Annotated in this window: 96 protein-coding genes and 1 pseudogene; 40 read left to right on the forward strand and 57 right to left on the reverse strand. The window is 63.0% G+C overall.

Annotation, left to right across the window (positions count from 1 at the left end; genetic code table 11):
* Positions 1–340 (forward strand): formate--tetrahydrofolate ligase (locus tag ORS3428_RS16715; RefSeq protein WP_122984382.1); only part of this gene is annotated, 340 nt, incomplete at its 5' end.
* Positions 341–479: 139 nt separating this feature from the next.
* Here ORS3428_RS16715 and ORS3428_RS16720 read toward each other — a convergent pair.
* The 3 genes from ORS3428_RS16720 to ORS3428_RS16730 all read right to left on the reverse strand — a co-directional run bounded on the left by ORS3428_RS16720 (position 480) and on the right by ORS3428_RS16730 (position 3,473).
* Positions 480–968: a group II truncated hemoglobin gene (locus ORS3428_RS16720; RefSeq protein ID WP_201788323.1), complete on the reverse strand. Its 489-nt coding sequence runs from the start codon at positions 966–968 to the stop codon at positions 480–482.
* A gap of 253 nt (positions 969–1,221) precedes the next feature.
* Positions 1,222–2,559 carry an aspartate aminotransferase family protein gene (locus ORS3428_RS16725; protein ID WP_071099407.1) on the reverse strand — a complete coding sequence of 446 codons (1,338 nt, stop codon included), beginning with the start codon at positions 2,557–2,559 and terminating at the stop codon, positions 1,222–1,224.
* Positions 2,556–3,473, reverse strand: a complete 918-nt coding sequence (locus tag ORS3428_RS16730; RefSeq protein WP_244507981.1) for a MurR/RpiR family transcriptional regulator — start codon at positions 3,471–3,473, stop codon at positions 2,556–2,558. The genes ORS3428_RS16725 and ORS3428_RS16730 overlap by 4 nt, the downstream gene beginning before the upstream one ends.
* A gap of 73 nt (positions 3,474–3,546) precedes the next feature.
* Between ORS3428_RS16730 and ORS3428_RS16735 the strand changes: the two genes are divergently transcribed.
* The 5 genes from ORS3428_RS16735 (at position 3,547) to ORS3428_RS16755 (ending at position 8,253) form a co-directional block, all read left to right on the forward strand.
* Complete coding sequence (locus ORS3428_RS16735) at positions 3,547–4,767, forward strand: ABC transporter substrate-binding protein (RefSeq protein WP_071099409.1); 1,221 nt, start codon at positions 3,547–3,549, stop codon at positions 4,765–4,767.
* A gap of 74 nt (positions 4,768–4,841) precedes the next feature.
* Positions 4,842–5,741, forward strand: coding sequence for a branched-chain amino acid ABC transporter permease (locus ORS3428_RS16740; protein ID WP_071099410.1), 900 nt, complete (start codon positions 4,842–4,844; stop codon positions 5,739–5,741).
* 11 nt (positions 5,742–5,752) lie between these two features.
* A complete protein-coding gene (locus ORS3428_RS16745) occupies positions 5,753–6,742 on the forward strand; it encodes a branched-chain amino acid ABC transporter permease (RefSeq protein WP_071099411.1) in 990 nt (329 codons plus the stop codon).
* Complete coding sequence (locus ORS3428_RS16750; protein WP_071099412.1) at positions 6,732–7,472, forward strand: ABC transporter ATP-binding protein; 741 nt, start codon at positions 6,732–6,734, stop codon at positions 7,470–7,472. The genes ORS3428_RS16745 and ORS3428_RS16750 overlap by 11 nt, the downstream gene beginning before the upstream one ends.
* Before the next feature lies 1 nt (position 7,473).
* Positions 7,474–8,253, forward strand: coding sequence for a branched-chain amino acid ABC transporter ATP-binding protein (locus ORS3428_RS16755; RefSeq protein ID WP_071099413.1), 780 nt, complete (start codon positions 7,474–7,476; stop codon positions 8,251–8,253).
* 25 nt (positions 8,254–8,278) lie between these two features.
* Here the strand turns inward: ORS3428_RS16755 and ORS3428_RS16760 are convergent, their stop codons facing one another.
* On the reverse strand, positions 8,279–9,694 hold the full coding sequence (locus ORS3428_RS16760) for an amidase (protein ID WP_071099414.1): 1,416 nt from the start codon (positions 9,692–9,694) through the stop codon (positions 8,279–8,281).
* 71 nt (positions 9,695–9,765) lie between these two features.
* Between ORS3428_RS16760 and ORS3428_RS16765 the strand changes: the two genes are divergently transcribed.
* A complete protein-coding gene (locus tag ORS3428_RS16765) occupies positions 9,766–10,599 on the forward strand; it encodes a 3-keto-5-aminohexanoate cleavage protein (protein WP_244507983.1) in 834 nt (277 codons plus the stop codon).
* Between the two features lie 175 nt (positions 10,600–10,774).
* On the opposite strand, the gene ORS3428_RS16770 is transcribed toward ORS3428_RS16765, so the two are convergent.
* The 6 genes from ORS3428_RS16770 to ORS3428_RS16795 all read right to left on the reverse strand — a co-directional run bounded on the left by ORS3428_RS16770 (position 10,775) and on the right by ORS3428_RS16795 (position 19,894).
* Positions 10,775–13,183 (reverse strand): beta-glucosidase, encoded by a 2,409-nt coding sequence (locus ORS3428_RS16770; protein WP_071099415.1) that lies wholly within the window; start codon positions 13,181–13,183, stop codon positions 10,775–10,777.
* A 48-nt stretch (positions 13,184–13,231) separates the two neighbouring features.
* Positions 13,232–14,302 carry an ABC transporter ATP-binding protein gene (locus tag ORS3428_RS16775; protein ID WP_071099416.1) on the reverse strand — a complete coding sequence of 357 codons (1,071 nt, stop codon included), beginning with the start codon at positions 14,300–14,302 and terminating at the stop codon, positions 13,232–13,234.
* Positions 14,303–14,304: 2 nt separating this feature from the next.
* Complete coding sequence (locus ORS3428_RS16780; RefSeq protein ID WP_071099417.1) at positions 14,305–15,189, reverse strand: carbohydrate ABC transporter permease; 885 nt, start codon at positions 15,187–15,189, stop codon at positions 14,305–14,307.
* On the reverse strand, positions 15,186–16,061 hold the full coding sequence (locus tag ORS3428_RS16785) for a carbohydrate ABC transporter permease (protein WP_083355161.1): 876 nt from the start codon (positions 16,059–16,061) through the stop codon (positions 15,186–15,188). The genes ORS3428_RS16780 and ORS3428_RS16785 overlap by 4 nt, the downstream gene beginning before the upstream one ends.
* A 118-nt stretch (positions 16,062–16,179) precedes the next feature.
* Positions 16,180–17,415: an ABC transporter substrate-binding protein gene (locus tag ORS3428_RS16790; protein WP_083355162.1), complete on the reverse strand. Its 1,236-nt coding sequence runs from the start codon at positions 17,413–17,415 to the stop codon at positions 16,180–16,182.
* A 112-nt stretch (positions 17,416–17,527) separates the two neighbouring features.
* Positions 17,528–19,894 carry a beta-glucosidase gene (locus ORS3428_RS16795; protein WP_071099419.1) on the reverse strand — a complete coding sequence of 789 codons (2,367 nt, stop codon included), beginning with the start codon at positions 19,892–19,894 and terminating at the stop codon, positions 17,528–17,530.
* Positions 19,895–20,090: 196 nt separating this feature from the next.
* On the opposite strand from ORS3428_RS16795, the gene ORS3428_RS16800 reads away from it, so the two are divergent.
* Positions 20,091–21,140: an AraC family transcriptional regulator gene (locus ORS3428_RS16800; protein WP_071099420.1), complete on the forward strand. Its 1,050-nt coding sequence runs from the start codon at positions 20,091–20,093 to the stop codon at positions 21,138–21,140.
* A 13-nt stretch (positions 21,141–21,153) separates the two neighbouring features.
* Here ORS3428_RS16800 and ORS3428_RS16805 read toward each other — a convergent pair whose 3' ends face one another.
* The 4 genes from ORS3428_RS16805 to ORS3428_RS16820 form a co-directional block, all read right to left on the reverse strand.
* Positions 21,154–22,758, reverse strand: coding sequence for a GMC family oxidoreductase (locus ORS3428_RS16805; RefSeq protein WP_071099421.1), 1,605 nt, complete (start codon positions 22,756–22,758; stop codon positions 21,154–21,156).
* Positions 22,759–22,791: 33 nt separating this feature from the next.
* Positions 22,792–23,595 (reverse strand): ABC transporter ATP-binding protein, encoded by an 804-nt coding sequence (locus ORS3428_RS16810; RefSeq protein WP_071099422.1) that lies wholly within the window; start codon positions 23,593–23,595, stop codon positions 22,792–22,794.
* A gap of 10 nt (positions 23,596–23,605) precedes the next feature.
* Positions 23,606–24,235 carry an ABC transporter permease gene (locus tag ORS3428_RS16815; RefSeq protein ID WP_244507984.1) on the reverse strand — a complete coding sequence of 210 codons (630 nt, stop codon included), beginning with the start codon at positions 24,233–24,235 and terminating at the stop codon, positions 23,606–23,608.
* A gap of 268 nt (positions 24,236–24,503) precedes the next feature.
* Complete coding sequence (locus ORS3428_RS16820) at positions 24,504–25,580, reverse strand: ABC transporter substrate-binding protein (protein ID WP_244507986.1); 1,077 nt, start codon at positions 25,578–25,580, stop codon at positions 24,504–24,506.
* 363 nt (positions 25,581–25,943) lie between these two features.
* Between ORS3428_RS16820 and ORS3428_RS16825 the strand changes: the two genes are divergently transcribed.
* The 5 genes from ORS3428_RS16825 to ORS3428_RS16845 all read left to right on the forward strand — a co-directional run bounded on the left by ORS3428_RS16825 (position 25,944) and on the right by ORS3428_RS16845 (position 30,976).
* A complete protein-coding gene (locus ORS3428_RS16825; protein ID WP_071099424.1) occupies positions 25,944–27,218 on the forward strand; it encodes a flavin-containing monooxygenase in 1,275 nt (424 codons plus the stop codon).
* 150 nt (positions 27,219–27,368) lie between these two features.
* Positions 27,369–27,785, forward strand: coding sequence for a RidA family protein (locus ORS3428_RS16830; protein ID WP_071099494.1), 417 nt, complete (start codon positions 27,369–27,371; stop codon positions 27,783–27,785).
* 18 nt (positions 27,786–27,803) lie between these two features.
* Positions 27,804–28,478, forward strand: a complete 675-nt coding sequence (locus tag ORS3428_RS16835; RefSeq protein WP_071099425.1) for a DUF1028 domain-containing protein — start codon at positions 27,804–27,806, stop codon at positions 28,476–28,478.
* Between the two features lie 21 nt (positions 28,479–28,499).
* Complete coding sequence (locus ORS3428_RS16840; protein WP_071099426.1) at positions 28,500–29,990, forward strand: aldehyde dehydrogenase; 1,491 nt, start codon at positions 28,500–28,502, stop codon at positions 29,988–29,990.
* A 50-nt stretch (positions 29,991–30,040) separates the two neighbouring features.
* On the forward strand, positions 30,041–30,976 hold the full coding sequence (locus ORS3428_RS16845; RefSeq protein WP_071099427.1) for a LysR family transcriptional regulator: 936 nt from the start codon (positions 30,041–30,043) through the stop codon (positions 30,974–30,976).
* Positions 30,977–30,990: 14 nt separating this feature from the next.
* Here ORS3428_RS16845 and argE (ORS3428_RS16850) read toward each other — a convergent pair whose 3' ends face one another.
* Positions 30,991–32,148 (reverse strand): acetylornithine deacetylase, encoded by a 1,158-nt coding sequence (argE, locus tag ORS3428_RS16850; protein ID WP_071099428.1) that lies wholly within the window; start codon positions 32,146–32,148, stop codon positions 30,991–30,993.
* A 254-nt stretch (positions 32,149–32,402) separates the two neighbouring features.
* On the opposite strand from argE (ORS3428_RS16850), the gene ORS3428_RS16855 reads away from it, so the two are divergent.
* The 4 genes from ORS3428_RS16855 (at position 32,403) to ORS3428_RS31550 (ending at position 36,980) form a co-directional block, all read left to right on the forward strand.
* Complete coding sequence (locus ORS3428_RS16855) at positions 32,403–34,472, forward strand: oxidoreductase (RefSeq protein ID WP_071099429.1); 2,070 nt, start codon at positions 32,403–32,405, stop codon at positions 34,470–34,472.
* A 17-nt stretch (positions 34,473–34,489) separates the two neighbouring features.
* Positions 34,490–34,858: a cupin domain-containing protein gene (locus ORS3428_RS16860; RefSeq protein WP_071099430.1), complete on the forward strand. Its 369-nt coding sequence runs from the start codon at positions 34,490–34,492 to the stop codon at positions 34,856–34,858.
* 9 nt (positions 34,859–34,867) lie between these two features.
* Entirely contained in the window at positions 34,868–36,280 is a 1,413-nt protein-coding gene (locus ORS3428_RS16865; protein WP_071099431.1) for an aspartate ammonia-lyase, read from the forward strand.
* Between the two features lie 346 nt (positions 36,281–36,626).
* Positions 36,627–36,980, forward strand: a complete 354-nt coding sequence (locus ORS3428_RS31550; protein ID WP_244507987.1) for a substrate-binding domain-containing protein — start codon at positions 36,627–36,629, stop codon at positions 36,978–36,980.
* 80 nt (positions 36,981–37,060) lie between these two features.
* On the opposite strand, the gene ORS3428_RS16875 is transcribed toward ORS3428_RS31550, so the two are convergent.
* The 6 genes from ORS3428_RS16875 to ORS3428_RS16900 form a co-directional block, all read right to left on the reverse strand.
* A complete protein-coding gene (locus ORS3428_RS16875) occupies positions 37,061–37,345 on the reverse strand; it encodes a MurR/RpiR family transcriptional regulator (protein WP_071099433.1) in 285 nt (94 codons plus the stop codon).
* A gap of 38 nt (positions 37,346–37,383) precedes the next feature.
* Entirely contained in the window at positions 37,384–38,400 is a 1,017-nt protein-coding gene (locus ORS3428_RS16880) for a Gfo/Idh/MocA family oxidoreductase (RefSeq protein ID WP_071099434.1), read from the reverse strand.
* Between the two features lie 30 nt (positions 38,401–38,430).
* A complete protein-coding gene (locus ORS3428_RS16885; protein ID WP_071099435.1) occupies positions 38,431–39,225 on the reverse strand; it encodes a hydroxypyruvate isomerase family protein in 795 nt (264 codons plus the stop codon).
* A gap of 82 nt (positions 39,226–39,307) precedes the next feature.
* The gene (locus ORS3428_RS16890) at positions 39,308–40,096 is read right to left on the reverse strand and encodes an ATP-binding cassette domain-containing protein (protein WP_071099436.1); all 789 of its coding nucleotides are present in this window, start codon (positions 40,094–40,096) and stop codon (positions 39,308–39,310) included.
* Entirely contained in the window at positions 40,096–41,199 is a 1,104-nt protein-coding gene (locus ORS3428_RS16895; RefSeq protein ID WP_071099437.1) for an ABC transporter permease, read from the reverse strand. Before ORS3428_RS16895 ends, ORS3428_RS16890 begins: the two co-directional genes overlap by 1 nt.
* Before the next feature lie 110 nt (positions 41,200–41,309).
* Complete coding sequence (locus ORS3428_RS16900) at positions 41,310–42,260, reverse strand: sugar ABC transporter substrate-binding protein (protein ID WP_071099438.1); 951 nt, start codon at positions 42,258–42,260, stop codon at positions 41,310–41,312.
* Between the two features lie 178 nt (positions 42,261–42,438).
* On the opposite strand from ORS3428_RS16900, the gene ORS3428_RS16905 reads away from it, so the two are divergent.
* Both ORS3428_RS16905 and ORS3428_RS32510 read left to right on the forward strand, forming a co-directional pair.
* Positions 42,439–43,434, forward strand: a complete 996-nt coding sequence (locus tag ORS3428_RS16905; protein WP_071099439.1) for a LacI family DNA-binding transcriptional regulator — start codon at positions 42,439–42,441, stop codon at positions 43,432–43,434.
* A 40-nt stretch (positions 43,435–43,474) separates the two neighbouring features.
* Positions 43,475–43,663 carry a hypothetical protein gene (locus ORS3428_RS32510; RefSeq protein ID WP_244507988.1) on the forward strand — a complete coding sequence of 63 codons (189 nt, stop codon included), beginning with the start codon at positions 43,475–43,477 and terminating at the stop codon, positions 43,661–43,663.
* A 105-nt stretch (positions 43,664–43,768) separates the two neighbouring features.
* Here the strand turns inward: ORS3428_RS32510 and ORS3428_RS16910 are convergent, their stop codons facing one another.
* The 4 genes from ORS3428_RS16910 to ORS3428_RS16925 all read right to left on the reverse strand — a co-directional run bounded on the left by ORS3428_RS16910 (position 43,769) and on the right by ORS3428_RS16925 (position 47,114).
* A complete protein-coding gene (locus ORS3428_RS16910) occupies positions 43,769–44,584 on the reverse strand; it encodes an oxidoreductase (protein ID WP_071099440.1) in 816 nt (271 codons plus the stop codon).
* A 63-nt stretch (positions 44,585–44,647) separates the two neighbouring features.
* Positions 44,648–45,946 carry a beta-ketoacyl-ACP synthase II gene (fabF, locus tag ORS3428_RS16915; protein ID WP_071099441.1) on the reverse strand — a complete coding sequence of 433 codons (1,299 nt, stop codon included), beginning with the start codon at positions 45,944–45,946 and terminating at the stop codon, positions 44,648–44,650.
* An 80-nt stretch (positions 45,947–46,026) separates the two neighbouring features.
* A complete protein-coding gene (locus ORS3428_RS16920) occupies positions 46,027–46,524 on the reverse strand; it encodes a PaaI family thioesterase (protein ID WP_244507989.1) in 498 nt (165 codons plus the stop codon).
* Positions 46,521–47,114, reverse strand: a complete 594-nt coding sequence (locus ORS3428_RS16925; protein WP_071099495.1) for a TetR/AcrR family transcriptional regulator — start codon at positions 47,112–47,114, stop codon at positions 46,521–46,523. Before ORS3428_RS16925 ends, ORS3428_RS16920 begins: the two co-directional genes overlap by 4 nt.
* An 85-nt stretch (positions 47,115–47,199) precedes the next feature.
* Between ORS3428_RS16925 and ORS3428_RS16930 the strand changes: the two genes are divergently transcribed.
* On the forward strand, positions 47,200–48,327 hold the full coding sequence (locus tag ORS3428_RS16930) for an efflux RND transporter periplasmic adaptor subunit (RefSeq protein WP_071099443.1): 1,128 nt from the start codon (positions 47,200–47,202) through the stop codon (positions 48,325–48,327).
* Positions 48,328–48,329: 2 nt separating this feature from the next.
* Positions 48,330–51,440: an efflux RND transporter permease subunit gene (locus ORS3428_RS16935; protein WP_071099444.1), complete on the forward strand. Its 3,111-nt coding sequence runs from the start codon at positions 48,330–48,332 to the stop codon at positions 51,438–51,440.
* Between the two features lie 341 nt (positions 51,441–51,781).
* On the opposite strand, the gene ORS3428_RS16940 is transcribed toward ORS3428_RS16935, so the two are convergent.
* From ORS3428_RS16940 to ORS3428_RS16970, 9 genes and pseudogenes are all read right to left on the reverse strand, one after another.
* Complete coding sequence (locus tag ORS3428_RS16940) at positions 51,782–52,759, reverse strand: hypothetical protein (protein WP_071099445.1); 978 nt, start codon at positions 52,757–52,759, stop codon at positions 51,782–51,784.
* Between the two features lie 188 nt (positions 52,760–52,947).
* Entirely contained in the window at positions 52,948–53,577 is a 630-nt protein-coding gene (locus tag ORS3428_RS16945; RefSeq protein WP_071099446.1) for a hypothetical protein, read from the reverse strand.
* A gap of 13 nt (positions 53,578–53,590) precedes the next feature.
* Positions 53,591–54,040 carry a hypothetical protein gene (locus ORS3428_RS33055; RefSeq protein ID WP_131802907.1) on the reverse strand — a complete coding sequence of 150 codons (450 nt, stop codon included), beginning with the start codon at positions 54,038–54,040 and terminating at the stop codon, positions 53,591–53,593.
* Positions 54,041–54,067: 27 nt separating this feature from the next.
* Entirely contained in the window at positions 54,068–54,667 is a 600-nt protein-coding gene (locus tag ORS3428_RS33540; RefSeq protein ID WP_172833698.1) for a hypothetical protein, read from the reverse strand.
* Between the two features lie 990 nt (positions 54,668–55,657).
* Positions 55,658–56,206 carry a hypothetical protein gene (locus ORS3428_RS16955; protein ID WP_071099448.1) on the reverse strand — a complete coding sequence of 183 codons (549 nt, stop codon included), beginning with the start codon at positions 56,204–56,206 and terminating at the stop codon, positions 55,658–55,660.
* Positions 56,207–56,266: 60 nt separating this feature from the next.
* Positions 56,267–57,115, reverse strand: coding sequence for a hypothetical protein (locus tag ORS3428_RS33995; RefSeq protein ID WP_244507990.1), 849 nt, complete (start codon positions 57,113–57,115; stop codon positions 56,267–56,269).
* Positions 57,116–57,274: 159 nt separating this feature from the next.
* Positions 57,275–57,850, reverse strand: a pseudogene (locus ORS3428_RS34425) (PAN domain-containing protein); the annotation flags it as partial.
* 61 nt (positions 57,851–57,911) lie between these two features.
* Positions 57,912–58,739, reverse strand: coding sequence for an SH3 domain-containing protein (locus ORS3428_RS16965; protein WP_071099450.1), 828 nt, complete (start codon positions 58,737–58,739; stop codon positions 57,912–57,914).
* Positions 58,740–58,842: 103 nt separating this feature from the next.
* Positions 58,843–59,919 (reverse strand): OmpA family protein, encoded by a 1,077-nt coding sequence (locus ORS3428_RS16970; protein WP_071099451.1) that lies wholly within the window; start codon positions 59,917–59,919, stop codon positions 58,843–58,845.
* Between the two features lie 821 nt (positions 59,920–60,740).
* On the opposite strand from ORS3428_RS16970, the gene ORS3428_RS16975 reads away from it, so the two are divergent.
* Together ORS3428_RS16975 and ORS3428_RS16980 are read left to right on the forward strand one after the other, a co-directional pair.
* Positions 60,741–61,766, forward strand: coding sequence for a helix-turn-helix domain-containing protein (locus tag ORS3428_RS16975; RefSeq protein ID WP_071099452.1), 1,026 nt, complete (start codon positions 60,741–60,743; stop codon positions 61,764–61,766).
* A gap of 928 nt (positions 61,767–62,694) precedes the next feature.
* Positions 62,695–63,633 (forward strand): NAD(P)-dependent oxidoreductase, encoded by a 939-nt coding sequence (locus ORS3428_RS16980; protein WP_071099453.1) that lies wholly within the window; start codon positions 62,695–62,697, stop codon positions 63,631–63,633.
* Here the strand turns inward: ORS3428_RS16980 and ORS3428_RS33060 are convergent.
* From ORS3428_RS33060 to ORS3428_RS17010, 7 genes are all read right to left on the reverse strand, one after another.
* A complete protein-coding gene (locus tag ORS3428_RS33060) occupies positions 63,630–63,896 on the reverse strand; it encodes a hypothetical protein (protein ID WP_131802908.1) in 267 nt (88 codons plus the stop codon). The two genes, ORS3428_RS16980 and ORS3428_RS33060, sit on opposite strands and share 4 nt — an antisense overlap.
* Positions 63,897–64,109: 213 nt before the next feature.
* The gene (locus tag ORS3428_RS16985) at positions 64,110–64,823 is read right to left on the reverse strand and encodes an ABC transporter ATP-binding protein (protein ID WP_071099454.1); all 714 of its coding nucleotides are present in this window, start codon (positions 64,821–64,823) and stop codon (positions 64,110–64,112) included.
* Positions 64,820–65,557: an ABC transporter ATP-binding protein gene (locus ORS3428_RS16990; RefSeq protein WP_071099455.1), complete on the reverse strand. Its 738-nt coding sequence runs from the start codon at positions 65,555–65,557 to the stop codon at positions 64,820–64,822. Before ORS3428_RS16990 ends, ORS3428_RS16985 begins: the two co-directional genes overlap by 4 nt.
* A complete protein-coding gene (locus ORS3428_RS16995) occupies positions 65,554–66,546 on the reverse strand; it encodes a branched-chain amino acid ABC transporter permease (protein WP_083355167.1) in 993 nt (330 codons plus the stop codon). Before ORS3428_RS16995 ends, ORS3428_RS16990 begins: the two co-directional genes overlap by 4 nt.
* Before the next feature lies 1 nt (position 66,547).
* Positions 66,548–67,468, reverse strand: a complete 921-nt coding sequence (locus ORS3428_RS17000; RefSeq protein ID WP_201788324.1) for a branched-chain amino acid ABC transporter permease — start codon at positions 67,466–67,468, stop codon at positions 66,548–66,550.
* Between the two features lie 109 nt (positions 67,469–67,577).
* Positions 67,578–68,849, reverse strand: a complete 1,272-nt coding sequence (locus ORS3428_RS17005; RefSeq protein ID WP_071099457.1) for an ABC transporter substrate-binding protein — start codon at positions 68,847–68,849, stop codon at positions 67,578–67,580.
* A 454-nt stretch (positions 68,850–69,303) separates the two neighbouring features.
* Complete coding sequence (locus ORS3428_RS17010; RefSeq protein WP_071099458.1) at positions 69,304–70,800, reverse strand: NAD-dependent succinate-semialdehyde dehydrogenase; 1,497 nt, start codon at positions 70,798–70,800, stop codon at positions 69,304–69,306.
* Between the two features lie 137 nt (positions 70,801–70,937).
* Between ORS3428_RS17010 and ORS3428_RS17015 the strand changes: the two genes are divergently transcribed.
* Positions 70,938–71,612, forward strand: a complete 675-nt coding sequence (locus ORS3428_RS17015) for a FadR/GntR family transcriptional regulator (RefSeq protein ID WP_071099459.1) — start codon at positions 70,938–70,940, stop codon at positions 71,610–71,612.
* 223 nt (positions 71,613–71,835) lie between these two features.
* On the opposite strand, the gene ORS3428_RS17020 is transcribed toward ORS3428_RS17015, so the two are convergent.
* The 7 genes from ORS3428_RS17020 to ORS3428_RS17055 all read right to left on the reverse strand — a co-directional run bounded on the left by ORS3428_RS17020 (position 71,836) and on the right by ORS3428_RS17055 (position 78,284).
* Positions 71,836–73,167, reverse strand: coding sequence for an NAD(P)/FAD-dependent oxidoreductase (locus tag ORS3428_RS17020; protein WP_071099460.1), 1,332 nt, complete (start codon positions 73,165–73,167; stop codon positions 71,836–71,838).
* Between the two features lie 48 nt (positions 73,168–73,215).
* Positions 73,216–73,569: a cupin domain-containing protein gene (locus tag ORS3428_RS17025; protein ID WP_071099461.1), complete on the reverse strand. Its 354-nt coding sequence runs from the start codon at positions 73,567–73,569 to the stop codon at positions 73,216–73,218.
* Positions 73,557–74,276, reverse strand: a complete 720-nt coding sequence (locus ORS3428_RS17030) for an ABC transporter permease (RefSeq protein ID WP_071099462.1) — start codon at positions 74,274–74,276, stop codon at positions 73,557–73,559. The genes ORS3428_RS17025 and ORS3428_RS17030 overlap by 13 nt, the downstream gene beginning before the upstream one ends.
* Position 74,277: 1 nt before the next feature.
* Positions 74,278–74,991, reverse strand: a complete 714-nt coding sequence (locus ORS3428_RS17035; RefSeq protein WP_071099463.1) for an ABC transporter permease — start codon at positions 74,989–74,991, stop codon at positions 74,278–74,280.
* Between the two features lie 54 nt (positions 74,992–75,045).
* Positions 75,046–75,819 (reverse strand): transporter substrate-binding domain-containing protein, encoded by a 774-nt coding sequence (locus ORS3428_RS17040; RefSeq protein ID WP_244507992.1) that lies wholly within the window; start codon positions 75,817–75,819, stop codon positions 75,046–75,048.
* Between the two features lie 88 nt (positions 75,820–75,907).
* On the reverse strand, positions 75,908–76,684 hold the full coding sequence (locus ORS3428_RS17045) for an amino acid ABC transporter ATP-binding protein (protein WP_071099465.1): 777 nt from the start codon (positions 76,682–76,684) through the stop codon (positions 75,908–75,910).
* Between the two features lie 745 nt (positions 76,685–77,429).
* Complete coding sequence (locus tag ORS3428_RS17055; protein ID WP_071099497.1) at positions 77,430–78,284, reverse strand: GNAT family N-acetyltransferase; 855 nt, start codon at positions 78,282–78,284, stop codon at positions 77,430–77,432.
* Between the two features lie 282 nt (positions 78,285–78,566).
* On the opposite strand from ORS3428_RS17055, the gene argE (ORS3428_RS17060) reads away from it, so the two are divergent.
* The 6 genes from argE (ORS3428_RS17060) to ORS3428_RS17085 all read left to right on the forward strand — a co-directional run bounded on the left by argE (ORS3428_RS17060) (position 78,567) and on the right by ORS3428_RS17085 (position 85,141).
* Positions 78,567–79,691, forward strand: a complete 1,125-nt coding sequence (gene argE, locus ORS3428_RS17060) for an acetylornithine deacetylase (protein WP_071099467.1) — start codon at positions 78,567–78,569, stop codon at positions 79,689–79,691.
* A 13-nt stretch (positions 79,692–79,704) separates the two neighbouring features.
* Positions 79,705–80,628, forward strand: coding sequence for a 2-hydroxyacid dehydrogenase (locus ORS3428_RS17065; RefSeq protein WP_071099468.1), 924 nt, complete (start codon positions 79,705–79,707; stop codon positions 80,626–80,628).
* 23 nt (positions 80,629–80,651) lie between these two features.
* A complete protein-coding gene (locus ORS3428_RS17070; RefSeq protein ID WP_071099498.1) occupies positions 80,652–81,005 on the forward strand; it encodes a cupin domain-containing protein in 354 nt (117 codons plus the stop codon).
* A 143-nt stretch (positions 81,006–81,148) separates the two neighbouring features.
* Positions 81,149–82,612 carry an aldehyde dehydrogenase family protein gene (locus ORS3428_RS17075; protein WP_071099469.1) on the forward strand — a complete coding sequence of 488 codons (1,464 nt, stop codon included), beginning with the start codon at positions 81,149–81,151 and terminating at the stop codon, positions 82,610–82,612.
* A gap of 10 nt (positions 82,613–82,622) precedes the next feature.
* Positions 82,623–83,666: a tartrate dehydrogenase gene (locus ORS3428_RS17080; RefSeq protein ID WP_071099470.1), complete on the forward strand. Its 1,044-nt coding sequence runs from the start codon at positions 82,623–82,625 to the stop codon at positions 83,664–83,666.
* Positions 83,667–83,683: 17 nt separating this feature from the next.
* Positions 83,684–85,141, forward strand: coding sequence for an NAD-dependent succinate-semialdehyde dehydrogenase (locus ORS3428_RS17085; protein WP_071099471.1), 1,458 nt, complete (start codon positions 83,684–83,686; stop codon positions 85,139–85,141).
* A gap of 26 nt (positions 85,142–85,167) precedes the next feature.
* Here ORS3428_RS17085 and ORS3428_RS17090 read toward each other — a convergent pair whose 3' ends face one another.
* Entirely contained in the window at positions 85,168–86,442 is a 1,275-nt protein-coding gene (locus ORS3428_RS17090; protein ID WP_071099472.1) for an NAD(P)/FAD-dependent oxidoreductase, read from the reverse strand.
* Positions 86,443–86,458: 16 nt separating this feature from the next.
* On the reverse strand, positions 86,459–87,127 hold the full coding sequence (locus ORS3428_RS17095) for a haloacid dehalogenase type II (RefSeq protein WP_071099473.1): 669 nt from the start codon (positions 87,125–87,127) through the stop codon (positions 86,459–86,461).
* A gap of 319 nt (positions 87,128–87,446) precedes the next feature.
* Here ORS3428_RS17095 and ORS3428_RS17100 point away from each other — a divergent pair, with 319 nt between their 5' ends.
* From ORS3428_RS17100 to ORS3428_RS17130, 7 genes are all read left to right on the forward strand, one after another.
* Positions 87,447–88,286: a GNAT family N-acetyltransferase gene (locus tag ORS3428_RS17100; RefSeq protein ID WP_071099474.1), complete on the forward strand. Its 840-nt coding sequence runs from the start codon at positions 87,447–87,449 to the stop codon at positions 88,284–88,286.
* Between the two features lie 127 nt (positions 88,287–88,413).
* Complete coding sequence (locus ORS3428_RS17105; protein WP_071099475.1) at positions 88,414–89,787, forward strand: aspartate aminotransferase family protein; 1,374 nt, start codon at positions 88,414–88,416, stop codon at positions 89,785–89,787.
* A 269-nt stretch (positions 89,788–90,056) separates the two neighbouring features.
* Positions 90,057–90,749: an HAD-IA family hydrolase gene (locus ORS3428_RS17110; RefSeq protein ID WP_443136859.1), complete on the forward strand. Its 693-nt coding sequence runs from the start codon at positions 90,057–90,059 to the stop codon at positions 90,747–90,749.
* 66 nt (positions 90,750–90,815) lie between these two features.
* Positions 90,816–92,426 carry an ABC transporter substrate-binding protein gene (locus tag ORS3428_RS17115; RefSeq protein WP_071099477.1) on the forward strand — a complete coding sequence of 537 codons (1,611 nt, stop codon included), beginning with the start codon at positions 90,816–90,818 and terminating at the stop codon, positions 92,424–92,426.
* 88 nt (positions 92,427–92,514) lie between these two features.
* Positions 92,515–93,465, forward strand: coding sequence for an ABC transporter permease (locus ORS3428_RS17120; protein ID WP_071099478.1), 951 nt, complete (start codon positions 92,515–92,517; stop codon positions 93,463–93,465).
* Positions 93,462–94,313, forward strand: a complete 852-nt coding sequence (locus tag ORS3428_RS17125) for an ABC transporter permease (RefSeq protein WP_071099479.1) — start codon at positions 93,462–93,464, stop codon at positions 94,311–94,313. The genes ORS3428_RS17120 and ORS3428_RS17125 overlap by 4 nt, the downstream gene beginning before the upstream one ends.
* Complete coding sequence (locus tag ORS3428_RS17130; protein WP_071099480.1) at positions 94,310–95,965, forward strand: ABC transporter ATP-binding protein; 1,656 nt, start codon at positions 94,310–94,312, stop codon at positions 95,963–95,965. Before ORS3428_RS17125 ends, ORS3428_RS17130 begins: the two co-directional genes overlap by 4 nt.
* A gap of 50 nt (positions 95,966–96,015) precedes the next feature.
* On the opposite strand, the gene ORS3428_RS17135 is transcribed toward ORS3428_RS17130, so the two are convergent.
* Positions 96,016–98,091, reverse strand: coding sequence for an oxidoreductase (locus ORS3428_RS17135; RefSeq protein ID WP_108723091.1), 2,076 nt, complete (start codon positions 98,089–98,091; stop codon positions 96,016–96,018).
* Between the two features lie 72 nt (positions 98,092–98,163).
* Here ORS3428_RS17135 and ORS3428_RS17140 point away from each other — a divergent pair, with 72 nt between their 5' ends.
* Positions 98,164–99,129, forward strand: coding sequence for a LysR substrate-binding domain-containing protein (locus ORS3428_RS17140; protein ID WP_071099481.1), 966 nt, complete (start codon positions 98,164–98,166; stop codon positions 99,127–99,129).
* A 66-nt stretch (positions 99,130–99,195) separates the two neighbouring features.
* Here ORS3428_RS17140 and ORS3428_RS17145 read toward each other — a convergent pair whose 3' ends face one another.
* Positions 99,196–99,672, reverse strand: coding sequence for an Lrp/AsnC family transcriptional regulator (locus ORS3428_RS17145; protein ID WP_071099482.1), 477 nt, complete (start codon positions 99,670–99,672; stop codon positions 99,196–99,198).
* Between the two features lie 222 nt (positions 99,673–99,894).
* Between ORS3428_RS17145 and ORS3428_RS17150 the strand changes: the two genes are divergently transcribed.
* Entirely contained in the window at positions 99,895–101,220 is a 1,326-nt protein-coding gene (locus tag ORS3428_RS17150) for an NAD(P)/FAD-dependent oxidoreductase (protein ID WP_071099483.1), read from the forward strand.
* A 26-nt stretch (positions 101,221–101,246) separates the two neighbouring features.
* Here ORS3428_RS17150 and ORS3428_RS17155 read toward each other — a convergent pair whose 3' ends face one another.
* From ORS3428_RS17155 to ORS3428_RS17175, 5 genes are all read right to left on the reverse strand, one after another.
* The gene (locus tag ORS3428_RS17155; protein ID WP_071099484.1) at positions 101,247–102,614 is read right to left on the reverse strand and encodes an FAD/NAD(P)-dependent oxidoreductase; all 1,368 of its coding nucleotides are present in this window, start codon (positions 102,612–102,614) and stop codon (positions 101,247–101,249) included.
* The gene (locus tag ORS3428_RS17160; RefSeq protein WP_071099485.1) at positions 102,611–102,913 is read right to left on the reverse strand and encodes a (2Fe-2S)-binding protein; all 303 of its coding nucleotides are present in this window, start codon (positions 102,911–102,913) and stop codon (positions 102,611–102,613) included. Before ORS3428_RS17160 ends, ORS3428_RS17155 begins: the two co-directional genes overlap by 4 nt.
* Complete coding sequence (locus ORS3428_RS17165) at positions 102,910–104,895, reverse strand: hydantoinase B/oxoprolinase family protein (RefSeq protein WP_071099486.1); 1,986 nt, start codon at positions 104,893–104,895, stop codon at positions 102,910–102,912. Before ORS3428_RS17165 ends, ORS3428_RS17160 begins: the two co-directional genes overlap by 4 nt.
* 5 nt (positions 104,896–104,900) lie before the next feature.
* Positions 104,901–106,985 carry a hydantoinase/oxoprolinase family protein gene (locus ORS3428_RS17170; protein WP_071099487.1) on the reverse strand — a complete coding sequence of 695 codons (2,085 nt, stop codon included), beginning with the start codon at positions 106,983–106,985 and terminating at the stop codon, positions 104,901–104,903.
* Between the two features lie 89 nt (positions 106,986–107,074).
* On the reverse strand, positions 107,075–107,980 hold the full coding sequence (locus tag ORS3428_RS17175) for a LysR family transcriptional regulator (protein ID WP_071099488.1): 906 nt from the start codon (positions 107,978–107,980) through the stop codon (positions 107,075–107,077).
* A gap of 115 nt (positions 107,981–108,095) precedes the next feature.
* Here ORS3428_RS17175 and ORS3428_RS17180 point away from each other — a divergent pair, with 115 nt between their 5' ends.
* On the forward strand, positions 108,096–109,214 hold the full coding sequence (locus ORS3428_RS17180; RefSeq protein WP_071099489.1) for an NAD(P)/FAD-dependent oxidoreductase: 1,119 nt from the start codon (positions 108,096–108,098) through the stop codon (positions 109,212–109,214).
* Positions 109,215–109,938: the final 724 nt, after the last annotated feature.

A 109,938-nucleotide genomic window follows, 5' to 3' on the forward strand; every position in this document is an offset into this window, starting at 1 on the left:
GTTCGACAAGGTCAACACCATCGTCAAGCGCATCTACCGCGGCGACGAGGCGATCGCCGACAAGGCGATCCGCGACCAGCTGCATGCCTGGGAGCAGGCCGGCTACGGCCACCTGCCGGTCTGCATGGCCAAGACCCAGTATTCGTTCTCGACCGACCCGAACCTGCGCGGCGCGCCGACCGGCCACACCGTGCCGGTGCGCGAGGTCAGGCTTTCGGCCGGCGCCGGCTTCGTCGTCATCATCTGCGGCGAGATCATGACCATGCCCGGCCTGCCCAAGTCGCCCTCCTCGGAAAAGATCTTCCTCAACGAGCAAGGCCAGATCGAGGGCCTGTTCTAAGATCGACGGACCTGAATGACGAAAGGGCGCCGCGCTGCCGCGGCGCCCGTTGTCATTTCGGGAGCTGTGGGGCTTCACGCACGAAGGATCGAGAATTGCTGCGCCCGCGCAACGGCGATTGACGACTCGGGCTTGCCGATCATCCGTTGGCGGGGCCGGACAACCGTTCTGGCCCAGTGGAAATGTCCGGCCGATCAGCCGCAGACTTCGGTATCCCCCATTCATCGAGATCGTTGACCAGGATCAATGCGACACGGCGGAACGCGGCGCGCATCTTGTCGACATGCAGTCCCGAAAGCTCGATGTCGTCAATGGCGCGGTTCATCAGCGCCAGCCAGTCGGCTGCGTCGTCGGCCGAGATCGGCACGTGGGCATGCATGTGGCGCACGTCCATGTGTCCGTGCTTTTCCAGATAGTAGCGGCGGCCGCCGAGGAAACCGGAGAGGAAGTTGAACTGCTCCTCGCGGGCGTGGGCGACCCCGTGACCGCGGAAATGCAGCTTCAGCAGCCGCGCGCCGCGCGGATCGGTCTCGATGAGGTCGTAGAAGCGCGTGACGAGCCGGCGCAGGGTCGGTTCGCCGCCGATCTGGTCGAGCAGGCTCGGAGCCGTCGCTACGATCGTCCTCAAGACTTCGGATCGTGGTGTGATAAAGGCACGAACTTCGTCGACAGGCGATTGCGGTGCCCATCCAGCTTCATCGCCAGCTCCTTCACCAGCAATTGCACGTCTGGAAAAAATTTTTAATAAAAAGAATATTGCACAGAGACGTTGAATGCAAGTCGCATTTGCGGCCAATCAGCCGTCACCGGTAACCAGATCGCGGGATATTCAAAGCCGCTGCGATAATGGCGCGATCGCCAAGCCGATAGCGATGTGGCTGTCAACCCGATTGCGCGTCTTCTATCGCTGCATCGACGGCGTCGCCCAGTCGTTCCACGATCGCGTCGATGTGGTGGGCTTCCGCAATGAAGGGCGGCGCTATGAGCACGTGGTCGCCGAGCCTGCCGTCGATTGTTCCACCCATGGGGTAGACCATCAGGCCATTGGCCATCGCCTCGCGTTTTATCCGTGCATGCAGTTTCAGCGCCGGGTCGAATGGTGCCTTCGTACCGCGGTCGATAACAAGTTCGATGGCCTGGAAAAGACCGCGACCACGAATGTCGCCGACATTGTGATGGTTGCCGAACCGCTCGTTCAGGCGGCGAGAAAGGTGCCCGCCCATGGCTCGAACGTTCTGGAGGAGATTGTCGYGACGAATGACCTCCTGCACCGCGAGCCCCGCCGCGGCGGCCATCGGATGACCCATATAGGTATGGCCATGYTGGAAGAAGCCGGAGCCGTTGGCGAACGCGTTGAAGATCCTGTCCGAGAGCAACACCGCGCCGATCGGCTGGTACCCGCCGCCGAGCCCTTTGGCGATGGTCATGAGGTCCGGCGCGACACCTTCTTGCTCGCAAGCATGCAGCGTGCCGGTGCGGCCCATTCCGCACATCACCTCATCAAGGATTAGAAGCACCCCGTAACGGTCGCATATGGTGCGGACACGTTTCAGGTAGTCCGCCACCGGCGGCACCGCACCGGCCGTGGCTCCGACCACGGTCTCGGCGACGAAGGCGATGGTCTCGTCCGGGCCAAGCTCCAGGATCTTGTCTTCCAGAGCTTGCGCGGCACGCGCCGCGTAGTCGGAGTCCGACTCGCCTGGTTGTTGGAAGTGGTAGGCGAAGCAAGGATCGATATGATGCGTTTCGATCAAGAGAGGTCTGAATTGCTCCCGCCGCCACTCGTTGCCGCCGGCAGCCAGCGCACCGAGGGTGTTGCCGTGATAGCTCTGCCGGCGGGCGATGATGTGGCGCCGCTGCGGCTCGCCTTTCTCGACGAAATATTGCCGCGCCATCTTGAGCGCGGCCTCGATCGCCTCCGACCCGCCACTGACCAGATAGACATGGCCAAGGCCCTCAGGCGCATCAGCCGTCAGCCTATCGGCGAGCCGCTCGGCCACGTCGGTCGTGAAGAAGCTCGTATGCGCGTAAGCGATCCTGTCGAGTTGATCGTGCAGCGCCGCCAGCACATCGGGATGGCCATGGCCAAGGCACGAGACGGCGGCGCCGCCAGATGCATCGATATAGGCCCGCCCCTCCCGGTCGAAGATTTCGATTCCCTTGCCGCCGACGGCGACCGGTAGCCTGGCCTTGATGGATCGATGGAGGAGATGGGTCATGGGATCTGGCGGCCCCGGATGTGGGTGGAAAGGTTCTCGAACTGGCGTTCCATGGCGCGCACGGCCTCCAGCGCTTGCTCCCCGCCGGATGCGGCCAGCATGGCGGCAAGCGCTTCGGCAACGGCAAAAGCCGGCGCCATGGTGTGAAAAAATGATGGGCTTTCCGTAGGAACGATGACAGCTGCCCGCGCCCTTGCAACCAGAGGCGAAACAACACTGTCGGTGATCGCGACGATTTCGAGCCCCATGGCCAAGGCATAGTCCACGAGCTCGATCGCGGCGCGCGTGTAGGGTTTCACGCTGACGGCCAGCAACACGTCCCCCTTTTTCGCTTCCCGCAAGGCGTCCGAACCGGTGCCGCCAGGGCCGTCGAGCAGTCGAACCGAGCCTCCTGCCAGGCCATAGACATAGGCGAAATGGCTGGCGACCGGATAACTCGAGCGATAGCCGAGCACGTAGATACATCCCGCCCCGGCAAGCGCCTTGGCGGCCCCTGTCACTGCATCGAGCGCCTCCGGCCGACAAAGCGTCGCCATATGACGCTCCAGTGTTTCCGCCAGATCGAAGGCCAGCGCGCCGTCACCGCTCTGCCGTCGGCGCGCGACCAGCGCCTCTACCTTGCCCGAGAACTCCGTCTCGCCACGCCTTAGGGTCTCCGCATGGAGATCGCGCAATCCCTCATAGCCGCTGAAGCCCATGCGCTGCGCCAGCCGCGTCATGGAAGCCGGATTGACCCCAGCCAGCTTGGCCTGCTCGCGCATTGAAAGAAGCGCCACATCGCGCGGATTGTCGAGCACCCATTGCGCCGCTGCGCGCAGTTGGCGCGGCATCGCATCGAACGCTTCCAGCAGGCGCGAACGGAAGGCAGGTTCCAACATGGCAAGGAACTTACGCTTGTGGGTTTCGCGCTGCAATGAATATTTCAATTTCTCAAAAATGAGTGTAGTGTTTCATCCAAACCAATCAGAAGCAGGGAGGAACACTCGCATGAAACGTAAGCTCGAATGCTGGCTGGGCGCCGTCGCGCTCACTCTGGCGGCGCTGCCGTTCGCGGTCGCGCCAGCGCAGGCCGAGGGCCCGATCGCGCTCGGCTGGGTCGGGCCGCTGTCGCCGCCCGGTAACTATTCGGGTGGCCAGGAGATGCAATGGGCGGTGCAGCTTGGCGTGGATGAGGTCAACAAGGCCGGCGGCGTACTCGGACGGCAGATCAACGTCACCTACGAGGATACGAAAGGCCAGCCGGCCGACGGCAGTGCGGCTGCTGTCAGGCTCATCACCAAGGACAATGTCGCCGCCATCTTCGGTGAATTCCACTCCTCCGTCGCATTGGCCGAGATCGAGGAGGCGCACAAATACGGTGTCGCTTGGGTCGGTACGGACGTCTGGGCGGATGCCATCACCGCCAAGCAATATCCGGAAGTGTACCGCCTGGCGCCGTCCAATTCGCTCGTCTACGTCAAGGCGGCCGACTGGACCGTTGAGCAGGGCTTCAAGAACATTGCCATCATTGCCGAGAACACCGATTTCGGCCAAGGCGGCGCCAAAGTCATCGCCGACGAGCTGGAAGCCAAGAAGGTTCCCCATACGCTGGTAACGATCGACCTCGCCCAGCAAGACTTCACGCCGGCACTTCTGAGGTTGATGAGCCAGGACCCGAAACCGGACGCCATTCAGATGGTTGTCGCCGGGCAGGCGCAGTACCAACTCGTCAAGCAGGCCTGTCAGTTGGGATTTGCGCCGACGGCGGCGACCAAACTGATCGGCTCCTCGGGCCTTCTGCAGAAGGAAGTCTGGGAAGTCGCGGGCGATTGCGCAAAGAACCTTCTGATCGTCAATGTCGCGCAGCCGACGTCGCAATGGAACGACAAGACCAAGGCCTTCGCCAAGGCTTTCACCGAGCGCTTCAATCGCGCGCCAACCGGCGTGGCGATGGAAGCCTACGATACGTTCAACGTCGTCGTGGAGGCAATCAAGAAGGCCGGTTCCGCCGACCGCGCCGCGATCATCAAGGCGCTGGAAGAGCTCAAGTACGAAGGCACAAACGCCACTTATAGCTTCCCGACGACCAAGACGCCGGACTGGGCCTATCACCAGTTCGTCGACGTGCCTTTCACCATCATCCAGTATACCGCGATGAACCAGGCGCCAGGGGATGCGGCGGTCGTCTATCCGAAAAAATGGGCGACCAGCGACAAGWTCCTGCCCTAGGCGGAGCTAAGCCGGCGGCCTGACGGCCGCCGGCCGTTTTTGATGCGCCCTCAGCGAAACAGGCGATCGCGCCCATGAGCTATTTCCTTCTCCTGGCCGTCAACGGCCTCGTCATCGGCCTTATCTACGCCCTGACCGCCGCAGGACTGACGCTGGTCTTCTCGGTCCTGAAGGTAGTCAATTTCGGCCACGGCTCGCTGTACATGCTGGGCGGCTACGCCTCCTACTACATCATCACCGCCTTGCATGCGCCGCCACTTGTCGGCGTTGCCGGCGCTATGGTGGCGCTCTTCATATTCGGCGTCATCTTCGAGCGGCTGGTGATCGCGCCCATGTATACTGACAAGGTCGAGCGCAAGGACGAATATGCCATCATCGTCACCTTCGGCCTCACAATCCTGCTGACCAATCTCGGTCTCGTCGTCTTTGGCCCCTTCGCCAAGTCGCCCCCCTCCTTCATGACCGGCGCGCTGATCCTCGGCCCGTTGATCCTGCCCTATGATCGGCTGATCGCGGCCGTCACCGCGGTGGTGCTGCTGGTCGGGCTTACTGTCTTCCTCAAGCGGACCTCGCTCGGCCAGGCCCTCGATGCGGTGRGCCAGAGCCGGGAATCGGCCGCCGTCATCGGCATCGACCCGCGCCGCATGTACACCGTCGCCTTCGGGCTCGGCTCGGYGCTGGCCGGCGGCGCCGGCGCGCTGATCGCGCCGATCTTCGCGCTGTCGCCGTCAATGGGTGACCTGCCGGCGGTGCAGGCCTTCATCATCATCGTGCTCGGCGGCATGGGCTCGGTCGGCGGCAGCATCACCGGCGGCATGCTGCTCGGCCTCGTCCAAGGGCTCGGCGTCGGCTATTTGCCCGACCCGAACCGGGCGCTCGCCTACACGCAGGCCTTCGGCGCGCTGCTTCTGGTGGTGACGCTGTTGGCACGGCCGACCGGTCTTTTCGGYCGCTCGCATCTTCGCCTGGAATAGGAGCACCGGTAATGACCCGCTCCTCCCTCTTTTCCCGGGCAACGCAGGCGATCCTGCTCTTGGTCGCGGTCTTGCTGCCAGTCCTCGGCATCGGCCCATACTGGACRCATGTCGGCGCGATCGCATGGTACTACGCGCTGCTCGCGGCAAGTTGGGCGCTGCTCGCCGGTTTCGCCRGCCAGTTCTCTTTCGCCCATGTCGCCTTCGCGGCACTGGGCGGCTACGCCTCGGCGCTGTCCATCGAGCGCTTCGGCTTTCCGCTGCCGGCAGCGATTATCTTCGGCATCGTGCTTGCCATCGTGATCGGCGCGCTGATCGGCGCGCTGGTGCTCAGATTGTCCGGACCTTACCTGGCGCTCTTCACGCTCGCCATTTCCGAGATTTTCCGCATGGTGCTGATCGCCGAGGAGGATTTCACGCGCGGCATGCTCGGCCTGCCGGTGCCGGGCCTGTTCCCGGGCCGCTCCGACCTTCCCTACTACTATCTCGGGCTGGGCCTTGTCGTGCTAGCGGTGGCCGGCATGAACTGGCTGCTCGCCACCCGTGTCGGCCTTTTCCTGCGCGCCATTCGCGAAGACGAGGGCGCGGCGCGGGCCAGTGGCGTCGACACGACCCGCTACAAGATCCTCGTCTTCGTCGTCACCAGCGTCATCGCCGCCATTGCCGGCATCTACTACAGCCATTTCATCGGTATCCTGACGCCGAACATGGCCATCCTGCCGGAAATGGGTCTGGTCGTCGCCATGGCGGTCATCGGCGGCATCGAGAGCCTGCCCGACGCGGTCATCGGCGCTATCGTCGTCTACCTGCTGTCGGAATCGCTTCGTTCCTACGGAGAGTGGCGTTTCGTGCTGATGGGGCTGGCTCTGATCCTTGTGCAGCGCTTCGCCCAGAACGGCCTCTTCCCCATCCTCGAACAGTGGGGCCGGCCGCGACGGGCTGGTCGCACCCGCACCACCGCAAAAACGACCCCGATAAAGGAGGAGCGCCATGCCGGCTGACAACAGCGCGCCTTTCTTCTCGGTCAAGGGGCTTGGCAAGCATTTCGGCGGGATACACGCCATCGAGGACCTTTCCTTCTCCCTTTCGCGCGGTGAGATCGTCGGACTGATTGGCCCGAACGGTTCAGGCAAAACCACGACGATCAACATGGTGACAGGAGCGCTCAAGCCCAATGCCGGCGCGATCGTCGTGGAGGGCACGGACATGGCGCGCTCACCCGCGCATCTCTATGCTCGGCGCGGCGTGGCCCGCACTTTCCAGGTGCCTCGCCTGTTCCGGCGCATGACGGTGCTGGAAAACCTTTTGGTGCCGGCGCTCTCCGAATCAACGGCGCGCCATGCAGCCTCGGAAGAGCGAGCGCACGAAGTGCTGGCCTTCCTGCGCCTCGACCATCTCGCTGACGACCATGCTCGTTCGCTCTCGGGCGGCCAGCAAAAGCTTCTGGAACTCGGCCGCGCGCTGATGCTGAGGCCGCGGCTCCTRCTGCTCGACGAGCCCTTTGCCGGCGTGCATCCGCGCCTTCTCGACCAGATCGCCGAGCATATCCGCAGCCTTAACCGCGACGGCCACACCATCGTTCTGGTCGATCACAATCTGGAAGCTGTCCAGTCCGTGGTCACGCGCGTCATGGTGATGGCGCGCGGCCGCAAGATCGCCGACGGGCTCACCGCCGACGTATTGCGGGATCCGGAGGTCGTGCGCGCTTACACCGGAACGCGGGTGCACTAGGATGGCCGAGGTCGTTTCCACGTCTCAATCCAACGGTTGGCCGCGGACAGCACCGCTGCTTTCCTGTGAGAACCTCGTCGCCGGCTATACGCGCGACATCGACATTCTGCGCGATCTGTCCGCCAAGGCCTGGGCCGGACGCATATCATGCGTCGTCGGCCCGAACGGCACGGGCAAGTCGACCCTCCTAAAAGCGCTGTTCGGCTTCCTCAAGCCGAGCAGCGGCCGCGTCAGGCTCGGCGGCAAGGACATTACCGGCCAGCCACCCTTCCGCATGCTTGCCGCCGGGCTCGCCTATCTGCCGCAGCGCCCGAGCCTGTTTCCGCATCTGACGGTCGAGTCCAACCTCAAGCTCGGCCTATGGCACGCCAGGCCGAAGAAGGCCGTAGTTGCCGAAAAACTGGAGCGCGCCTACGCGCGCTTTCCCATCATCCGCGAGAAACGCTCCCAGCCGGCCGGCCAGCTATCCGGCGGCCAGCAGCGGCAAGTCGAGATCGCCCGCAGCCTGATGACCGACCCGTCAGTCTATCTCATCGATGAACCAACCGCCGGCGTCGACCCACAAACCAGCGGGCTCATCTACGAGATCGTGCGCGACCTGGCGCACGATCTCGGCAAGGCGGTGCTGCTTGTCGATCAGGACATCCGCGCCGCGCTCGCCATCACCGACTATGTCTACGTGGTCAAGAACGGAGCCGTCTTTTCAGAAGGCGCGCGCCAGGATTTCGGCAGCGATACGGATGCGTTGGTCGCACGCTGGCTCTACGCCAGCGGTGAATGACCTTCGTTCGCATATACAGCCTGCTCTAGGGTTGCGCGTAGCCCTGAGGTGGTTCGAAAAGTCCRCCTCGCGCGACCTCCAACGCGCGCCCGATCCTGAGCGCGACGGCGTCGTCGAAGCGGCGCACCACGATCTGCAGCGCGGCGGGCAGGCCTGCGACAAGCCCCACCGGAACGCTCAACGCCGCCATGTCCATCAAGTTCACCATGCGCGTGAAAGTGCCGAGCGGGGTCTTGGCCTCGTCGATTTCCGCCAGTGGCGGCRCCAGAATCGGCGCAGTTGGCGTCAGGAACGCTGTCGCGCCCTCCAGATAGCGGTGAAACTCGATCTGCCGGTCTTGTCTCAGCCAGAGAAGCTCTTGATATCGCGCCCCGTCGATTTCCCTGCCGCGCAGGATCCGCGCCCTGACCACCGGATGGACGACACTCATCTCAGGCTCCACATACTCGCGCAGGTGATGCCAGGCCTCCACCGCCATGAGGTCGCCAGTCGTGGCCATGTATTCCTCGGGAGACCGCGGCATGGCCCTCTCCTCGATCTCGGCGCCGAGCCGGGCCAATTGCTGGATGGTCGCCCGGAAAATCTTCAGCACGCCATCTTGGACCGAGCCAAGGTCCCGCTCGGAGGGGACGCGCAGGCGCAGGCCCCTGACCCCATGCTCCAAGCCTTGCAGCGGATCCGGCGCGGAGACGCCGAATGTCGCGGGATCGTTCGGGTCCGGCCCTTGCAGGAGCGAGAGCAGCAGTGCTGCATCTTCGACGGACCGGACCAGAGGGCCGATGYTGTCGAACGATGTGGCCAGCGGCAGCAGGCCGCCTCGCCCAACGAGGCCGACGGACGTCTTCAGGCCGACGACGCCGCACATGGCCGCAGGGTTGCGCACCGATCCGCCGGTGTCGGTGCCGAGTGCGACCGGAACAAGGCCCGCGGCCACTGCGACGCCCGAACCGTTCGACGAGCCCCCGGGAGCCCTTGCAACATCGCGGTCGCGCGGGTTGAGCGGCGTGCCCAGGATGGCGTTCGTGCCCCAGCCTCCGAAAGCGAATTCAACAGTGTGAGCCTTGCCGAACGGAATCATGCCGGCTTCCGTCAGGCGTCGTACGGCATTGGCCGTTATGGTGGCGGGCTGCCCGGAGAGAGCCTTCGATCCAGCCGAGGTTGGATGACCCGCCATGTGGAACAGGTCCTTCACCGCGAAAGGGATGCCATCGAGCGGACCGAGCATAGCTCCCCGACTTCTGCGCTCGTCGGAAGCCGTTGCCGCCRCAAGCGCTGCCTCGGCGAAAATCTCCACGAAGGCATGCAGTTGCTCCTCATGCATCGCCGCTCGGCCAAGGGCGCGCCGGACGATATCGGTCGACGTCGTTCCGCCGGCGCGCAGCAACGCGGCAAGCTCGCTCGCGGTGGCGAAAGGCGACAGTTTTTCGGCTGTATCAGTCATCGTGATTCGAGCCCCCTCTGCCAAAGAACAGTAGATTGAACCTGCCTGGGAAACAAAGACCGAGGTGAAACGTGACCGCCGATCCCTTGCTCATCATGGTTGCGCCGAATGGCGCCCGGCGCACCAGAAGCGACCATCCTGCCCTGCCGATGACGGTTTCGGAACTGGCGGAGACAGCTGCGGCCTGTTTGGCTGAGGGTGCGGCCGCAATGCACGTTCATGTGCGCGACGAGGTGGGAGTGCATGTGCTCGACGCCGATCGCTACGCTCGCGTGCTCGCTGCGGTCCATGAGCGTACGAACGGCCAAATGCTTGTCCAGGTCACGACGGAGGCGGTCGGCCGCTATTCGCCCCTGGAGCAAWTGCAGTTGGTCCGCGCGCTCCGCCCGGCGGCCGTTTCGGTCGCGCTGCGCGAAATCCTGCGTGCGGGGGAGGCGGCGGCGTCTGCCTTCTTCGCCTGGACAGCCGAGCAGGGCATCGGCGTGCAGCATATTCTCTATGACGACGCCGATCTCGACAAATTCGCGCAATTGTTTCGACGGGGAGACTTTGGGGACATGCGGCGGCCGCGGCTGCTTTTCGTGCTCGGCCGCTATGCGCGCGATCAGGAAAGTCGGCCTGAAGATCTCGATCCTTTCCTTGCCGGCCTGGAACGCCACCGGCTCGGCGCCGATGCGGTTTGGTCGGTCTGCGCTTTCGGTCGCGGTGAAACATCCGCCTTGGCGGCGGCCATCACACGGGGCGGGCATGTTCGTGTCGGGTTCGAGAACTCACTATGGAATGACGATGGTGCAATTGCGCGCGACAACGCCGAGCGCGTCGCCGCCATCGCCGGCCTTGCCGCCAATGCAGGGCGGCCGCTCGCATCGACCGAGCAGGCCAGGGCCATCCTTGGTATCGCTTGATGCTGATGAATCTTACCCTGTGGCGGCGCGCTGCCGTCGCCGCTCCTGGCGTAACCGCGACCTCCGGCGTAGTCGACGAGATCGCTGCTTTCGGACAACCGCAAATCAAAACGCTGCGCGGAGGTTCGCGACCTGGACTTGGCCACCGACGGAAGAAAGCGGCCGGGTTCCTGCGTCATCGGACGAAGATGGTTGCAGTGCTATGATCAGCCATCGGTTCGTTTTCCGTGGCGCTCGGCGACGATGATGCAATTTCCAAGAGCAGCGCCTCAATTTCTGGTCTTGCGAAAGTGCAGCGAAATCGGCGGTCCAAAGTCGTGAAAATGCCAAAGAACGAGTTGGCGCAGTGTTCAAGCATGCGATCGGCTTCCTCGAAAGAAATGCCGAGCTGCTTCTGGAGGAAGCGGTTGAACTTGCGCCGCGCTGCGGGATTCTCCAGCAGGAAGACCGGCTGGGTGTCCCACTCCATGCGCCGGTGGAACGAAACGTCGGAAACGGTTCGCAGCTCAGCCGTCAGGCGAATGTCCCGCGAGGAGGAGCCGATCTCGATGGCGACTACGTCGTTGTCGAGCACCCAGTCCTTGCGCGCGGTGTCGTAGACCGAAAGGTCTTCGGCGGCGAGTTCCACTGTCACGGTCGTGCTCTCGCCGGGCTTCAGCGCGACCTTCGCAAAGCCTTTCAATTCGCGAAGCGGGCGCTTCAGCCGCGGCTCGCCATAGCGCGCATAGATCTGGCAGATTTCCTTGCCTTCGACCTTTCCGGCATTGGTCACAGTGAAGGTGAGCGAAATCTTCTCGCCAGTGCGCAGGACCGCGCGGTCCAGCATCAAATCCGAATAGGCGAACTCGGTATAGCTTAGCCCGAAGCCGAACGGGAAAAGCGGCTCGATGCCGCGGGCATCGTACCAGCGATAGCCGACATGAATGCCTTCGCTGTAGAAATGCCGCCCGTTCTCGCCGGGATAGGTAAGATAGGCCGGCATGTCCTCCACGCGCCTCGGGAGAGTGGTCGTCAGCTTGCCGGACGGGTTCGCGCGGCCGAACAAGATGTCGGCGATCGCGCCGCCCGTCGCCTGGCCGGAGAAGAACATCTCGACTACCGCCGGCACGCGCTCGATCCAGGGCATCGCCACCGCATCGGGGCTGGCAATGACGACGACGATGTTGGGGTTGGCCCGGGCAAGCCGCTCCACCAACTCGTCATGGCCCGGAGCCAAGCCGAGCGAGCGGCGGTCGGAACCCTCGCCGTCATAACCGTTCTCGGTGTTGACGAAGACAATCACGATGTCGGCTTCCGCCGCGCCCTTTTCGGCTTCCGCGGCCAGCGCCTCGCGCTCGGCCGCATTCTCGCTCGTCCCTTTGAAGACCTCGATCCGCGCGTTGCCGGCGAGCTTGCGTATCTCGTCGGCAGGGACGTCCACGAAGGTGGGCGTCGTGGTCGCGCAGCCCGAGCCCTGGATGACGGGGACGAGAGCCCCCTCGCCCACAATGGCGATCCTTTTGACGCTGTCCGGCGAAATTGGCAGCAGGCCGGCATCGTTCTTCAGGAGGACCATGGATTCGGCCGCCATGCGGCGCGCAAGGGCGTGGTGCCCTGCCCGGTCAAAGCTGACAGTGGGGTTCTCCCCCTGCTTGGCCTTGCGGACCAGATCGAGAAGGCGCTCGCAGGCGCGGTYGATCGTCGCCCGTTCAACCTTGCCCGCGCGGACAGCCGCCAGAAGATCGGCCTTGCGCGTTTCGCTTTCCGGCATGTCGAGATCATTGCCGGCGGCGAGCGAGGCCGGCCTGTCCTTGATGCCGTGCCAGTCGGAGACGACCAGCCCGTTATAGCCCCACTCCTCGCGCAACACACTGGTGAGCAGCCAGGGGTCTTCGGCCGCCTGGACGCCGTTCAGCCGGTTATAGGAGCTCATCACCGTCCAGGGATTGCTCCTCCGGATCGCCCGCTCGAAGCCCTTGAGGTAGATTTCGCGTAGTGCCCTTTCCTCCACTACCGAATCCATCGTGGTCCGCTCGACTTCGGAATTGTTGCAGGCGAAGTGCTTGAGCGAGGCGCCGACCCCGTTCTCCTGCAGGCCGTTGATGACGGCGGCTGCGAAATCGCCGCTCAAAATGGGGTCCTCTGAATAGTATTCGTAGGAGCGCCCGCCGAGCGGCGTGCGGCGGATGTTGATRCCTGGCCCGAGCAACAGGTGCACTCCGAATTCCTGGCACTCGCGCGCAAGCGCCTCGCCGAGCTCGTGCGCGAGACCGACATCCCAGGAGCAGGCAAGGCTGGAGCCGTTCGGGAAGCAGGTGGCGGGCTTCATCTGCCCCCAAGCGACCTGCACATGGTCGGCACGCTGGTTGACCACGGACAGGAAGGCTTCGAAATCGATGCCGCCGGCCTGGTCTTCGTCGATCTGCGGAATGGAATAGCGCACGCCATAGGTGCCGTCGGTCATCACAATGTGCGGAATGTCGAGACGTTCGATCGCTTGCGTCTTCCACATGCGGTGGCCGGCAAGCAGCGAAATCTTCTCCTCGTCCGTCATCTCGGCAATCAGCGCGCGGAAATCGCCGGCCATCAATTTGTCGTGCGTCATTCGAGGTCTCCGGAGAATGTCTTGCGGAAGATCGGCGAGGCCGGCCGGTCAAAGCCGCCTTTCCGTTTCCGCCGAGAAGAAGGATGCCTTGGCCATATTGAAGCGAAGGCCGACCTCCTTTCTCAGCGAGCGCGCCGCATCGACGCTCAGCCTCACGCTGAAGCGCTGGCCCAGGCTGTCGAACCAGCCGAGCGCATCGGCGCCGAGCAGTTCGGTGAAGGCGGGCGTGGCGGGAATGCTTTGCGGCGCGCCTTTCTCCACGACATGAACGTCCTCGCAGCGTATGCCGAGAACGGCTTCCTCCGCCTTGGGCTCGGCGGCGAAGGGATAGGCTGTCGCGTCGATCGAGACGTCACGCGTGCGGAACCGGCACGGCCCGTCCAGATATCCCGTCAGGAAATTCATGGCGGGCGAGCCGACGAAGCCGGCCACGAACAGGCTGGCTGGCTTTTCATAGACCAGTTGCGGCTCCGCGAACTGCTCCACCCTGCCCTTGTACATGACCGCCACGCGGTCGGCCATCGTCATGGCCTCGATCTGGTCGTGCGTGACATAGATCATGGTCGATTTCAGCGTCTCGTGGAGCTCCTTCAGCTCCACCCGCGTTTCGGCACGCAGCTTGGCGTCGAGATTGGAAAGCGGCTCGTCGAAGAGGCAGATGCTGGAGGAGCGCACCAGCGCCCGGCCGATCGCCACGCGCTGGCGCTGGCCGCCGGAAAGCTGGCTCGGCTTGCGCTCGAGCAGCGGCTCGATCTGAAGGAGCTTCGCCGCCCATGCAACCTTCTCCGCGATCTTCGCCTTAGGAACGCCAGCGATCTCCATGCCGAACGAGAGGTTGCGCCGCACCGTCATGGCGGGAAAGAGCGCATAGGACTGGAAGACCATAGCCAGCCCGCGCTGGCTCGGCTCCAGCCTGCTGACATCGACGTCGTCGATCAGGATCCGCCCGGAGTCGCAGTCGTCGAGGCCTGCGATCACGTTGAGCAGGGTGGATTTCCCGCAGCCCGAAGGACCGAGGATGACGACGAACTCGCCCGAGGCGATCTCCATGTCGACCTTGTCCAGCACGGCGAGGCCGGCGAAGGATTTCCTGATCTGGCGGATGGATACGCTTGACATTTCTATCCCTTGATCGCGCCGGCCGCGATGCCGCGCACGAAATAGCGACCGGAGAGAAAATAGACGACCAGCGTCGGTATGGCCGTGATGACGGCCGCGGCCATGTTCACGTTGGGCGACACCGAGCCGCGAGCGTTGTTGACGATATTGGTGAGTTGCACCGTCATCGGCAGATTGTCGTTGCCGGCGAAGATCAGGCCCAGCAGATAGTCGTTCCATATGCCGGTGAATTGCAGGATCGCCACGACGATGAGGATATTGGTCGAGATCGGCAGGATGATCGACCAGAAGGTCCTCAGGAAGCTGGCGCCCTCCATGCGCGCCGCCCGGCTGATCTCGTCCGGGACGCCGACATAGAAATTGCGAAAGAGCAGCGTGGTATAGGGCAGGCCGTAGATGACATGCACGAGCACGATGCCGGCATRGGTGCGGAACAGCCCGACGCTGCTCAATATCTTCACCGTCGGATAGAGCATCGCCTGGTAGGGGATGAACAGGCCGATCGTGACGAGCAGCATTATGAGGTTGGCACGGCGCGACTTCCACTGTGCCAGAGCGTAGCCGTTGAGCGCGCCGGCAAGTGTGGAGATCGCCACGCTCGGCACGGCGATCTTGATCGAGTTCCAGAGGCCGGGACGCACCCCGCCGCATTCGAGCCCGGTGCAGGCGCTTTTCCATGCCGTCACCCAGGCCTCGAAGGTCGGGCTCACCGGCAGTGCAAGCAGGTTGCCCTCCCGGATTTCCTCCAGCGGCTTGAAGGAATTGCTGATGATGAGCAGCAGCGGCAACAGGAAGAAGAGAGCCGAAACGATAAGGAAGGCATAAAGGCCAAAACGCGCAACCCTCGGTCCGAACACCGGCTTCTCAAGGTAGACGGACCGGCTCACGTGCACTTCCTGAATTCGCTGTAAAAGTAAGGCGTGAGCATCGCCAGCGAGAGCAGCAGCATGACGATCGAAGCCGCCGATGCGAGGCCGAGATTGACACGCGCAAAATAAAAATCGACCGCGAACTTGGCCGGCATTTCGGTAGAGATGCCGGGGCCGCCCTTGGTCATGGCGATGACAAGGTCATAGCCTCGGATGACCTCTGACATCAGCAGCACGACGCAGGAAGCGATGACCGGCCGCATTCCGGGGAAGATCACCTGAAGATAGGCGCGCCAGAGCGGAATGCCCTCCATGCGGATCGCCTTCCAGAGATCATTGTCCACCCCGCGCAGGYCGGCCAACACGATCACCATCACCAGGCCAGACGAATGCCAGATGGAGGCGATGACGAGCGTGTAGATCGCCCGGTCGGGATTGGTGAGCCAGTCGAAGGTGAAGCCTTCCCAGCCCATGCTCCGTACCAGGCCCTGAATGCCGTTCACCGGGTCGAGCACCCACCGCCAGGAAAGGCCRGTAACGATCAGCGACACCGCGAGCGGGTAGAGGAAGATCGTGCGGAACAGCGATTCAGCCTGGATACGGCGATCGGCGAAGACCGCGAGCAGCATGCCGAAACACAGAGTGCCGGCGATGAAGAGCACGCCGAAGATCACCATGTTCAGGCAGGAGACCAGCCAGCGCTGGTTGGTGAACAGCTTGACGTACTGGTCGAGGCCGACCAGCTGATAGCTGGGTATCAGCGTCGAACGCGTCAGCGACATGTAGCCGGTCCAGAGGATCGACCCGTAGAAGAAGATCGCGACCAAGCCGAAGAACACGGCAACCGTGATGTCCGGCTTGAAGGTCTGCTTGTGCAGCCAGGTCTTCATCCCGCCTCCGGGCAAGCCAACAATGCAGCATTCATGACAGGTACCGTTCCTCCTCCAAGCCAGGTTGCCGCCTGGCCGGCAGAACCGGGCCGCTGGTGCGCGGCCCGGTTCCCCCTTCTCACTCGCTCTGCAGGATCTTCGAGAAGCTCTCGACCGCCGCTTCCGTCGTCATGGATTTGTCGGTCCAGAACTGGGTGGCGAGGTCCGTCACCTGCCCGTTCAGGTCGCCTGCCAGTGCATCATAGGCCGCCTGCACGGCCGCACCCGGAGTCGCGAGCGTCTTGGCCCCGAGCTGCGCACAGACGTCGAGCTTGGAGATATCCACGTCGGTGCGCGACGGCACCGACCCTTTGACCTCCGCGATCTTTTCCTGGACGGCCGGGTCCATCACCGATTCCGCAAGCAGCGTCTGCCCCTTGATCCGGTCCTCGCCCTTGTTCACCGGGAAGGCGAAGATGTCGACCAGGATCGCATAGGCGGGCTTTTCGGCCGGCGTCAGGAAGCAGCCGAAGTCCTTGCCGGCGACCTTGCCGGCCGCGAGGAACTCGCCGCGCGCCCAGTCGCCCATGAACTGGAAGCCGGCCTTGCCGGTGACGACAAGATTGGTGGTGTCGTTCCAGGAGCGGCCGGGGCTTGCCGGGTCCGCATAGGTCGAGACCTTGCGGAAGATCTCGAAGGCCCGCGGCAGGACGGGCGACTTGAGCGCCTCGGGCGAGCGCTTGACGATCAGCTCGTTCCAGTATTCGGGACCGCCGAGGGAGAGGATCGTGCTGAAAAGTATGCCCACTTCCTGCCAGGGCTCGCCGCCGGTGGCGATGCCGATGCGGCCCGAGCCCTTGATCTTGTCCGCGGCTGCGAAGAGCTCGTCGAAGGTCTTCGGCTCCTCGATCTTCAATTCGTCCAGCACGGGCTTGGAATACCAGACCCAGTTCTGCGCATGGATGCCGACAGGCAGGGCGACCATATGGTCGTCCACGTTGAGCTTGCTCCACACCAGTGGCGACATCACCTTCTGCCAACCGCCCTTGGCGGCGAGGTCGTCGAAATCGCGGAGCTGGCCGGAGCCGGCAAGGTCGCGCAGGGCGGAATTCGGCGTCATCAGCACGGCGGAAGGAGGCTCGCCGCCGGCAATGCGGCTGGTGGCGGCGGCAAGCGCCGCATCGAAATTGGCCGAGGGACTGTCGATCCACTTGCCGCCCTTCGACTTGAAGGCGTCGGCGATGGTGTTCATCGCCTTGGATTCCGAAGAGCTCGTCCAGTAATGCTGCACATMGACGGTCTGCGCGAAGGCGGAGGTGGAGGCGGCGAGCAGGCCGAGCACGGTTATTGTAGAAGTAACGCGTCGCAAATTCATCTCAGTTCCCCTGGTGCTTTTGTTGATCACAAGTCCCGGACTGTCCGGGCGTTTGGTGCGGTGCCGTCAGGTACCATGTCAGCCGGCGTCGATCGTCGGCGCCGTCTTTGCTTCATGCCGCCTTGCCGATCTGCCTTCCCATCTCCTTGTTGAGACCGTCGAGAAAGGCGGCCATCGCTGCCTTGGAGATCTTTTCGCCCGCCACCCAGGCGACGGTCTTGTGGATGCCGAGGAAGGAGCCTGCGCAATATTCCAGCATCTTCCCGGCCTCCTCGTCGTCGAGGTCGAGCTGCGCTTTCAGGAACTCGCGGAAGCGGCGGCGCGCGAACTCCTGCTCCAGGACGAGGAAGGGCTGGCTCTCCAGGTCGAGGATCGTGGAAGGTAGCGCCGGCGCATCCACCTCGATCGTCTTTTCGAGGCGGATGTCGCGGGAGGATGCGCCGACCTCGAAAGTCAGCTTGCCGGCATCGAGCAGCCATTTGCGGTRGGCGGGATCGTAGTAGCGCAGGTCGCGACCCTCGATCGCTACCTCGACGCGCCTTGTTTCGCCAGGCTGCAGCTCGACCTTGGCGAAGCCCTTCAGCTCGCGAACCGGCCGGATCAGGCGCGGATTTTGCGGGCGCACATAGACCTGGACGATTTCCTTGCCCGCTACCGCACCGGTATTCGTGATGTCGAACGACACCCTGACCGTGGCGGAAGCGTCGATGCGATCGGCGTCCACGGAAATGTTGGAATATTCGAAGCTCGAATAGCTGAGCCCGAAGCCGAAGGGAAACAGCGGCGCGAGCCTGCGCTTGTCATAGTAGCGATAGCCGACATAGATGCCCTCGCTGTAGACATGCCGGTTGTTCTCGCCCGGATAGGTGAGATAGCCCGGAATGTCCTCCATCTGGACCGGKAACGTCACTGTCAGCTTGCCGCTGGGGTTCTTCCTGCCGAAAAGCACGTCGGCCACGGCCTTGCCCACGCCCTGCCCGCCGAAGAAGGCGGCGAGAACCGCCTGCGCACGGTCGATCCAAGGCATCACCACCGCGTCCGGCGTGAACAAGACGACCACCAGCCTGTCGGTGCGCGCGCCGAGACGCGCGGCCAGCGCATCCTGCCCGTCATGCAGGTTGAGATGCGTGCGGTCCGAGCCCTCGCCGTCATAGCCGACCTCGGTATTGCCGAAGAACAGCACCAGGTCGGCATTGTCGACCTCCACCAGGGCCGACTGTTCCGACGCACTGCCTTCCTCGAAATCGGCGACCGCACGGAAGCCGACCTCGGCGCCTGGAGCGAGCTTTCTGATCTCCTCCAGCGGAATATCCACCTGGGTCGGACGAGTCGTGGCGCAGCCAGACCCCTGTATGACGGGCTCGGCGGCAGCCGCTCCAACGACCACGATCTTTCTCACCCTCGCCGGGTTTATGGGCAGGATCGTCTTCTCGTTCTTGAGAAGCACGATCGATTCCGCCGCCATGCGCTGTGAGAGTTCGTGATGTTTCCTGAAGTCCGCCTCGACATTCGGTCGGATATTGTTGCGGGCGGTGCGAATAAGCTTGAGAATCCGCAGGCAGGATCGGTCGAGCGCCTCCATCGCCACACGGCCGTCTTCGACCGCCTCGATGAGCTCCTGCTTGCGCGCACCGCTTTCGGGCATATCGAGATCGTTGCCGGCATTCATTGCCGCGGCACGGTCCTTGATGCCGTGCCAGTCGGAAACGACGACACCTTCATAGCCCCACTCGTCACGCAGGATTTCGGTGAGCAGGCAACGGTTTTCGGYAGCCTGGACATCATTGAGCCGGTTGTAGGAGCTCATTACGGTCCAGGGATTGCTTTTGCGGATCGCCCGCTCAAAACCAGCCAGATAGATTTCGCGCAAAGCCCGTTCCTCGACAACCGAGCTCATCGTCGTGCGCTGGACCTCAGAATTGTTGCAGGCGAAGTGCTTGAGCGAAGCGCCGACGCCGTTCTCCTGCAGGCCGCCAATGACGGCGGCTGCAATCTCGCCGCTCAGCAGCGGGTCCTCCGAATAGTATTCGTAGGCGCGGCCGGCGAGCGGCGTGCGGCGAATGTTGATGCCCGGTCCAAGCAGGATATTGACGCCGAAGGCTTGGCATTCGGCCGCCAGCGCTGCGCCGAGCTCATGGGCCAGCCCAWGGTCCCAGGAACAGGCGAGAGACGAGCCATTCGGGAAGCAGGTGGCCGGTCGGGTGGAACCGAACGCGCTTTCGACGCCGGTTGAAAGATCCGTATTGACGACGCTCAGGAAAGCGGCGAGCTGGCCGTCGCAGTCTTGCGCCCCATCGATCTGCTCGATCGAATAGCGGACGCCATAGGTGCCGTCCGTCATCAGAAGCTCGGGAATATTGAGACGGTAATTGGCGGCGGTCCGCCACAGGCCATAGCCGCTGACGATCGCGACCTTCTCCTCGAGCGTCATCTCCTCGACGAGCGCAGCCAATTGTCTATCGGAAACATTCCACGTCATCAAATTCCATCCGTCATGCTACGGGCGCCACGCTTCAACGCCTGCGGATTTCCTCGCCTGCGCGATGCCCTCGCCTCATCTCCGAGACGACAGATTGATGACACATGGATCCCCCCTCGATCTAGCCGCTGAACTTGCACTGGAAGTACGACAGTTTTTGATGTCTACTGGCAGTCAGCTTCGTGGAGGACGTGAGATGWACGTTGCTTATTTGAGGTCCGACCTGCGGCGGGAACAGCGGGCAGCCGGCTTTGAAAACCGCAAGCCCACTGAAACAAGGCACTTCTGGGCTTTTGTTCACGGCTATGCCGACGTTCCCTATCACTGGCATCGCGAGATGGAGATACTTTTTGTACTGCGGGGCAGCTTCCGACTGGTGGTCGACGGACAGGTCTGCGAGATGAACTCGGGCGATCTGATCGTGATCAACTCGGACGTGCCGCACAACTCCAAATCGATCTCACCCGACGCACTGATCTGCGGCGTGCATCTCGATACCGGGTATTTCGAGCGGCTCGGCCTGCCGGGATTCGCGTCCCGCCACTATCTTTGCCGGACGTTCCTGCACGGGCGCTCCTTCATGGACAGGATTGYCCCCATGAAGGCGTTGATGGCCAGACTGGTCCTCGACCAAATCGRCCACCCGGAAGAGATGGTCATCCGCGAAACCGTCGCCAACGTGCTTGCCTGTTTCATCTATCGCGCAATCCCATATGAAAAGCCGGATGGGGCTGTGGCTCAGTTGCGCTCCGATAGCCGCAACCGCATCCGGAGGATCATGGACATGGTGGGCGAGAGCGAAGACAGCCAAAGATTGAGCGAGATTGCGGACGCCGAAGGGCTGACGGTCAGTCACCTTTCGAGGCTCTTCAAGCGCCATTTGGGGATTGGCTTTCGCGACTATTGCCAGAACCAGCGGCTCGATGCAGCCGCGCACGAACTGCGCATTTCCGACCACACGATAAGCGTAGTCATGGAGCGCAACGGCTTCGGCAACCCGGCAGTCTTCTACAACAAGTTCAGGGCCCGTTTCGGATGCAGTCCCACCGAGTTTCGACGCGGGCATGGCTTGCGAGGAGCAAAAAGCAAATTGACGGAAACGGATGCGATGGAGGCGCAGAGAATTCTGACGCATCACACCGCCGGTCTTGGCAACGCTGCCGAAATCGGCCTCGGCATCAATGTGGCTGGGYGCAAGCAGGTCACGCTCCGCGCGCCTCACAATGCAAGCGTGAGTTCGGCCTGAAGCCGAACTCTGGTCAAGATCTCAAAATCATCTCGGCGGCACGCTGGCCAATCATCATTGACGGCGCATTGGTGTTGCCGCCGATTAATGTCGGCATGATCGAGGCATCCGCAACACGCAAATTGTCGAGACCGCGAACTTTCAGGTCTGCGGGGTTGGCCACAGCCATTGCGTCGGTTCCCATCTTGGCAGTGCCGACGGGATGATAGACCGTGAGCGCCTCCGCCCTTAGGTAAGCGAGGATCTCGTCATCGCTGTTCACATCCGGTCCGGGCAAGATTTCGGGTCCGCGGATGCCGGCGAACACAGGCGAGGCAAGGATAGAGCGCGCCACCTTGATGCCCTCGACAAGGGTCAGCGCATCTTGCTCGTCGCTGAAGAAGCGGTGGTCAATCAGCACGTTTCTGCGGGTACCGTCGCGCTGGAGGGTGATTTCGCCGATGCTCTTCGGCCTCAGCACGCAGGTATGCACGGCGTAGCCGTGACCGTATTCGACAAGCCGGCCGCGATGGCTCCGATAGCCCGGCACGAAATGAAACTGGATGTCCGGCAATCCATCGGCATATTTCGTCTTCGCGAAACCGCCTGCCTCGACATAATTGGTCGTCAGCATGCCCTTGCGGCGGGCAAAATAATGAAACGGCGCCGCCACGATCGCCGGTAGATTAGGCAGCGAGAGCCCGAGTGTCTTGATGCTGYCCGAGCGCACCGTGATCATGCCGTCGACATGATCACGCAGGTTCTTTCCAACGCCCGGTACATCAATGACTGGCTCTATTCCCGCCGCYTTCAATTCGCCGGCAGGACCGATGCCGGAGGCGAGCAGGATCCGCGGCGAGCCGATCGCGCCGGCGCTGAGCACCACCTCAGCACGGCATCCGAGCTTTTGGATCTCCCCTTCCCTGATGACGCTGAGGCCGACGACCCGGCCTTCTTCGATCGCCACACCAAGAACTTCCGCGCCCGAAATCACCTCCAGGTTGGGGCGCCCAAGGACAKGGCGAACGAAGGCCGTGTAAGATGAAAAGCGCTCCCCCTTGTTCTGGGTGACGTTGTAAATGCCGAGTCCGAATTGGGTTCCTGCATTGAAATCCTGGTTCTCGGGCAAGCCTACACTCTTCCCCGCCTGCACCCACATTTTCGAAACGACGTTCGGATCGCGCGGATTGTCGACCAGCAATTCACCGTCGAATCCGTGATGGGCGGGGTCTTGCGAAAGCAGGTTTCGCTCCAGCTTCCTGAAAACCGGCAGCACGTCGGCGTAGGACCAGCCTAGGCAGCCAAGCGAGGCCCACTCGTCATAATCCTCGGCGGCGCCGCGAATATAGACCATGGAATTTATCGTGCTCGACCCGCCAAGCGCTTTGCCTCGGTTGACCGGAATGCGACGGTTGTTGAGCCGCGGCTGCGGCAAACCCTTGTAGCCGTAGTCGAAACGCGGGTTGCCGTAGAGCGAGAGGATGCCGGCCGGCACCCGAACGCGGATGCTGTCATCGCTTCCGCCGGCTTCTAGCAGACAGACCCGGTTTGCTGGATTTGCGCTCAGCCTGTTGGCGAGCACGCAACCTGCGGAACCCGCACCGATAATGATGTAGTCGAATTGCTCGCCGCTACTCACGCCAGCCCCCGGTATTTTGCTTGAGACGTGCGGCTAGTGCTCGTCGTCCTCGTCGCTCTTCAACAGATCGAGGATTTCCCGCTTCATGGCGATGAATTTCGRCTCCATCACCAGGTCCATGCTGCGTGGGCGATCAAAACCGACCAGGATCTCCTTCTTGATCTGGCCGGGCCGGCCGGACATGACGAGCACCCGGTCGGCAAGGAGGATCGCTTCGTCGATGTCGTGCGTTACGAACAACACCGTCTTCTTTGAATGATCCCAAACGCTCAACAGCAGCTTTTGCATGCTGTGACGGGTCTGGCTGTCGAGCGCGCCGAACGGCTCATCCATGAGCAGGACTTCTGGATCGTTGGCTAGCGCTCGTGCGATTGCAACGCGCTGCTTCATCCCTCCCGACAACTGGGAGGGATAGTGATCAGCGAACTTTGCCAGGCCGACTTCCGACAGGTAGTGGCTGACAATGTCCTTGCGTTCCGCTGCGGCAATCCCCTTCCGTTTCGGGCCGTACTCGACATTCTGYGCAACGGTGAGCCATGGAAACAGCGTATAGGCCTGGAACACCATGCCCCGGTCGGGACCCGGTTCGGTGATCGGCTTTTGGCCAACCGCGATCGTGCCGCTGGTGCGGTCCTCGAGCCCGGCGATGAGATAAAGCAGGCTCGACTTGCCGYAGCCTGACGGGCCGACGATGACACAGAACTCGTTCGGCTCGACACTGAACGAAATGCCGTTCAGCGCCAGTACCGCATTCGCGCCGCTCCCATAGCGAAGAACCACATCGGCGATTTCAATGTCAGAGCTCTTGGGCTTCATCAACAAAACACTCGCATCCATCGCGTCATCCTCAGTTCGCCCAAGGGGCGACGAGGCGCCGGATGCCTCGGAACAGCTGGTCCGTGATCAGGCCCAGGATCCCGATCAACGCGATCGCCATGAAAATCACGTCGACTTGGAACCCACGCATGGCCTTGAGTGAAATGTAGCCAAGCCCGCTWTGTGCAGCGACGAGTTCGGCCACGACAAGATAGGTCCAAGCCCACCCCATGGTGACGCGCAGCACATCAAGCACATTGGGAAGCGTGGCCGGAAAGACGATATGGAAGACCGTGTCACTCCGCTTTGTGCCGAGGGTGTAGGCCGCATTGACAAGGTCACGCTGCACGCCCCGGGCGCAGTCGGCAATCATCACCAGCTGCTGGAAGAACGTCCCGAATATGATGATGGCGACGCGTTGCTCGATGCCAATCCCAATCCACAGGATGAAGAGCGGCACGAAGGAGGTGACCGGCAGATAGCGGATGAAATTGACCAAGGRATCGAGCATCGCCTGGACAAAGCGATAGGTACCCATCGCCAGACCGAGCGGCACCGCTACGATGCTTGAAAGGACAAATCCTATCAGCACCACCTGCACGCTCGCTAGGACATGCTGCCACAGCGAACCCTCGACCGCCATCTTGAGCGTGGTGGACAAGACGGTTTCGGGGCGAGGCRGGAACATTTCGCRGACGGCGCCCGAATAGGTMAGGGCGAACCAGCTGACGATGACGACCGCCCATACGGCGATGCTCAGCATCACCRTCAGCGAGTGCGGTATGGCTCGGAAGGGTATCGAAATGGATTTTAGTGAATGATCGGTCACGACCTGGACAGCCTCTCGATGGCGCGCTGGAAAGGAGCCGTTCCTAGTTCGCCGGAACGCATGGAAGGCGGCGGCGAATTCAACGCCACCGCCTGTCGCGCTATTTTCCTAGGAAGGACGCATCGACGAAGTCGTCGTACTTGATGTCCATCTTGAGCTTGCCCTRGGCGCCCCAGATTTCGCTGCCTAACTTGATGAGCTTGCCGACTTCACCGTCATCGCCGCCGGTAAGGAACTGAGCGTTACGCTCCTTCCCGTAGTAATTCACGCCAGCCGCCGAGGACGCGAAATCCTTGGGATCCGACAGGTAACCGCCGACGCCCTTGGCCATGACTTCATAGGCCTTCTCGGGGTTTTGCTTGATAAATTCGTTCGCCTTGTAGAGTCCCTTCACCAGAGCCTCGACGTCCTTCGGATTCTTCTGGATGTAATCGCAGCTCAGCTGCACGACATCGACGATCACGCCAGGCGTCTTCGAGGAATCGATCAGTACCTGGCCCTTGTTCGCCTTCTTTGCGAGGCTGAGATGGKGCTCCCAGGTGACCGCGACCGGGATACGGTCAGCCATGAAGGCCGAAGCGGCATCGTCCGCCGTCATATTGACGATCTTGACGTCGGCTTCGTTCATGCCGGCTTGCTTGAGCAGGATGTCGAACCAGAACTGAGACGTCGAGCCCTCGTTAATCGCTACTTCCTTGCCCTTCAGGTCGGAAAGGCCCTTGGCTTCTTTCGGCGCCAGAATACCGTCTCCACCGTGGCTATCATCCAGCGCATAGACGGCTTTGAAGCAGAAGTCCTTGGACCGGTATTTCATGGTTTCGTCGACGGTAGAGGCGCTGCCGTCCAACTCGCCGGCCGCCGCGGCCGCCATGTACATCGAGGCCTCCTCGATAATTTCCAGTGATATGTCGAGGCCGTTTTCCTTGAAGTAGCCCATGTCGCGCGCCAGGAAGAGCGGACCGTATCCAACCCATGTGGTCATCCCCAGCTTCATGCTTCCAGCCTCGGCGCTGGCAACTCCGAAAAYGGCGCTCAAAGCAACGCTCGCGATCAACGCAGCCTTTCTGATCTTCACGGTGGCAATCTTCATGTTTGTTCCCCTGTCAATTGTGAGGCGCCAGGCTTTTTGCTCGCCCCGACTAACCATCTGACGCGCCGGAAAGCCGGCGCGGTGCACTCGACGTTCTTTGTTGTCGTTTAAGCTTTGGCGGACCAAAGCACGCATCGCGCCAGGCAGAAATTAAGATTTTTCGTCAGACTGCTTAGGCTCTTCCTAAGGCGTGGTCGCTCGCGTCGGCGAGGGTAAGGCCCAGCCGTCGAGGATCGCTGGCAGCCTCCGCGCCGGGCGCTTCCGTTTGCTCGTATTGGCGCGGGCCACGGCGCCACCTACCGGCCTCTCGTGCCGCCAGTCCGTTTAGGGACAAGCTAATCACTGCCACATGAAATCATAATGTTCGCGACCTCAAGCCTCCAGTAGATCGTAGATCAAACCGCCACGGCAGTCCGCAGAGACACCGGCGGCCAGCTAAAGGGCGTGAGAATGTCGGTTGAAAAAGTGGATACGCTTGTTGTTGGTGGCGGCCAGGCGGGGATCGCCATGAGYGAGCATCTCGGCAAATGCGGTGTGCCTCATCTCGTCCTCGAGCGCGGCCGCATCGCCGAGCGCTGGCGATCCGAAAGATGGGACTCCCTCGTCGCCAACGGACCAGCCTGGCACGACCGCTTCCCGGGTATGGAATTTCCCGATGCCGATCCCGACACCTTTATCGGCAAGGAACAGGTCGCGGACTATTTCGTCGCCTATGCCAAGATGATCGCCGCTCCCATCCGCTGTGGGGTGGAGGTGAAGGAGGTGCGAAGGAATCTAGGCCGGCTCGGCTTCCGTGTCGAAACCTCACAAGGCGTGATCGAGGCCAAGAGCGTCGTCGCCGCCACCGGACCGTTTCAATGCCCCGTCATGCCGAGGGTTGTTCCAGCGGATGCCGGACTTGTGCAGATCCATTCCAACTCCTATCGCAATCCGGGCCAGTTGCCCCGCGGTGCGGTTCTGGTGGTCGGTGCYGGCTCCTCGGGTGTCCAGATCGCCGACGAGCTCGCGCGCACAGGCAAGCGTGTCTATCTGTCGGTCGGGCCGCACGACCGCCCTCCTCGTTCCTATCGCGGCCGTGACTTCTGCTGGTGGCTGGGGGTGCTCGGCAAGTGGGACCTCGAAACGCCGGGCCCTGGCACGGAGCATGTAACCATCGCGGTCAGCGGGGCTCGCGGCGGCGAGACGATCGATTTCCGCCGTCTTGCCGCGCAGGGAATGACGCTCGTCRGCCTAACTGCATCCTACCGGGACGGTGTCATCACTTTCGCTCGCGATCTTGCTCAAAACATCGCGCGCGGCGACGCCAGCTTGATGGCGCTGCTCGACGAGRCCGACGCCTATGTCGCCCGCAACGGGCTCGACCTTCCGGAGGAGCCCGACGCTCGAAAGCTCGACCCGGACYCGGCATGCGTGAGCAATCCCATTCTGGAACTCGACCTGGYGAAAGCCGGTGTCACATCCATCATCTGGGCGACGGGCTACTCCGTCGACTATAGCTGGCTGAAGGTCGACACTTTCGATGAAAAGGGCCGGCCGAAGCATCAGCGCGGCGTATCGGCCGAACCGGGGATCTATTTCCTCGGTTTGCCATGGCAGTCGCGCCGCGGTTCCAGCTTCATCTGGGGGGTATGGCACGACGCCAAGCACGTGGCGGACCGTATCTCCACGCAGCGCCGGTATCTCGAATACCATGCGGCCGCGCAACGCGAGACCGAGGACGCATAGAGGCGTCCGAGGCCGCGGACGATCTTCCATCCGTGATTAGGAGCGTCCTTAGCAGGGATGAGAAAGACTGTTCTTTGAAAGCCGGCCCGCGCCGGGAATATTCGGCCGAGACATACGGGTCCCGACGACCCTGCCCCCATGGAGACCTGCATGGCACATACCCGAATCCGCAAGTTCAACACGAAGGAAACTTACCCAGAGCAGAAGCTGGACAATGATCTGTGCCAGGCGGTTGTCACGCGCGGCGGCAGGACAGTCTACCTGCGCGGCCAATGCCCCCAGGATCTCGACACTGCAAAGAACATCGACAGCCACGATCCGGCCGAACAGACTCACAAGGTCATGCAGAACATCAAGCAGCTCCTTGAGGAGTGCGGCGGCAGCATGGAGCATCTGGTCAAGGTGGTCGTCTACATCACCGACGTCCGTCACCGCGAAGCCGTCTACCGGACGATGGGAGAATACATCAAAGGCGTATTTCCGGTTTCGACAGGTTTGGTGGTGACGGCGCTTGCCCGACCAGAGTGGCTGGTCGAGATCGACGGYACCGCTGTCATCCCCGACTGAGCGGCGGAGCGTTCAGCCATGACCTTCTCCATCGTCGCGCGCTGCAGCCGCACCGGAATGTTCGGCGTGGCCGTCTCGTCGTCCTCGCCGGCCGTCGCCGCGCGCTGCGCCTATGCGCAAGCCGGTGTCGGCGCGGTCGCCAGCCAGAATGTCACGGACCCTACGCTCGGCACACGCGGGCTGGAGCTTATGGCACGCGGTGCCTCGGCCTCGGAAGCGGTTGCAATCCTGAAGCGCACCGGCGCGCACGCCGAGTATCGGCAGGTGCTGGCCGTCGACGCCGCCGGCGGCAGCGCCATCCATTCGGGCCCCAAGGCGCTCGGCATCTGGGCTGAAGCGCACGCGGAGAACGTCGCCTGCGGTGGCAACCTGCTGGCCAACGATCGCGTGCCGCAGGCCATGGTGGACACCTTCCTTGCCTCCCAAGGCGAGCTCGGCGACCGGCTCATCGCCACGATGCAGGCCGCGCTCAAAGCCGGCGGAGAGGCGGGCCCTGTGCGCTCCGCCGGCATGAGGCTGGTTCGCGAGGTATCATGGCCGGTAGCCGACCTGCGTTGTGACTGGACGGAGGGCTGTCCGATCGAAGAACTGGCGAAGCTGTGGGACATCTACAAGCCTCAGCTCGATGCCTATGTGACCCGCGCCATCAACCCTTCCGATGCGCCGAGCTATGGCGTACCGGGCGACGAATAGCCAGCAAGCAGAGAGCCTCACATGGGTGAACTCGGGCACAAGGACTGGATCGAGAAGGCGACGGCCATCCGCTTCCGGAACAAGGCCTTCATCGATGGCAATTGGGTCGCTGCCCGCTCCGGCCGGACCTTCGCCAGCGTCAACCCGGCAACCGGCGAGACACTGGCCGAGGTCGCCTCCTGCGGCCAGGAGGACATTGATCTCGCCGTCGCCGCCGCGCGGCGCAGCTTTGAATCAGGGGTCTGGTCGCGCGTCGCTCCGGCAAAGCGCAAGGAGGTGCTGCTGCGCCTGGCGCAATTGCTGCGCGAGAACCTGCACGAGCTTGCCCTCCTGGAATCGCTCGACATGGGCAAGCTGGTCAATGACGCGGCGACCATCGACGTGCCAGGCTCGGCGACCATTTTCCAATGGTATGCCGAGGCGATCGACAAGATTTACGATGAGGTGGCGCCGGCTGGCGTGGGCGATCTCGTCCTGGTCCGGCGCGAGCCGCTCGGCGTGATCGGAGCTGTCGTGCCGTGGAATTTCCCGCTCGATATGGCGACGTGGAAATGTGCACCGGCGCTGGCCGCAGGCAATTCCGTGGTGCTGAAGCCAGCCGAACAATCGCCTTTCTCCGCGCTTCGGCTGGCGGAGCTGGCTATGGAGGCTGGCCTGCCCGCTGGTGTTCTCAACGTCGTGCCGGGTCTCGGTGAGACCGCAGGGCAAGCGCTTGGCCGCCATATGGATGTGGACTGCCTCGCCTTCACGGGATCCACGCCAGTTGGCAAGATGTTCATGCAGTATGCCGGCCAGTCGAACATGAAGCAGGTCTGGCTCGAAACCGGCGGCAAGAGCCCCAATCTGGTCTTTGCCGACTGCCGCGATCTCGACGCGGCTGCCGACATGGCCGCCTTCGGCATTTTCTTCAATCAGGGCCAGGTCTGTTCGGCGAATTCGCGGCTGCTTGTGCAGCGCGAGATAAAGGATGCGCTGGTTGAAAAGTTGGCGCAGCGCGCCGCTGAAATGCAGCCCGGCGACCCACTCGATCCGGCCTCGAGAATGGGCGCGATGGTGGATGCCAACCACACGACGAATGTTATGCGCTTCATCGAGGCCGGCAGAAAAACTGCCCAACTGGTGGCTGGAGGTGAGCAGGTCACTGTCAATGGCCGCGGCAGCTTCGTACAGCCGACCATTTTCGATGGAGTATCGCCGGATGACCCTCTCGCCCGCGACGAGATTTTCGGGCCCGTTCTGTCGGTCGTCACCTTCGACGAAGAGGACGAGGCCGTTCGCATCGCCAATGACAGCATCTATGGACTGGCTGCATCGTTATGGACGGACAGTCTTTCGCGTGCGCACCGAATTGCGGGGCGGCTCCGGGCGGGGACCGTGTCTGTCAACACGGTGGACGCGCTGAGCCCGATGACGCCGTTTGGCGGCTTCAAGCAATCCGGTTTTGGCCGCGACCTGTCGCTTCATTCCTTTAACAAGTACACGGCGCTCAAGACAACCTGGATCAAATATTGAGAAACCGCCGCAGCTTGATCGCGCCCTCCGAACCGGCAAAATAGCCGCCCATGCCGCTTCGCTTCACGCTCAGACAGCTTGAATATTTCGTCGCCGTGGGCGAGGCCGGATCCATTGCCAAAGCAGCCGAGCAGGTCAACGTTTCGCCACCCTCCATCTCAGCTTCCATCGCGCAGCTCGAAATCGAGTTCGGCGTCCAGCTTTTCGTGCGCAAGCACTCGCACGGCCTGTCGCTGACGACTGGCGGTCGCATGTTCCTGAAGGAGGCCGCGCGTCTGCTTGCCGATGCGGATGYGCTGCACGATATTGCCGGCGACATTGCCGAAAAGGTGCGCGGCCCGCTGGCTGTCGGCTGCCTGATGACCTTCGCGCAGATCGTGTTGCCGGCCTTGCGCATGAAGTTCGAACGCGCCTATCCGGAGGTGCGCGTCAGACAGTTCGAGCGCAACCAGGGACAGTTGCTGGAGATGCTGCAGAGCGGCGAGATCGACGCCGCTCTTACCTACGACCTCGAGCTGTCGCAGGACATGACGTTCGAACCGCTGATGGAATTACCGGCCTATGTCATGCTGCCGGCCGGACACCGTCTTGCGGCCAAGACATCCATCACCCCGGATGAACTGGTAGACGAGCCGATGGTGCTTCTCGACCTGCCGTTCAGCCGGGAATACTTCCTCTCCGCCTTCCAGCAGAAGGGGCTCCGCCCCAATGTAGCCGAACGCACGGCTGACATTGCTGTAATGCGTTCGATGGTTGCCAACGGCTACGGCTACGGCATCGCCAACATGCGGCCGCTTCACGCCATGTCCCCGGACGGCAAGCCATTGGTCTTCGTCTCGCTCAAGGGCGACATCCGGCCGCTCACCATGGGGGTGATGCTRCCCAATGCGGCGCATCGCACGCAAACGGTCCAGGCCTTCATCGACCATTGTAAACGCTTCGTGGTTGAACAGGGCGTGTTCGGCACCGAACGCGTCGTCAAGTAAGCCGCCCCTCCAGCTCAAGCTATGCCGGCGGCGAGCCTCTCCAGCAGTTTCGCCAGCATCTCGTCGCAGCGCCCCAGTTGTTCGACGCTGATATATTCGTCCGGCTTGTGCCCCTGTGCCATCGAACCCGGTCCGCAGACCACCGCCGGCGTGCCGAGATCGCGGCTGAACAATCCGCCCTCCGTGCCGAAGGCGACTTTCACAGTGTTGTTGGCGCCGGTCAGCGATTTGACGAAAGCCACCGCTTCGGAAGTGGCGTGCGTATCGAGTCCTGGATAGGTATTGGTGATCTCGATGTCGATTGCGGCTTCATAAGCGATCGAAGCCGCGTCGGCAGCAATCCGCGCCGCGGCACCGCGAAGCCTATCGAGAATGCCTGCAGCATCGTCGGCGGCAACGTTGCGGATCTCGAAATCGACCTGGCAAAGGTTGGGCACGATGTTGAGCGCCACGCCGGCATTGAACATTCCGACATGCACCGTCGTGTAGGGAATGTCGTAATCACCGTCGTGAGCACCTTCGCGGGCAAGCCGGTCCTGTTCGTCGCGCACGGCCCGTACGAAATCGCACCCGAGATGGATGGCGTTTAGGGCAAGCGGGGCCAGGGCCGAATGGYCTTCCCGTCCCTTGCAGAGCGCTCGTGCCGCAAGCTTGCCCTTGTGCCCCGTCGCCACCTGCATGTTGGTCGGCTCTCCGACGATGCACAGCAGTGGGCGTTGCGGCGCGGCCCTCAGCATCTCGATCAGGTCGCRCACCCCCAGACAGCCGACTTCCTCGTCGTAGGACAGAGCCAGATGCAAGGGCGTCCGAAGCGCCATCTTCGAGGCCTTGAGGCACGCCGCCAGCGCGCAGGCCATGAAGCCCTTCATGTCGGCCGCCCCGCGCCCGTAAAGCTTGCCGTCGCGCTCGGTCATCGCAAACGGCGGCAATGTCCAGTTCTGGCCATCAACCGGAACAACGTCCGTATGGCCCGAGAGCATGACGCCCGGCACGCCGGACGGCCCTATCGTGGCGAAAAGGTTCGCCTTGTGACCGTCCGCGCTGTGGATCAGTTGCGCACCGATGCCGTGGGCTTCGAGCAACGCGGTCACATAGCCAATCTGCTCGAGGTTGGAATCTCTGCTCACGGTGGGAAAGGCGATGAGCCTTTCAAGGATTTCGATGCTGTTCACGCCAACCTGACCTGCTTACTCAATCCAGATCTAGCACCCAAGCACGGCAATTCAGAAATCGCATTTGGCTCAGCCGGACTTCGTCGGAACTTAAGCCGATAGCATCCAGATGCGATTAGGCCCCTCCTAATCGATGAAGAAGAAAACTTTTGTTTCCCGCGCCGGCGCGCGCTCTAAGAGTGCTGTCCGGCCTCGCGGCCTTTGGGGACGCGCGACGACCCCAGGCCAGTCGCTGCCGTAGGAGAGCAATTTCAATGCGCGACCCACGTTACGACATCCTGTTCGAGCCGATGAAGATCGGGCCGGTGATGGCGAAGAATCGCTTCTACCAGGTGCCACACTGCAATGGCGGCGGCTATCGCGATCCTTCGGCCGCGGCCGAGATGCGGCGCATCAAGTCCGAAGGTGGGTGGGGTGTCATCTTCACCGAGCAGACCGAGATGCACCACACCTCGGAGATCACGCCATTCATCGAACTGCGCCTGTGGGAAGATCAGGACATTCCCGCGCTTGCCAAGATGGCTGCGGCCATGCGCGAGCACGGCGCACTGGCGGGCATCCAGCTCGCCTATTCCGGCATCAACGGTCCCAACCTCTACACCAGGGAGGTGCCGCGTGGGCCGACCGCGCTGCCGATACGCACCTTCACCAACGATCCCGTCCAGGCGCGAGCGATGGACAAGCAGGATATCCGCGACCTGCGCCGCTGGCACCGCAACGCATTCAAGCGCGCGAAGCAGGCAGGCTTCGACCTAGTGTGCCTCTATGGCGCGCACGGTTTCGGCATCATCCAGCATTTCCTGTCCACCGCCACCAACCAGCGAACCGACGAATATGGCGGCTCGCTGGAAAACCGCTCGCGGCTGATGCGCGAACTGATAGAGGAAGGGCGGGATGCCATAGGCGATACCTGCGGCCTGACGCTGCGCATCTCGCTCGACGAGATGATCGGCGAACTCGGGTTCGCCAATTCCGAAGTTCGCGACATGATCGAGATGCATGGCGACCTGCCGGACCTCTGGGACCTCRCCCACGGTGCCTGGGAGGACTGTTCCGGACCCTCGCGCTTCAAGGATGAGGCTGCCCAGGAGAGCCTTGTTGCCGGCATCAAGAAGCTTACGTCCAAGCCCGTTGTCGGCGTCGGCCGTTTCACCTCGCCGGACGTTATGGTCAGGATGATCAAATCCGGCACGCTCGACTTCATCGGCTGCGCGCGTCCTTCCATCGCCGACCCCTTCCTGCCAAGAAAGGTGGAAGAAGGCCGCATCGAAGACATTCGCGAATGCATCGGCTGCAACATCTGCATCACCGGCGACATGACCATGTCGATCTCGCGCTGCACGCAGAACCCGACCTTCATGGAGGAATGGCGCAAGGGCTGGCACCCCGAGCGGATGCAGGCCAAGGGCGAGAGCGAAAGCGTGCTTATCGTCGGCGCCGGYCCCGCTGGTCTCGAGGCGGCCCGCGCGCTCGGACTTCGCGGCTATCGCGTCGCGCTGGCGGAAGCCGGCACCGCGCTTGGCGGGCGGGTGGCGCGCGAATGCCTTCTGCCGGGATTGTCAGCCTGGGGCCGCGTGCGCGACTATCGCCAATACCAGCTCGGCCAGATGCAGAACGTCGAGATCTATTTCGACAGCGAGCTTTCGGCCGACGACATCCTCGCCTTCGGCTTCCAGAACGTAGCAATCGCCACAGGCTCGAGCTGGCGCCGCGATGGTGTGGCGCGTGCGCATGTCGTGCCGATACCGATCGACGCTTCGATGCCGATCTATACGCCCGACGATCTGATGGACGGGAAAGTGCCTTCCGGCAATGTCGTGCTGTTTGACGACGATCACTATTACATGGGCGGCGTGCTGGCCGAGTTGATGGCAAGACAGGGTTCCAAGGTGACGCTGGTGAYGCCCTCGGCCTATGTGTCGGACTGGACCCGCAACACGCTGGAACAGGGCGCCATCCATCGCCGGCTCGCTGAACTCGGCGTTGAGATCGTGCTGAACCGTACCGTCGCGAGTGTCGCTGCCGGAAGCGTCGTGACAGCCTGCACCTATACGGGAGCCCGGCACGAGTTGGCCGCCGACGCAGTGGTGCTGGTGACATCGCGCAGCCAGAACGACGACCTCTGGCGGAACCTGAAGTCCAGGCATGATGAATGGGCTGACAACGGTATCCGCTCGATCAAGGTGATCGGCGATGCGGAGGCACCCGGACCAATCGCCTGGGCGACGTATGCGGGGCATCGCTATGCGCGCGAGCTGGACATGCCGGATATCGGCGACGCTCTGCCGTTCCGGCGGGAGGTCGCGGCGCTAGCTGCAGAATAGAAGGCAGAAAACCTCCAATGAGAGCTTTCATTCTTTCCGCCCAGCAAACAGGCCTTGATGATTGGGGAATTCCCGAAGATGTCGGCGCTGTTACGCTGGAGGGCGAGGTTCGCATCGCCGGACGCTTCGACTTGGGTGAGCCAGCCGGCGCAGTGTTCGGCGGAGTCTATGCCGCCACGCGCGGCAAGTATCGCGTAGTCTATCCTTTTCACGAGCACGCCACGCTACTTTCGGGCAACGTGGAACTGACGGACGAAGCCACCGGCCTCACCGTTTCATACGGACCAGGCGATAGCTGGATTATCGCCAAGGGAACGTCTGTGATCTGGTCGATCGTCTCGGAGCGTATCTGCAAAAGCTACCTCGCAACAACGGCCCATGCTTAGGGCCAGACAATGAGAGAACAGCAGCGAACAGAGCACGACTTTCTGGGCGAGATGAGCTTACCCGCCGATGTGCTCTATGGGATCCAGACTGCTCGCGCGCTCGATAATTTTCCGATCACGGGCGTGCAGCTTGGTCATTTCCCGGAGTTGGTGATAGCGCTTGCCATGGCGAAGAAGGCGTGCGCGCTGGCCAACGGCGATCTTGGCGTGCTCGACAGGGAGCGTACCGGAGCGATCGTCGCAGCGTGCGACGAGATCATGGCGGGCCGTCATCACGAATCATTCGTCGTCGACATGATCCAGGGCGGGGCCGGCACTTCAACCAATATGAATGCAAACGAGGTGATTGCCAATTTAGCCTTGAGGCTTTTGGGCCACTCCTGCGGAGACTATCGCCACCTTCATCCCAACGATCATGTTAACCTCTCGCAGTCGACCAACGATGTGTATCCGACCGCAATGCGGCTCGCGGTGCTGAGCCAATGCGCGCCGCTTATCCATGCTCAAGGCCGCCTTCGTTCTGCGTTCGAGAACAAGGCGCAAGAATTCGCGACGATCCTCAAAGTTGGCAGAACCCAGCTTCAGGATGCCGTTCCGATGACGCTCGGTATGGAGTTCGCTGGATTCGCAGCAACGGTCGAAGAGGACATTGAGCGTGTCGGCCAATTGAGCGAATTGCTCAAGGAAGTGAACCTTGGCGGCACCGCCATAGGTACCGGAATAAATGCCCCCTCYGGTTATGCTGAGATCGCGGTGTCACGCCTTTCTGAAATCAGYGGTTTTCGCCTCATCGCGGCAAAGAATCTCGTGGAAGCCACGTCGGATGTGGGCGCGTTTGTCACGTTCTCGGGAGTACTGAAGCGCATCGCCGTGAAGCTGTCGAAAATTTGCAACGACCTTCGGCTGCTCAGCAGTGGCCCCCGCGCTGGTTTCGGCGAAATCAGATTGCCCGCTGTTCAGCCAGGATCGTCCATCATGCCGGGCAAGGTTAACCCGGTCATTCCTGAGGTGGTCAACCAAGTCGCCTTTCAGGTAATTGGAAACGATCTGACAGTGACCTTTGCAGCGGAGGCGGGTCAGCTCCAGCTTAATGCGATGGAGCCGGTCATGCTGTTCAATGTGCTGCAGTCTCTGCGGATGCTCACGCGATCCATCACCGTGCTGACGGAGCGCTGTGTGGAGGGCATCGAGGTCAATGTCCAGCGCTGCAATGCACTTGTCGACAACAGCCTGGTCCTTACCACAGCACTCGTGCCGCTGCTGGGCTATGAAGAGGCCGCGCGCATTGCACGGTTGGCGATAAGTAGCGGCGGCACAGTGGGCGCAACCGTTCAGCGCTTGGGTGTGATGACACAGGAGGAGTTCGAAAAGGTTAAGCTCGGCGCGTGGACGTTCGGCTCGCCGGCGTTGGCCGAAGGCTGACAGAGATCGCCAGTTTGAACGCGACCACAGTCTCTGAGGTCAGCAGGCTCCTGCCGCTGGCGTTTCTATCGCCGAAGATCGTGTCCAGAATTGTCGCCGACAACCAGCCGATCGAACTCACGGCCCACAGGCTGTCGCGCCCATCCGGCCTCCCCTCGCCTGGCCCGATCAGACCGCCCTCCTCGGCCTCTGATTCTGACCATCAACCCGCATCGCTTTTCCAAACAGTTGGCTACGGAGATGGGCCCGCAGAGACGAAGGCTGATATGGGGCCGCATCTGGCAGGCACAGTTGGCGCAGATGGACCARCAATCAACGAGTATCGCCATCTGAACCGTCAGATTGCTTGGGGTTTGTAGTCGCTTGGCGACTGGAGAGCACTTGTGAGCAACTAACACGCTACTTCGAGGCAAACGGTCATCCTGCCGCCATCTACAATGTCGCCGGCGCCAATCGCGGCGTCGCCAAGGCCCTGGACAACGCAGGCAAAGCCCACGAGACGGTCTTTGTCGGTCATGAGCTTACAAACCATTCCCGCAACCTGCTCGAGACCGGCATCATGGACTATGTCATCTCGCACGACTTTGTCGGTGAAGTGGCCGCTGCCGCGAGATGGATAAAGGACGATCTCAACGGGGTTACGGCCGAACCGGCACACTCGCAGATTCTCGTGCATACTCGCTATAATTGCGGCCTCTAAAAATCTGCGTCCGCGCAATCGGGCACGCCGCCGGAACCGAACTCGCCGCGCTGGCTTGGATGTCAGACCGGCAGCCCGACCTAATCGGCTTTCAAGCCAGTCGCCTTCCGTAGGTGCAGCCGAAAGAACCCTCTGAAGTCCCGAAAATCGGTGAAGCCGAGGCCTGTTGCGGCGCGCACGACCGTCGATGCAGAGACCGAGCATTTGGCGGCAATCGAGCCGACGGTACCAAACGCTATCACCTCTGGCTTCGCCAGCGCCATCCGGGCAACTTGTTCCTGCTGCTCCGGAAGTGTGATCGTCCGTGAGGCGATCATGCCTTTGAGTTCGCTGAGGTCGTTCGGTCGCTTGATGGCCTCACGCATGATCGCTCTCCCTGGACGTCCAGAAGCCTCTCGCGTTTCTATCGCAGCGGAACGGCCTGCTTCCTCGAGACGGACTCGATGCAGGCGAGCGCAATAGTGAGGGCATCGCGTGCATCCTCGCCCGTCGGCCCTTCGACTTTCCCGCTACGGACGGCTCGAACGAACGAGGCGAGCTGGGCTGTATAGCCGTGAATGAAATGGTCGGTGTCGCGGCGCCAGGTATCGTTGGACACACCGTCCTTGTCGAACAGCGTCATGGAGGAGCGGCGAACGTCGCCCATGGTCACCATGCCGCTCGAGCCGAACACCTCGCCACGGATATCGTAGCCGTAGAGTGCCGAGAAATTTGCCTCCGCGACGGCAACGGACCCGTTGTCGAACCGGATGGTGACCACGGCGGTGTCGAGGAAGCCTTTCTCCCTGAAATCCGGTCGCACCAGAGCATCGGCCACGGCATAGGCTTCAACGGGCCGAGCGCCCGGATTGAGCCACAGCAGCGTGTCGAAGTCATGGATGAGTGTCTCGTAGAAGATGGTCCATAGCGGGATACGTGCCGGATCGGCGCCGAAGGGACCGGGATCGCGCGTGAGAGAGCGGACGAGCTGAGGCCTTCCGACTTTCCCCGCGTCGATCGCGGCACGCCCCTCCGCGAAGGCCTGGTCCCAGCGCCGGTTGAAGCCGACCTGAAGCGGAACGCCGGCCGCGCGCGCTGCCGCGATTGCCCGGTCGGCATCCTCCAAAGTCAACGCCATTGGCTTCTCGCAGAAGATCGCCTTGCCTGCTTCGGCGGCCTGCACGAGTACGTCCGTATGAAACCGCGCCGGAGTGGCGATGATCACCGCTTCGAGTCCAGGATGGGCGAGCAGGTCCGCCGCTTCCGTGTAGGCGCTTTCGATACCGAGCTTGTCGGCGAGGTTGGCTGCAGCGTTTGGCGCGGGGTCTGCGATGGCAACGAGGTCGGCGTCGACCAGTCGGCGCGCAATGGTCTCGCCGTGGAAAGAGCCGATGCGGCCGGCGCCGATAAGGCCGACATTGACGGGTTTGCTCTTGGGCATTGATGCGATCCTATGGGGTTGGAACGGAGATCAGATCGTGAAGGCTTGGCGAAAGGCATCGAGCGCGGCTTCTGGCTCGCCGGCGGCCCAGGCCTCCATGCCGACCGGGCCGGAGTAGCCCATGGCCTTCAGGGCTTTGGCGATGCCATGCCAGTTGACCTCGCCAGTGCCCGGCTCGCAGCGGCCCGGAACATCCGCCACCTGGACCTCCCCGATCCAGGGCAGGCACTTTCGGCAGAGCTCGATTAGATTCCCTTCGCCGATCTGGGCATGGTAGAGATCGAGGTTGAGACGCAGCCGCGGATGGTCGATGCTCGAAACCAGGGCCAGCGTGTCCTCCGCGCGGCCAAAGGGCACGCCCGGGTGGTCGACCGGCAGATTGAGATTTTCGAGCGTGAAGGTGACACCTTCCTGTTCGGCCAGATCGACGATGCGGCAAAGGGTATCGCGCGCCTTCAGCCACATTGCGCCGGTAGCGACTTCGATGGGTTGCACAGGGAGGCCTCTGTCCCCAAGCCCCGTGCCGTGCAGGTTGAGGCGTTGCACGCCCAGCCGCTTGCCGACCTGTGCCGTATCGCGCGCCGTTCTGACCAATTCGGCCGCGCCTTCGTCGTCGGTCAGGCGACCGGTGAGGTAGCCGTTCATGATGGTGAAGGTCGCGCCGGTCGCTTCCAGCTTGGCGAGATCGTGCTCCGGCCAGTTCCAGAGGCCGACGCCGAAGCCCATCTCCTTGAGGCGTGAGGCACGCCATTCGATCGGCTTGTCACGCCAGAGCATCTCGGCACAGGCTGCGAGCGGGAAGGGAGAAGTCGCGGGTGCACTCATTGGCGGTTCTCGTATTATGGGTATGACGATGGGTAGTGCGGCGCCATCGCGCCGCACCGACATGCATGTGAACAGGTCTCGATCAGATCGTTCCGCCGAGTTCTTCCGAGAGGGACTGCAACTCCTTGCCGCCTGCCATCAGGTTCTGAAGCTCGTCGATGCCGATCTGATCTTTCGTGTAGGTGCCGAGCGTCTTGCCGCGGTTGAGCACCGTGAAGYGGTCGCCGACGGCATAGGCGTGACGGACGTTGTGCGTGATGAAGATCACGCCGAGACCCTTGTTGCGGACCTGGCCGATGTACTTCAGCACCATGGAGGTCTGGGCGACGCCGAGAGCGGATGTCGGCTCATCGAGGATGAGAACCTTGGCGCCGAAATAGACCGCCCGGGCGATCGCAACGCACTGGCGCTCGCCGCCCGAGAGCGTTCCAACGGCCTGCTGAGGATCGCGCACGTCGATGCCGATCCTGTGCATCTCGTCACGCGTGACGTTGTCGGCGTGCTCCATGTCCATGCGCCTGAAGGGACCGAAACCGATCACGGGCTCACGACCCATGAAGAAGTTGCGGGTCACYGACATCAAAGGGATCATGGCGAGGTCCTGGTAGACGGTAGCGATGCCGGCATCGAGGGCATCGCGCGGTCCCGTAAACAGCCGGGGCTGACCCTCGACCAGGAATTCTCCAGAGGTCGGCTTGTGCACGCCGGCCACGGTGTTGATCAGCGTCGACTTGCCTGCACCATTGTCGCCGAGCAGGCAGAGCACCTCGTGCGCGTTCACGCTCATCGACACGCCGTTGAGCGCAATGACCGAGCCGAAATGCTTGACGATGTCCTTGACCTCGATGAGGGGCGTTTGCGGCGTGCCCATCAGCGTTCTCCCGTGACGCGCTTGCGAATGACGTTGTTGAAGATCACCGCGATCAGCAGCATGCCGCCCAGAAAGACGAGGTACCAATCCTGGTCGATCGAGGTGTAGGTCAGGCCGATCAGAACCATGCCGAAGACGATCGATCCGAAGAAGGCGCCGATTGCCGAGCCATAGCCGCCGGTCAGCAGGCATCCGCCGATGACGGCRGCGATGATCGCCTCGAATTCCTTTTGGAAGCCGCGCCGGGCATCGGTCGAGCCGGCGTCCAGAACGGTGAGAATGGCAACAAGCGTGGCGCACAGCGCGGTGACGACGAAGAGCGTCGTCTTGACCCTTGCGACGGGCACCGCGGATTTGCGGGCAGCACGCRGATCGCCGCCGGCGGCGAAGATCCAGTTGCCGAAGCGCGTCCGCAACAGGACCCATGTCGCGAGTAGGGCGATAGCTATGAACCACAGGATCTCGACGGGAATGCCCGGCACCTTCGGTGCGCCGCTGGGGAACGCCTCGATGACGCCTTTCTCGGCCAGCCATGAGAACAAGCCGGAAAAGGCGTCGCCTGAGAAGAACGGCGCAAGCGGACTGCCGGCAACAGCCTCCTTCATGCCGCGAAGCTGGGTTGAGCCGCCRCTCGCCCATTTCAGGCCGACAAGCGTCAGCCCGCGAAGGATGAAAAGAAAGGCGAGCGTGACGATGAAGGAGGGCAGCCCGGTGCGCATCGTGATCTGCGCGTTGGTGACGCCGATGAAGACCGCGAAGGCGACGGYGACAAGGATGGCGACGCTGAGCGGTACATGCCAGACCACGAGCGCGGTGCCGAAGACCAGGCCGGCAAAGGCCACCATCGATCCGATCGAAAGATCGAATTCGCCGCCGATCATGAGCAGCGCGGCACCGATGGCGAGAATGCCGAGCTGGGCGGCAGGCGCCATGAAATTCATTATCCCGGCCAGCGTGAACATCGCCGGATTTGCGGTGAAGAAGAAAAAGATGGTTACGAGCACCAGGCCTGCCACGGCGCCGAGTTCGGGACGCCGCAGGAGCGCGGTCATCGTCGAAACCTTCTTCAGCCGCTCATCGGAATGAGTGGTGGTCGCGGTCATTGTTCTTTCCTCCCGATGTTGATCCAAGCTCCAACCCGTGCAGGACGTCTGCTGCGGGCATGCGCGACATGTTGAGCGGCCCCCGCCAAAGCGGGGGCCGTAGGGCTCCCCTAGCGGATGCCCTGGGAGGATTTCTCAATGACCGAGGCGGCCGTGTCCTTCTCCASAAAGCTCGGACCGGAGGCCACGTTACCCGCGGGGATGGTTCCGTAACGGGCGTAGAGCGCCAGGAACGTCACCGGCAGATAGCCCTGCAGGTAAGGCTGCTGGTCGACGGCGAACAAAGCCTTGCCGTCGGCCACGGCTTTCAGGAAACCGGCCGACAGGTCGTAGGAAGCGACCTTTACCTTGTCACTCACGCCCATCTTCTCGACGACCGCCACGGCCCGCTCGCCGACGAGCGGCGCCGAGAGACCGAGCACCACATCGATCGACGGATCGGACGTAAGCGCCGCCTGGATCTTGGACTCGATTTCGGCGGGATCGGCCGTTGTCGGCAGCACCGTCACCTTGCCGCCTTCGAAGCCTTTTTCGGTGCCGGCGCAGCGTTGATCGAGGGCGGCGTTGCCCACTTCCTGGTTGACGCACAGCACATGCTTGAGGCCGAGTGATTTCAGCTTCTCGCCGACCTTGATGCCGGCGGGACCTTCGTCCTGTCCAACATGCAGCTTGATGCCGAGTTTCTCGGCCGCCGAGATGCCGGAGTTCATCGAAATCACCGGAATGCCCGCTGCGACGGCTTTCTCGATTGCCGGGCCAAGGGCGTCTGGATCGGGGTCGGAGATCACGATGCCGGCAGGTTTTTGATTTGCGGCGGCTTCGATCAGCTGACCCATCGYCACCATGTCGAAGGTCTCAGGCGCGCGGTAGTCGACTTTGACATTGCTGTCCTTTCCCGCCTGCATCATGCCGTTCTTCACGATGGACCAGAAAGGATCGGAGGCCTGGCCATGCGTGACCGCAATGATGGAAATATCCTCAGCCTTCGCGCTGATGGTCGCCGAGGCTGCTGCGCCGAGAATGACGGCACCGACTGCAAGTTTCTTCAGTATGGATTTCATCTGCTCCTCCTAACGCTGCCTGCCTCCTCCTGAGGCGGCAGAAAGTCGAATGCTACCGGGTGCAAAGTGTTTGCTACCGGGTGCAAACGGGTGCATCATAGCTTTCGATGCGCTAAAAGCAAGCGTTCATTTCACAGAATCAGAAAATGGAATGGACGTTTCATTCTGTGGAGGTTGCATGAGAAGGCGGGCAACGGCGAAAGACGTGGCGGACGCGGCCGGCGTCTCGAAGTGGACGGTCATCCGTGCATTCACGCCGGGCGCATCAATTACCGAGGAGAGCAAGCGCAAGGTTCTCCAGGCCGCCAACGCGCTCAACTATTCACCGAATCTGCTCGCCCGCAGCCTGGCCACCAATCTCACTAACCAGGTGGCGGTCTTCGTCGACGATTTCGCCAACCCGCAGAAGTTGCCTTTCCTGGAGACTTTGACCGACCGACTCCAGGCCGAGGGACTGGTTGCCGTGCTGATCAACATCAACAATCATTTCGACCATGTGCGGGCGCTGCTCAACGCGGATCAGCGCCAGGTGGATGCCGTCGTTCTGTTCGGCACGGCATTCCGCAGCGAAACGCTGAACGACAGGCGATTGGGTCGGAGCATGCCGCCGACATTCGTGCTGGCGCGGGACAGCCAGATCGACGGCGTACCGGCCGTTGTCTGCGACGCCGAACTGGCATTGAAGGAGATCGTCGATCACCTGTTCGAAAGGGGATATCATCGCCCAGGCTTCATGGCTGGGGCTCCCGCTCTCTCCACCGCGCTCAGGCGTCAGCTTCATTTCATCGATTTCTGGAAGCAGAAGGGCGTCGACGAAATCGCGGTGATATCGGCCGAAAGGTACAGCGCGCAGGCCGGGGCCGAAACCGTTCGCCACTACCTTCAGAATACGGACGCCAAGGATAGGGTCGACGTTCTCATGTGCGAGAACGATATCCTGGCCATGGGCGCGCTCGACGAAATCCGGGGCCAGTTTGGCTTGCGCGTGCCGCAGGACATGGCCGTCGTCGGTTTCGACAACTACGAGCTTGGTGGAGCATCCGTTTATGGCCTGACCACCTACGAACAGCCCAGGGACGAGATGATCGATGTGATCATAGGCATGATAACCGGACATTTGCCCCCGGAGACCGTCACGCTGCCGGGGAAGCTCATCGYCCGGAATTCTGCCTAGGCGACCTTCTCAAAACCCCATCGGGTGTGCGGAGGCCGTCGTGCTGCTGCAAATCCCAACTTCAATCGATCGTCAGGCAGGGAATGCGATGACCCGGAACGATATCTTGCTGCCGTCCGGCGTGCGCCTTGCCGTGAGCCCGCTGTCATGGGCGAATGACGTGCTCGAGGACCTCGGCGCGGACATACCGCTCGAGACTTGCCTGCGCGACGCCGCCGAAACCGGTTAACAGTGCGTGGAGCTAGGGCGAAAGTTTCCGAGTGATACTGAGACCTTGAGTCCTTTGCTTGCAAGCCATGGTCGATCACCGGCGAACGCCACGCGGGCCCGAATGTCAGACCGGCAGGCCGAGCTGCTTTCGCAGGCTCTTGTCGAACGCGGACGCGGGCACGAAACGTCGTAGGAAGCTGACCTGGCGCGCCATCTTTCCCGCCGCGTAGCGCCGCTTCGGGCTGGGATCGGTGGCGGCCGCCAGAACGGTGTTGGCCACCACGTCGGGCGTATCGCCTTTTTCCATCGCCTTCCGCACGGCTATGGTCATGCCGGCGCGCGCGGCATCATAGATATCGAGCAACTGGTCCGGCTTGGCGAGATTGTCTTCGAATGAGGTGYGGGTATAGGCCGGCTCGACCAGCGCGACGCGAATTCCGAACGGTCGCAGTTCGTGGTCGAGCGATTCCGAATACCCTTCAACGGCATGTTTGGTCGCCGAATAAAGCGCGAAATAGGGAGCGGGAATGAACCCCTGCACCGAGCTCAAGTTGACGATCCTGCCTTTTCCCTGGCGGCGCATGATCGGCAGTACCGCGTTGATCATCCGGATGACACCGAAGACGTTCACGTCGAACAGAGCCCGAGCCTGCGCGGTCGAGGACTCCTCCGCGCCACCGAGCAGACCCATGCCGGCATTGTTGACAAGCAGGTCGATGCGCCCGGCATCGGCCAACACCTCGTCGACCAGCTTCGCCACGGACGCGTCGTCGGTCACGTCGCAGGTCAGCATGGTGATGCCATCGGTTTTCTTGGAGACYGCGCGACGGCTCGTTCCGAACACGCGAAAGCCCGCCTTCTGCAGGGCCTTGGCCGTTGCATAGCCGATACCCGAGGATGCTCCTGTGACGATGGCGACGCCAGGACTGGTCTTGTTCATGGAGGTCACTTTCTTTGGGTTGGACTGGAATTGGGAGAAGCCGAAAGGGCTGGAGCACAAGCGTCAATCATGACCGGCTCGACCGTTCGCGCCGTGTCCGTCCCAGCGCCGGAACAGCGCGCTGGCGTTGACGCCTCCAAAGCCGAAGCCGTTGCAGATCGCGTAGTCCATCTCCATCGGCCTGGCCTTGTTGGCCACGAAGTCGATCCCCTCGCCTGCCGGATCGGGGGTGCTCAGATTGAGGGTGGGCGGCGCCACCTGATCCCTGAGCGCCAGGATCGTGAAGATCGCGCCAAGCCCGCCGGCGGCCCCAAGCAGGTGTCCGGTGGCCGACTTGGTTCCGCTGACGGCGATCGAGAAGTCCGCCCCGAAGACGCTTTTGATCGCTTCGATTTCGCCCAGGTCGCCCACCTGAGTGGAGGTCGCGTGCGCGTTGAGATGGCGGATATCTCGTGGGGAAATGCCGGCCTGGGCAATTGCGATCTCCATCGCGCGGCGCGCCCCGTCTCCGTCCTCGGGGCCGGAGGTGACATGATGTGCATCCGCCGTCGTGCCGTAGCCGACGACCTCGGCGAGCGGTTTGGCACCGCGCTGAAGCGCATGGTTCAATTCCTCGATGACCAGGATGCCGGCGCCTTCGCCCATGACGAAGCCGTCCCGCGAGAGGTCGAACGGACGGGAGGCTTGGTCGGGGCGGTGATTGAAGGAGGTTGAGAGCGAACGCGCCGCGGCAAAGCCGCCCAGGCTGACGGTATTCATGCATGCTTCGGTGCCGCCGCACACGRCAATGTCGGCTTCATCGGCGCGGATGATACGTGCCGCATCGCCGATCGCCTGGATGCCGGCGGCGCACGCCGTGACCGGTGCGCCGATGTGGCCCTTGAAGCCGTAGCGGATCGAGATATGGCCCGCCGCGAGGTTCACCAGGAAAGACGGCACCGTGAACGGCGAAAGACGCCGCACGCCGCGCTGATCGACGGTCCGCACAGCCTCGGTTATGGCGGGGAACCCGCCGACACCGGACGCAATGATCGTCGCGGTGCGACGCCGATCGTGTTCCGAAGCCGGCTTCCATCTTGCATGGGCGAGCGCCTCTTCCGCCGCAGCCAGCGCGAAGAGAATGAAGCGGTCGATTCTCCGCTGATCCTTCGGAGCCACGAAGGCATTTGCATCGAGGCCGGCTTCGGGGTCGTCCTCCAGGGAGGGAACAACGCCGCCGATCTTGGCGGGCAAATCCGCCACCACGTCGTCCGCAAGCCTGCGGATGCCCGAGCGGCAGGCCAGGAGGCGTGACCACGATGTTTCGACATTCGCGGCCAGGGGCGTGACCGCGCCCATGCCGGTTACGACTATCCGCCGCATTTTGCTCTCCTATCGAATTGCTCGCGCAGAGGCATTGGAGCCTTGCCTGCGCGGTTTACGCCGAACGGGCAGGCCTACAGCTACCTGCRCACGATCAGACATGTGGACGTCCCATGGGCGTAGAGCTTGCCTTGCGCGTCCTCGATCCTGCCCTCCAAGGTGATGACGGTCCGGCCGCGYGACACGACATGACCGATGACGCGCATTTCGCCGGAATCGGCGAAGATCGGGCGCACGAACTTGGYCGTGGTTTCATGTGAGGGACAAGTTTCGCCCGGCGAAAGCGTCGTCTGGGCGGCAAGCGCCATGACGGTGTCGAGCATCGTCATGATCCAGCCGCCGTGGACGGTATTCGTCAGGTTGCAAAAGCGCGGTTCGGGGGTGGCAAGAAGCTCCACCCTGCCCTCCTCTGGGGCAAGCAAGGTGAAAGGCAGCATCTCCGCCATCGGCGGCCGGCGGATGCTCCCGTCCGCCAGTCCCGCGACGAGCTCGAGTCCGGACCAGCCGGCCAATTCGGCGATTGAACCGGCTGCKCTACGCGCGCCCGTCACAGAAACCGGCGTCATTGGTGCGCTCATGGCTGGGCATCCGCGGTGCGCGATGCCACTCGTACGGTCTCGGCGGCCGCTTGCAGGAACTGCTCCGACAGCCGCTCGTCATTGACGGCGCGCGAGAGGACGACCGCGCCGACCATTGTCGAGAGAATGGTCATGGCCTTTTCGCGGGCATCCTCGCCGCGGGCTTCGCCAACCCAACTACCGAGCAGGTCGAGATAGTCCCTGATCCCGGCTTCGAATGCCGCTTTGACGTCGCTGCCTTGCCTAGCGGCATCCGAGCCGAGCGCCACAACCGGGCAGCCGTCCATCCGTTCTTCGCGATGTCCTGTGCTGAGGTAGAAGGCGATCACTGCACCTAGCGGGTCCTCGGGATCCGCCGCGGCCGCGGCCGACCATCGATCAGACGCGTGCTCCAGCGCCCGTCTGGACGCCTGCGCCTCCAAATCCTCCTTCGACGCGAATTGCTTGTAAAAAGCGCCCTGGGTCAGCCCGGCGCCCTTCATCAGGTCCTTCAGGCCAATGCCGTCGAAGCCATGCTCYCGAAAAAGGCGGCTTGCCACGTTGATCACCGTTTCGCGGTTCTCCGCGGCTTGAATGCGACTCACGCGCATCATCATCTCCCTTTTTAGATTGCATTCGTAATCTATATCCGATATAGAGTGCGAACGCAATCTATTTTTACGTGAGGCGACGGGCATGAAAAAGAGACCGGTTATTATAGTGGGCGCGATCCTGATCACGGTGTCGGGAGCGATCGCGGTGTCAGGGGCGACGGCATTCGCCACATTTGCCAATCCCGCGCAGGAGGCTTCCGCTGCGAGCGACCCGAGGCAGGAGCCGCCCATTGTCAGGCTGGCGACGGCGGCGCGGGTGGACGGTTCCGAACGCAGCTTCACGGGCATTATTGGGGCGAGGGTGGAGAGCAATCTCGGCTTCCGCGTCCCCGGYAAGATCGTCGAACGGCTTGTGAATGTCGGCCAGCAGGTAAAGGCCGGTCAGCCGCTTATGCGGATCGACGACACCGACCTTCGCCTTGCGCTCACGGCAAAGCGCAATGCCGTTGTCGCCGCGCGCGCGATCGTCGCTCAGACGGAACCGGATGAACGGCGATACGCCAATCTGCTGAAAGATGGATGGGTTCCCCGGCAGCGCTACGAGCAGGCAAAGGCCGCTCTGGATACCGCCACGGCCCAGCTCTCCGCCGCCGAAGCGGAAGCGAAGGTCGCGGAGAACGAGGCGGCCTACGCGGTCCTGCTGGCGGACGCCGATGGAACGGTGGTCGACACGCTTGGCGAGCCGGGTCAGGTCGTCTCCGCCGGCCAGACTGTGGTCCGGGTCGCCCAGGCCGGCCCTCGCGAAGCGGTGGTCGCACTTCCCGAAACGATCCGGCCGGCGATCGGTTCAGTGGCTGACGCCAGCGTATATGGGAGCGATGAGCAGCGCCATACGGCACATCTGCGGCAATTGTCCAACTCCGCCGATGCCCAGACCCGCACCTATGAGGCCCGCTATATGCTTGACGGTGAGGCAGCGGCCGCGCCGCTTGGCGCGACGGTAACCATTCGGCTTGCAACGCTGGCGAGCGAGCCGGAAGTCCAGGTGCCGCTGGGAGCAGTGCTCGACGACGGGAAGAAGACCGGCGTTTGGGTCTTGGACAACGCCACGTCGACTGTGCACTTTCAAACCGTCAAGCTTGTTCGTGTGACCGGCGAATCCGCCGTGATCTCCGGATTGAGCTCCAGCGATCGGTTTGTCTCGCTCGGCGCTCATCTCCTGCAGGAAGGCTCTCGCGTCAGGGCTGCGTCCGAAAGCGGGAGCAACTGACCATGAACCTCAATCTTTCTGCGATCGCCGTTCGYGAACGCGCCGTCACCCTGTTCTTCATCCTCCTGTTGGTGGCCGCCGGCGCCTACGCCTTCGTCATGCTCGGGAGGGCGGAGGATCCCAACTTCACCATCAAGACCCTGAYGGTCACCACGGCCTGGCCGGGCGCGACGGCGCGTGAGATGCAGGACCTCGTCGCCGAACCTTTGGAGAAGCGGCTTCAGGAACTGACCTGGTACGACCGGGTGGAGACGACCACGCGTCCGGGCTATGCGTATATGACGGTCACGCTGAAGGACAGCACGCCGCCATCCGCCGTGCAGGAAGAGTTCTACCAAGCCCGCAAGAAGCTCGGGGATGAAGCCCGCAACCTGCCATCCGGCGTCTACGGCCCCTTCGTCAACGACGAATATTCGGACGTGAGCTTCGCCCTCTATGCGCTCAAGGCCAAGGGCATGCCGATGYGCGAGCTGGCCAGGCAGRCCGAGGCGATCCGCCAGGACCTCCTGCATGTGCCGGGCGTCAAGAAGATCAACATACTCGGTGAACGTCCCGAACAGATTTTCGTCGAGTTCTCCTACGCCAAACTGGCAACGCTCGGCGTGTCGGCTCGGGATATCGTTGGGGCCTTGCAGCGGCAAAACACCGTCACGCCGGCGGGCTCGATCGATACTGAGGGGCCACAGGTTTTCATCAGGGTCAATGGTGCGTATGACAGCGTCCAGGCGATCGCCGATACGCCGATCGCCGCAGCGGGGCGGACGCTGAAGCTTTCCGATGTCGCCGAGGTCCGCCGCGGCTACGAGGATCCTCCCACCTATCTCATCCGACGCCAGGGCGAGCCCACCATCATGCTCGCGGCCGTGATGCAGGAGGGCTGGAATGGCCTCGCGCTCGGCAAGGCGCTGGAGGACAGGACGGCGGCCATCGCAAAGACGCTGCCGCTCGGGATGACGCTCGACAAGGTGACGGATCAAGCCGTCAACATCACCTCGGCAGTCGACGAGTTCATGCTGAAGTTCGCGATGGCGCTGGGCGTCGTGCTGCTGGTCAGCCTCGTCAGCCTCGGCTGGCGCGTCGGCATCGTCGTGGCGGCTGCTGTCCCCCTGACGCTTGCCGTCGTGTTCCTCATCATGCTGGAGACCGGCCGGTTCTTTGACCGCATCACGCTCGGCGCCCTCATCCTGGCGCTCGGTCTTCTGGTTGACGACGCCATCATCGCCATCGAGGTGATGGTGGTGAAGATGGAAGAGGGCATGAACCGCATCAGGGCGGCCGCCTACGCCTGGAGCCACACCGCGGCGCCGATGCTGTCGGGAACGCTGGTGACGATCGCCGGCTTCCTGCCGGTGGGCTTCGCGCGCTCGACGGCAGGCGAATATGCCGGCAATATCTTCTGGGTCGTGGGATTCGCGCTCATCGTCTCCTGGATCGTCGCCGTGGTCTTCACGCCCTATCTCGGCGTCAAGATGCTGCCCGAGATCAAACCGATCGAGGGTGGTCACCACGCGATCTACGACACGCCGAACTATCGGCGCCTGCGGCGGCTCATCACCTTTGCCGTGCGCCACAAGTTCGTGACCTCCGGTATCGTCGCCATCGCCTTCGCGCTTTCCGTTGTCGGCATGGGTGCCGTCAAGCAGCAGTTCTTCCCGACATCCGACCGCCCGGAAGTGCTTGTCGAGGTTCGCCTGCCGGAAGGCACCAGCATCGAGACGACGACCGCCACGGTCGAGAAGCTCGAGGGCTGGCTGGACAGCCAGCCCGAAGCCAAGATCGTCACGAGCTATGTCGGTCAGGGCGCTCCGCGCTTCTTCTTCGCGATGGCGCCTGAGTTGCCGGATCCGGCCTTCGCCAAGATCGTCGTGCTGACCCCGAACGCCGAGGCGCGCGAGGCGCTGAAGCATCGGTTGCGGCAGGCGGTGGCACAGGGACTCGCGCCGCAAGCCAATGTCCGCGTCACGCAGCTCGTATTCGGCCCCTACACGCCGTTCCCGGTCGAGTTCCGGATCATGGGGCCTGATCCCGCGCAGCTCTACAGCATCTCCGAGAAGGCCCTCGACATCATGCGGGGCGTCCCCGACGTGCGGCAGGCCAACCGCGACTGGGGCAATCGCACGCCCGTGCTTCGCTTCGTCCCGGACCAGGATCGCCTGAACCTCATCGGCCTGTCGTCGGCCGAGGCGGYCCAGCAGTTGCAATTCCTCCTCACCGRCATTCCGGTCACGCAGGTCCGCGAGGATATCCGCAATGTCCCCATCGTGGCGCGCAGTGCCGGCGGGGAGCGGCTGGATCCATCGCGCCTGGCGGATTTTTCGCTGATGAGCCGGGACGGCCGGCAGATTCCGCTCGACCAGATCGGCCATTCCGAAATCCGCCTGGAAGAGCCGATCCTGAAGCGGYGTGACCGCACGCCCGTCATCACGATCCGCTCCGACATCAACGAAGCGACTCAGCCGCCGGAGGTCTCCAAACAGGTCATGAAAGCCCTTCAGCCGCTGATCGCATCCCTTCCCGCCGGCTATCGCATCGAAATGGGCGGATCGATCGAGGAGGCTGAGAAGGCCAACACCRCATTGGGCAAGATCTTCCCGGCCATGATCGCCGCCATGCTGATCGTCATCATGCTGCAGGTGCGATCCTTMTCGACGATGTTCATGGTCGTGCTGACGGCGCCGCTTGGCCTCGTCGGCGTCGTGCCCATGCTGCTTGCCTTCAACCAGCCCTTTGGCTTCAACGCCATTCTGGGCCTGATAGGACTGGCCGGCATCCTGATGCGCAACACGCTGATCCTGACCGAACAGATCAAGGAAAACCAGGCAGCCGGCCTGGATGACTATCACGCCGTCATCGAGGCTACCGTGCAGCGTGCGAGGCCGGTGATCCTGACCGCGCTTGCCGCGGTGCTGGCCTTCATCCCCCTCACGCACTCCGTCTTCTGGGGATCGATGGCCTATACGCTGATCGGCGGCACGGCGGTCGGCACGGTGCTGATCCTGCTCTTCCTCCCCGCTCTCTACACCGCTTGGTTCCGGATCAAGCCGGTTGCGGATGAGACGCCTGAGGATTTGACGCATGAACCGAAACCAGAACTGCGGCTGGCCGCCGAATAGGGGCCGGCCGTCGCAGGAGTCAATTTCCCGCCCGCAGGATCTGTCTTGCGGGCGGGACGATCTTACCCGTTTGCATRCCAATAAGCGCGGTGTTCGCTACCGGTACTATGCCTCAAAGCAGTTCGTTGACGGCCGACGGGGCAATTCCGACGGATGGCGCCTGCCGATGCAGTTGAATCCGTCGTTGAGCATCAGCTGAATCGTATTCTCAGCGATCACGTCCAAATCGCTGATTTGATTGAGCGACGCGGATTCCGGGCGAAATCCAATATGCGATGCATCGGGCGCTCCCTTACTCCATGATGGTCATGAGAGCGTTGCGGCACTTCCGATGATTCCTTTCATATGCTCGGTTGCGCCGCTGGCCCTGCCGGACTCCCGCCGAAATGCGACATTGCCTTTGCTTTCAACTCGCGGAACTGGCGCGACGCCTCGGAGAGCCTATAGTCCCATTCCGGGTTCGGCACCTGGCCCTCGATCGTCTTGAAATAGACCTGCATCAGCGAGGCAATGGCGAAGGGTTCCACRAAAGCCGCCTTCAGCGCCCAAGCGAAGACGATGRCCAGCACGAAACTCCAGCCGCTGAACTGGCCCGGCATGAAGTAGACGACCGCGCCTGCCGGCGCCAGCATGAGCAAGAAGATGACGAAGGTCGCGCCCCACAGGATCAACGCCAGCCACACGGCGTTCTTGACCATCTTCATGCCGTTCTGGGCATAGAGCACGACGCCTTGCCGGGCCGTCTCGAACGGCGAGGCCGAGTCGATGCGGATGTTATAGCCCAGGATGATTTCATCGATATAGGTCAACGAGATGCGGATCACCGTATTGGCGAAGCGCACCAGCCCGTCCAGCCCGGGCAGGAAGGCGGCGATGCCGCCGAGCAGACCGGTGACGGCGCGGATCGCGCCCTTCACCAACTGGTCGACAACGAAGAGGATGTTGGCCTCGGCGAAGCGCTGCCTGACGACTGCTTTGGCATAGGCGATCTGGTTCTGGCCGCCCGGCACATCGCGGCCGTCGATCAGGTGCACCATGACGGCGATATGGCCGGCCTTCACCACATAGAGAATGTATTCGCGGATCCAGTAGATAGCGATGGAAACCAGCGCGAAGCCGGCGATGCCGCCGTAGAAGGCTGTTCCTTCGGGCCCTCCATCGGCGAAGATGTGGCCGACGCCCCAGCCGATGCCGGCGCCTGTGCCCGCCCCCGCGACATAGCCGAGCGTCATGGCGAAATACACGACCATGCGGAAAAGGATAAACGGCCAAGTCCTGAACATGATCGCCACGGATCTGCCGACCGAGAAATCCCACATCGCCCTACCCTCCGCCAAAGAGACAAAATAACAGGATCGCCGACAGCGCTCAGAGGCGACCGCTTCGGCGGCGATGGCGACAGCGGTACCWAGCAGGATCGCCCAGGAGCGGCAGGCCAGTTCTTGAAAGTAACATTCGAATTTCTCCGTCCAAGGTGCGGCCTGGGTCGCGAGGAATCGTAGCCTCTTTACTCGGGGGCGCAGGTGGTAGTGTCCTTTGGGAAGAGGCTTTTGAGTGTGTGCCGAATCTCAGCCTCCGACTCCGGCGGCGTGGAATCGCGAGAGCAGATAATTGGTCCATTGCCGCCATCAGCGTGGGCGTTGCAGCAAACTTTTTGAACCGCTGCGGGTATAGGACCCGCTCCGTCTTGGTCGGCGTCTGCGGGGAATCCTTCTTTCGGCTCACAGAAGGCACCGTACTTGTTCTTCTCCTTCAGGACCACATAGCCGGGCGGGCACGAGCGTTCGCCCTCGCTTCCCACGCCGGCGTCCTTTTTCTTCTTCTTGTTCTTCTGGCTTGCCCGCGCGTCGCAGGGCGTGCGGGTTTTGGTCAGACCTACGGCGCCTCCCTGAAGGCAGGGTGGCTCGTCTTCGGTTGCGCCACCCTCGTCATCGCCCTGCTGCCCGCCGGACCGGCGATGCCTTTTGAGGTTGCCGCAGATCAACTGGCCGTCGCTTAAGGTGCAGCCGAAGGTGGCGGCTCGGACCACCGGGGTGCTGTACGGCCCTTCGGTTGTGACCGCTTCCGCGGCGGTGTTGACGACARCGACACCAAGCAGGGCCGCCAGGAGCGGCAGAGCGATTTTCAAGGTTGACATTTCGAAGTCTCCGTCACGGGAAGCATTCGTTGCGGGAAGACGCCCAGTTGTTAATCACCGAACTCCTCAGGCCCGGCGGACACATGCACGTGCCCCCGCGCGTGGCGATGGTGATATCGCCTGCAAACACCAGGCCCTTCGCGGCGCATGTTTGGTTAGCGGCGGCTGCGCCGGACAACTGCTCTGCGCCCGGTGTCGAAGCCGGATGCGACCGTCTGCGCGCGAGCACACAGGAGCGGTAATACCGGCCGGCGACGTAGCCAGGCGGGCAATTCCACGCCACCTGGATTGCCCGAACGGTGCCGGCCGCCGTCGATCCGGCCGTCGTCAGTCGCAGCAAAGAGGCCGGGACAACCGTCGGCCAGTCGTCATTGCGGCTRCCATCGTAACCTCTGGCAAGGCCAGATGAGTTCGCAAGCGCGAAGACGAAGAGCACCACCACGCTGGCTTGGAGCGTTCTCATGACTTCCCACCTCACCTTGCTGTGCGGCTACTGCCGCGTTCCGTTCCAGCTGCCCTCGATGGCATCGGGGTTGTTGCCAAAGCTATAGGTGCCGTTGAAGGACTGGCCGTCGTCGGCGAGCACGAACTTGCCGCTGCCTCTGGTGCCGTCGCGCTGGGYCCAGGAAAACCGCAGCACGTTGCCCCGCATGTTGCCGCCAAGGGTGCCAGTGCTGCCGTCGTTGCCGTCGAAGTTGCCGCTGACGGAACTTCCGTTCTGCTTGAGCACGAGCGTATAGGCGACATTGTCCGCATTGGCAGCCCAGCGTCCGCCGAAGCCGGCCGTTGCAGACGCCGATGCCTGCTTTCCCTTCGGCTTGGCGAATCCCGCCGCGCTCTTGGCGAACACGGCTGCCCCGCCGCCGAACTTCAGAAACTGGGCAGAGACGCAGCCGGACACCGGCGCGCTGATCCGGCACCAGCCGCCACCACCGCTGCTTTGCTTGTTTGCGATGATGCCTGCAGCGCCGGTCGCGCCGCACGGACCGGTCACCGAAACAGTCTCGCCTTCCGGCACCGTGCCGGTCACCTGGCCATCGGGACCATTGCGGACGTTGAGCTTGTCCAGCCCCGGCTGGTTGATCACCACCGTGGCCGTCCCCCCGCCGCAGGAGCCACGCGGCTGCGGGGGATGTTCGCATTTATTGAGCATACTTCTAAGGCCCGACTCGTTCGAGGCCAAGCTTTTAGGTTCTGCTTTAAGCCCGCGACAATTTTGAATCCAATGAAGCCGGTCTTGATTCCAATCGTCCAAGGCGCAGTTCAGCCTGCGCCCCTCGCCAACCATGCCCTCCATGTTGTTGGCGTAGGCTTCACAAGCCTGGCCAATGGTATCTGGCGGCGGAGGTAGCTGCGGTGCAGCCGGCGATCCCGTTGTGATACAGGACGTGCCCGACCAATTCGCCGAAACAACCTGGTCAGATTTCCTTCGTGCCCTGACTCTGAAGCAGTATTTGGTATTTGGGTCTACATCTCTGATCTTGAAGCCAACTCTATTGACTGTACCCTCGTTGTTCGGAGCAGATATCGTGTAGAAATCGAAACAAGTAGGGCACCAACAGGCTACCTGCTTCTCTAGGCACTCAATCGATGACGACGGCGGCGCATACCTGTTACCATTTTTAGTCATCTCAACTTCGAAGCCGACCAGTTCTGTAAAGTATCCGGGGCGTCGCTCGGTGGCTGTTCCGCCGATTTTAAATTCCTTCCCCGCCGTATTTCTCCATAACAGGCCAACGTCAATTGTTTCGCGCCACCCCTTCACGTCTTGCTTTTTATTCCTGGATTCGCCCATTTGCGGATCCGTCGGCGTTCCCGGACGATCGCGAGCGGACGCCGGGGTGGCGATTGCCGCGCATGACATGACCAGAAGGCCGACGATCGATGTTCGCAGAACTGACATGAGGCGCATGAAACACTCCAAGATCGCTTGAATTGTTGTGTTAATAACCTCAGCTGAAATCGTGCATTGTTGTCGGCACCTATCTGGGGGCGACCTCGTCCACCCGGCGATTTTGGTTGTTTGTCGTCGCGGCGAACTCCGGTTGGAAGGCTACTCGGACCTCTTCTCCAGATCGCGTCACTTTTCCAAAAGGCATTGAGCTGGAAGAGGCTCGACAGTCATCGCACCGTCTGGCGCCCGACTTTCCCCCTCGTATCTGAGCCTGAGATCCACAAAGCCGTCCTCGCCGCTCGTATCGCCTTTGTCAGCGAGYAATCCGATCCTCAGTCCCGCTACGACATCGGCGCCCTCCGGCGCCGGGGCGAGCTTCTGTAGGCACGCATCGCGCGCGTTGAGGAAGGCATCRTTGTCGTCCGGCTTCGACGCCGGATCGCGGGTTTGCTCGATGCATGCTTCAAGATCGGCGAGAGTTGGCAGCTTGACGCGAACGTTGGCGGTGCCGTCCAGAGCCTCGCCGGCCTCACCCTGGATTGACATGGACGAGCGCTTAACAGCGATCGAAAACTCGCCGAAAGGTCCGGTGACCGTAACCGGGCCGGCGTCGCCGCCTGGATAGGCAAACGTCATCGGCAAACTCCACTTAGGGTTCATGACGTCGGCGCGCCCACATGTGAGCTTGAGGGCGGCGGCCAGCGTGACGTCCGGCAGCAGGAGAAYACCAAACATTATCAATGGTGGCAGCAATCGGCAGATGGTGGAACCTGTCATGCTCCTGCGCTCCCTTGCCTATTGCCGCGTCCCATTCCAGGAGCCCTCCACGGCATCGGGGTTGTTGYCGAAATTGTAGCTGCCTGCGAATGACTGACCGTCACCCGAGAGCGTGAACTTGCCGCTGCCTCTGGTGCCGTCCTTTTGGACCCAGGAGAAGCGCAGCACGTTGCCGGTCACCTTGCCGGTGATTTGCCCGGCGCTGCCGTCATTGCCCTGGTAGCGGCCGGAGACGCCGTTGCCGTTCTGCTGCAGCGAGAGGTCGTAGGCGACGTTGTCGGCGCTGGCGGCCCAGCTTCCGCCGAAGCCGGCCGCTGGAGACGCCGATGCCTGCTCTCCCTTCGTCTTGGCGAATCCCGCCGCGCTCTTGGCGAACCCGGCTGCTCCGCCGCCGAACTTCAGGAACCGGGCAGAGACGCAGCCGGACACCGGCGCGCTGATCCGGCACCAGCCGCCATCGCCGCCGCTTTGCTTGTTTGCGATGATGCCTGCAGCGCCGGTCGCGCCGCACGGACCGGTCACCGACACAGTCTCGCCTTCCGGAACCGTGCCGGTCACCTGGCCATCGGGACCATTGCGCACGTTGAGCTTATCCAGCCCCGGTTGGTTGATCACCACCGTGGCCGCCCCCCCGCCGCAGGAGTTATCGGCCCGGTCACCACCCCCACCTGCCGCAGCGGCGCTACCCCCACCGCCGGTCCTACAGTCATTCAATCGCTGCTTGAACGTAGCCTCTTCGGAATCGGCGACACCGTCACCGGAATGCGCCGCGCATCGCTGCAGCCAATAGTCGTGGGGATTGTTCCAGGGGGCGATCTGGACGAATTTGCAGCCAAGACCGCGCGCCTCGCCGGCAATGGCGGACATGCGATCGCTATAGGCGACACACGCGCTGCCTCTGCCAGTGTGCTTGACGGGCTWCTCCGGCACGRCTGGYGGTGGAGGTGCCGAGGCTGTCTCTGCCTTCGCACCCGAGACGCAACAGCCGTTCGGCGTTGGCGGCGRCACTGCCGATTTCAGCCAGCATATCGGTTTCGGACCCTGAACGCCGGGCTTGACGTAAGTCCAAGCTTTGCAGTTTGCATCGGATTCGCACGCCGACTTGCAGGGTCCGAAGCCTGCGATTGTGGCCTCCAAATCGAACCGGTCGTAGTCGTGTCCCGGTCGATCGACACCCGTTTCGGCAGTCGAGTCCCCCCCGCTTCCGCCGGTGCTGGCCGAATGGAGGGGCGGGAATCGCCGCGTGACCTGGSGCCAATTCCCGCAACTCGACGAGAGCCCATATTTGCCGCCGTAGCAACCCTGTGCCGAATAGGTCACCGTGCCATCCGGCTGAACCGCCAGCCTCAGGACTGAGCCAGTTTTCCATTCCGTCTGGGGTTGTCCGGGCACGATTACGTTAAAGACGTCAGTATTTCCATCTGGCCACAGGGTAATCTCGAGGATACGTGAGTTCCCGTTGAACGTCAGCCGCTCATCCACACAGACGCCCGAGAATGATGTGCAGTCGCTGGCGTGCGCCGCGTCTGGCCGGGGAAGAGAAATCAGGGTCAATACCGCTAGAAGCCCCCACAAGCGGCGCGCCGTTCGCTCGAAAGACATGGCTCAACTCCTTCGGGTACCTGCTGAAGCTGCGTCCGACTAAAACATCAGGTCCCCGCGATCATTGCCGCATCCCGTTCCAGCTGCCCTCGACAGCATCGGGGTTGCTGGAGAAGTTGTAACTGCCCTCGAAGGACTGGCCGTCGCCGGCGAGCACGAACCTGCCGCTCCCGCGGGTGCCGTCCTTCTGGACCCATGAGAAGCGGAGCACATTGCCGCTCACCTGGCCGTTGATCCTGCCGGCGCTGCCGTCGTCGCCCTGGTAACGGCCGGAGACGCCGTTGCCGTTCTGCTTGAGCGAGAGCGTGTAAGCGACGTTGCCGGCATTGGCGCTCCAGCTTCCACCGAAGCTCGCCGTCGCTGACGCGGACACCTGCGGCTTGCTCTTCGACTTCGCGAAGCCGGCCGCACCCCCGGGCAGGCCGGTGTCGCCACCGAACGCAAGGAACTGGGACGACACGCAACCGTGCACCGGCGCGCTGATCTGGCACCAACCACCGGCGCCTCCGCCTTGCTGCGTCTTCGGCTTGGCGAAGCCGGCCGCCCCGCTGATCGCACCGCACGGGCCGACCACAGAGACCGTGTCGCCTTCCGGCACCGTGCCAACCACCTGGCCGCCGGGACCGCTGCGCACGTTGAGCTTGTCGAGGCCCGGCTGGTTGATCACCACCGTCGCCATTGCGTTGCCATCGCCGCAGGTTCCATCCGCCAGCTGCATAGGCGGCATGCCACCCATATCCGCCGGTGTTTGAGGCGTGCCGCCTCCCCCGGCGTCATCGCCGCCGGCCGGCCTGAGCGTCTTGAGCTTATTGCCGGTGCTTGAGCCTGCCCCCGGCACGAAGTCGACATTCGAACCAGCCGAAGCCGGCGAGTCCAAGATAAGCAGCATAGCTATGCCAAGGAGAAGGAGCCGCAATCCACCGGCCCCGGTCCGGCATTCTTTTGTAGCCATTGACGGTCCTCCTCGCCTTGTGCCACGTGCCTTGTCCTGCCTAACCGGCGTTGCCCGAGTTGGCCGGAACGCCGCCGCTTCCGCCGGAGGCACCACCGCCCAGATCGTCTCGTTGCAGTTCGACGCGGCGGTTCTTGGCGCGCCCTTCTTCGGTGTCGTTGGATGCGATCGGTTGCGTCATGCCAGCACCGTCCGAGCCGAGGCGATCGGCGGCGATGCCATATTGGGAGACGAGCGCCGCAACGACGCTGGCGGCGCGCCGCCGGGACAGATCGAGATTGTAGTCTGCGCCGCCTTGGTTGTCGGTGTGGCCGACGACACGCAGCTTCAGATCCGGCTCCGACGCCAGCAGCTGCGCGATCTCGTCCAGCGTCGGCTTGGACTCAGGTTTGATGACGTCCTTGTCGAAGTCGAACAATATCCCGTAGATCGCAATCTTTCCGGTTTCGGAGAGCGCCGAGCCGATCTCCTTTGCAGTGACCACCCGGATCTTGCCGGTCTCCATCTCCTTCGTCTCGACGACCCGGACGACGGCGACGTTGCCGCTGCTGCTTTCGCCGAGATAGAGGGCTGCGTATACCGCGCCCTCCGGGCGGTCGAGCCGGGCGAGAAGGTAGCGCCCTCCTGCCTGGAACCAGTTGTGCACGTAGTCGTCCGAAAGCTTCGGCAGGCTGAGCGGATCGCCGACAGCCTGGCCAAGCAGATATCCGTCCTCGGGCTGGCCGGATTCGAAGCAGGAGCCGTTCTTGGTGGCGCAGGTGAAGACCTCCGAGAAGCCCTTCGCCTTCAGGCCTTCCTCGTAGTTGCGGAGCACCTCGAGCGTCGAACGGCCTTGCGGCAGCGTGTAGTAGATGAGCGTGATGTGACCCTCGACCGTCTTGAAGCCCTTGCCGCCATTGGTGCTCGTCGGCGAAAAGGGAGCTTCGACAAGGTTTGCCTCGTCGAATTCCGTCGTCTTGTAGCCGACGATCTCGGAGCCGTCGTAGCGCCCGATCAGCGGGTGATCGGAACTGCCTTCCACGTCCGCCGCCCGGGCGGGCAGCGCCGTGCCCAGTCCGCTAACGATCAGCACCATGAAGAGGGCGCCGACCCGCTTCAAACCGGCGAAGGCTCTCATCGTCTCTCGTGCCTCAAGGAATGGAATCGACCCAATAACGCGTCGGTCCGTCGTGGAATTTCCATCGTTGCCGCCCCGGGTTCCAATTTTGACTACGTCGGATGCGAAGTGCCTTCGGCATAGCTATCCACCCTAGGCGATCGCTCCATTCCGCCGGATAGTCCGCCGGGAGCGTCCCCCTCCATGAGAGCCTCCACTGGCGTGTTCCGCATAGGATTCTCGGGCCGCCGAAACCCTCTCGACTTTCGTCGCAGCCCTCCAAATTGCTATCCTGAAAGCCGCAGCGGCTCCGAAAAATTGAGACGCGGAGACAGTTCAGGCAATGTTTGGAGAAGTATCGGGGGTCTGAACAGACCAAATAACGCGGCGCTCCCAAATAGGAAAAATCGGGAAATAAAATAGGAAAAATCGGGAACCGATAACGCCGGAGAAACTGCAGGCTCACATTGCATTTGAACTGTCCAGGCCATCGCCTGACGGTGGATGTGCGCTTATGCCGGCGGGCAGCCGACTGTGGGCAGCCGAGCTGACCGTTGCAGTCCGGTGACCAGAGCTAGAATGACATTGCGTTGACGGCCGCGGCCACTCCCACTAGCGTGCATGGGATCATTGGGCAATTCGGTCGCACGGGTAAGCGATGGGGCCTGGCAGCGAAAAAGGGGGGCAAGCAGCCGAAGGGTGGCTGTTGTCGTCCGGTATGGATTGCGGGCGGCTGCTGTTTCGCTACGGGTCGCGTTTCCCGCTCTATAATCCAGCCGTGCTGAGTCAGTTTCGGATTCGCCTCCAACTTCATGTTTCGGCGTGCTCGGGATAGACCTTTGATGGAGTCCGCCAAAACAACAGTGGCGCATTCCGCGCTCGATACGCGAGGCTTGCCCGGCAAGCAGGCCGTTGCTCTTTGGCAGGACCATGTGGGGTCGCTTTACGACTTGCGGGCGCCGAAGCTAATTCCAGAAACTTTCGACGTGCGCGTGGACTTCTGGCATCTCGAAAGCGCGCTCATCGGCACGTTCAAAGGACCGGCTCAGCCTTGGAGTCGGTCCCGCGCGTGCATCGGGCATGACGGCACGGACAGCTTCCACCTGCTGGTTCTTCGCAAGGGTTGGAGCGCCCCGCACGGCGGCGGAGTGTTGGTCAGTCCCGGTGATATCCTCGTCTGCGATATGGCGCAGCCGCTATACATGCACGGGGGAGACAATGAATTGCTCACCCTCGTCCTGCCGCGCAATCTGCTGGCGCGTCATCTCCAGGCGCCGGACGAGCACAATCTGCACCGGCTGCCGTCAGCCGATCCTCTGGCGGCGCTCCTGAAAGACCACCTCACCAACCTGCACGCACGTTTGCCTGACATGTCGCTGGAACAGGCCGAAGCGATCATACCCGCCACCGTGYATCTGGCTGCAGCGGCCATCAACGGCACGACAAGAGACGAGCAACTTGGCAGCGTCCGCATGGCGATGACCGAGCGGATATGCAAGTATATCGACACTCACATTCACGAGCGCGATTTGAGCCCCGAAACGATTGCCAATCAATTCGGCATGACGCGGCGAAATCTCGGCCGTCTGTTCGAATCTTACGGCGGCGCCGCCGCCTATGTCAGGCGCAAGCGTCTGTCCCTGGTTCACGCAAGCCTAAAGCGCTCCGCGCGAAACGGGCAATCAATCGAGGACATTGCCGAAGCGCATGGGTTCAATCACTATCGCAGTTTTTCGCTCGCCTATCAGAAGCAGTTCGGGACTTCTCCACGAGAAGCGCGCGCGCAGGCCCGGAAGGGAACTGCCTTTTCAGCAGCCAGCGACGGCAAGCTGGAGCCTTGGGCGTATTGGGTCAAAGATTTGAAATAGCGTTTCTCTTCTTCCGATCCTACGGCTCCCCGACAAAGAATCGATTCCTCACTCATACGCACCCCCATAGTCGAGTGACGGGCTGGATAGCTCAAAGCCTGAGCGAGGCTGCTACGGCTCTCCAAGTCAGCCAGGCGACGGCCAGATACGATCGGGAGAATATCTTCCCCAGGATGGGTGTCTCGCGACAGGCCGATCTCGTCGCGCTCGTCAGGCGGCTCATTCCACCGATCCGCCGGTAGACCCTGGCCTCGATCGCGTTGGGCGAGGCGTCGTCGGCAAAAGCCGAAATGACTAGCTTTCGATGCGAGCGATGTCTCTGCCTACCCACCAAAAGAGGTCGATGAACGCATGTTGGCCAAGGATATGAACCCGACTGGTTTGGGGCCATAAGCGGTCGGACAGGTTTCAGTTTTGGACCTGGCGATAGCTGGTAGTCCGCGAGCAGGATTCCTCCTGGCCCGCGCGTTTTCATAGCCGTCCGCGTTCATGGGCAAGAACCAGGGAGGCCTCGAACCGATCCGGCGTTCATCGGCTTGTATATGTGGCAGACGCTTCCGAGCAGCCAGGAACTTCGGCCAGGATGTCCTACCCGCGTCTCCCAACTGCGCCGCCAACATAGGCGCAGGTGGCATAATGTGCCRTTTAGGACGACTGGCCCAGCAGCCATCACCACCTCTCCATAAGGCTTTACAATCCCATTTCGAGGACCGTCCCTATGGTAGTCTACACTTAGAATGATTTGCGAATGATTTGCCGGAGCCGGTCTCATATGACGGAAAATGCGGACTTCATCGTGATCTGGGCCGGCATTGCCGGCCAGTCTTTGGCTCGCCCGCGACAAACCCGTTGTCGGCACGATCGAACCGTTTGGAATCGCTTCCACCTCCAGGCGGGCATGAAACGCCCGACGCGACCCTGAACCRCCATGCGAGCCGTCTTCGTCGACTGCACACGCGAACTGCAAGCCGTCATTGAGCGGCGGCGGTTAGTCATTCCAGACAATGTGGATGTCAAGCTCGGTTCGCCAACAGCTCAGGAACTGGTCGAGCTGTGCGCGAACGCGGATGCCATCTTCGTAGAGCATACCGTCATTCCACCCGTGGTATTCGACGCCTGCCCCTCTGTCCGCGCCGTGGTGTTTATGGGAACAGGCGCCGGTACCTACATCGATATGACGGATGCCAGACGCCGCGGTATTCGCGTTGCGACCGCCCCTGGCTACGGCGACCGGGCGGTTGCCGAGCATGCGTTCGCGCTGATGTTCGCAGCCGCGCGGTCCATTGCCAGGATGGACCGCGAAATCCGTACTGGTGCCTGGTTGCCAAGAGGCGGCCTGCAACTGGGTGGACGCAAGGTCGCCGTGATCGGGCTTGGCGGGATCGGGACGGCGTTCGCTCACCTGGCTCGATCGATCGGAATGAACGTATGCGCGTGGAACCGAACTCCCCGCGCGATAGACGGCTTCGTCGAAGATATCGACGAAGCCCTTGCGAACGCGGACGTTGTGTCCGTCCACTTGGCGCTCAATGCGGAAACAGCGGGTCTAATCGACCGCCGCCGGCTTAAGCTCCCCGCTCCGGGCTACATACTGGTCAACACCGCCAGGGCCGAGATCGTCGACCAGGACGCGATGCTGGCTTTTCTCGGAGAAGGCTTCATCGGGCATGCAGGCTTGGACGTGTTCCCGCAAGAGCCGCTTCCTCGAGAAAACGCCTACCGCAAACTGGACAACGTGACGCTCACAGCGCACGCGGCCTACATGACCGACGACGCCTATGAGGAGTTGTGGCGCAGGACACTTGCCGCGTTCGACGAATTGCGGTTATCGGCGACGGCTTCACCAGTGCCGTCAAACCTCAGTTAGCGAGACGGCGTCGGATCAAATCCGCCGCGCTCGTGACGTCGCATTTTGCGGGGCCAGGTGCGTGGACTGATGTCGAGCGTAAGGGCGACTTCCTTGCCCGTATGACCCTTGATCAGCAAGGCGACATCCCGTCCCGTCGCGTCAACGACATGCGGACGGAACAATCTTGCTTCGACAAAGGCGTCGGTTCGTCGACTCCAATGCGTATCCTGGTGCGCATTCCGGGGCGTGTTGATCAAAGGGGCGAAGATATGGGCCGTCATTCCTTCCGATCCCCAAGGAGCAATATCAGGCCATGACTTCGAGCCTGAACTGAGGAGAAAGATCCCGGGCAGACTTCTCACCGTTCGGCATCACGACGCCTTCGATTACCCCGTCTCGCGACCACACCTCGCCCTTTGGCCTGATAGGTGCTGCGTTAATGGTCCGAAGCGTCGTTCGTAGACGACTGCGGAGAAGACGCTGGCTTCCAGACTTCAGGCTCCGCCCATGTAGATGTCCATGATCTGACGGTCGTCGCGCACATCTTGCGGGCTGCCCTCGAAGCGTTTCGAGCCGGCGGCCAAGATGTAGAGTTTGTCTGCGATCGGCATGGCTTCGCGGATGTTCTGCTCGACCATCAATATGCCGATGCCTTGCTTCGTCAGCGTCGTGATGYGCTCCAGCGTCTCGATCACCATGGCTGGYGACAGGCCGGCGGAAGGCTCGTCGAGCAGGATAAAGCGCGGCTCCGAGACCAGCGCGCGGGCCAGTGACARCATCGCCTGCTCGCCACCCGACAACGCGCCGGCCGCCGTTTTGCGCCGCCTGGCCAGTGACGGATACTGGTCGATTAACGTCTCAATGCGCCTTTCCACCAGCCGCTTGTCGGCGATAGCGTAACCACCCATGCGCAGGTTCTCCATCACCGTCAGGCGCGGGAACACGCCGCCGCCCTGCGGCATCAGCACCAGCCCCTCCCGTACCACCTCGTGCACGGGCAGATTGGACAGCACGGTCTCACCAAGGCGGGCGGYGCCGCTCCAAACCGGCAGCGCCCCGGCGATCGCCTTTAGCAAGGTGGATTTGCCGCAGCCGTTCGGCCCGAAGATGCAAGTGATTTTCCCGAGTTCGGCGGTCAGCGAGATTCCATGAACGATCTCCTGCTTGCCGTAGCCCGTGACGATGTTCTCGGAGGCCAGCGTGCTCATTGCGGGCGCCCCAGGTAGGTCTGCATGACTTCAGAATTGCGCACGATGTCCTCGAAGGCGCCGCTGGTTACCACCCGTCCCGAATCCATGACGATGATTCGGTCGCAGACGTTGCGAACCATCTCCATGTCATGTTCGATGACGAGGAAGGACACGCCTTCTTCGCGGAGCCGGGCAATCGCCTCCAGGATGATCTTGCGGATATTGGGGTGGACTCCTGCCGTTACCTCGTCGAGCAGGATAAGGGTTGCCTGCCGCATGACGGCGCGGCCAAATTCCAGCAGCTTCTGCTGACCGCCGGACAGGTCCGAGGCGCGGTTGTCGGCGACATGCTCGAGCTTGAGGAGGGAAAGTGTCTCGGCCGCGCGCTCGTGTGCGCCCTGCCAGTGACCTTCCGCCGCCGCCGCAAGAAGGTTCTCGGTCACCGTCATATTGTCGAACAGGGCCGGGATCTGGAAGGTACGGGCGAGACCGAGCCGGGCGATCCTGTGCGCGCTCATTCCGGCGACGGCACGGCCGTCGAAGCGGATATCGCCCTTGTCCGGCATCACCGTGCCGGAGACGAGGCTGAACAGCGTCGATTTTCCGCAGCCATTGGGGCCGATGAGTCCGGCGATCTCGTGCCGCCCGACCGCCAGCTCGACGCCGTTGGCGGCCTTGATGCCGCCGAAATGCTTAAAGAGCCCGCGCACGCTCAGGATCGGATCGGCTGCCGACTGCGTCCCGCCGCTCATGGGTGCCCTCCCTCACCGCTGTCGACCAGCTTGTCCAGGACCTTGTCCAGCGCGTCGTTCTTACGCTTTGCGAACAGCCCGGCGATGCCGTTGGGCAGGAACAGCACCACCAAGACGATAGCGGTGCCGAGGATGGCGATGTAGAAGGCGGTGTCGCCCCAATACATCCAAATCAGCCGGTTCACGACGAACAACGCGACGCCGCCGATGGCCGGTCCCCACAGTGTGCCCAGACCGCCCAGCAGCACCATCACCACCATCTGGTCGGTGATGTCGCCGCCGAAAACGGACTTCRGATTGATGAAGGTGACCCAGTAGGCGAAGATGGCGCCGAAGACGGACGCAGTGACAGCGCTGAGCACGAAAGTCTGCAGCTTCACCAGGGCTGTGTTGATGCCCATCGCCTCTGCCGCTGGCTCGTGGTCGCGTAGCGCCTTCACCTTCAGCCCGAAGCCGGAACGCTCGAAGAGCGCCCAGGTGAGGAAGTACGTCAGCGCGGCTGTACCGAGCATGGCAAAATAGAAGAAGCGTTCGTTGAGATACGGCGGCAGTCCGATACCACCGATACCGCCGGTGAAGTCCATGGCCGAAGCGACCTGGATCAGCACCTCGGCAAAGGCCCAGGTGGCGATGGCGAAGTAGGCGCCGCGCAACCTCAGTGTCGGTGCGCCGATGATGAGCGCGCACAATGCGGTCACCACCATACCTGCGGGAATCGTGGCCGGGAACGGCAAGCCGAATGGATCGCTCATCAGGAACGCGGTCATATAGGCGCCGAGGCCGAAAAAAGCCGACTGGCCGAAATTGATGTAGCCGGCATATCCGCCCARCATATTCCATGAGCAAGCGAGCCCCGCCCACATCAGTGCGCCGGTGGCAATGCGCAGCCAATAATTATTCACTGTCCATGGCAGGACGCCTAGCACGACGATGATGATGGCGAGAAGAACGAGGCCGCGCCATTGCGGGTTTGTCGGCAGTAGCGCCATGTCAGAGCCCCCGCCGCAGGATCCCACGCGGGGATATCAAGAGAACTAAGAACAGCGTCGTGAAGATCGCCAGCAGCGAATAGCTGGCACCGACATACGTCGAGACGAAAGCTTCGATGACGCCTAGCAAGAGCGCCGCCACCAGCGCGCCCTCGACAGAACCCAGACCGGCAAGCACGGCTACGAAGAAGGCAAACAGCGTGTAGCGCAAGCCGACCTCCGGATTGACCGAGTAGATCGCCCCCATCAGGACACCGGCCATGGCGGTGATGCYGGCATAGAGGCCATAGACATTGGCGCTCAGCCGTCCGATGTTGACACCCATCAGTGCGGCATTGTGCCGGTTCTCGGCAGTCGCGCGGATCGCTAGTCCGTAGCGGGTGCGATAGAGAAACAGGAAGAGCCCGCCGGCGATCGCAGCGGCGAACACTGCCGCCACAACCCGGATCAACGGAACCGTGACCGGGCCGATTGCCAGGCTTTCGCCGCCCACCATGGTTGTGACGTTCCGGGTGTTGAAGCCCCACGCTGTCAGCATGCCGCCGCGCAGTAGCGTGAATAAGCCGAAGCTGAGCGCCAGAGCCATCAGCTCCGGGCGCGCCGTGCGGCTGTTACGAACATTATAAATCACCGGGCCGATCAGATAGCCGAGGGCGCCGAAAAGGACGAAAGCCAGTGGGATCGCGAGGAAGCCGTCGAGCCCGAGCCAGGCGGTGATATAGTAGCCGAGGTAGCCGCCCAGCACGACCCAGCCGCCGACCGCGAAGTCGATGACGTGCAACACGCCGAAGGCGAGCTGAAAGGCGACGGTAAAGGTGGCGATGACACCTCCGATTAGAAGGCCATTCAGCAAGGTCTGGAGAAAAAGATCCAAGGCAGCATCCGTTTTTCGCAGGGAAACGGGAAGGTGGACATTCTGCAAGCCCGCATGGGCGAAGCGGACGGCCCGTCATTTTTACAGCTATGCGCAATCGGTGGCGCACCCTTAGGCAGATGCGGGCGGCGAAATCGTCCGCATCTGCCCAACCGGCCTATTTCCAAGCCGGCAGTGGGTAGATGTAGTCGGCTGCCGCAGCCTCCTTTGGCCCGACCGCGACGGTCTTGCCGCTCTGGATCTGGACCAGGACTGGCACTGGCTGGATGTTGTCGTGGTAGTGAGGGCCGTCCTTCTCGAACTTGATCGGCCCGTAGAAGGTCTGGATGTCGGTTTCGGCGATGGCATCCTTCAGCGCCACGCGGTCCTCCGGCGCCAGCGCCGGCTTCTTGCCGAGGCGCTTCAGCGCATCGCCCAGCACCAGACCGCTGGCCGCGCAGGCGGCGGCCGTATAGTCCGGCTCGCCTCCCAGTTTCTTCTGCGCCATCTGTGCGAAGTCCTTGGCCGTGCCGAATACGTCGTCCTTGTAGGACACGGTAGGCAGCCATACCACCACGCCCGTCGTGCCGTCGGCGTCCGCGCGGAGCGCCTGGGCGAAGGCGGGATTGGTGATGCCGTAGTGCATGATCAGCGCCTTCGGCCGGTAGTTCAGCGATTTCGAAGTCTTGACCACATTGATCAGTACCTCCTCATGGCCACCGACCGCGATGATGTCGGGATTGAGTGCGGCGATCTTGGAGATGACCGGCGTGAGRTCCCCTTCCGGCGGCACCAGCTCGTAGGTGGYCAGTTCGAGGCYGGCGGCCTTGGCACCGTCGCGAAAACCTTCGCCCGTCTCCTTCGAGAACGGCTCGTTGACGCTGATCACAGCCACCGTCTTCGCGGCCGGTTTGGAAAGCTTCGCCAGCACGCCGAGCGACAGGCCCGAAGTTGTATCGACCGCCGGGATAATGCCGAAATTGAACTCAGGCTTCGCCTTCCACACGTTGGGCGATTCCGCCGAACCAGAGATCATCGGCACCTGGTACTTCTGACAGATCGGCTGTACGGCAATGGTCGAGCCGCTCGTATAGGGACCGAACAGCACGTCGACCCCGTTTTGCACGATCAGCCGCTCAGCGGCGTCTGCGCCGGTCGCCGGGCTGCTCTGGTCGTCGCCGTAGAACATCTCGACCTTGAAGCGATCACCAGCTACCTCCACGCCGCCCTTGGCGTTGATCGCATCCGCCCAAAGGTCATAGCCCTGTTTGGTCAGGTTGCCGCCAAGAATGTTCTCGCCCGAGAGCGAAGTGATCACGCCCGCCTTGAAGGTCGCGGCTTGTGCGCGCGCCGTTCGCACGAACGGCATGCCCAGTGCACCGGCCGTGAGGGCCATGGCGCTGCCGCCAAGGAACCTGCGGCGCGAGAAAAAACGATCGATTGGAGCCATTTTGCAAATCCTCCCTTGCTTGTCATGGCGGTGAAGACGTTTCCGATTACTTCCCCACCGAAAGTCCGATTGGAAAACCGGTGGCACTTTTACTTCGTCTTGAGCAGCGCCCGTTCGCTCAATGTCGAAGCCGGTTCAAATCAACACGACTCTCCTCACCGGCCAATCTCGTGCGCAGCTTGAATCAGACTCCCTTCATGCACACGAGATCGATTTGACGTACACGGGCTCCAGCCCGACAGATCGATCGCGCAAGACTTACCTCGATCGCCGGTTCGCCAAATCCATATATAGCTCCCGGCTTGGCAGTTCCCATGTCTGAGCCGTCGCCTGGACAATTTTCTCCTCCTTGCAGGCGCGGCGGAATTTTTGGGCCGTTTTGCTCACAAATTTTGCCATATGCGAGCGCGATGCTGGCCGTTTTCGATCCCGGTTGGCGAGTCTAGTCATATCGTTACCAGTTGGTCGCGATGTATTTTGGTTGGAGATATTCAAGCAGCCCGTGATGCCCTCCTTCCCGGCCGAGCCCGCTCTGCTTCATCCCTCCAAACGGCGCTGCCGGGTCCGAGACCACGCCCCGATTGATGCCGACCATCCCACTTTCGATGCGTTCGGCGACGCTCAGGGCGCGCCTGAGATCACCGCTGAAGACGTAGGATACGAGGCCATACTCGGTGTTGTTCGCTAGCCGTACAGCCTCGTCTTCCGTATCGAAGGGCGTRACCGCTGCGACCGGCCCAAAGATCTCCTCCTTCGCGATATCGKAATCGTGAGATACGTCAGCAAGGACCGTAGGAGGATAGAAGAAGCCCTCGCCAGACCCCGGTTTACCGCCCGTTTCGATACGGGCCCCACGCGCAACGGCATCCTTCAGTAGGCGATCGACCTTCTCCACCGCAGTCGCTGTAATAAGCGGCCCGAGCTGGGTCGTCGCTTGAAGACCCGGCCCCACTGAAAGCGACGACATTTCCTCGGTAAGYCGGCGGACAAAAGCATCGTAGATGYCGCGCTGTACATAGAAGCGGTTTGCCGCAGTGCAGGCTTCTCCGCCGTTGCGCATCTTGGYGACCATGGCGCCGGCTATGGCATCCTCCAGATCCGCATCATCGAACACGATGAAAGGAGCGTTGCCACCGAGTTCCATCGAACAACTGATGACCCGGTTGGCGGCCTCGCGCAGCAGGATGCGACCAACGGCGGTCGAACCCGTGAATGACAGTTTAYGCACCCGGCTGTCCTGTAGCATCGCGCTCACCACAGGCCCTGCGGCCGTGGTCGTCACGATGTTGACGACACCTTCGGGCAGACCAGCTTCCATGAGGATCGCGCCGATCGCCAACGCGGTCAGCGGGGTCTCAGCCGCCGGCTTTAGTACGCACGTGCAACCCGCCGCGAGCGCCGGGGCGATCTTGCGAGTCGCCATGGCAGCAGGGAAATTCCAGGGCGTGACGAGAACGGCAATGCCAATCGGCTGGTATTGAACTAGGATTCGATTTGCACCGCCCGGCGCATAGCCTATGTCGCCGAGACTGCGCACCCCTTCCTCAGCGTACCAACGGAAAAACTCTGCGGCATAGGTTACCTCGCCGCGAGCGTCCGGGAGCGCCTTGCCGTTCTCCAGAGATATCAGTTGCGCTAGCCATTCGGCACGATCGAGCATGAGCTGATGGCAGCGCATCAGGATGTCCGATCGCCGGCGTGGGGGTGTTTGCCTCCACATCGTCGCAGAGGCTTCCGCAGCGTCGATCGCCCGGATTCCGTCGGTGACTGCGCCGTCTGCGACAGATGCAATCGTGCGCCCATTGGATGGATCGGCGACATCAAACCGATTGCCGCCGGTTGCACTTGTCCATTTGCCGCCCACCAGCAGCTCTACAAGAGCGCCTGCAATGATAGCAGAAGCATCCGCGCGAAAAGGTTCGATATCCCTTGCTGGCTGAGTCACACTCATCCTCTCGCGGCTTTAGAAACCCGGTGCAACCAATCTGTGGATTGCTGGGACCAATATGACATTGGTATTGAAACCGGTGTCAAGATAGATCAAATTGGTTGCGGAGAAATTTGCCGATTTGTTCTGGAGTGAGCCGTATGACGGTCGTTCTGAAGGATTTCATTGAGGCGGAAGGATTGCAGCCAGGTGACCGGCTGCCACCTGAGCGCGATCTAGCGGTCAAGCTCGGTTTGCCGCGCACGGCCCTGCGGCGCATGCTGGCCGAGATGGAGCAAGAGGGACGCCTTCTTCGTCATGTGGGGCGTGGCACTTTCGTCGCCGAGCGCGGCGCAACTGCAAGCGCTCCGTACCGGGCACAGAATGCCTCCCGGAAGGAACTGTGGACTTATCCCGCTGAGGTCTTCGAAGCACGATTAATCATCGAGCCGAAGGTGGCCGCGCTCGCGGCGTTGCGAGCGACGCCCTACGAAACCGAAGAGATGCAGAAGGTCATCCAGCATGGCAGTACCGCCGCGACGCTGGCGGAGTTCGAGCGCTGGGACGCCGCGTTCCATCAATTAGTAGTGGCGGCGGCCCGCAACGGATTGCTGGCCTCGCTCTACGAAGGTATTCACGCGCTTCGGGCGGGGCGGCTTTGGGGACGCATGAAAGAGCAGTCTCTGACGAAAGAGCGTATGCAGGAGTATACGGCTCATCATCGCGCGATCTTGCAGGCGATCATTGACCGGGACGGTGGGCAGGCCGAACAAAGAATGCATAACCATATCTTGACCGCGAGAGCCAACATTCTCGGGTCAGAGACAATGGCCTAAGAAGGTATCGCCAACAATACTATCAGACTGCCGTACACTTCCGAGCGGGATGGCGGCCTTCGAACTCTGCTCGCTTGTCGCTCTATTCAAGGCGAGGCACCTGACACGCTTTAACGTTCTCACTGCGCGCGGATGGACCGCCCGTCAGTCCGGGAGAAATGAGTGTCAGGCAGATGCAATGCGAAAGGATGTGCATCCGGGCCTGCCCGCAAGAAAGAGCCGGTCATGGCCGCCTTCGTTCGGGCTGCCGGCGGCGCATGGCACGCTTATCCCGCCATTCATAAAGGGAATAGACAAGCGGGATGAACCACGGCTTGCCGCGGTAGAATGGTATGGCCTTCGGCGCGGGGTCGAAATCGAAGGCGGACTGCGCCTTTTCGGCTTCGCCGAGGATCTTGAAGGCGGCCTTCTTGCCAAGCCAGCGGGCCCAGACCACTCCGGAACCGCAGAACCCGGTGGCGTAGACCGTATCGCCCGAGGTGAAAATACGCGGCACCATGTCGCGATGCATGGCGACCTGGCCAAACCAACTATGCGTCAGGCCAACGCCCTCCAGCTCGGGGAAAATCCGGCCGAGTTGGCTGCGCAGATGGGTGGTCGGCGCCAGCGCGTCACCCGCCGTGGTGCCGTCCCTGCCACCGAAGAGGATGCGCGATCCGTCTGGCGAAGGGCGATAGTAGTAGCTGAGCTGGCGCATGTCGCCATACATCATGCGCTTCGGCATCAACCGGTCCATCGCGCCTTCCGCCAATGGCTCGGTAGCGATGATGCGGCTGCGCACCGGCACAATGCGGCGGCGCAGCCAAGGATCAAAGCCGTCCGTGTAGGCGTCCGTGCAGATCAGCACCTTCCTGGCGAAGACGTCGCCGCGGGACGTTCTCACACGGACCCCGCCAGCCTCGGCGCTCGTTCCCGTAACGGCTGTGTTCTCATGGATCACCGCCCCGGTTGCCATTGCCACCCGTAGAATACCCGCAAGCAGCTTGGCCGGATGCAGGCCCCCGGTATCCATCCGCACGAATCCGCCCGTGTAGAAATCCGTCCCGATGTAGGTCGGCACGTCCAACCGGGCGACGGGATAAGCCTCGATCCCCAGGAAGCGCCTCAGTAGATCGGCGGAGCGGCTGAGTTCGTCGCATTCATCCGCGTTGATCGCGCCGACGAAGAGGCCGGAGAGATGGAAGTCACAGTCCACCTWCTCCTCCTTCAGAAAGGCCCAGAGGTCTTCCCGCGCAGCCTTTCCCTCCATCAGGATCTCGGTGGCGCAGGCCTCGCCGAATCTTCTGATCAACTCCTTGCGCCCGAGTCGAATGCTCCCGCTCGCCATGCCGCCGTTACGGCTGRAAGCCGCCTGCCCCAGCGCCTGGCGATCAAAAAGCTGGACACTGCGTCCGGCACGAGCAAGCTCGATGGCCGCCGAAAGTCCTGCGTAGCCTCCGCCAACGATCGCCACGTCGCATTTGGAGCCGACGCGGCTGACCGGGAGGGGAGAGAAGGTGCAATCGTCCCACCAATAGGGCGTGGACTTGAAGGGGCCAGCGGAAACTGCGGTCATGGAAAGCTACCAGCCTTTGGTCGGACAAGTTCGGGCAGGCAAAACCGGTCAATCACGTGAGACCCAGAGTTTGCGCGTGGTCTCGATCGCGCGCCATACGCCGGTAAACCCCGGATGCATGACGAAGGCATCGCCAGCCGCGATGCGGCGCGGCTCGCAGCCATCCTCAATGAGTTCGGAGACACCTGACAGGATGTAGCAGAACTCGAAAGTCTCGCCCTTAATCGAACGATAGGCGCCGGGCGTGACCTCCCAGACCCCCGCCTTCACGGCACCGTCAGCCGTCTGGGCGATATCCCAGCTGAGAAAACGAGGATCGCCCTCCACAAGGCGCTCGGGCAGAGGCCGCCCTTCGCGTGGGCGCGGAAGAACATTCTGGTCGATGAAGGTCAACTTGGACATAGGGATGTGGCCTTTCTGCGGGTCAAACGCCGTTCGAACCAAAGCTGCCGTTCCAGAAGCTTCAAAGCGGTCAGCCCGACGACATTGAGGGTGAGGTAGAAGACGGAGGTGATGACGAAGATGTCCATAATGGCGAAGGTTTCGCTCATGAGGCGTTTGGCCCAACCCGTGATTTCGAGCACAGCGATGGTTGAGGCGAGGCTGGATTCCTTGACGATGATGGCAACCTCACTGCTGTAGGACGGCAGCGCTTGCCGCAAGGCCAACGGGAACTTGATCCGGCGCAAGACTATCCAGGGCGACATGCCGCTGGCTTCCGCCGCCTCGATCAACCCACGCGGCAGCGACAGGAAGGCCGTGCGAAAGATTTCGGCTGTGTAGGCGCCGGTGTTCAACAAGACGGCGACAATGGCTGCGTGCAAGCCGTCGCCGACAAGCCACCAAATCACTGGGTTGGCGCGAAGGATCCCGACCTGTCCCAATCCGTAGTAGATCACGAATATCTGCACCAGCATGGGCGTGCCGCGAAAGACAGCGCAATAGGTGTCGGCCACCTTGCAAACCAAACGATTGCGCGAAGTGCGGGCAAGCGCCAGCAGGATGCCGAATGGCAGTCCTAAACCCACGCCGAACACCGAGATCAGAAGYGTGGTCTTTGCGCCGGTGAGAAGGAATGGAACCGCATAGGCAACAATGGTGAAATCCATTCTAACCTCCGCTGAAGCCGCGGTTGATATGGCGCTCAGCCAGGCCGAACAGGGTCTGACTGACCGCCGTCATGGCGAAGAACAGAGAAGCCGCGATGCAGTAGAAGAGAAGTGGCGAGCGCGTGATTCCGGCCGCGATGGCCGCCATGCGCATCAGTTCCTGCATGCCGACGATGGAAACGAGCGAAGTATCCTTGATCGTCATCTGCCAGACATTGTTGACCCCACCGAGAGCAAATCTCAACGCGAGCGGCAACGTGATTCTGAAAAAGGCGACCCGTGGAGGTAGCGCCAGAGATTTCGCGGCTTCAAGGAGGCCTTTGGGAACGGCTTCCAAAGCGCCGCGCATCACCTCGATCGAATAGGCGCAGGAAATGGTCGCGATGGCGAGGACGCCGATGATGTAAGGGTAGGCACTTTCAGCCACGTCTCGGTAGCCGAAGACGACGGCTATCTTCTGCACCCAGTCGACGGAGCCGAAGAAGAGGAGATAGATCACAAGAAGGCCAGGCACGCCGCGGACGACTATGCTGTAGACGTCAACCATCTGGGACAGCACCGGAACCCGCTGCCAGCGCGCGATGGCAAACGGGATGGCTGCGATCAGCCCGATCACCATGCCGGCCAGACCGATGCAGATCGTGACGAAGGCGCCGCGCAGCAAAGCGAGCCCCCAGCCCTGCTCCACGATCAGCGACCAGAAAGTTTCAAACATGGACGACACCCGTCGGGCCGTCGCGGACTGCGACGGCCGGTTGATGCGAGAGGATCACTTCTTGCAGGGAATGGTGTAGTCGTCCTTGAACCACTTGAGGGAAGCTTCCTTGATCTTACCTCCGTTGATCATGTTGCAGAGCGCGGCATCTACCTTGGCCTTGAGTTCGGCATTGCCCTTGCGCATGCCGATGCCCATGCCGTGGCCGAGCGTTTCAGGATCGTTCATCGCCGTAATCTTCACATCGATCTTCGTGAAGTTGGCGCCGTCCGGCGTGGCAAGGAAATCCATCCAAGTCGGCGAGTCGCCGAAAGCAGCATCCAGGCGGCCAGCCGCAAGGTCAGCGGTCTGCTGAGTGGTGGCATCATAAGTCTTGAGATCGGCGCTGGTCGCCCGCTTGCCGATGAATTTGGCATAGGTCGTGCCCGTCACGACGCCGACACTCTTTCCGGCGAGCGCTTTTTCGATCTCCTCGAGACTCTTGAGCCCGGCAAGCGAGGAATCTTTGGGGACCACGAAATAGAGCGGCGTGGTGGCGTACGGGATGGAGTAGTCGATCTTCTTCTGGCGCTCGGCAGTGATGCCTAGGCCGGAAATGATCACGTCGAAGCGGTCGCTATCCATGGAGGGAACCAGCGAGCTGAAGGCCTGCACCACGAATTTGCACTTCATCTTGAGTTCGGCGCAGACGCCGTTGGCGACATCGGCGTCGAAGCCGGTGACGTTTCCGTTGGCGTCGGCCATGCTGAACAATGGCGCATCCCCTTCCGTGCCGACGCGAAGGACGCCCTCCTCGGCGCGCGCCGCACCGGCTGCGGCAGCGAGCATGAAACCCGATAGGAGAATCGAACGAAACGTTTGAACTGAAAGCATGAGTGTTACCCTTTTTTCTTTGTTCTAATGAAGAAAACCGCGTTCACGCGGCGGCTGGCATGACGCTGGAGAGAAACCGTTTCACCGCCTCCGAGGCAGGGTTGCGAAACAGCTCTTCCGGCGCATCGTCCTGCTCAAGGATACCTTTGCGCAGGAATATCATTCGGGTCGACACGTCGCGTGCAAACCGCATTTCATGGGTGRCGAGAAGGATGGTCGCCCCCTCCTCTGCAAGCGTGCGGATCACCTTCAGCACCTCGCCTACGAGTTCCGGATCGAGCGCGGAGGTGGGCTCGTCAAAAAGCATGATCTTTGGCCGCATCGCCAGCACCCGTGCGATCGCCACGCGCTGTTGTTGACCGCCCGAAAGCTGACTGGGATAGCGATCGCGGAACTCGGCCATCCCCACCTTGGAAAGCGCCGAAAGCGCCATGTCCTCGGCCTCCCGCCTTCCTTTCCCGAGCACGTAGACGAGCGCCTCCGTCACATTGCCGATCACAGTGCGGTGCGGCCAGAGATTGAAGCTCTGGAACACCATTCCGGTCCGCTGGCGAAAGAGTCGGATCTTCGCGCCGTTGGTGATTTCGCTCTTGCCCCGTCCATTGGAGCTGATGGAGATAGCGTCGCCCGTCACCACGATCCTCCCTGAGGTCGGCGTCTCCAGAAAGTTTATGCAGCGCAACAGCGTGCTCTTTCCCGAGCCGGACGCGCCAACAAGGGAAACGACCTCGCCCTCCGCCATCTGGAAACTGACGTCGTTGAGGATCCTGACTGCGCCGAAAACCTTGCTGAGTTCATGGACCTCGAGAACCGGGGCCATGTCATGGTACCTTCGGTTCCATTCAGATTGCGCCTTCTCAACTCCGGGCCGGGCCCAGTTGTCCGAAGCGAGTTCGTTAATTGCTGCTTGGCAACTGTGACTATCGCTCCCGCTGCGGTCGGTGACGCCGCCGTCTGYACCGCATCTGCTCGAAACGGTTCGATATCCTTTGTTGTCAGTCATACGCATCGGCTCGCTGCCTCAAGCAACTACGTGCAACCAATCCCCGGGTTGCTAAACCAATATGAAATTGGTATCGCAACCGGTGTCAATACAGATCAAATTGGTTGCGAAAAAATCTGCTTCCGTCCGCGGAAGTGGCTGTATGACGGTTGTTTTGAGCCAGGCGACCGGCTGCCTCCTGAGCGCAATGTCGCGGTCGAAGTCGGTTTGCCCTCGGACGGCCGTGCGGCGCATGCTCGCCTAGACGGAGCAAGAGGGGCGCCTTCTTCGCCACGCGGGGCGTGGCACTTTCGTCGCGGGGTGCGGCGCAGCCGCAGGCGCTCCGTGTCCGAAGGAAATGTGGACTTATCCAGCTGAGGCCTTCGAAAGGCGATCGATCATCGAGCCTGAGATAGCCGCGCTTGCGCCCTTACCGGCGACGCCCTACGAAACCGAAGCGAAGAGGAAGGCTGACACGACAATCATTGTCGGACGAATACGCACCACCGCTGCCGTGCACAGGGATCAGCTGTACACGACTGAATGTAGGCCGACTAGTTATCGGAGCGCGTCCCGGACGGAGCTACCCGAGCGTTTGACTGGCGAGCGCATAAGTCATTGGCATGGTTGCCCCGCCTGAAAAGTCAGCGAGACGTTTGCCCAGCGACATGGTCAGCACGGTGTCGAAGACAAGCATTCCGCTGTGCGATAGAAAGTCGGCGAACTCGCCGCTTTCCATATGGGTGTCCACCCGCAGGAAGCTGCCCGAATGCTCGGCCACGTGCGGCTGGACCACCGCGATGGCGTCGGTATCTCCCTTCGCTATAACCGGTCCGATGACGTAGCCTCGGCCGAAGGGCCGGCACAAGGCGAAGGCCTTGACTGCGCCTTCCTCGAAGAGCCCGTAGGCAACGGACTGGCCGAACAGCTTTCGGACAAGCGCTGCCCTACGCACCCCGAAGCCAGCCGCATCGAGCGCGATGATCTCCGGCACGTGCTCGGCTCGCAATTGCCGGACCTCGCCATGCGCCTCGTCTACGCCAGCTGACCCGATTGCGTGGGCAACCCCTTGGCATTGATAGACGGTCTTCTCCGGCTGGAAGCCGAGCGAGAGGTAGAGCCGCCTTGCCGCTCGGGTTGCGTTGAGGCGCAGGTCGCGTCCGCCAACCTTATCGAAGACACGCTTCATCAGCCATTGCGCCGCACCGAGGGTCTGCAGCCGCGGCGAGGTAATGACCATCCCAATGGTCGCGAAGCTGGAGCCATGCAGGAACCACATGGCCGAGCCGAGAACCCGGCCGATCTCATCAAGCGCCACGAAACCTTGTCCCGCTTCGCGCAGGAATTGCCAGTCCTCGGCCCGATGCGGCCATCCCACCGACAGCGAGAGCGCGTGCAACCGGTCCAGTTCGACGCCTTCGATGTCGCCGATCCGCATCGAGAAGGCATCGATTTTCAAGCTCTCGGACRGCTTCAATTTCCGTGCCTCTGATTGCCGTATCAGAGGGATGACACATAACTGCCACCCCTATCCGCCAACGCTAAACGACCCAGACCAATACGATTTGCTCGAAAGTCGAGCACCAACGCAAGATTCAACTGAAACACTTCCGCTTTCGGCACGCAATCGCGAGAGAACGCGTACACCCTCTCCGAAATTGTTGCAGCATACGGTCGACGGCACCGATCCCGGCGAACCTTAAWTGCCTTGAGGGCTGGAATGGACGTCTTCGACATCCTCGACCGTCTCGTCGCCTTTCCATCGGTTGCCGGCAAGYCGAACGGCGACATCACAGGTTGGATCGCGGCCCATCTCGCGGAGCAAGGAGCGAAGGTCACCGTGCTTCCAGGACCGGAAGGCGACCGTTCCAATCTTTTCGCTACCATCGGCCCCGCCGATGTCCCGGGCTACATCCTGTCGGGCCACATGGACGTCGTTCCCGCCGGCGAGCCGCAGTGGAGTTCGGCCCCTTTTTCGCTGCGTCGGGAGGGCGAGCGGCTCTACGGACGCGGCACCACCGACATGAAGGGGTTTCTCGCCGCCGCGCTCGCGGCCGTGCCGCACCTGGCTTGCCTGCACCTCGCCAGACCAATCCACCTCGCCTTGTCCTATGACGAGGAGGTGGGGTGTCGCGGCGTGCCGCATCTGATCGCCCGCCTTCCGGAACTCTGCGCGAAGCCGCTCGGCGTCATCGTCGGCGAGCCGAGCGGCATGCGCGCCGTGCGCGCCCACAAGGGCAAGGCGGCCGCCCGCATGACTATACACGGGCGCTCCGGCCATTCCTCGCGGCCCGATCTCGGGCTCAACGCCATCCATGCCATGGCCGATGCGCTCTGCGCGGTCGTGAGCGAAGCCGCACGGCTGACCCGCGGTCCGTTCGACTCGTGCTTCGAGCCGCCCTACTCCTCGCTGCAGGCCGGCGTGATCGCGGGYGGACAGTCGGTCAACATCGTCCCCGACACCTGCACGCTGGAGCTGGAGGCGCGCGCCATACCCGGAATCGATCCCGCCAGYCTGCTCACACCCATCAAGTCGAAGGCCGAGGACAATGCGGCTAACGGCTTTCAGGTCGAGTGGACGACGATCAGCGCCTATCCGGCGCTGTCGCTGCCGCAAGACGCGGCACTGGCGGCATTGCTGCGCGAGCTGACCGGTGAAGCGCCGCTCGCCGCCGTCAGCTACGGCACGGAGGCCGGACTTTACCAGGCTGCCGGCTTCGATGCGATCATCTGCGGCCCCGGTGATATCGGCCGCGCCCACAAGCCGGACGAATATATCCTCGCCGGCGAACTCACTGCCTGCCAGCGGATGGTCGAAGCGCTGGGCGCGCGTTGCGCGGCTTGAAGGAGCAACCGGAATGACCTTCCTGTTCAACTCCGACACGCAGCGCGGCGCGGTCTTTGCCGAGGCCTTTGCCAAAGAACTGCCGGGCCTTCCCTTCGCGATGAATGCCGAGACGGTCGATCCCGATGCCGTGCGCTATCTGATCACCTGGACCGTGCCGGATAATCTTGCCCGCTACAGGAACCTGGAGATTTTGTTCTCCATCGGCGCCGGCGTCGACCAGTTCCGCCTCGATGCGGTGCCCGCGAGGGTGAAGATCGTGCGCATGATCGAGGAAGGCATCGTGCGGATGATGCAGGAATACGTGACGCTCGCTGTGCTTGGCCTGCAYCGCAACCTGCCCGCTTATTTGGAGCAGCAGCGCGCCTGCGAATGGCGCGACATCCCGCAGCTTCAGGCCGGGTCGCGCCGGATCGGCGTGCTCGGCCTCGGGGAGYTCGGCCAAGCGGTTCTCGACCGGCTGAAACCGTTCGGCTTCCCCCTCGCCGGCTGGAGCCGCTCGCCGCGGCAGATCGAGGGCGTGACCTGCCATCACGCCGAGGTGGGGCTGGAGCAGATGCTGGCGGCCAGCGACATACTGATCTGTTTGCTGCCGCTGACCAAGGATACGCGCGGGTTCCTCGATACCAACCTCTTCGCAAAGCTGCCCAAGGGCGCGGCGCTGGTCCACACGGGCCGGGGACCCCAGCTGGACCACCAAGCGCTCGTCGCCGCGCTCGACTGCGGCCACCTAGCGGCCGCAATGATCGACGTGACCGATCCCGAACCGCTGCCCGCGGGACATCCGTTCTGGTCGCATCCGAAGATCATTCTGACCCCGCACGTCGCCAGCGTCACCCAGCCCGCGACCGCAGCGCAGGYCGTCATCGAAAACATCAAGCGCCACCGTGCAGGTCTTGATCCGATCGGACTCGTCGATCGGTCACGCGGCTATTGAACTTCAATCAGAAAGGCCATCCCTTGTCTCTGCTCAAAACCGTCGATATCAACCCCGCCTTCCCGCCGCGCGAGTCCACGGCGCTGCCCGAACGGCTGATTTCCGGCAACCCCGCCTTCAAGACCTGGGCGCAGGATGTCGCCAAGGACGGCCTGGTCCACACCGGCGTCTGGGAGGCGACGCCGGGCGAGACGCGTTCGATCAAGGGCGAAACTTTCGAGTTCTGCCACATCCTCTCCGGCGTGATTGAAATAACGCCGGACGGCGGCGAGACGGTAACCTACCGCGCCGGCGACAGCTTCGTGATGAAGCCCGGCTTCACCGGGGTTTGGAAGACGATCGAGACGGTGCGCAAGATCTATGTGACGGTCGGATAACAGGATCCGGATGAGGTGCCGCGCGGAAGATTTTGCCGTCCCTCGCATCCGGCACGCAAGATTCGTCGGCAGYGGGTCGCCGAACAGCGCATGCTGCGTGCCGGGACGCGCTAGGCTCCGGCAATGCTTCAAAGTGGCCGCCCATGAGCCTGAGCTTCGATCCGGACACGATCCGCCTGCCTGTCGGCCATTTCGTCGGCGGGGAACTGATCCCGGCTGAGGGCGGGATCGAGATGCGCCGCCCTTCGGACGGCAAGGCATACATCGCCTGCCCCGTGGCCGGCGTGGACATGGTCGACCGCGCGGTGGAAAGCGCCAAGGCGGCGTTGAAAGCCAGCAACTGGGGCGGCGTTCGGCCGCGCGAGCGCACCAGGGCGCTCCAGGCCTGGGCCGACCTCATCGAGGCAGAAGCCGCAACGCTCGCCAGGATCGAGGCACTGTGCTCGACGCGACCCGTGGGCCAGCTCATCTCCGGCGACATCGCCGTCACCGCCGAGCAGATCCGCTTCTTCGCCGAATTCGCCGACAAGGAAGGCAGCGACCTCGTGCCAACCGACGACGCCAGTCTCGGGATGATCATGAGCGAGCCCTATGGCGTTGTCGGCGCGATCGCGCCCTGGAATTTTCCGATCTCGATGGCCGGCTGGAAGCTCGGCCCGGCGCTTGCCGCGGGCAATGCGGTCGTGCTGAAACCTTCGGAAATGACACCCTTCTCGACCGTTTATATGGCGCAGCTCGCCATTAAGGCTGGCCTGCCGGCAGGGCTTGTCAACGTGGTGCTCGGCGACGGTCCGACCACCGGCACGGCGCTGACCGGCCATCCGGAGATCGCCAAGGTCAGCTTCACCGGCTCGACCCGCGCCGGCTCTGCCATCATGGAGAACATCGCCCGCACCGGCGTCAAGCCGATGACGCTGGAGCTCGGCGRCAAGAGCCCGCAGATCGTCTTTGCCGATGCCGATCTCGACAAGGCGGCGACGGCAATCGCCGGCAGCGTCACCTTCAACGCCGGCCAGGCCTGCGTGGCCGGAACACGTCTGATCGTCGAGAAGAGCGTGGCCGACAGGCTGACGGCTGCGATCCTGGAAAAGATGAAGGCGGTGCGGCCCGGCCCAACCTGGGACGAGGCGACGCAGTATTCGCCGATCATTTCCGAACGGCAGCGGGCGCGTGTCGACGGCATCGTGCAGGCCGCGGTCGAGGCCGGTGGCGAATGCCTGACCGGCGGCGGCGCCATGGATGCTCCCGGCTATTTCTACGAGCCGACGCTGATCGCCAATGTCGATCAGAACAACCCGGCGATCGTCGAGGAGATCTTCGGCCCGGTCCTGACGGTGCAGACCTTCGAGACCGAGGAAGAGGCGCTGGCGCTGTCCGGCCATCCGACCTATGGCTTGGCTTCCGGCCTGTTCACCTGCGACCTGTCGCGCACGATCCGTCTCGCGCGTAAGCTCGAAGCGGGCACGGTCTGGGTCAACCGCTATAGCCGCTCGCGCGACCACATCCTGCCGACCGGCGGCTACAAGCGCTCCGGCATCGGCAAGGACCTCGGCCGCGAGGCCTATCACGCCAACCGCAGGACCAAGAGCGTCCTGATCAGCCTGTGAAGAGACGCCGATGAAAACCTACTCGATCGCCCTGATCCCCGGTGACGGCATCGGCCGCGATGTGACCGCCGCCGCCTGGACGGTGCTGGAAACAGCGGCCAAGCACTCCGGTTTTACCCTGACCGGAACCGAGTTCCCCTGGTCCTGCCGCTTCTTCAAGGAGACCGGCCACATGATGCCCGAGGACGGCATCAAGACCTTGCGCGGCTTCGATGCCATCCTTCTCGGCGCCGTCGGCTGGCCGGCCGAAGTGCCGGATTCCGTCTCGCTCCACGGCCTGCTGCTGCCGATCCGCAAGGCCTTCGTGCAATACGCCAATATCCGGCCGCACCGCTTGCTGCCGGGCGTCAGAGGCCCGCTGCGGGCCGAGAGCTTCGACATCCTTTGCATCCGCGAGAATACCGAAGGCGAATATTCCGGTGCCGGCGGGCGCGTGCACCAAGGTACTCTGGACGAGGTCGCGGTGGAGACCTCGATCTTCACCCGCGCCGGCGTCGAGCGCATCCTGCGCTTCGGCTTCGAGCAGGCGCGTGCGCGACGAGGCAGGCTTGCCTCCGTCACCAAATCCAACGCGCAGAAATACTCGATGGTGTTCTGGGACGAGATCACGCGCAAGCTGGCGGCAGACTATCCGGACGTCCAAGTGACCAGCTATCATGTCGACGCGCTTGCCGCGCGCATGATCATGGAGCCGCAGAGCCTGGACGTGGTCGTCGCCTCCAACCTGTTCGGCGACATACTGACGGACATCGGCGCGGCGATCCAAGGAGGTCTCGGCTACGCCGCCTCCGCAAACATCAACCCGGACCGCTCGGCGCCGTCGATGTTCGAGCCGGTGCACGGYTCCGCCCCCGACATCGCCCATCTCGGCATCGCCAATCCGATCGCTGCCATATGGTCCGGCGCAATGATGCTCGATCATCTCGGCGAAAAAGACGCGGCCGGCCGCGTCATGAACGCGATTGAAGCGACAACGGCGCGGGACATTGGAACCACCGCCGGCAAGGACAGCACAGACGCCATTACAGCCGCGGTCGTCGCGGCGCTCAACTGAATCCAAGGTCGTTTTCGATGAAAGGCTTGAAAGACAAAACTCTCTTCCGCGAAGCCGGACTGATCGGCGGCAGATGGGTCGAGGCCGGTTCCGGCAAAACGGTCGATGTCATCGATCCGGCGATACAGCTATCGATCGGCACAGTGCCAGACATGGCAGGTCCGGAAACCCGTGCGGCCATAGAGGCTGCGGCTTCCGCCTATCGGGATTGGAGGAAGAAGACCAATGCCGAACGTGCTGCCCTCCTGGAGGCTTGGCATGGCCTGATGCTCACGCATCTGGACGATCTCGCGCTGATTCTGACGACGGAACAGGGCAAGCCGCTGGACGAGGCCAGAGGCGAGATCCGCTACGGCGCCTCCTTCGTCAAATGGTTCGCGGAGGAGGCGCGCCGCATCAACGGCCACACCATCCCCTCGCCCACGGCCGACCGGCGCATCATCGTGCTGAAGGAGCCCGTCGGGGTGTGCGGCATCATCACGCCCTGGAACTTTCCCAACGCGATGATCACCCGCAAGGTCGCACCGGCGCTGGCCGCCGGCTGCACGGTGGTCATCAAGCCATCCGAATTCACGCCGTATTCGGCGCTGGCGCTCGGCGTGCTCGCCGAACGCGCGGGCATTCCCGCCGGCGTCATCAACATCGTCACCGGAATGCCGGCCGAGATCGGCAACGAGATCATGGCGAACGAGACCGTGCGCAAGATCTCCTTCACCGGCTCGACGCGCGTCGGTTCGCTGCTGATGCGCGGGGCGGCCGACAGCGTAAAGCGGCTCAGCCTCGAGCTCGGCGGCAACGCGCCCTTCATCGTCTTCGATGACGCCGATCTCGACCTAGCCGTCGAGGGCGCGCTCGCCTCGAAGTTCCGCAACGGCGGCCAGACCTGTGTGTGCGCCAACCGCATCCTCGTCCAGGCCGGAGTCTATGACGCCTTCGCCGCGAAGCTAAGCGCCCGCGTCAACGCCATGACGGTCGGACCCGGCACGCAAGCCGGCGTCGCCATCGGACCGATGATCAACATGGCGGCGGTCGAGAAGATCAATCGTCATGTCGAGGACGCGCTCGCCAGAGGCGCCACGATAGTCACGGAGAAGCCGGTGCTGCCGGAAGGACCTCAGTATGTCGCGCCGCTGGTGCTGACCGGCGCCACAAAAGAGATGCAGCTCGCCGGTGAGGAAACCTTCGGCCCGGTTGCGCCGCTCTTCCGTTTCGAGACGGAAGAGGAGGCGATCGCGCTGGCGAACGGCACGCCGTATGGGCTTGCTTCCTACTTCTACACCGAGAACCTGAAACGCGCATGGCGCGTCGGCGAGGCGCTGGAGTTCGGCATGGTGGGGCTCAACACCGGATCGGTGTCGATGGAGGTGGCCCCCTTCGGCGGCGTCAAGCAGTCCGGCCTCGGGCGGGAGGGCGCGCAGGCCGGCATCGAGGAATATCTCGAGATGAAAACGTTCCACATGGGAATAGGGGAGTAAGGCAGCAGGGAATGACCCCTACTCCCCTACTTCAGCCGATCGRGCGCCTTGTAGTAGAGGCCGACCATCGGCAGGAACCAGGGCTTGCCGGAATAGCCGGGAATGGCTGGCCACTCGACCCCCTTTATCGGATTGCGGTCCTCGCGGCCGAGCATGGCATCGGCCATGATCATGCCGAGCTGCGTGGAAAGCTGCGCACCGTGCCCGGAATAGCCCATCGCGTACCACATCCCGTCATGATAGCCGGCGCGCGGAAAGCGGTCCTTGGTCATGTCGACCAGCCCGCCCCAGCAATAGTCGATCTCGACCTTGGCGAGCTGCGGGAAGATCGCGGCGAGGCTTGCCCGCAATATCTGTCCGCTCTTGGCGTCGGAGCGCTGGTCCGACGTCGCCGAGAAGCGCGCGCGGCCGCCGAAGATCAGGCGGTTGTCCGGCGAAAGCCGGAAGTAGTTGCCGATGTTCATCGAGGTCACGCATGTCCGGTTGCCCGGCATGGTCGCGGCGATCTCCGTCTCGCTCAGCGGCCGCGTGGCGATGATGAAGCTGCCGACGGAGATGATCCTGCGGCGGAAGTAGCCGAAATTCGGCGTCGTGTAGGCACCGGTCGCCACAAGCACGTTGTCGGCGCTGATCCGGCCACGGGAGGTGGTCAGCTCATGCCTTTTGCCGGTCTGCTTGCGGTCCGTCACCCTGGTGTTCTCGTGGATGACGGCGCCGTGGCGGGCGGCAGCCGAAGCAAGGCCGGCCACATAGCGGCCCATATGCATCATGGCGCTTTTCTTCGACAGCATCGCGCCGTGGAAGGAAGCGCCGATCTCCGACTTGAGATCGGCCGGCGACAGCAGCGCCGTATCCGGATCGACCTCCGCATGGACGGCTTCGAAGTTGCGGGCGATCGCCTCGAAATGCTGCGGCTTGGAAGCGAGCTTCAGCTTGCCGGCGCGGCGGAAGTTGCAGTCGATGCCTTCCTCGGCGACCAGCGCCTCGATGGTGTCGACGGAGTCGTCCAGCGCCCGGTAGAGCGCGATCGCGCGTTCCTTGCCGAGCTCTGATTTGGCCGAAAGGTAGCTGTGAGCGAGGCCGTTGTTCAGGTGCCCGCCATTGCGCCCGGATGCGCCCCAGCCCACCCGCTCCGCCTCCAGCACCGCCACCTTGGCGCCGGCCTTCGCCAGCTGCCGCGCAGCGGCGAGACCGGTGAAGCCGCCGCCGATGATGGCGGCATCGTAGTGCCCTTCGACCGGGCCTTTTACCCCGCCGGCAAAGACCGGGGCGGTGTCGTGCCAGTAGGAGACGAATTTCATCGGCAACCCGCCTGTTTCAAAGCCCCACCACACCCGGCAGACCGGAAATGTCAGCGATCTCGACATAGCCGTAGTACGGGTTGGCCGGTTCGTGRCCGCGATTGACCCAGATCTTGTTCTTGATGCCGAGATCATGCGCCGACATCAGGTCGTAGCGGAACGAAGACGAACAGTGAAGGATGTCTTCAGGGCCGCAGCCCAGCCTGTCGAGCATGTATTCGAAAGCCTTGAAGCGGGGCTTGTAGGCCTGTGCCTGCTCGGCCGTGTAGACGGCATGGAACGGCGCGCCGAGCTTCTCGACATTGGACATGATCTGCGCGTTCATGGCGTTGGAGAGGATGACCAGCGGAATTTCCCTGGCGACCTTCGAAAGCCCCGCCGGAACGTCGGCGTGAGGCCCCCAGGTCGGAACGCGCTCATAGACCATCCTGGCGTCGTCCGGGCTGAAGGTGACGCCGTTGCGCTTGCAGGCGCGCTCGAGCGCGTTGTGGATGACGTCGGCATAAGGCTTCCAGTCGCCCAATATCTCGTCGAGCCGGTACGCCGCGTAGTTCTTGATGAATTCCTGCATGCGCGGCTCGTCGAGCCGGCTGCCGTAGAGGTCGCGCGCCGCTTCCGCCATCTGGAAATTGGYCAACGTGCCGTAACAGTCGAAGGTGATGTATTTGGGCCTGAAAGAAGCCATGTCCGTCGATCTCCGGTGGAAGCACATCCGCGTTGGATGTCTTTCATCATAGGCCGGCACGCCGCGACCCACCTGACCGAAATGGGCCTCCCGAAAGCAGAAAGTTCCGTATCCGCCGTCCGGTTTGGCACGCTGTAGCATGTTCAGCGTCGATGAATGCGTCGGTCGGTGGCGTGAAGCGCATCCCGTTCGACAGGCGCCAGCACAAGATGCGGCGCACCCCCTGCGCAACGGCGAATGATACTGCCGAAGCCGAGACCTTCAGACAATCTACTGGGCGCCGATGGCCGAGACTTGGGGGCAGATGGAAGGATGCCTCATGCAGCAGGGCGAGATAGAGCTCCAGGACTTCGGACCGGACCATATCGAGGGTGCGGTGGCCCTGTCTCGTCAGGAGAATTGGCCCCATCGCCCGCAAGACTGGCAGATGGCGCTGCAGCTCTCGAGCGGCGCGGTCGCGCTCGACGACCAGGGCCGTGTCACCGGAACCATCCTGGTAACCCCCTACGGCGCGGATTGCGCCATGATCAACATGGTGATCGTCGACCGGAACGCGCGGGGCAAGGGGCTCGGGCGCCGGCTGATGGAACAGGCCTTCGCCCTAGCCGAGGACCGTCCGCTGCGACTTGTCGCGACGGCGGACGGCATGCCGCTCTATCAGAAGCTCGGCTTTGTGCCCTCCGGAACGATCCTGCAGCATCAAGGCAACGTCGCCGAGCTTGGTGCGCCCGACGGCGCGGAAGCAGCAAGCGCCGATGATCTGCCGGAAATCAAGGCGATGGATCGCGGCGCCTATGGCGCTGACCGTGAAGCCCTGATCGATGCGCTGGCCGAGCGCGGCGAATTCGCCGTCATCCGCCGCAATGGCGTGATCGAAGCCTATGCTGCAATCCGCCCGTTTGGACGCGGCGAGGTGATCGGCCCGGTCATCGCGGGAAGTGCTGAGGACGCCAAGGTCTTGATCGGCTTCTTCGCCGCACCGCGTCCCGGCGCCTTCCTGCGCGTGGATACCGACAGCAGGACCGGCATCGCCGGCTGGCTGCAGGACATCGGCCTCGCCCATGTCGGCGGCGGCGTGGCCATGGRCCGTCCCGCCAAGAACGGCCCCGAACAGGCCAAGCCAAAAATTTACGCCCTCGCCAACCAGGCGCTCGGCTAGAGCCGGATGATTTCGGATCGAGTCGATCCGAAATCAGAATCCGGCTGTAAATCAAAGAGACAGAGCATGATGTCGTTGGAAAACCGCGGCACATTTTTTGGCATCATGCTCTAACCGGAGGACAAGAATGCTTGCCAATTCCCTGATCGAACTCGACCGCGCCCATCTCATCCATCCGGTCGCCTCTTATCGCGGCCATGAGGCGCTCGGCGTGCGCGTGCTGAAATCGGCGAAGGGCGCGACCGTGACCGATGCGTCCGGCCGGCAACTTGTCGACGGTTTCGCGGGGCTGTGGTGCGTCAATGCCGGCTATGGACACGACAGCATCGTCGAGGCGGCGGCCCGGCAGATGCGCGAGCTTCCCTACGCCACCGCCTATTTCGACCTCGGCTCGGAGCCGGCCATCCGACTCGCCTCGGAACTGGCCGAGCGCGCGCCGGGCGACCTGAACCACGTCTATTTCACGCTCGGCGGGTCGGACGCGGTCGACAGCACGATCCGTTTCGTCCGCTACTATTGGAACGCCAGGGGCGAGCCGAAGCGCGACCAGTTCATTTCCATCGAGCAGGGCTATCACGGGTCGTCGGTGGTCGGCGCCGGCCTGACCGCGCTGCCAGCCTTCCACGCCGGTTTCGGCATCCCGTTCGAATGGCAGCACAAGATCCCCTCGCCCTATCCCTATCGCAATCCGGTAGGCGAGGACGGGCATGCGATCACCGCCGCATCGCTCGCCGCACTGAAGGCCAAGATCGAGGCGATCGGCCCGGAGCGGGTCGCCGCTTTCTATGCCGAGCCGATCCAGGGCTCAGGCGGCGTCATCGTCCCGCCGAAAGGCTGGATCAAGGCGATGCGCGAACTCTGCCGCGATTATGGCATCCTGTTCATCGCCGATGAGGTGATCACCGGCTTCGGCCGCACGGGACCCCTGTTCGCCTGTACCGATGAGGACATCGTTCCCGATTTCATGACGACGGCGAAGGGACTGACCTCGGGCTATGTTCCGATGGGCGCCGTGTTCATGGCCGATCATGTCTACAACGTCATCGCCGATGGCGCGGGCAGCGCGGCGGTCGGCCACGGCTACACCTATTCCGCCCATCCGGTCAGCGCCGCCGTCGCGCTCGAAGTGTTGAAGCTCTATGAGGACGGCCTGCTGGAGAACGGCGCCAGAGCCGGTGCCCGCCTGATGAGGGGGTTGGAGGACCTGAGGGACCACCCGCTCGTCGGCGATGTGCGCGGTCGCGGCATGCTTGCCGCGATCGAACTGGTGGTCGACAAAGAGAAGAAGACACCGCTTCCCGCCGCAGCCTTGCCGGCGCGGCGCGTCTTCGACAGGGCGTGGGACAACGGCCTGATCATCCGTGCCTTCGCGCATGGGGTTCTCGGCTATGCCCCGCCGCTCTGCTGCACCGATAGCGATATCGACGCGATCATCGAGCGCACGCGCCGAACGCTCGACCAGACGCTGGAAGACGCGGATGTCCGCAAGGCGCTGGCATGACGKGCGGCCAATATTTCGCGTTTCGAAATATCGCTGCGGCAGGCGATTTCGCAATTTTGTGCCGCAGCCCCGCGCCTTTTCGGCGAATCCGGCGCGGGGGAAGTGCCAGACTGCTTTTAACGACAAGGCCAGAAAGCCCGAATTTCCGGGCCTTTGAAAAAGGCCGACGCCCCGGACAGAACGGAATTTTGTTCTGTCCAGCATGATGCAATTCGGTCGCGCGCAGAGGAGAGCCGGTCTTGGCCAGGGGCTTTAGCGAATTCAAATACATGAGCTTCGACGTGGTCGGCACGCTGATCGACTTCGAAGGCGGCATCAAGACCTGCCTGGCCGACATTGCCGCCGAGGCGGGTATCTCCATCGACGGCGAAGAAGCGCTGACCCTTTACCGGCAGGCCCGCTACATGCCCGATGCGGGGCTGTTTCCCGACGACCTTGCACGCGTCTACATGGTCATCGCGCCGCGGCTCGGCCTGCCGGCGGAGGAGAAATACGGCGTCCGCCTGCGGGATTCGGCCAGCATCTGGCAGGGCTTCCCCGACAGCGCGGCAGCGTTGGCCGACCTCGCGAAATCCCACAAGCTGATTGCCATGACCAACGCGCGGCGCTGGGCGCTCGACCATTTCGAGAAGCAGCTCGGATCGCCCTTTTTCGCCACTTTCACGGCCGACGATACCGGCACGGAAAAGCCCGACCCGGCCTTCTTCCAGGCAGTCTTCGATTTCGTGGCCTCCCGCGGCGACAGCAAGGACGACATCCTACACGTCGCGCAAAGCCAGTATCACGACATCGGCATCTCCCGGGCGCTCGGCATGACCAACTGCTGGATCGAGCGCCGTCACGCCCAGAAGGGCTATGGCGGCACGATCGAGCCCGAGCGCTTCACCGTGCCGGACTACCACTTCACCTCGATGGCCGGCTTTGCCGCGGCCATACGGGAAAGCCTGAAGGAACGAACCTGAGCCCAACCCCGGAAAAGCGCGCGACARGACGAGCAATCCGGCGAAACCATCAGAAAGGGGAATGACATGACCGACAAGATCACGAACTGGACCGGGGCAGACGATGCCATGGTCGAGAACGCCATTCGACGGGGCGCCAGCCGCCGCGAACTTCTCAAGATGCTGCTGGCCGGCGGCGCCGCGGTTGCGGCAGGCAGCGTGGTGCTCGGCCGCGCCACGCAAGCCATCGCCGCCACACCGGTGTCCGGCGGACATTTCAAGGCGGCCGGCTGGTCGTCCTCGACCGCCGACACGCTCGATCCGGCAAAGGCATCGCTCTCTACCGACTATGTCCGTTGCTGCTCGCTCTACAACCGCCTGACCTTCCTCGACAAGGACGGCAAGACGCAGATGGAGCTGGCCGAAAGCTTCGACAGCAAGGACGCCAAGACCTGGACCGTCAAGCTGCGCAAGGGCGTCACCTTCCATGACGGCAAGGATCTCACCGCCGACGACGTCGTCTTCTCGCTGAAGCGTCATCTCGACAAAGCGGTCGGCTCCAAGGTCGCCAAGATCGCCGCGCAGATGACCGGCTTCAAGGCGGTCGACAAGTCGACCGTGGAAATCACGCTCGCCGACCCGAATGCCGACCTGCCGACCATCCTGGCGCTGCATCATTTCATGATCGTCGCCGACGGCACCACGGACTTCTCCAAGGGCAACGGCACCGGGGCCTTCGTGCTGCAGACGTTCGAACCGGGCGTGCGGTCGGTGGTCACCAAGAACAAGAACTATTGGAAGTCGGGCAAGCCCTATCTCGACTCCTTCGAATTCATCGCCATCAGCGACGACAGCGCCCGCGTGAATGCTTTGCTGTCCGGCGACATCAATTTTGCCGCCTCCATCAACCCGCGCAGCATGAAGCTCGTCAGCGGCCAGCAGGGCTTCGAATTGTCGAAGACGACTTCGGGCAACTACACCGACCTCAACATCCGGCTCGACATGGATCCGGGCAGCAAGGCCGATTTCGTGGCTGGGATGAAGTATCTCGTCAACCGCGAGCAGATCGTCAAATCGGCATTGCGCGGCATCGGCGAAATCGGTAACGACCAGCCCGTCTCGCCGGCGAACATATTCCACAACGCCGACCTCAAGCCGAAGGCTTTCGACCCGGACAAGGCGAAGTTCCACTTCCAGAAGGCGGGCCTGCTCGGCCAGTCCATTCCCGTGATCGCCTCCGACGCCGCGACCTCGTCAATCGACATGGCAGTGATCATACAGGCCGCCGGCGCCGATATCGGCATGAAGCTCGATGTCCAGCGCGTTCCATCCGACGGCTATTGGGACAATTACTGGCTCAAGGCGCCGGTCCATTTCGGCAACATCAATCCGCGCCCGACGCCGGACATCCTGTTCTCGCTGCTTTATGCCTCCAACGCGCCGTGGAACGAAAGCAAGTACAAGTCCGAGAAGTTCGACAAGCTGCTCGTCGAGGCGCGCGGCCTGCTCGACCAGGCCAAGCGCAAGGAAATCTACGGCGTAATGCAGACCATGATCGCCGAGGAAGCCGGCACCATCATCCCGGCCTACATTTCCAACGTCGATGCCCTCTCCAGCAAGGTGAAGGGTTTGGAAGCGAACCCGCTCGGTGGCATGATGGGCTACGCAATGGCAGAATACCTCTGGCTCGAAGCCTAAGAGGCGCCCGCCGGGGACCGGTCAGCCGGTCCCCAGCACTGTATTGCGCAAGATTGTCTGGCCGGACGCAACCGCAGGGAGCGCTTCCATGAAGTCTGGAGTTCTCAAGCTCGTGGTGAAGCGGCTGGCGGTCGCGGTCGTCACACTTCTGATCGTTCTGTTCGCCGTGTTTTTCGCCACCAGCATGCTGCCTGGCGACACGGCGTCGATCCTACTCGGCCAAGCGGCGACCCCGGAGGCGGTCGCCGGCCTGCGCGAAGCCATGCACCTCAACGATCCGGCGATCCTGCGCTTCCTGCGCTGGCTTTTCGGCCTGCTCCACGGCGACCTCGGCACATCCTATGCCAATGACATGCCGGTCGCGGCGCTGATCGGCGGGCGCTTTGTCAACACGATGAAACTTGCCGGCATCACCACGCTGATGTCGGTGCCGCTGGCGCTGACGCTCGGCATCACCGCCGCGATGCTGCGCGGCTCGCTCTACGATCGCGCCGTCACCGTGCTTTCGATCGGCGTCATCTCCGTGCCGGAGTTCATGGTTGCGACGCTGGCGGTCCTGCTCTTCGCCGTCTATCTCAGATGGCTGCCCGCGCTCTCCTCGGTCAACGAGGCGCATTCGCTTGCCGACATCGTGCGCATCTATGCGATGCCCGTGATCACGCTCACCTTCGTCATCTCCGCCCAAATGATCCGCATGACCCGCGCCGCGGTAATTGAAACGCTCTCCACGCCCTATGTCGAGATGGCGCTTCTCAAGGGCGCGTCGCGCAGCCGCATGGTGCTCAAGCACGCGCTGCCCAACGCGCTCGGGCCGATCGTCAACGCGGTCGCGCTCTCGCTGTCCTATCTGGTCGGCGGCGTCATCATCGTGGAGACGATCTTCAACTATCCCGGCATTGCCAAGCTGATGGTCGATGCGGTGGCGACCCGTGACCTGCCGCTGATCCAGAGCTGCGCGATGATCTTCTGCCTCGGCTATCTCCTGCTCATCACGGCCGCCGACATCGTCGCCATCATGTCCAACCCGAGGCTCAGATGACGATGGCGAGCGTAGCATCCTCCCGACGTTCCTTCCTGGGCCACAGCTACAACTTCGTCGGCGTCRTAGCCTCGCTGGTCATCCTGGCGTGGACGCTCGTTGCGATCTTCGCGCCCTACATCATTCCCCATCCGGTCGGTGACATCGTCGACGACGACTATTTCGGCCCGATACGCCAGGGGCTGTGGCTCGGTTCCGACTATCTGGGCCGCGACATGCTCTCGCGGGTCCTGATGGGCGCGCGCTACACGGTCGGCATATCGCTCGCCGCCGTCTCCATCGCCTGTTTCTCGGGCGTGGTGCTGGGGATGATGGCGGCCGTTACCGGCGGCTGGCCGGACACCTGCATAAGCCGCTTGCTGGACGCCATGAACTCCATCCCCAGCAAGCTGTTCGGGCTTGTGGTCGTCGCCGCGGTCGGCTCATCGATCCCTGTGCTGATCCTGACGCTCGCCGTCATCTATATCCCTGGCGCCTACCGCTTCGCGCGGGCGCTTGCCGTCAACATCAACACGATGGATTTCATGACCGTCGCCCGCGTGCGCGGCGAAAGCACCGCCTATCTCATCGGCTCCGAAATCCTGCCCAACATCATCCGCCCGGTGCTGGCCGACTTCGGCCTGCGTTTCGTCTTCATCGTGCTTCTGCTCTCCGGCCTTTCCTTCCTCGGGCTCGGACTGCAGCCGCCGCTCGCCGACTGGGGCGCGCTGGTGCGCGAGAACATCGGCGGCCTGCCCTTCGCGGCCCCGGCCGTCATCGTGCCCTCGCTGGCGATCGCCAGCCTCACCATCAGCGTCAACCTCTTAATCGACAACCTGCCGCAGAAGATCAGGGACCGGGACGCATGACCAATCTCGTCGAGGTCAGGAACCTGAGGATCGAGGCGACGACCGACGCCGGACGCCTGGTCGAAATCATCAAGGGCGTCAGCCTCGACATCGCCGACGGCGAGATCATCGCCCTGATCGGCGAGAGCGGCTCGGGCAAGACGACGGTGGCGCTCTCGCTCATGGGCCACGCACGGCCCGGCTGCCGGATCACCGGCGGCGAGATTAAGGTGAACGGCAAGAACATGGCGGCGCTTTCCGAAAAGCAACGCGCCAAGTTCCGCGGCACCGACATCGCCTATGTTCCGCAAAGTGCCGCCGCCGCCTTCAACCCGTCATCCACGATCATGGAGCAGGTGATCGAGGTCACACGCATCCATAAGCTGATGCCGCCCGAGCAGGCGCGAAAGCGCGCGGTCGAGCTGTTCCGGGCCTTGTCGCTGCCGGACCCGGAAGGGATCGGCGCCCGTTATCCGCACCAGGTTTCGGGTGGGCAATTGCAGCGCCTGGCGGCCGCTATGGCGCTCATCGGCGATCCCGAGCTGGTTATCTTCGACGAGCCGACGACGGCACTCGACGTTACGACCCAGATCGACGTGCTGAAGGCATTCAAGTCGGTCATGAAGGCGGGCGGGATAGCGGGTGTCTATGTTTCCCACGACCTCGCGGTCGTCGCCCAGATCGCCGACCGCATCGTGGTGCTGAAAGGCGGCGAAGTGCAGGAGACCGGCACGACGGCTGAAATCCTTTCGGCGGCCCGGCATCCCTATACGCGAGAACTGCTGGCCGCCTTCGAACCGAAGCCACGCCAAGCGCAGGCGGACGCAGAGACCGGAACGAAAGAGCTGCTGCGCATCGACAATGTGACGGCCGGCTATGGCCCGGTACGGGATAACGGACTGCCGCTTATTCGCGCCGTCCATTCCGTCAACCTGGTCGTGGAGAAAGGACGCAACCTCGGTGTCATCGGTGAATCCGGCTGCGGAAAATCGACGCTGGCGCGGGTCATCGCCGGCATCCATCCGGCGGCGGCCGGGAACATCGTCTTCGACGGCAAGCAACTGGAGYGCAACGCGAGGAAACGCAGCCAAGACCAGTTGCGCGAGATGCAGATCGTGTTCCAGTACGCCGATACCGCGCTCAATCCGGCCAAGCCGGTCGAGGACATCATCTCGCGACCGCTGGCCTTCTATCACGGGCTCGACAGGCATCAGCGCTCGAAACGCGTCGACGAACTGCTCGACATGGTGCGCCTGCCGAGGGCGCTGCGCTACCGTCATCCATCGGAGCTGTCGGGCGGCCAGAAGCAGCGCGTAAACTTCGCGCGCGCGCTCGCGGCATCGCCCAAGCTCATCATCTGYGACGAAATCACCTCGGCGCTCGACACGGTGGTGGCATCAGCGGTGATCGAGCTGCTCAAGGAGCTGCAGCGCGAGTTGGGGCTGTCCTACATCTTTATCAGCCACGACCTCTCCGTCGTCGAGGCCATCTGCGATCAGATCATGGTCATGTACAAAGGTGAGCGCGTGGAACAGATCACGCCCGACAAGGTGAAGGCGCCTACCCACCCCTATTCCAAGCTCCTGTTCTCCTCCGTGCCGAAGCTCGATCCGACGTGGCTTGACGGCCTCGTCCGCGACCCCGAGCTCGTCAGCCAGTACGGCCACCRCTGACTATATCGGAAGTAAAGAGCTGGTCCCGGCCGCGGCGGGATTTCACCCGCCTACAGTTGGGAGCAGAGCCGGTAGGCCTCATAGATCGACGAGTAGATGTCCCTGCTGGCAACCGCGTCCCCAATGCGGTGCAACACGAACGATCCAGCGGCTGGAGGCCCATCGTCTCGCTTGGGCCTCGCTCCCGTCATGAGTGCGATGTCGGTGACGCCGTTATTGGCGGAGCGGACACGCAGTTCCTGATAGATGTCTTCCATGGGTGCCGTGCCGCGCTCGACGATGAGTTGGGCCGCGGTCATTTCTGTTTCTGCACCGGTGAGCTCATGCCGGAACTTGGCAGCAATCCCGTTGCCCTGGCGCGCCGCCTTGATCAGGCGCACATCGCCGACAACCCGGATGCCGAGCTCCGAGGCGCGTTTGCGGAAACTCACCCTGTCCGGATAGGGAGTTTCGATCGCCAACGTGTCATCCGCTATGGCAAGGCTGACCACGCTGCCCCGRCGGGCCAAATGCAGGGCGCAGGAGACGGCGGCCTGGCGTCCAGTCTCATCGTAGATGAGCACATCGCCCTTTGCCGGCACGGCCCCCGTCAACACATCCCAGACGCTGTCGCAGTGTTCGGCGCCATCCAGCCATTCCATGTCCGGGATGCCGCCCGTGGCGACGATGACGGCGTCCGGCTTCTCCGCAAGGACAACCTGTGCATCCGCATAGGCATTGAGGCGGACATCCACGCCTAGGCGCGCGAGTTCGTCGATGCGCCAGTCCACTATGCCGATCAGATCCTTGCGATCGGACGCCGAGGCCGCGATGAGCACCTGACCGCCAAGCCGTGCCCCGGCTTCCATAAGGGTCACGCTGTGYCCGCGCTCGGCGGCGACCCTTGCCGCCTCCATCCCGCCCGGACCGCCGCCGACCACGACCACCCGTCTCGGCGTTTCGGCCCGGTCAATGATGTGGCCGACGATCGTTTCGTGACCGCTGGCAGGGTTGTGAATGCAATGGACCTTCTTGTACAGGCAGTAGGACGCGCCGACGCATGGGCGGATGCGTTCTTCTTCTCCCCGCATCACCTTATTGACGATATGGGGGTCGGCAATATGCGCCCGCGTCATGCCGACGAGGTCGACGAGGTTCTCGCGGATCGCATGGCGCGCCGTAGCCACGTCCCTGATGGCTGCGGCGTGGATGACGGGCAGCCTGGTTTCCCGCTTGAACTGCCCGACCAGCGGCAAGAACGGTGCGCTCGGGCTGAACATGYCGGRCATGTTGTCCTCAGCCAGCGACAAGTCGGTATCCATGCGGCCAAAGATGCAGTTGAAGAAATCGATATGGCCTTCCCGCTCRAACAGCCGGGCGTAAGCAAGGCCTTCCTCGAAATCCGACCCGTCCTCGACCRCCTCGTCGATAACGAACCGTATCCCGACCACGAAGTGGTCGCCCACCGCGCGGCGGATCGCCTCATGGACCATCAGGCCGAAGCGCGCGCGGTTTTCCAGCGAGCCGCCGAAGGCGTCCGTGCGCCTGTTGGTTCTGCGCGAAAGGAATTGACCGATCAGATGCCCGCCGGTGACCGTCTCGACGCCGTCAAGATCGCCGTCGCGGCAGCGCCTGGCGGCGCTGGCGTAGTCCTTGACGATCCTGCTGATGTCCTCGGCATCCATCTCCTTCGGAAAATTCCGGTTTCGGGTCTCGCGAACGCGCGACGGCGCCACTGGCGGGAGCCAATTGCCGGCATAGGCAGTAGCGCGCCGCCCGAGATGCGACACCTGGCACATGACGGCCGCACCATGGCGATGGATCCGCTGCGACAGCGACTGGAGATGAGGCACGATGCGATCGCTCGAAAGGTCCAGCTGACCGCTGCCCCAGCTCGAGTCGGGCGAGGTCATCGCCGAGCCACCCGCCATGGTCATGGCGAGGCCACCGCGCGCTTTCTCTTCATGGTAGCGCTGGTAGCGTTCGAGCGGCAGGCCGCCATCGTCCAGCATCGAAGCATGACTGGTGCTGACAACGCGGTTGCGCAGCGTCAGACCCTTGAGCCGAAACGGCTGAAGGAGTGGATCGCTGGATGTCTTGCCTGCTCGAGCTTCCGCTACGTTCACGTCCTGCTCCACCCCATTCATGACGGTTATAGTTCGCCATTTGCGGGACTGCAGAAAGCTTGAAAATTGTTGGGCCAGCTATACGCTGGGCGTATGACTGGTTTCGCGAAACTCGTTCCCTCCGCGCGCGGGCTGCTTGTCTTCGAGGCTGCCGCCCGGTCGGGCAGTTTCACGGCCGCCGCCCGGGAATTCAACGTCACGCAACCGTCCATCAGCCGCAGCATCGCCCAGCTCGAGGCCGACCTTGGTGTCGCTCTTTTCACGCGGGGCGCGGCGGGACTGACCGCTACCGCAGACGGCCGCGCGCTCTATTCAGCGGTGCGCGAGGGATTTGACGGCATCGAGGAAGTGATCCGCAGGATCAAGCAGAACAGCGCTGCAAAGCCGGTCGTTACCCTCTCACTTTCGAGTTCTCTCGTGACGCATTGGTTCGTCCCGAGGCTTGGGGCGTTCAACGCAAGATTTCCAGATGTGGACCTGAGATTCGAACTGATYGCCGGCGTCCTGCGAGGCCCCGCCGAGAATGTCGACCTTGCTACGAGGATCCTGGCCGATGACGATACGCACTATCACCGCTGGACGTTTTCACCGGAGATCATCGTTCCGGTATGCAGCCCGTCCTACCTGTCGCACCGCGGCCGGTTGAATCATGACTCGGACGGCGCGGGTCATACCCTGCTTCATCTCACCGACGCCAAGCTGCAATGGCTGGACGCCTGGGGCAACGTAGGCGACCGCAAGACCAGCAGGGCAAAGTGGCTCGAATTCTCGGACTACGCGGTCGTACTTCAGGCTGCGATGAACGGGGAAGGCGTGGCGCTCGGCTGGCTCAGCAACGTTTCAGGGGGATTGCTTCAGGGAACGCTTGTCCCGGCCTCGGACAGGCAAATCAACACCGGCCGGATCCATCAGCTTATTGCACCGCGCTCAAGGCCGGTACGGCCGATCGTCTCCGATATCTGCGCCTGGATGATCGCCGAAATGCAAGCCGAATTGAAAGGGTTGCGCGCGATATTGCGGCCGGGCGTCTTGCAGGCGACAGACTGGCCATCTCGTTGAAAAGCGGACCACTAAGCGCGTGCTGCGTGGGATCGATGAAGGCCAGGTTTGAGGAAAACTGTTGCCTCACATCGGAAACAGGCTGGGCAGCRGCATGTGCGACTTGACGATGGGGGACTTCAGCACCACGAAGCTGAAATATTTGTCGATGCCGATATCCATGTCGGTCAGCCGCTCCATGATCGTCTGGTATTCGCCGATGCCGGCGGTCACGAATTTCATCAGATAATCGTAGCCGCCCGACACGAGATGGCATTCGATGACCTGGTCGATCTTCTCCACGACGGCGAGAAAGCGGGCGAAGTCCACCTGGCGGTGGTTCTTCAGGGTGATCTCGGTGAACACGGTCAGCGTCTGGCCGAGCTTGCCGATGTTGACCTGCGCTGAATAGCCTTCGATATAACCTTCCGACTGGAGCTTCTTGACCCGCATCAGGCACGGGCTCGGCGAAAGATGCACCAGTTCGGCCAGTTCCACATTGGTGATGCGGCCGTTCTTCTGCAGCTCGTGAAGAATCTTGATGTCGATCCGATCCAGTTTCACGAGCTATCTCCGAGAAAGAGTACCGCAGCACAAAATGCTGCCTTGCCGATGATTATCGAGACTACCACAGCCCGCAGGTCTGTCCATCAAGCGGATACCGCTTTGAAACGCAGCGACTCCCGATTTCGACCGAGCTGTCGGAATAAAATTCTGCCTCGAACCCAACTGCAGCAGCGGCTGCCTGCGCAACGCGCTAAATTGGCGCTTCGAGGTGGAGAGACCATGCGCGCGCCGCTGCAGCAAATCGAAACGTCCGGCGAACTGCCGCAATCCGCGGATGCGGTGGTGATCGGCGGCGGCATCGTCGGCGTCTTCGCGGCCTACTACCTGGCTCGGCGCGGCATGAAGGTCGCGCTTGTCGAGAAGGGACGCATCGGCGCCGAGCAGTCTTCCCGAAACTGGGGATGGTGCCGCCAGCAGAACCGCGATGYCCGCGAGCTGCCGATGGCGACCCGCAGCCTCGATCTGTGGGAGCGTTTTGCGGCCGAAACCGGCGAGGACACAGGCTTCCGCCGCTGCGGCCTGCTCTATCTCAGCAATGACGAGGCGGAGTTGTCCGGCTGGGCGCGCTGGCGCGACTTCGCCAGGACAGCCGGCGTCACCACGCATATGCTCGACAGCACCGAAGCCAGCAAGCGTGGCCGCGCCACCGGCCGGACCTGGAAGGGCGGCGTCTTCTCGCCGTCCGACGGCACCGCCGATCCGTCGCGGGCCGCACCCGCGGTCGCCCGCGCCATTCTCCAGCTCGACGGCAGCGTGCACCAGAATTGCGCCGCGCGCGGCATCGAGACCGAAGGCGGACGCCTGAGCGGCGTGGTCACGGAAAGTGGAACGATCCGGACGAAAGCCGCGGTTTTGGCCGGCGGCGCCTGGGCCTCTTCCTTTTGTCATCAGTTCGGTTTCCGCTTTCCGCAGGCGTCGGTCCGCTCCTCCATCCTGTCCGTCTCGCCCGGCGCGCAAGGCCTGCCGGATGCGCTGCACACAGCAAGGATCTCGGCCACGCGTCGCGGCGACGGCGGCTACACGCTCGCCATAAGCGGACGCGGCCGCGTGGACATGACGCCGCAGCAGCTGCGCTTCTCGCCGCAGTTCGTGCCGATGTTCCTGAAGCGCTGGCGCAGCCTCGCGCCCGGCGGGCTGCAGGGCATGCGCTCCGGCCACGAAACGCTCCAACGCTGGCGGCTCGACCAGCCGACGCCGATGGAGCGCATGCGCATCCTCGATCCGGTCCCGGATCGGGCGACCATCCGCCTGACCCATGCCCGCGCGCTTGAGCTGCTGCCAGCGCTCAGGCAGACCAGGATCAGTGCAGCCTGGGCGGGCTATATCGACAGCACGCCGGACGGCGTGCCCGCCATCGGCGCGATATCGATCGTTCCGGGCTTCTTCCTGGCTGCCGGATTTTCGGGACATGGTTTCGGCATCGGACCCGGCGCCGGGCACCTCGTCGCCGATCTTGTGACCGGGGTGCAACCGATCGTCGATCCGACATCCTACGATCCGCGGCGCTTCGATGCTTCGGCCTGGGGTAAGGTCGCCGACTTCTAGGACTAAGCGTGGCTTTCGCAGTCGCATCAGCCCTCCTGGAGGAAGGCGCCGATGGGCGCCGGCCGGACAGGGGCCTGCCCGCGAAAGCGGCCGACCGCGTCGGGCGTACAGCCGGCCTGCGCCGCGACGAGTTCGACGGCGGCCAACTGGCAATAGCGCCCCTGGCAGCGCCCCATGCCGGTGCGTGAGAGCGACTTCACCCTGTTGGCCTCGCCGCCGCCGAAATCCGCGCCCTCACGCACGGCTCCGGCAGTCACGTTCTCGCAGCGGCAGACGATCGCCTCGTCGGCAAGTGTGCGCACCATCTCCGACGGCCAGGAAAAAGCACGGGACAGACCGCGGGCAAAGCGCTCGAGCCGCGCGAGCTTGCGTAGGTCGGCACCGACGGAGGGCGCCGCATGTCCGAGATCGGAAAGGCACGCCGCCGCCGCAAGGCGTCCCGCGATCTCCGCGCCGTCCGCCCCGAGGAGACGGACCCCATCGCCGGCAAGATAGACTCCGTTGCCGGCCCATCCCATCCGATCGGTCTTCGGCAGCCATTGCCGCCACTGCTCGTCATAGGTGAAGCCGCATCCCGCCAGGTCGGCCAGATGCGTCTCCGCCCGCAGGTGCCAGCCCATGCCGATCATGTCGCATGAGGTTAGGCGCTCCCGGCCTCCGGCATCGCGCCAGCGCAGCGCCGTGACACCCGACGCGTCGGCCTCGATCCGCTCCAACCTGACGCCCGCGTGATAGCGGCGGCCGAGCCGCGCCCGCAGGGCCAGCCCGCGCAACGCCACGACCGGCCGGGCAGCAAGCCCCGTGAACCCCTGCACCTGCTGGCGCCAAGGGGAGGTGTCGAGCACCGCCGCCACATCCGCTCCGGCCTTGATGAGCTGCGCGCCGATCAGCGTCAGCAAAGGCCCCGATCCGATCAGGACGATCCGCCGGCCAAGGGCCACGCCCTGCGCCTTGAGCGCAATCTGCGCCGCGCCAAGGCTGTAGACGCCGGCGCTTTGCCAGCCTGGAACCGGAGCGACCCGGTCGGACGCTCCGGTGGCAAGGATCAGGCGGTCATAGCCAATCACCTGCACGCCGCCCTCCCCCAGCACGTGCAGCCGACCCTCATGCACGGCAATCACCGAGCTGCGCTGGCAGTGGGTAAGCTGTCCCTTTTCGGCCAGCCGGTCGAAAAGCGCGTGCAGCGCGCACGCCTTCGCCGCCTCGGACCCATACAGTTGCTTCGGCGGGCGGGTGAACCCGGCAGGCGGGCGGCGATAGATCTGCCCGCCGGCGCGATCCCCTTCGTCAATCACCATCGGGTGGAGCCCGGCCTCCACCAGCGTCGCCGCTGCCCTTATGCCGGCGGGGCCGGCGCCCACGATGACGATCCGCGGCGATGACGTCTCGCTCACGGCCAATTTTCCGGCGGCGTCGTGCGTAGTCGCATGCCTTCCGTGACTGGCGTCGAGCATGCGCGCAGGCGCGGCCCCTCCTCTTGCCACACCCAGCAATCCTGGCAGACTCCCATCAGGCAGAAGCCTGCGCGTGGTTCAGGTCCGAACTCGGACGTTCGCAGCGCGTGGCCGGATGCCAGCATAGCGGTCAGCACAGTGTCGCCCGCCAGCGCGCCGCGCATCTGCCCGTCGAGAAAGAAATGCACCTCTACCCGGTCGTGCTCGGCCAGCCGGACTATGCGGCCGGCCKTGATCATTCCGCGGCCTCCCGCACCGCACGAGGACGAGGCAGCTCGGGAAACCGTTCGCAGACCGCATCGAAGGCCGCCTCGACGCCCTCCGGCCCCGAACGCCCCTTCATGCGGCGGAAGATCTCCGTCTTGGCGAAGAACCGCCAGTGGATCGGCAAGGCATCCAGCAGCGCGTGGAGTCTGTCATAAGCCGCCGGCGTCCACTGCGCTTCGTAGTCTTCGCGCTCCGTGCCAAAATGGAAATGGCCGGTGGACGACTCGTGCCGCGCGCGCAGCCGCTCCGTCACCTGCTCGTCGACCTCGCCGCCGCGGATAACGACGCCATACTCGCTTTCGGCTGCTGCCGCCGAGACGTAGCCACGCCGCACATCCTGCGCAACTCGCCAAGGCTCACGCTGATGCGGATCGCCACGCCCGCCGCCTCCGGCGGAGCGTATCTCCAGCACATCGCCCGGCTGCAGCACCGCAGTGTCGATGTTGCCCAGCCGCCGCTCGTGGTCGGTCCCCGGATTGACGACCATATCCGACAGGCCGGCCGCCTTGCCGCCCAGCACGCCCCAGGGGCGAAAGAAGCTGCGGTCGCGGTTGCGCGCGGTGATCCTGGAGTCGGGGGCGAAAACGCGGAAGGCCATCTCGGTTGCCAGCCCGCCGCGCCAGCGGCCCGCACCGCCGCTGTCCCGGGCGAGTCCGTATTTCACGAACTCAACCGGCGTCTCGGTCTCGGTGATCTCGATCGGCGTGTTCTTGAGATAGGCGGCATCCGCGCCCGATCCGTTGGTGCCATCGCGATGCGGCATCGCGCCGCCGCCGCCCACCACGGGATTCACCGCCGCGATGACGCTCCGGCTCGTCCGCTCATCGATGGTCATGACGTTGACGATGCAGTTGTTGCCGGCCGGAGCCGCCGGCAGCCGCTCCGGCACCGCCTGCGAGAAGGCGCCGAAGATGACGGAGCGCAGCCGGGCGCAGGTCAGCGAGCGCATGYCGACAGCGGCGGGGTGGACCGGGTTCAGCACCGAACCTCGCGGCGTGATGCAGGTGAAGGGTCGGGTAAGGCCGGTGTTGAGCAGGATCTTCGGGTTGAGCGTGTAGAGCACGTAGTAGACGCCGACGAGCAGCATGGTGTGGCGCGGGTCGCCGCCCGAAGGAACGTTGAGCGAGGAGCCGAGCTGCGGATCGGAACCGGTGAAATCGAGCACCGCCTCGTCGCCCTTGATCGTCAGTGTCAGCTTCAGCCGGCAGGGATTGGCCTCGACCGAATCCTCGTCGGCATAATCGGCGAATTCCCAGGTGCCGTCAGGCATGGAACGCAGCACGTCGCGTGCCTGCGCCTCCGCATGGTCGAGGAGAGCGGAAACGCCTTCGATGAAGCCGGCCTTGCCGAACTTCCTCACCATCGCCTGGATCTTGCGCTCGCCGGTGTTGAGCGCGCCGACCAGCGCCTTGATGTCGCCGATGTTGAGGTCGGGCTTGCGCACATTGGTGCTCATGATCCTGAGGAGCGTCTCGTCGAAGACGCCTTCCCTCACAAGCTTCATCGGCGGAAAGCGGATGCCTTCCTGGTGGATTTCAGTGAGCGCGCGGCTCAGCGAAGCCGGCACCGCGCCACCCATGTCAGTGTTATGGATGTGTCCGCCGGTCCAGGCGACGATCTCGCCGTCGACGAAGACCGGCTTCCACAGATGCGTGTCGGGCGCATGCGTGGCGACGTGACCCGAATAGGGATCGTTGGTGAAGGCAACATCTCCCGGCCGGTAGTCGTCGACCATGGCGATCGCGCGGTGATAGGAAAGCCCGGGGTACCAAGTGGCGCCGAGTTCCATCGGGACGGCGAAGGTCGCTCCCGAACGGTCCATCAGCATCACGGTGAAGTCCTGCGTCTCCTTGACGAAGGCGGAGTGCGCGGTGCGGTGCAGCGTGTGCGCCATGTTCTCGGCGGCCGCGCGGGCATGGTTCGCCAGCACCTGAAGGTTTGTCCGGTCAAACAAGACAGTCACTCCGCGAAGGTCAGCAAAAGGTTGAGGTGGCGGTCGACCCGAGCCTGCGTCCCGGCGGGAATGGCAAAGGTGGTGTCTTCCTGCACCACCACGGCAGGCCCATGGAATGTGCTGCCCGGCACCAGCGTCTGCCGGTCGTGAAGGTCGACGGTCTCGACACTCAGGCCTGTGTAGACCGGCAGCCGGCGCGCCGGGATGGCCGGGGCTTCGATCTCGTCGATCTCCGGGAAGGAAAGCGCCGGCCCTGCGCCTATCGCCGACAGCCGGACATTCACAAGCTCGATCTCACCCTCCGGGTCGTGGAAATCGTAGAGCTGCTCATGGGTGCGGTGGAAGGCTTGCTCGATTGCCTCTGCGTTGCCGTCGGCCAGCCAATCCGGCGAAAGGACGACCTCGATCTCATAGCTCTGGCCGACATAGCGCATGTCGCAGGAGAGGCAGAGTTCTGCGGCCGCATCGTGCCCCTGCGCCGCGAGYCAGTCGCGGCCCTCTTGCGCAAGCGCCTCGAAAGCCTCGCGGATAGCGGGAAGCGAGGCGCCCGACAACGGGCTGAAGATCGTGCGGATGAAGTCGCCGCGCAGATCTGCGACCAGCCCGCCCAGCGCCGACACCACGCCGGGGCGGCGGGGCGCCATGACGCGCTTCATGCCAAGCTCGCGGGCAAGGAAGGCGCCAAGCATGGGACCGCCGCCGCCGAAGGGCATCAGCGTGAAATCGCGCAAGTCGACGCCGGCGCGCGAGGCGAGTTTCTCGACCTCGACGAACATCTCCGACACCGCGATGTCGAGGATCGCTTGCGCGGTCTGCTCGACCGGACGGCCAAGCCGCGCGGCAAGCTCGCCGACCGCGCGATGGGCCAGTCCGGTATCGATCCTGAGCTGGCCATAGGCCATCTCGCTGTGACCGAGCCATCCACAAACCACCATGGCGTCCGTCACCGTCGCCCGCTCGCCGCCGCGGCCATAGCATGCCGGTCCTGGCGTCGAGCCGGCCGACTCCGGCCCGACGCGCAGGACGCCTTGCGCGTCGACACTGGCGATCGAACCGCCGCCGACGCCGATCGAGCTCACCGACACGGTGGGGATATGGAGCGGAAACTCGCCGATCAGCTCGCCGGTGCCGAACTGCGGCTCGCCATCGATGATGAGCGCGAAATCGGCCGAGGTTCCGCCGATGTCGAGGGTAAGGACCTTGTCTTCGCCTGCCTGACGCGCCAGCCACGAGGCACCGATGACCCCGGAGGCCGTTCCCGATAGCAGCATGTTCACGCAGGCGCGCTTGCCTTCGGCAGCGTTCATCAGCCCGCCGTTCGACTTCGTCAGCATGGGGCGCGCCGGCACACCGCGATCTTTCAGCCGCGCTTCCAGCGCGGTCAGATAGCCGGAGACGCGCGGATGGACATAGCCGTTGAGAATGGCCGTCGAGCTGCGCTCGTATTCGCGGATGACCGGCCACACCTCGGCCGAGGTGAAGACGAAGAGGTCTGGTGCCTGGCGCGCGATTGCCGCCTTGACCGAGGCTTCTTGCGCGGCGTTGCGCCAGGCATGAAGGAAGGAGACGATGATCCCTTGCGCTCCGTTCGCTTTCGCCGCCGCGACCGCGCTTTCCACCGCCGCCGTATCCGGCGCCCGCGATTCACTCCCATCGGCGCGCATGCGAGCCGGAATGCCGAAGACCATGTCGCGCGAGATCAGGGGGTCCGGCCGCGAGCAGAACAGCGAATACATGTCCGGCATGCGAAGCCGTGCGAGTTCGATCACGTCCTCGAAGCCGGCATTGGTGAACAGGGCGAGCGGCGCGCCCTTGCGCTGAATGATCGTGTTGATGCCGACGGTTGTGCCGTGAACGAAGCGCGTCATATGAGTAGCGTCCAAGCCTTCGCGTTCCGCCAGGAGGGCGAGGCCYGTCATCAGCTCGGCGCCCGGATCTTCAGGCGTCGTCAGCACCTTCAGCGAGGCGACCCGGCCGGAACGGGCTTCGAGCGCGCAGAAATCGATGAATGTCCCGCCGATATCGACGCCGACCTTCCAGTCGGCCCCGTTCCGCGCCTCATCCATCGCGCTTGCAATGGCACCGTCCATGAGCCGTTCTCCCTGTCTGCCAACCGAAAGCTGGCACGGCAGGACGGCGCGGGTCCAAGACGCATGATGAGCAGGACTATAAGTCTTGCTTATGCCTTTGAGTTTCGCGCGCTCAGGGGAACGAAACAGGCTGCGCGGATTTCATCGCGCATCATCTCGTCGGCCCGCGAAAGGGCTCGGGCGCGCGACGTAAGCAGCGCAATCGGAAATTCCGGTCCCGCCGCGAGCGGCCTGACGGCGAGCCCAGCGAACTGCTGCCACGGCAGCAGCGCGTCAACAAGGGCGATACCCAGACCGGCCTGGACGAAGCCGACTGCGGATATGGATGCGTCGATCTCGAGCGACGGCGAAAGTACTACCCCCTGCGCGCGGGCTRCATGGGCCAGCTCGTCGGCAGGACGGGTGTTTCCGCGATAGGTTATCAACTCTTCCCCGGCGAGGTCGGCAAGCGTCAGTTCGATCTTCCTTTGCAACGCGTGTCCGGCGGGCAACAGGCATGCGAAGCCGATGCTGCCGATCACCTCGGCCTCGATGTCGGGCGGCAGGCGATCGTCCATGGCCACGCCGAGGCTGGCATCGCCGGCGCGCAGCATGTCGACGATCGCGGCGATCGGGGCGCTATGAGAACGCAGCAATATGCTGGGATGAAGCGCCCGGAACCTGGTGAACGCGCGCGGCAGTATCGCCATGGCCGGCGGCGGGGACGCCGCGACCCGCACCAGCCCGGCGCGCCCCAGGCGTAGATCCGTGGTCTTGCGGCGCAGCCCGTCGAGCCCTGCAGACAGCCTCTCGGCATCGGGGAATATCTCGAGCGCATCCGGAGTTGGCCGCAGCCGGCCCTTGACGCGCTCGAACAGCGTGAAGCCCAATTCGTCCTCGGTGTGGAGCAGTATCTGGCTGAGCGCAGGCTGGGAGATATTCAGCATCCGCGCCGCGGCGGTCACGGTGCCCGCGCGCATGACGGCGATGAACACTTCAAGCTGCCGGGCTCGCATTGCAGCTCCATAGGTCAAGCTTATGGCTGTTGTCCAAACCCATCTTTGACGCAATGCCGTGGCGCGAACAAGATCGGCGTGTTCAAGGTTCATTCACTCCGCATAAGGAACGACTATGGATGTGATCGTGCTGGGCGGCGGACTGATGGGGACGGCTTCGGCCTATTTCCTTGCCAGACGCGGCGCCCGCGTGACGCTGATCGAGCGCAACCGGATCGGCACCGGGGCAACCGTCGCCTCCTTCGGCAACATCCGGCGCACGGGGCGTCATCTGTCGCAGCTTCCGCTCGCCCACCGTTCGCTGCGGCTGTGGGGCGAGGCCGAGAAAATGCTTGGGCGCGACGTAGAATTCCGCGCCACCGGCCATATCCGGCTGGTCTTCGATGAAGGCGGTCTCGCCGACATGCGGGCCTATGCCGAGGCAGCGCGGCCCTGGGGGCTCGAGTTGGACGAACTCAGCCCGCGCGAAATCCGCGCGCGTTATCCCGGCCTCGGTCCCGACGCGATCGCGGCGTCGTTCTCYCCGCATGACGGCAGCGGCAATCCGCGGCTGATCGCACCGGCCTTTGCAGAGGCCGCCCGCAGGCTGGGCGCGGAAATCATCGAGGAAGCCCAGGTCGAAAAGATCGAGCGGACCGACTCCGGTTTCGTTGTCGCCAGTTCAAAAGGCGCTTTCGCTGCCGAATGCCTGCTCAACACCGCCGGCGCCTGGGGCGCGCGCATCGCCGCGCTGTTCGGCGAAAAGGTCCCGCTCGAGGTCCGTGGGCCACAGATGGGCGTAACCGAGCCGCTGCCGCATCGGATCCTGCCAGTGGTCGGCATCTGGACGCGCGACAAGGACTATGGCGCCTATCTGCGTCAGGTCGAGCGCGGCAACATCGTCTTCGGCGGCGCGGCCGAAAGGGTGCCGGTGGATCTCGATCCGGGCCACGCGGCCGCCGATCCCGTGCGCCTGCCGGCGCAGTTGCGCGCCGTGGCGCGGCTGCTGCCGGCAATCGCCAAGATCGCGGTCATCCGCACCTGGTCCGGCTGCGAGGGTTATATGCGGGACATGCTGCCGGTCATGGGACGGTCAGGGACGACGCCGGGCCTGTTCCATGCCTTCGGCTTCTCCGGACACGGCTTCCAGCTCGGCCCGGGCGTCGGCGACGCCATGGCCGAACTCATCACGACCGGCCGCTGCGAGACGGCCCTCGATGATTTCAGAATCGATCGCTTCAGCCGCGCGGCCTGATGAAACCGCTGTCAAACGGGCGGACGTCTCTTCCCTCGGCGACATCGTCGTCATGGAAACCTACTTCGAAGCGTAAGGCGACAGCCTAGCCTGTAAACCCGGCGCAGAGGTCACAGGGGTACGTGGCCAACATCAGGGCCTGTCGGGCCCCAAAGCCATGCTGGCACTAAGCACCGTCAGCTGTTGAAGCCGATTGCCGACGCGACTTYTCCGACATACCGGCAGCGGGGAGGCCATCCTTTCTGGCCTTCGTGAACGCTCGGTCGCCTCCAGAAACGCTAGCAGCATGAACGGGATGAGTTCGGGCCTGTTGGCGAACCTCGTGGCGAACCACCCTATAAGGCATTGGTAAATATAATAACGACAATGGTGGGCCCGGAGGGTGTCTTCAAATTGTTGATTTGATTTGCGTTTTCGTGGGCATAAGGCAGACATACTTCCCGTATCGTTCCGTATGGTTCCGCGGCCGTCGTCGGACGAAATCGCTATCTATGCCACCTTCGCGCTAGATGCCGCACGTCGGCACTGGGTAGGTCTACTGGRCCGATTGCCGACAGGCCGCTTTGGGCTGGGATACACGAGGGCGGACATTCAGGCCGTCGCGAACATCGTCGTAACCTGACCCATCTTTGGACGTCAAGTCTGAGGCGCCTCGCCGGCGCTTACGTCAATGCTGGGAATTCGATGCAGCCTAGACTATTTCACGTTTTGACGGAAGCGTATC

The organism is Mesorhizobium sp. ORS 3428 (assembly GCF_001854785.1).
GTDB lineage: Bacteria > Pseudomonadota > Alphaproteobacteria > Rhizobiales > Rhizobiaceae > Mesorhizobium.

What these genes read in the sequence shown, in the direction of transcription:
- ORS3428_RS17025 (WP_071099461.1), bottom strand. Translation starts at nt 73,569, where the DNA reads ATGTCCAAGTTGACCTTCATCGACCAGAATGTTCTTCCGCGCCCACGC.
- ORS3428_RS16980 (WP_071099453.1), top strand. Translation starts at nt 62,695, where the DNA reads ATGCGAGCCGTCTTCGTCGACTGCACACGCGAACTGCAAGCCGTCATT.
- ORS3428_RS16875 (WP_071099433.1), bottom strand. Translation starts at nt 37,345, where the DNA reads ATGCGTGAGGCCATCAAGCGACCGAACGACCTCAGCGAACTCAAAGGC.
- ORS3428_RS17115 (WP_071099477.1), top strand. Translation starts at nt 90,816, where the DNA reads ATGACCGACAAGATCACGAACTGGACCGGGGCAGACGATGCCATGGTC.
- ORS3428_RS17085 (WP_071099471.1), top strand. Translation starts at nt 83,684, where the DNA reads ATGAAAGGCTTGAAAGACAAAACTCTCTTCCGCGAAGCCGGACTGATC.
- ORS3428_RS17035 (WP_071099463.1), bottom strand. Translation starts at nt 74,991, where the DNA reads ATGTTTGAAACTTTCTGGTCGCTGATCGTGGAGCAGGGCTGGGGGCTC.
- ORS3428_RS17055 (WP_071099497.1), bottom strand. Translation starts at nt 78,284, where the DNA reads ATGCGGATCGGCGACATCGAAGGCGTCGAACTGGACCGGTTGCACGCG.
- ORS3428_RS16885 (WP_071099435.1), bottom strand. Translation starts at nt 39,225, where the DNA reads ATGAGTGCACCCGCGACTTCTCCCTTCCCGCTCGCAGCCTGTGCCGAG.
- ORS3428_RS16880 (WP_071099434.1), bottom strand. Translation starts at nt 38,400, where the DNA reads ATGCCCAAGAGCAAACCCGTCAATGTCGGCCTTATCGGCGCCGGCCGC.
- ORS3428_RS17040 (WP_244507992.1), bottom strand. Translation starts at nt 75,819, where the DNA reads ATGCTCGCTGCCGCAGCCGGTGCGGCGCGCGCCGAGGAGGGCGTCCTT.
- ORS3428_RS16755 (WP_071099413.1), top strand. Translation starts at nt 7,474, where the DNA reads ATGGCCGAGGTCGTTTCCACGTCTCAATCCAACGGTTGGCCGCGGACA.
- ORS3428_RS33060 (WP_131802908.1), bottom strand. Translation starts at nt 63,896, where the DNA reads ATGACGGCCCATATCTTCGCCCCTTTGATCAACACGCCCCGGAATGCG.
- ORS3428_RS16965 (WP_071099450.1), bottom strand. Translation starts at nt 58,739, where the DNA reads ATGCTGCTTATCTTGGACTCGCCGGCTTCGGCTGGTTCGAATGTCGAC.
- ORS3428_RS16990 (WP_071099455.1), bottom strand. Translation starts at nt 65,557, where the DNA reads ATGAGCGGCGGGACGCAGTCGGCAGCCGATCCGATCCTGAGCGTGCGC.
- ORS3428_RS16860 (WP_071099430.1), top strand. Translation starts at nt 34,490, where the DNA reads ATGAGAGCTTTCATTCTTTCCGCCCAGCAAACAGGCCTTGATGATTGG.
- ORS3428_RS16835 (WP_071099425.1), top strand. Translation starts at nt 27,804, where the DNA reads ATGACCTTCTCCATCGTCGCGCGCTGCAGCCGCACCGGAATGTTCGGC.
- ORS3428_RS16970 (WP_071099451.1), bottom strand. Translation starts at nt 59,919, where the DNA reads ATGAGAGCCTTCGCCGGTTTGAAGCGGGTCGGCGCCCTCTTCATGGTG.
- ORS3428_RS17015 (WP_071099459.1), top strand. Translation starts at nt 70,938, where the DNA reads ATGACGGTCGTTCTGAAGGATTTCATTGAGGCGGAAGGATTGCAGCCA.
- ORS3428_RS17110 (WP_443136859.1), top strand. Translation starts at nt 90,057, where the DNA reads ATGAGCTTCGACGTGGTCGGCACGCTGATCGACTTCGAAGGCGGCATC.
- ORS3428_RS17120 (WP_071099478.1), top strand. Translation starts at nt 92,515, where the DNA reads ATGAAGTCTGGAGTTCTCAAGCTCGTGGTGAAGCGGCTGGCGGTCGCG.
- ORS3428_RS16840 (WP_071099426.1), top strand. Translation starts at nt 28,500, where the DNA reads ATGGGTGAACTCGGGCACAAGGACTGGATCGAGAAGGCGACGGCCATC.
- ORS3428_RS16775 (WP_071099416.1), bottom strand. Translation starts at nt 14,302, where the DNA reads ATGTCAAGCGTATCCATCCGCCAGATCAGGAAATCCTTCGCCGGCCTC.
- ORS3428_RS17105 (WP_071099475.1), top strand. Translation starts at nt 88,414, where the DNA reads ATGCTTGCCAATTCCCTGATCGAACTCGACCGCGCCCATCTCATCCAT.